Source organism: Agromyces sp. NDB4Y10 (genome assembly GCF_001620055.1).
GTDB lineage: Bacteria > Actinomycetota > Actinomycetes > Actinomycetales > Microbacteriaceae > Agromyces > Agromyces indicus.
This window is the reverse complement of sequence record NZ_LQGY01000028.1, coordinates 56,732-169,205: the sequence shown is the minus strand read 5'-3', so window position 1 is coordinate 169,205 and position 112,474 is coordinate 56,732. Positions and strand designations below refer to the sequence as shown.

Sequence of the window (112,474 nt, the reverse complement as noted above, 5' to 3'; positions counted from 1 at the left end):
GGCGACCGCGAGGTGCTGCGCCGCGTACGCGCCGCCCTCGCCGAACCCGCGCTCGGCGGGGCCCGACTTCGCGGCATCCGCCGTCGGGATGGAGTGCGTGGCGAACAGCACCTCGACCTCGGTCGTGCGGTTCAGCCCCGGGTGCTCGGCCTCGAGCTTCGCGAGCCCGTCGCGCAGGCCCTCGACGAACGGCGTCACGAAGCCGGGGTGGTCGAAGAACTGGCGCACCTTGTCGATCTCGATGACCTCGCCGAGGCCCGTGTCCTCGAGCGCGTCGGCGTAGTCCTCGCGGTACTGGCGGCAGCTCGAGTACGAGCTGTAGGCGCTCGTGGCGATCGCGATGAGCTTGGTGTACCCGCGCTCGTTCGCCTCGCGGACCGCGTCGTTGAGGTACGGGTCCCAGTTGCGGTTGCCCCAGATCACCGGCAGGTCGATGCCGCGGCCCGCGAGCTCGGCCTCGAGCGCCGCCTTCAGCTGGCGGTTGTGCTCGTTGATCGGGCTCACGCCGCCGAAGTGGCGGTAGTGGTGGGCGACCTCCTCGAGGCGCTCGTCGGGGATGCCGCGGCCGCGCGTGACGTTGCGCAGGAACGGGATGACGTCGTCCTGCCCCTCGGGCCCGCCGAAGCCGGCGAGGAGGATCGCGTCGTACGCGACGGGCTCCTCGACGTGCTCGGGTCCGGACCGGGCGGGCGCGGTCGCACCGGGCACGACGGCGCCCGGTGCGCAGTATGCCGAGGTCGCGGGAGCGGGCTTGCGCCCGATGTTCGTCGCGGCCATTACTGCAGTACCTCCACGAGTTCGGCGGTCGTGATGCGTCGACCGGTGTAGAACGGCAGTTCGTCGCGCACGTGACGACGGGCGTCGGTGGCGCGCAGGTCGCGCATCATGTCGACCAGGTCGGTGAGCTCGTCGGACTCCATGGGCAGCAGCCACTCGTAGTCGCCGAGCGAGAACGCCGAGACGGTGTTGGCGATGACCCCGCGGAACGCGGCGCCCTTCCGCCCGTGCTCGGCGAGCATGCGGCCGCGCTCCTCGGGCGGCAGCAGGTACCACTCGTAGCTGCGGACGAAGGGGTAGATCGTCAGCCACGCCCTGGGCTCGACGCCGCGGAGGAAGCCGGGCACGTGCGCCTTGTTGAACTCGGCGTCGCGGTGCACGCCCATCGCGTTCCACGTGGGCAGCAGCGCGCGGAACAGCCTGGCGCGCCGCAGCTCGCGCAGCGCCCACTGGAGTCCCTCGGCGGTCGGCCCGTGCAGCCACACCATGACGTCGGCGTCGGCGCGGAGGCCGGAGACGTCGTAGATGCCGCGCACGACGACGCCCTCGTCCTGGACGAGGTTGATCACGCCGTCGAGCTCGTCGACGAACCGCGGGACGTCGCGGCCGTCGAGGTCGTCGGGTCGAGCTGGGTCCTTCCGGAGCACGGCGAAGAGGGTGTAGCCCTCGTACGTCTGCTCGTCGGCGGTTTCGGGTCGGGGCGCGTCGGCTGCCCCTTCGGCAGCGGGGGAAGACATGTCCCTATCCTCCCCCTGCAACCTGAAAGGACGAAATGCGGTCGACGGATGCCGCGGCGTCAGCGCGTCGCCCGCACCACGACGAACTCCGGCGCCTCGGCGAGCGACTGCGCCACCACGCAGAACCGCTCGGTTCCGGTGCGGAGCCGCTCGAGCGCGGCGTCGTCCGCGTCGGTGTCGACGACGGCCGTGACCACCACGTCCATGACGCCCACGGGGACGGTCCGGTCGATGCCGAGCGTGCCCCGGACGTCGAACACGCCCTCGGCGCTGAGCTCGGCCGAGCGGATCTCGACGCCCATCGCCGTCGCCACGGATCGGAGCGTCACCCCGGCGCACCCGAGGAGCGCCTGGAGGAGGAAGTCCGCCGAGCAGGCGTCGCCGCCGTCTCCGCCCGTCGCGGGGTGCAACCCGGTTCGGACCGGGCCCGCCCAGGTGTCGATGGTGGCGGTGATGCCCGGGTCGGCGAACGACCCGCGGGCGGCCACAGGCGTGACCGCCGCGTCGGGGTCGTCGCGGTAGCGCTCCTTGAGCGGGGCCTGCAGGGCCCGCAGTTCGGTCCGGTCCATGTCGTGCGTCCTCAGGGGCGGCCGCTCAGTCGAGGAGCAGCCTGGTCGAGTGTTCGAGGTGGGCGCGCAGCGCCTCGGGCCCCCGCGTGGGGAGCCCGTCGAGGAGGCGCCGGTGCTCCTCGACGACCGACGCGACGCTGTAGTGCGTCCGCGCGTGGAGGATGAACAGCAGCAGCTCGCTGCCGAGGGTCGTGTGGATCTCGATGATCCGCGGGCTGCCGGAGGCGGCCACGAGGGCGGAGTGGAAGTCGGCGTGCAGCCGCTCGACCTCGAGCCAGGCCGCGTCCGGGGCGGATCCCGGCCGGTCGTCGCCGGTGCTCAGCCGCTCCATCGCATCGATCGCCGCCCGCGCCGGCGCCAGCGCCGCCTCGGGCAGCGCCCCGCCGAATCGCTGGAAGGCGATCCGCACGGCCTCGACCTCGAGTGCGGCGCGGAGCTGCTGCAGCGCGAGCAGCTGCGCGTCGTCGAAGCTCGTCACGCGAACGCCCCGGTAGGGCTCGGCGACGGCGAGCCGCTCGGCGACGAGTCGCTGGAACGCCGCCCGGATGGTGTGGCGGGAGACGCCCAGCCGCGCGGCGCACGACTCCTCCCTGAGCGGCTCGTCCGGCGGAAGGGTGCCGCTCAGGATCTCCTCGCGGAGCTGCGCCGTCGCGCGTTCGACCGCGGTGGGCGCGTTGCCGGCCACGTCGGCCGACGCCGCGGCATCCGTCACCGGATCGTCACCGTTCGAGGTTGGCGCGAACCACGAGCCACACGCCGACCCCCACCGCGACGGCGACCCCGGCGGCGACCGCGATGGCCGTGCCGGGCTGCTCGTCGGCGAAGCGCTGCACGCGGAGCTTCGCCCGGGCGGTGGCACGCGCCAGGCGCTTCGGCACGTTGAGGTGCTCCTCGATCGCGCCGAGGGTCGCCGCGAGCTCGTCGCGTGCGGCACGCGCGTTGTCGTGCGCCTGCAGGCGCGTCAGGTTCCGCTGCGTCTTCTTGTCGAGCGTCGCCACGTCAGTTCCGGCTGCCATACGCCCCCCGTCCGGTGATCGCGTCAAGGTCCTGGCGGACGCTCTCGATCGATTCGAGCGGCTCGCTGCCGCGCTTGAAGTTGAGCACGGCCACCCCGAGCAAAATCAGGATGATCAGCAGCAGCACGCCCGACACGATGAGCGCCGCCGCCCATCCCGGCATCACGAGCGACAGCGCGAGGATGCCGGTCGCGATGAGGGTGCCGAGCAGGAAGATGCCGACGAACGCCGCCACGACGACGAGGCCCGCGCCGATGCCGAAGTGCTTCGCCTTGTAGGTGAGTTCGGCCTTGACTTGGTCGATCTCGGCTCGGACCAGCGTGGAGATGCGGTCGGGCAGTTCTCCGAGCAGCGTGAACAGCCCGCGCTCGTCGTTCAGTGGTGAGGACATCGCGATTCCACCTCCGTCAGGGATCGGTCAGGACGAGCTCGAGGAGCCCGAACCCGATCCGGCGGACTTGGCGTTCGAGTTCGACGACGAGGAGGAGCCCGACGACGAGGAGCCCGACGACCCCTTGCTGCCGTTGCCGCTCGACTTCGAGGACGACCCGCCGGAGGTCGAACGCGATGAGCCCGAGCCGGTCGACGCCGTGCCCGACGACGAGCCGGTCGACGAGCCCGAGGCGGACTTCGCGGACGAGGACCGCGTGGATCCCTGCGTGCTGGTGAACTGCGACACGAGCTTCTTCGCGCCGTCGAGGACCTTGTCGCCGACGTCACCGGCACGGCTCATCGCGAAGCCCTTGACCGTGTCGACGCCCTCCTGGACCTTCGGTTGGTTCCAGACGTCCTCCGCCGCCTTGCGGATCTGCTCGTAGCGCTCGCGTCCGGCGCGCGTGCCCAGCACGTAGCCGACGCCGAGACCGACGACGAAGAGGAACTTGCCCTTCATGTGCACCCCATCCCCCGCTGCGGTTGTCAAGACAGCAGTGACACCCAGCGTAGACCCCGACCCGGGCCGCGCAAGGGGGTTGCGAGGTCTCGGGCGTCCTCGTATTCCGTTGCGGCTATGCGTCGTCGGCGACGTGGACCGCCAGGTGGCGGATGAGTCCGGCCGCCTCGGTCGCGTGCGGCACGACCGACGCGAGCCCCGTCCCGGCCACCCACGAGCCCGTGACGGCGAGGCCGGAGTGCTCGTCGATCGCCTCCTCGAGGGCGCGGACGCGGGCGCGCTGGCCGACGGCGGCCTGCGAGAGCGCGTCCCGCCAGGCGCTGCGCCCGGCGGCGCGCACCTGCGAGCGGTCCAGCGGAATGCCGAGCAGCGCCGACGCGTCGCGCACCGCGAGTTCGGTCACCGCGTCGTCGTCGAGGTCCGTGAGCGGTCCCGCGGCGCCCGCGCGGCCGTAGGAGAGGCGGACGACGTGGCGGCCTGATGCGGCATCCGCGAGCCAGGGCCACTTGGCGCTCGAGTGCGTCAGCGCCTTCGCCGTGACGCCCGGCGCGTCGGCCGCGACGAGCACGCCCGTGCCGCGGGGCGCCGCATCGAGCGCCGGGGCGTCGAGCACGAGCGTGACCAGTTCGACGGATGCCGCGTCCGGCCACTCCTCGGCGAGCGCCTCCTCGCCGACGAGGCCCGCGAGGAGTCCGCGGGAGACGTGCGCCGGCGTCGCGACGATCGCGAAGCGCGCGTCGACCACGACGGAGCCGGGTGCGCCGCCGTCGGAGGCGGCGGCCTCGCCGACCGCGCGCCACGCGGACGCCGGGCGGCCGTCCTCCGTCGCCGCCGGCTCGCCCCGGTCGAGTGCGGTGACCCGCACCCCGGTGCGCACGTCGGCGCCGAAGCGGTCGAGTTCGGCGAGCAGGGCGTCGACGAGGGTGTGCATGCCGCCGCGGAGCCCGAGGACCGCGCTGCCCGCCTTCCGCTCGCCGACGAGCTGCGCCACGCCGCCCGACAGGGACCCGGCGCGCGTCATGGCCTCGTTGAGCCCGGGCGCGACGACGTCGACGTCGAGGTCGTCGGGATCGGTCGAGTACACGCCCGCCGAGATCGGCGCGACCAGCCGGTCGAGCACCGCCCGGCCCATGCGCTCGCGGACCAGCGGGCCGAGCCGTTCGGCCCGTCCGATCTTGAGGATCGGCCGCACCCGGTCGAGCCAGGCCCGCCAGGCGCCGCCCCACCCGATGATGGCCCGCACGTCGTCGCCGAGCGGGTTTGCAGGGATGCCGAGCATGCCGGTGCGCGGCAGCGGCGCGGCCTTCGTCGCGCCGCCATCGCCCCAGACCAGCCAGGCACCCGACGGATTCGGCCGCTCGATGCGGTCGCCGAGCCCGAGCCGCTCGGCCAGGGCCGCCACCGACCCGTTGCGGGTCGCGAACGACTCGGCGCCGCTGTCGAGCGCGAGGCCGTCGAGCTCGATGCGGCCGACGCAGCCTCCCGGACGGTCGGCCCGCTCGAGCACGGTCACGCCGAGCCCGATCCGCGCGCATTCGAGCGCCGCGACCAGTCCGGCCACGCCGCCGCCGACCACGACGACGTCGGTCGTGCGGTGCTCGGCACCGCCGGGGACGGCGGCGTCGGTCATCGCCCGGCCTCGTGCACCAGCTCCACGACGCGCGTCAGCGCGGTCGGGTCGGTCTCGGGGGGCACGCCGTGGCCGAGGTTGAACACGTGCGCGGGTGCGACCCGGCCGCGGTCGAGCACGTCGCGGACCGCGCGCTCGAGCACGGGCCACGGCGCGGCGAGGAGCGCGGGGTCGAGGTTGCCCTGCAGCGGCACGCCACCGCCGACCCGAGCGGATGCCACGTCGAGCGGCACGCGGTAGTCCACGCCGAGCGCGTCGACGCCGACCGACGCCATCGCGCCGAGCAGTTCGCCCGTGCCGACCCCGAAGTGCACGACGGGCACGGCGCGGCGGACGGGCGCGCCCGCGGCATCCGTCGCCCCCGGCACCTCGTACTCGAGGTCGTGCACGTGCGCGAGGGCCGCCGCGGAGGCGGGGGCCACGTGGGTCTCGTAGTCGGCGAGCGAGAGCGCGCCCGCCCACGAGTCGAACAGCTGCGCCGCGGACGCCCCGGCGAGCACCTGCGTGCGCAGGAAGCGGCCCGTGAGCTCGGCGGTCCAGTCCATGAGGGCGCGCCAGGCGCCCGGGTCGGCGTGCATGAGCGTGCGCGCGGCGAGGTGGTCCTTCGACGGGCCGCCCTCGGCCAGGTACGCGGCGAGGGTGAACGGCGCACCGGCGAAGCCGATGAGCGGCGTACTGGTCGGGGCGCCGGGTGCGGTGAGCGTCGCGAGTTCGGCGACGGTGCGCTGCACGGCCTCGGCGATGGGGCCGGCGGCCTCGTCGAGCGTGGCCGGGTCGATCCTCGTCAGCTCGGCGACGCCCGCCGCATCGCCGTACGACGACCCGAACACCGGACCGCGGCCGGGCTGGATCTCGACGTCGACGCCGACGAGCTTCAGCGGCACCACGATGTCGCTGAAGAAGATGCCCGCGTCGACGCCGTGGCGGCGGATGGGCTGGAGCGTGATCTCGGCCGCCATGGCGGGGTCGAGGCACGCGTCGAGCATGCGGGTGCCGACGCGCAGCTCGCGGTACTCCGGCAGCGAGCGCCCGGCCTGGCGCATGAACCACACCGGCGTGGTGTCGCTGCGCTCACCGCGGTAGGCGCGCACGAGGCGCGAGTCGTGGGTGAGGCCTGAGGCGAGCGGATGCTGCGGGGAGAGGATCACGCGCAACATCCTCCCCCATCGCGACTGAACGCGTCCTGTTCCGCCGGCGACGCCGGATGTTGGACGAATGGAGAACGAGGTCTGGTGGTCGCGCTCCCACGGCGCTACAGTCGGACGGTCGTGCATCCCCCGCGCACGGCGACGCACCGACGCCTCCCCAGCGACGGCGCGCCTCCGCCACCCACGGAGTCCTCCCCCAATGTCCAGCACTGCACCGCGGCATCGCACCGGATCGATCGTCCTGGTCGCGCTCGCCGCCGTCCTCCTCGTGGCCGGGCTGGCGCTCGGCCAGGCCTGGGTGGAGCGGCTCGTGCCGCGCCTGCCCGAGGTGCCCGCCACCGAACTCGCCGTCGTGCTCGCGGCCGCGACGGCGATCGTCGCCGTCGTGGTGGCGCTGCGACGCGGCGCCGCGTCCGCACGCGCGACGGCACGGCGCCGTGCGCTCCAGAGCATCCATCGCGGCGAGATCGCGAGCGGCATCCGCAACCGCGAGCTCGTCGCGCGCCTCGCCGAGCTCGGCCACCCGGGCGGCAGCACGGCCGCCCTCCCGTCGCGCTTCTCGATCGTCGCCGACGACGGCGGCCTCTCGTTCTGGAGCGGCGGACGCCGACCCCGCCGAGTCGCCCACTTCCCGTGGCGCGAGGTGCGCACCATCCGCTCGGATCGCGCGGTCGTCGGCAGCACCGAGGTGCCCGTCGCCGTCGTGCGGGTCCGGCGAGCGGGCATCAGCGTCGAGCTGCCCGTCATGCTGAGCGACCCGCGTCTCGGCCGGTACGCGCTCACCGACGCCCCGTTCTTCGCGACGGTGCGATCGTGGAAGGCACGACACCGGGCCGCCCTCGCGGCCGAGGGGCTCGAACTGCCGCCGCTCACGGGCGCCATCCCCGTGATCCGGCCTCACGCTGCGGCCTGAACCCGATGATGACACGGCCGGTCGGAGCACCTTTCGACCACCGGTAGAATCGTCTGGTGCTCATCTGTCTCACCGCGAGTCACAAGAACGCCGGGTTCGACATGCTCGAACGGCTTTCGGCGACCGCCGAGCACGCCGCACCCCGTCTCCTCGACGGGCACCCGGCCGTGCAGGGCGCCGTCGTCGTGGCGACCTGCAACCGCTTCGAGGCCTACCTCGACCTCGACACCCCCGAGGGCGACTCCCCCGTCGACGCCGTCCACGACGCGATCCGCGCGGTCGGCGACGTCGCCGCCCTCGAGCCGGACGAGCTGCGCAGCACCTTCGGCTTCGTGCACGGCAACGCCGTCGCCGGTCACCTGTTCGCCGTGGCATCCGGTCTCGAGTCGGTCGTCGTCGGCGAGGGCGAGATCGCAGGGCAGGTGCGCCGCTCGCTCGAGCGCGCCCGCAAGGAGGGCACCACGACGCCCGAGCTCGAGCGGCTGTTCCAGCGCGCCTCGCAGACGTCGCGGCGCGTGAAGAACGCGACCGGCATCGGCAGCGAGGGCCGCTCGCTCGTGCGCCTCGCACTCGACCTCGCCGAGAGCCGCGTCACCGACTGGTCGGCCGTGCGGGTCCTGCTCGTCGGCACCGGCCGCTACGCCGGCGCATCGCTCGCCGCGCTGCGCGACCGCGGCGTGACCGACGTGTCGGTGTACTCGCCCACGGGCCGCGGCGCGAAGTTCGCCGCGAGCCACGACATCGCCGCCGTCGAGACCGGCGACTACGCCATGGCGGCCGCCGGCGCCGACCTCATCGTCACCTGCACCATGGTCGAGCACCACGTCGTCGACCGCTCGCTGATCGAGCTCGGCCGCACCGAGCTCGCGGTGGCCGAGCGGCCCGTTCCCGTCGCCTTCCTCCGCCCGCGCGACGGCGCGGCGACCACGGTCGAGGGCGAAGCGGATGACGCGGCGCAGGCCGAGGCGCCGCGCCAGCTCATCATCGACCTGGGCCTGCCCCGCAACGTCGACCCCGACGTCGCCGGCGTACCCGGCGTCGACCTGCTCGACCTCGAGACCATCAAGATCCACGCGCCGCTCGAGGAGTTCGGTGCGACGGATGCCGCGCGCGAGCTCGTCGAGCGCGCCGCCCGCAAGTTCAGCCGCGTCGGTGAAGAGCTCGACCTCGCGCCCGCGGTCGTCGCCCTCCGAAAGCACGTGTTCGACGTGCTCGACGCCGAGATCCGCCGCGCTCGGGTGCGCGGCGACGACGACGGCCGCACCGAGGCCGCGCTCCGCCACATGGCCGGCGTGCTGCTGCACACCCCCATGGCGCGCTCGCGCGAGTACGCCCGCGCGGGCGAGCAGCAGGCCTGGCTCGACGGCCTCGAGGCGATGTTCGGCATCCGGCCCGAGCCCGATGCGGCGGCCTCCGCCGGCGCCGACGAGCGGCCCGAGGACGAGCGAGGGCGCCGCGCCGGCGGCATCCGCTGACGCGTCCCGCGCGCTACGCTGTCGCCCCGTGACCGTGCACGAACGACCGGATGACGCGGCCGACGCCGGCCCGCCCGCACTTCGGCTCCCGTTCGACGTGGCCGAGCTCGACCGCCGGCCGATCCGGACCGAACGACTGCGGCTGCGACCCCTCGCGACCGACGACGCCGACGACGTCTGGGAGTACCAGTCCCTGCCCGAGGTGCTGCGCTACATCCCGTGGCCCGAGCGCGACCGCGACCAGGCGCGCGAGCACACCGAGACCCGCGCGGCATGCCGCCGCCTGGCCGACGACGGCGATGCGGTGTTCCTCGCGATGGCCCTCGTCGGCGAGCCCTCGACGACGGATGCCGCACCCGGCCGCCCCCGCGAGGATCGCGTGGTCGGCGACATCATGCTGCGGCTCGCGTCATCCGCCCACGCCCGTCTCGAGATCGGCTGGGTCGTCCACCCCGACTTCCACGGGCGCGGTCTCGCCGCGGAGGCGGCCGCCGCCACACTGGATCTCGCCTTCGGGCGGCTCGTCGCGCACCGGGTCGTCGCGCACCTCGACGCCCGCAATGCGGCATCCGCTCGACTCTGCGAACGACTGGGCATGCGCCGCGAGGCGACCCTCGTCGAGGAGGAGTGGAACGACGGCGAATGGCAGGACACGGCGTCGTACGGCATGCTGCGCCGCGAGTGGCGGGCGCTGCGCGCCGGGCGGGCCTGACGCGGGGAGTTCAGTCCCAGAGCGGTCGCGGCGCCGGTGCGGCGGCGAGCACGTCGGCCGGTATGCGGTGCGAGAGCTCGGGGATCTCGAGCCCGCGCCATTCGACCACGAGCTCGAGGTCGTCGCCCTCGGGCCGCGTCGGCCACCACAGCCACGCCGTCTGCCTGCCGTCGTACCAGTCGGCGCCGCCGCTGCTTCCTCCGTGGTTCGCCATGAGGGTCGGCGGCGCGACCGACTCCGGCTCACCCCACGGGTTGCCGAGGAGATGCAGCGGCAGCAGCGGCGCGCCATCCGGAAGCCGGAGCCCGACCCGGAAGGTCGACTCGTCGCCGGGCGGTGCCTGCCACCCCATGGCGGACTGCATGGACTCGTCCCACTCGCGTCGCGGCATCCCCGCCCGACGCGCGGACCAGCCCAGCCGCAGTTCGAGGCCGTTGCCGAACAGGCGGATCTCGCGCAGTACCAGCACGACCCGCTCACTGCGGAACAGCACCTCGTCGAGCACGACCCGGCCCGGCAGCTCGTCGCGCGGCGGCTGCATCCACGGCGGAGTGGGCAGCTCATCGGGTTCGGGCGGTTCCGGCCGCTCGACGTCGAAGAAGCCACCACCGGATGCCGCGTGCATGCGGTTCACCCTAGCGACGCGGCGGCGTCCGCGGCATCCGCTCGGCACACCCCGCACCGCGGGACCCGCGAGTGTCCACAAATGGTGGGGTCCGCCCACGCGGGGCGACGTTTCGTGGACACTCGACCGCGAGCGAGCGGGCGGGCGGAGCGAGCGAGGGGGCGGGCGCGACGCCGCCGGCGCTCAGGCGCCGACGAGGCGCGAGCCGAGGTACGACTCGAGCTCGGCGAGCGGCACGCGCTCCTGCTGCATGGTGTCGCGGTCGCGCACGGTCACGGCGTCGTCATCGAGCGAGTCGAAGTCGACCGTGACGCAGAACGGGGTGCCGATCTCGTCCTGGCGGCGGTAGCGGCGGCCGATGGCACCCGCGTCGTCGAACTCGACGTTCCACAGCTTGCGCAGGCGGGCGGCGACGTCGCGCGCGAGCGGCGACAGCTTCTCGTTGCGGGAGAGCGGCAGCACCGCGGCCTTGACGGGCGCGAGGCGCGGGTCGAGCTTCAGCACCGTGCGGGTGTCGGTGCCGCCCTTCGCGTTCGGCACCTCCTCGACGTGGTACGCGTCGACGAGGAACGCCATGAGCGAGCGGGTGAGGCCGGCCGCGGGCTCGATCACGTACGGGGTCCAGCGCTCGTTCTTCGACTGGTCGAAGAACGAGAGGTCCTTGCCGGAGTGCTCGGCATGGGTCGAGAGGTCAAAGTCGGTGCGGTTCGCGACGCCCTCGAGCTCGCCCCACTCGCCGCCGGTGAAGCCGAAGCGGTACTCGATGTCGACGGTGCGCTTCGAGTAGTGGCTGAGCTTGTCCTTCGGGTGCTCGAACAGGCGCAGGTTCTCGGGGTCGATGCCGAGGTCGACGTACCACTGGAAGCGCGTGTCGATCCAGTACTGGTGCCATTCCTCGTCGCTGCCGGGCTCGACGAAGAACTCCATCTCCATCTGCTCGAACTCGCGCGTGCGGAAGATGAAGTTGCCCGGCGTGATCTCGTTGCGGAACGACTTGCCGATCTGGCCGATGCCGAACGGCGGCTTCATGCGCGCCGCCTGCAGCACGTTGGCGAAGTTCACGAAGATGCCCTGCGCGGTCTCGGGGCGCAGGTAGTGCAGGCCGGACTCGTCGTCGACGACGCCGAGGAAGGTCTTCAGCAGGCCGGAGAAGGCGCGCGGCTCGGTCCACTGGCCGCGCGTGCCGCAGTTGGGGCAGACGATGTCGGCGAGGCCGTTCTCGGGCTCGCGGCCCTTCTTCTCCTCGTACGCCTCGACGAGGTGGTCCTCGCGGAAGCGCTTGTGGCAGTGCAGGCACTCGATGAGCGGGTCGGTGAACACGGCGACGTGGCCCGACGCCTCCCACACCTGGGTGGGCAGGATCACGCTCGAGTCGAGGCCGACGACGTCGTCGCGGCCCTGCACCATCGAGCGCCACCACTGGCGCTTGATGTTCTCCTTCAGTTCGACGCCGAGGGGGCCGTAGTCCCACGCCGACCGGGATCCGCCGTAGATCTCACCCGCCTGGAAGACGAAGCCCCGGTGCTGGGCGAGCGTGATGACGGAATCGAGACGGGTGGGTGCGGCCACGGTGGCTCCAATGGTCCAGTGCGGAGGGGATCGGGCGAGACGCCCGCAAGTCGATGTCCTTATCCTACGGTCGAGCGGATGCCGCCCAGAAACGCGCACGCGTTCCGCATCCGTCACCCGCTCGGGCCGGCTCTAGGCTGAACGGATGCCGCTGCCCGACCTGCACGTCGCCGCGATCGCCGTCGTGCGCGACCGTCGCGTGCTGATGGTCACGGCTCGCGGGCGCGAGGTGCACTACCTGCCGGGCGGCAAGATCGACCCGGGCGAGACGCCGGCCGAGGCGGCGGCGCGCGAGGCCCGCGAGGAGGTCGGGCTGGTGCTCGACCCGTCGACCCTCGCCGAGGCGTTCACGGTGCGCGAGCTCGCCCACGGGCAGGGCGAGGGGCGCCACGTGCGCATGCACGTCTTCCTCGTCGAGACGGATGCCGCGCCCGAGCCCGACGGCGAGATCGACGCCGTGCACTGGGTGGGCACCGATGAGGCGCATCGCTGCCCGCCGGCGGGCGTCGAGGTGCTGCGCCGGCTCGCGGCATCCGGGCTGGTCGACTGACTCGATCGTCCGCGCACCGCGCAACCCCCTGCCCGATCCCAGCCGTCACCGGGCGGCATCCGGCATGATCGCTACCAGCGAGCAGGACGACAGGGGGTGCGGATGTCGCGGACGCGCGAGTTCCGCCTCGACGACCGGGTGACGGTGATCACCGAGTCGGGCGAGGCCGACGCCCCCGTCTTCGTGCTCGTGCACGGCATCGGCATGGGCCACCGCTACTGGTCGGAGCTCGCCGACGCGCTGGCCCGCCACGGACGCGTGCTCGCCCTCGACCTGCCCGGGTTCGGCGCGGCGCCGGAGCCCGACGGCCCGCAGACGATGTCGGAGTCCGGGGCGTACCTCGCCGAGCTCATCGAGGCGGAGCGCTTCTCGGCGCCCGTCGTGCTCGTCGGCCACTCGATGGGGACGCAGATCGTCGCCGAGACCGCCGCGCAACGGCCGGAGCTCGTGTCATCCGTCGTGCTCATCGCCCCCACCGTGAACCCGCGGGAGCGGTCGGCGTTCGTGCAGGCGATCCGGCTGGTCGCCGACCCGTCGCTGCTGCGGCCGCGCGTGGTCGCGCTCGGCATCCGGTCGTACCTGCAGGCCGGGCCCCGGTGGTACTTCAAGAAGCTGCGGCAGATGCTCGACCACCGCCTCGAGCTGGTGCTGTCGGATGTCGCGGCGCCGACGCTCGTGATCCGCGGCGAGCACGACCGCCTCGCACCGAAGCCGTGGGCCGAGCAGGTGACGCGGATGCTGCCGAACGGCCGGTACGCGGAGGTGCCCGACCGCGGCCACGAGACCATGGTCACGGCCGGCGACCGGGTCGCCGACCTCGTCGCCCGGCACGCGCGCGGCGAAGCGGTCGGTCGCGAGGTCGCGCGCGTCTCGCAGCCCGAGCCGCCGTCTCGGATCGAGCGCGCCTGGTGGTGGGCCGGCGACTACCTGTACGCGGGCTGGCGGCAGGCGGCGGTGCTCGTCGACGGATGGCACCCGCCCGAGCGGTGGCGGCACGGGGACCCGTCGCTGCCCGAGGTCGTGCTGCTGCCCGGCATCTACGAGCACTGGTCGTTCATGCGCCCGCTCGGCGATGCGCTGTCGGCCGCGGGGCACCGGGTGCGCGTCGTGCACGGCATGGGCACGAACCGCCGCGGCGTCGCCGACACGGCACGGCGGCTGGAGCGCGCGCTGGCGAAGGTGCCGGCGCCGAACGCCGGCCGGGTGATCGTCGCGCACAGCAAGGGCGGCCTGATCGCCAAGCACCTCATGGTGGCCCAGGCCGACGCCGAGCCCGACGGCGAACCCGCCGCCGAGGGCCGGCGCGGGCTGCTCGGCGTCGTCGCCGTGTGCACGCCCTTCGCGGGGTCGCGCCTGGCCCGGCTCATCGTGGACCCGAGCGTGCGGGCGCTGCTGCCGAGCGACGAGACCATCGTGATGCTCGGGCGCGCGGCATCCGTCAACGCCTGCATCGTCTCGGTGTTCGGACGGTTCGACCCGCACATCCCGGACGGCAGCATGCTCGACGGGGCGACGAACATCCGGGTGCCCGTGCCCGGCCACTTCCGGATCCTCGGGTCGGGCGAGACGCACCGGGCGGTGATCGAGGGGGTCGGCCTGCTGGCGACCGCGGATCGGCGCGTGTCCTGACCGGCCGCGGCGCGCGTCGCCACGGGGGTCACGCGAGCAGGAACGGCACCGCGGCGACGGCGGCGGCCGCGGCGAACAGCAGGAGGGCGAGCGGCACCGAGCGCCGGACCGTGCCCTGGCCGAAACGCGCCACGATCCGCTCGAGCCGCGCCCGCGTGCGCTCCCGCGCGAGCAGGCCGACGACGAGGAGCACGAGGCACGGCAGGCAGTAGACGAGGGTGTACCCCGCGAGCACCAGCAGCCCCTGCCAGGCCGGGGCACCGGAATCGACGAGGCGCTCGATGGCGATGAAGTACGGGAACGCGTTCGGCAGATCGGCGGCGGTGACGACGGCGCCGAACGGCAGCGCGGTCCACGGTCCGAACCACGCCGGGAGGGCGACGGGTCGTCGGGGTCGGTCCCGGAGGCGGCGGACCCCGGCGACGACGAGGCCGACCGCGGCCGCCCCGAAGGCCGCGAACCGCAGCACCGTGATGACGCCCTCGACCGCGCCGGCGGCGGCGCCCGCGGTCAGGTAGAGCGCCGTCCCGACCGCGAACACGGTGAGGGCCGCTCCCGCGACGGTCGCGAGCGCGATCAGCCCGGGTCGTCGCGGCGCCGCGAGGAGGATGAGCGCGACCGACACGATCGTCGCCGGATTGAGCGCGTCGAGTGCGGCGAGGCCGGCGATCCCGGCGAGGAGCGCGGGGGTCACGGCCGGCGGTCCGCGACCCCGAGGTGGTCGAGCAGCGTCGCGAGGTCGACGTCGGCGACGGAATCGTCGAGGCCGGCCAGGGCGTTTCCCGCCAGCCCGTCGCCGACGAGCCGGATGATGCGCGCGCGCACGGGGTCGCCGACCTCGTCGGCGATGAGCCGCTCCCACCGGGCGATCGCGGCGGCGGCGTCGGCGAGCACCCCGGACTCCGGTCCCTCCAGCGCCCGGTGGGCGACGGCCATGGCCCGGAACAGGTCGAGGTCGTCGCCCCGGGGCACCGAGAGCCCGAGCCACGCGGCGGCGGCACGGCCGTCGGCCGCCGCCTCGCGCATGGCCAGGTCGATCTCGTCGAGGGCCCGGCGGGCGAGGCCGTCGACGAGCGCCGCGCGGCTCGGGAAGTGGTGCATGAGCCCGCCCTTGGAGACGCCGGACGCCTCGGCCACGGCGTTCAGCGACGGGATCGTGCCGTGCTCGAGCGTGAGGCGCCGGGCGACGTCGAGGATGCGATCGCGGAGGTCCATGCACTCATGCTAGTCGTCAGACCGACCGGTCGGTCTCTGGATTCGCTCATAGGGAACGCATTGGCGCCGCGCAGGACCTCTGCAGCGAGCGCATCAATACTTGCAGTCACTGCATTAGGATGTGTAGCGACTGAAAGGAAGGCCCATGACCCCCGCCGCAGCACCGCCCCGAGGCGCCCCGGTGATCCGCGCCGTCGACCTCGCCAAGACCTACGGATCCGGAGAGACCCGCTTCGACGCACTGAAGGGCGTCAGCCTCGACGTGCAGCACGGCGAATCGCTCGCGATCGTCGGCCGATCCGGCTCGGGCAAGTCGACGCTCATGCACCTGCTCGCGCTCCTCGACCGCCCCAACGCCGGCCGGATCGAGGTCGACGGCGAGGACGTCGCCGGCGCCGGGGCGCGCACCCTCAACCGACTGCGCAACGAGCGCTTCGGCTTCGTCTTCCAGCAGTTCTTCCTCACCGCCCAGCAGAGCGTGCTCGAGAACGTGACGCTCCCCCTGCTCGTCGCGGGCGTCGCACCGCGCGAGCGCACCCGGCGCGGCATGGCGGTGCTCGAGTCGCTCGGCCTCGCCGACAAGGCGAAGAACCGCGCCACCGACCTCTCCGGCGGACAGAAGCAGCGCGTCGTCATCGCACGCGCGCTCATCAACGAGCCCGACGTGATCTTCGCCGACGAGCCGACGGGCAACCTCGACACGGCCACCGGCCGCCAGGTCGAGGACCTCCTCTTCGGCCTGCAGCGCGACCGCGGCATCACGCTCGTCGTCGTCACCCACGACGAGGAGCTCGCCGCCCGCTGCGACCGGCGCATCACCATCGCCGACGGCCGCATCATCGCCAGAACGGATGCCGCGGCATCCGTCGTCACGGAAGGAGCGGCCCGATGAGGACCGCCGACGTCATCACCACCGCGACCCGCAACGCGTTCCGCAGCCGCCTGCGCACGACCCTCACCGCGCTCAGCCTCTTCGTCGGCGCGTTCACCCTCACCCTCACCACCGCGCTCGGCGCCGGCGTCAACGACTACGTCACCAAGCAGGTCGAGACGCTGAGCACGGGCGACGTGCTGCTCGTCACGCCGGCCGCGTCGACCGACACGACCGACGGGCCGAACGAGTACGACCCCGACGGGCGTCAGCAGTCCGGCCAGGCGAACCCGCTCGGTTCCGGCACCCTGCTGAATGACGACGACCTCGAGGCCACGCGCGCGATCGCCTGCGTCGACCGGGTCGAGCCCGTCCGGCAGATCAGCGTCGACTGGATCGCCGGCGACGCCGACGCGGCCGCCGACGGCCGCTACGAGCTCGACGTGAACCCCACGTCGTCGATCGGCCGCAGCGACCTCGTGGCCGGCGCGCAGCTCGACCAGGAGTCGGGCGACCTGCAGATCCTGCTGCCCGAGGACTACGTCGACGCGCTCGGCTTCTCCGACGCGGAGGACGCCGTCGGCGCCACGGTGACCCTCGGGTACACCGACGCCGCGCTCGAGGAGCAGACCGTCGAGGCCGAGGTCGTCGGCGTCGCGCGGACGAGCCTGCTCGCCGCGGGATCCGGCGTGAACCAGGCGCTGACCGACGAGATCGCCGACGCGCAGGCCGTGCCCGGCCAGCCGAACGCCTACGCCGTCGCGGTCGCGTACCTCGAGGGCTCCGGCGCCGACGGCGCGGTCACCGCGGCCGACGTGGACGCCGTCAAGGCCGACCTCGCCGACGCCGACCTCGCGGGGCAGACCGTCGAGGACCAGCTCGGCGTCATCCAGACCGTCATCACCGGCATCATCGGCGTGCTCAGCGCCTTCGCCGTGGTCGCCCTCATCGCGGCATCCTTCGGCATCGTCAACACGCTGCTGATGAGCGTGCAGGAGCGCACGCGCGAGATCGGCCTGATGAAGGCCATGGGCATGTCGAACGGCCGGGTGTTCGGGCTCTTCAGCCTCGAGGCGGTGGTGATCGGCCTGCTCGGCTCGGCGATCGGCGCACTGGCGGCCATCGGCGTCGGCACCGCGATCTCCGCGGGCGCCGCGTCGACCGTGCTGGCCGACCTCCCAGGTCTCACGCTGCTGCTGTTCGAGCCCGCCACGGTGGTCACGGTCATCGTCGTGATCATGGTGATCGCGTTCCTCTCTGGCGTGCTGCCGGCACGGCGCGCGGCCCGGCAGGACCCGATCGAGTCGCTACGGTACGAGTAGACCGAGGAGCAGATCATGTCGACCGAGCCGGGTGCACGCCGCCGAGGCGTCGCCGAGACGACCGCCGCGATCGAGCGCGCCACCGTCGAGCTCGTGCTCGAGCACGGGTACGACGGGGTCACGGTCGACATGATCTGCCGGGCGGCGGGCGTCAGCCAGCGCACGTTCTTCAACCACTTCAAGACGAAGGATGCCGCGCTGCTGGGGCCCGACCTCCCCCGCATCGACGAGCGGGCGGCCCGCGAGTTCATCGTCTCCGACGGGCCGCTCCTCGCCGAAGCCGTCGGCCTGGTGCGCATCGACCCGTCGAAGCTGCCCGGTGACGCCGGGCTCATGGCGCGCCGCATCCGCGCCATCTCGGGCAACCCGCTGCTCATGGCCCGGCAGATGGAGCGCCTCGCCGAGATCGAGGGCGAGCTGCGCGAGATCGTCGAGCTGCGGCTCCGCCAGCAGGCGCTCCGAGCGGGCGCCGATGAGGCCGAACTCGCCGCGATCCCCGACGAGGCCGAGATCACGACGCACCTGCTCGCCGGGGTGATGCGCTACGTGGGCCTCACCTGGTCGCGGCGCGCCGAGCAGGGGGCGCCGCCGCCAGACGGCGCCGAGGTGGCCGACGTGCTCGGCCGCGTGCTCCGCAAGCTCGCCTGACGGCGCCGGCGGAAGCTCAGCCGGCGCGGACCTCGCGCTCGCTCCCCCGCACGCGGACGCCGCGGACGGCGACCCGCCCGAACGAGGCGATCGGGTTCGTGCGCAGCTCGTCGCCGTCGGGCTCGAGGCCCAGCACGGCGGTGAGCACGGCGACGGATGCCGCGGCCGACCAGGCCTGGGGCCGGCACGCGGCCGGATACGGCACGGGCACCGACACCTCGGTCGCCGGGTCGCCGGAGTGGAGCTCGGGCATGCGGTACCCGAAGCCCGCGGCCGCCCGGAGGAGGCCCTCGACCAGCCCCGCGGCATCCGCCCCGCGACCCTCGCGCGCGAGGCCCAGCACGGCGATGGCCGTGTCATGGGCCCACACCGTGCCGCCGTGGTAGCTGAGCGGCCAGTAGCCGCCGGACGCGGTCGACATGGTGCGCAGGCCGTACCCGGAGTCGAGGGTGGGGTCGGTCAGGCGACGCACGACGAGGTCGACCTGGTCGGCGTCGAGCAGGCCCGTGCCGAGCAGGTGGCCGATGTTCGAGGTGACCGTGTCGACCGCGCGCTTGTTCGCGTCGAGCGCGATCGCCGGGTAGGCGCCGTCGGGGTCGTCGATCCAGAACTCCTCGTGGAACCGGTCGCGCAGCCGGGCGGCCCACGCCCGCCACTCGTCGCCGCCGTCGACCTCGAACGCGTCGAGCAGGTCGGCCCCGTGCACGGCCGCCTCGTAGGCGTACGCCTGCACCTCGGCGAGCGCGATCGGCCCCTCGGCGAGGGAGCCGTCGCGCCACTGCACCGAGTCGCCGGAGTCCTTCCAGCCCTGGTTGGCGAGGCCGCGCCCGGAGCGGTCGACGTACTCGAGGAGTCCGTCGCCGTCGGCGTCGCCGTGGTCGCGCATCCACGCAAGGGCGGCCTGCAGGTTCGGCAGGAGCGCGCGCACCTCCTCGGCGGGCAGGCCCCAGCGCCAGGCGTCGTGGAGGAGCGCGATCCAGAGCGCGGTCGCGTCGACGGTGCCGTAGTAGAGCGGGGGCAGTTCGCCGTCGGCGCCGTCGAGCGACAGCGCGGCGCGGCGCAGCTCGTGCATGATCTTGCCGGGCTCCTCGGCCGTGGCGTCGTCGACGCGGGTGCCCTGCAGCCCCGCGAGGACGCGCAGGGTGTCGCCCGCGAGCTCGGTGCCGAGCGGCAGCATCATGCGCGCGGTCCAGATGGAGTCGCGGCCGAACAGCGTGAAGAACCAGGGTGCGCCCGCGGCGATGAATTCGGCGCCCGGCTGTCGCACCGTCGTCATGCGGAGCGCGTCGAGGTCGGCGAGGCCCTGCGCGATCCAGCGCGCGAGGCGGTCGTCGGCCGCCGCAACCTCGGGTGCCGACCACGGCGCGGGCGTGTCGACGCCGCGCACGACGGCGGCCTCGTCGACGGCGTCGAGGCGCCATCCCGCGGTCGCCTCGCCGGCGGCCGGCACGACGAGCTCGGCGATGAGGCGGATGCCGCGGTCGTCGACCGAGATCTCGAAGCCGGGTGCGGTGAGCCGGGCAGCGACCTGCTCGCCGGACCACACGGCCGCGCCCGCCTCGAGCCGGGCGCGCGCCGACGACGTGTCGGCCCCGCCGAGCTTGACGTGGTCGACGGGGGTCGCGTCGGGCTCGAGCTCGATCTCGACGCGCGCCCGCACGTCGATCGGCTGCCGGTTGCGGAGCGTGAGGGTGTCGGCGATGCCGGCCGCGTCGACCGAGCGCTCGATCACGAGCCGGACGCCGGGGTCGGGGGTGGGGTCGTCGAGCGTGCGCACGAGCGCGTCGATGCGCACGTGGTCGCTGCGGTCGCCCCCGGTCGCGAGGTGCTCGGGCGCGCGCCCGTCGACCGTGAGGCGCATCGCGCGGACGAGTCGGACGTCGGCGCTGTAGACGCCGTGCACGGGTGCGCCGCCGATGGCGCCGTCGTGCGCGGACCAGACCTGGGTGGGCGCCCTGAGGACCGCCAGCGCGTCGTGCAGCAGTGGCTGGAGTGGTGCGGTCACGTGGTGCTCGCTTCCGGTTCGTAATGGAACGGTGACCGCCTGATGGCTTGACACCGCTGTCGGATGTGGGCAACATTAGCAAAGATTTGATCGATCAAATCGGCGGATTCCGAAGATCGTCACCGAAGACGACCCGCGCACAGCCGAAGGAGGCGACGTGTCGAGGATGCCGACGGTCGACGACGTCGCCCAGGCCGCAGGGGTCTCCCGGCAGACGGTGTCGAACGTGCTGAACAGCCCCGAGATCGTCCGCGAGGCGACGCGTCAGCGCGTGCTCGAGGCCATCTCGCGCCTCGGCTACCGGCCCCACGCCTCCGCCCGGCGGCTGCGCACGCGCAAGTCCGCCACCATCGGGGTCCGCATCGACCCGTGGCGCGACGGCATCTCCGGCGCCGTGCTCGATCGGTTCCTCCACAAGCTCACCGAGCACGCCGACGCCCGGGGACTGCGCGTCATGGTCTTCTCGGCCGCCGACCCCGACGACGAGCTCGCCCGCATCCGACGCCTCCGCGAGGGATCCGACGTCGACGCGTTCGTGCTCACCGCGACCACCCACGGCGACGAGCGCATCCGCGCCCTCACCGAGCAGGGCGTCCCGTTCGTCGCGTTCGGTCGCCCGTGGGACCCCGAGACCAGCGCCGTGCGGCACCGCTGGGTCGACGTCGACGGTCGCGCCGGCGTCGCCGGGGCCGTCCGGCACCTGCGCGAGCAGGGCGCGCGGCGCGTCGGATGGATCGGCTGGCCGCACGGCTCCGGCACGGGCGACGAGCGCCGCGCCGGCTGGGAGGCCGAGTGCGGCGTCGACGCCGACGCGCGGGCGGCGCTCGCCCGGCACGTCGAGGACGGCGTCACCGAGGGCTCCCGCGCCGCCGCCGAACTGCTCGCCCTGCCCGAGCCGCCCGACGCGATCGTCTGCGCGAGCGACTCCCTCGCCCTCGGCGCGATGATCGCCGCCCGCACCGCCGGGCGCCCGGCGCTTCCCGTCGTCGGCTTCGACGACACCCCCGTGGCCGCGGCCGTCGGGCTCTCGAGCATCGAGCAGCCCCTCGACGACGTCGTCGCCGCGGCACTCGACCTGCTGTTCGGGCCGGCGGGCGACGACGTGCGCCCCAATCCGAGCAGCGACGAGGAGCCGACCGATCGGCTCCTCGCGCCCCGACTCGTCGAGCGACGGCCTGGACACCTGGCGCTCGACGCGATCCCCGGCACCTGAGGCCGGCAATCACCAGAAGGGATACATCGTGAGGACATCACAATGGAGCGCCGTCGCAGTGGCGACGGGACTCGTCATCACCCTAGCCGCCTGCTCCCCGGGCGGGAACGACGGCGGCGAGACGAGCGGACAAGACCTCAGCATCCTGATCGGCTCGTCCGGCCAGGCCGAGACCGACGCGGTGACGCAGGCCGCCGAGGCGTGGGCCGAGGAGACCGGCAACACCGTCGAGGTCATCGCCGCGAACGACCTCGTGCAGCAGCTCGGCCAGGGCTTCTCGGGCAACAACCCGCCCGACCTGTTCTACATGCCGTGGGACCAGTTCCAGACCTACGCGGGCCAGGGCTTCCTCGAGCCGTACGCGGACGACCTGGCGAACGCGGACGAGTTCCTGCCCGCGCTGCGCGAGCAGTTCACGTACGACGACCAGTTCTACTGCGCGCCCAAGGACTTCTCGACGCTCGCGCTGCAGATCGACACCGCCGCATGGGAGGCCGCCGGCCTCACCGACGCCGACGTGCCCACCGACTGGGACGGCCTCGCGCAGGTCGCGGCGCAGCTGACGACGGATGACACGACCGGCCTCGTGCTCGGCCGCGAGTACGCCCGCATCGGCGTGTTCATGGGTCAGGCCGGCGGCGGCGTCGGCGACGCCGACGAGGTCACCGCCGACTCGCCCGAGAACGCCGAGGCGCTCGAGTACCTGCAGGGCCTCGTGGAGGCGGGCAACCTCGCCTACCCGCAGGACGTCGAGGCCGGCTGGGCCGGCGAGGCGTTCGGCCTGGGTCGCGGCGCCATGACCATCGAGGGTCCGTGGATCAACGGCGCGATGGCCAACGACTACCCCGACCGCGAGTTCATCAGCGTCGAGCTCCCGGAGGGCCCGGGCGGCCCGTCGACGTTCGCGTTCAGCAACTGCTGGGGCATCCCGGCCGAGTCCGACACGCGCGACGCGGCGATCGACCTGGTGGAGTACTTCACGAGCGACGAGCAGCAGCTCGCGTTCGCGGAGGCGTTCGGCGTCATCCCGTCGACCGAGTCCGGCTCGTCGGCCTACGCGGAGCAGTTCCCCGAGAACGCCGCGTTCGTCGCCGGAGTCGAGTACGCGCAGAGCCCGGTCGCCTTCGCCGGCGCGGCGACGGCCGTGACCGAGTTCAACGCCTCGCTCGAGACGCAGGGGCTCGCCGACCCGGCCGCCGTGCTCGGGCCGTTCCAGGAGAACCTGCAGGCCGCAGCCGACAAGGCGAACGGCTGATCATGACCGGCACCGCGTCCGGGTCTCGTCGCGGCGGTGGCATCCGCCGCGGCGAGGCCCGCGCGGGCTGGCTCTTCGTCACGCCCGCCGTCGCCATCGTGGGGGTGTTCCTCGCGATCCCGATCCTGCTGGCGCTCTGGGTGAGCTTCAGCGACTGGAACGGCTTCCGATCGCCGTTGAACCCGAACGTGAACTTCGTCGGGCTCGACAACTACGCGGCGATCACGACCGACACGGGTCTCGACCAGCGCAACTTCGGTCGGGCCGTGCGCAACAACCTCTGGTACGTCGTCTTCGTCGTGCCCCTGCAGACCATCGTCGCGCTGCTGCTCGCCGTGCAGGTCAACCGCGCGGTGCTGCGCGGGCGCGGCTTCTTCCGCACCGCCTTCTACTTCCCATCGGTCACCTCGACCGTCGCGATCGTGGTCGTCTTCCAGTTCCTGTTCACCGCGTCGGGCGCGGTCAACGCCGTGCTCGGGTTCTTCGGCATCAACGGCCCGAACTGGTTCAACGACCCGAGCGGCGTCTTCCACAACATCCTCGCCGCCGTCGGCGTGACGAGCGCCCCCGCGGCGCTGGCCGAGTCCGGCCCGCTCGGGGTCACCTGGTGGGAGTGGCTCGCCGGCCCGTCGGTCGCGATGAGCTCGCTGATCATCCTGGCGATCTTCACGACCTCGGGCACCTTCATGCTGCTGTTCCTCGCCGGACTGCAGAACATCGGCGCGGAGGTCGACGAGGCCGCCCGCATGGACGGCGCCGGACCGGTCCGCACGTTCTTCTCGGTGACGCTGCCGATGCTGCGCCCGACGTTGTTCACCGTGCTGACGCTCGGCCTCATCGGCTCGTGGCAGGTCTTCGACCAGATCTACGTGCTCGGTGGATCGACGGCCGGAGGTACGATCACCACCCCGGCCTTCCTCGCCTACCAGACCTCGTTCGACGACCTCAAGTGGGGTCAGGGCGCGGCGATCGCCTTCATCCTGTTCGTGTTCATCATCCTGCTCACGCTGTTCCAGCGCTGGGTGCTGCGTGAGCGCGACCCGAAGGGCATGGGCCGCGGCGGCCGTCGCGCAGGACGCGGCGGCGCGGCGGACCCCCGCCGGCACGAGCCCGACGCCGCCTCGGCGGCCGTCGGCGCCGACCCGGCCGACCGCGCGCTCCTCACGGGGGCCGACGCACGCGAGGACGGCGATGCCGGTCCGCGAGACGGGAGCCGATCATGACCGACCTCAGCACGCGATCCGTGGTCACGGGCGACGGCGGCCGCGACGCGGCATCCGCTCGCCCCACCCGCCGCCGGCGGATCTCGCCGAAGGCGCGCGCGGGGCTGTGGACGAGCTACCTGATCCTCATCGGCCTGGCGCTCATCTACATCTACCCGTTCATCCTCTCGATCGCGGCCTCGTTCAAGACCGACGCGGATGCCACGCAGAACCCGCTGTCGCTCGTGCCCGAGACGGTCACGTTCGCGGCGTACGAGCGCCTGTTCACCGGCGTGCCGTTCACCCTCTGGTTCGGCAACTCGGTGCTGGTCGCCGTGGTCGTCACCCTGGGGCGCGTCTTCTTCGACTCGCTCGCCGGCTACGCGCTCTCGCGCCTGAAGTTCCGGGGCCGCTCGATGGTCTTCGTGTTCTTCATCGGCGTGCTCGCGGTGCCGGGTGTGGTGCTGCTCATCCCGCGGTTCCTGATCCTGCAGCAGGTGGGCCTGTACGACACGTACGCGGGCATGATCATCCCGCTGCTGTCGACGGCGGCCGGGGTGTTCATCATGAAGCAGTTCTTCGACTCGATCCCCGTGTCGATCGAGGAGGCGGCGCGCATCGACGGCGCGGGCCAGTTCCGCACGTTCTGGTCGGTCGTCCTGCCGATGGCCCGGCCCGCGCTGGTCACGCTCATCATCCTGAGCTTCCAGGGCTCGTGGAACGAGCTCGGGCACTTCATCGTGTCGCGGCAGAGCCCCGAACTGAACACCCTCACGACCGGTGTGGCGTCGCTCGTGTCGGGGCAGCTCGGTTCGGGCAACCAGTTCCCGCTGCAGCTCGCGGCGGCCGTGCTCATGACCATCCCGGTCGCGGTGCTGTTCTTCATCTTCCAGCGCCGCATCATGAACACGACGGCAGGTGCCGAGAAGGGCTGATCGACCCGGTGCAGGGGCGGGGCGGATGCCGCGTGGCGAGTGCGCCGCGGCATCCGCCCCTCGTTCGCGTCGCCCCGGTCGCCCGGTCGTGACCACGGGTCAGTGCACGTACTCGAGCAGGTCGGCGCCGACCTGCCGCATGCCGTCGAGCACCGCCAGCCGCGTGGCCAGCTGCGTGTCGGCGTAGTACATCGAGACCGCGTAGGCGACGCTCGCCCGCGGCCCGCGGAGGACGCCGACCTCGCTGCGCACGCCGCCGTCGGTGCCGGTCTTGTTCATGAGCAGCAGCCCGTGGTCGGGCATGCGGTGCGCGAGCGGGTCGAGGCCGAACGCCGAGGCGACCATCGACAGGTCGGCGTTCAGCGAGAGCCACCCCACGACCCGCTGCGACACCTCGGGGCTCACGATCTCGCCGCGCGCGAGGGCGGCGAAGAGCCACGTGAGTTCCTTGGCCGAGCCGATCGAGAGCTGCGGCGCGTCGTCGGGACCGCGGTGGTCGCGCACCAGGTCGAGCAGCGCGGTCCGGGTCAGGCCGAGCGCCTCGGTGCGGGCGCGGACCGACTCGAGGCCGATGTGGCGGATGAGCACGTTCGTCGCGAGGTTGTCGCTCGTCGCGCCGACGAGCGCGGCGAGGTCGGCCATGGGCAGCGACGGCGTCTGCAGGTGCTGCCAGATGCCCGAGTCGCCGACCGCGTCGCGCGGGTCGCGGTCGAGCACGGTGAACGCCTCATGACCCGTCGTGGCCAGACGCGTGGCGACCTCGACGAGGAGCAGCACCTTGCCGATCGACGCCGTGGGCATGACGACGTGGTCGTCGACCGAGAACAGCACGCGGCCCGTGGCGAGGTCGGTCGCGCGCGCCGACACCTGCACGCCCGCGAGCGCCAGCTCGCCGAGCGCGTCGAAGCCGCGCGTGAAGTCCTCGGCGTGCTCGTCGGTGCGGTGACGACCGCGTCGGAAGCTCGCGTGCCGAGCACGGCGTTCGGAACCCTGCGACGAGGTCACCACGGTGGCTGACGACTTCCTGTGCGGGCCGGGCGCTCCCCCACCGCGGCATCGCGGTGCGCTCGACGGGATCGGACGGGGGTGGATGGAGGGGTTACCAGATGCGGACGCGCTCGGCCGGGTCGAGCCAGAGCGCGTCATCGGGTGCGACCTCGAAGCCAGTGTAGAACTCGTCGATGTTGCGCACGATCTGATTGCACCGGAACTCGTTCGGCGAGTGGGGATCGATGGCGAGGAGGCGGATGACCTCCTCGTCGCGGGCCTTCATCTGCCACGCCTGCGCCCACGAGAGGAAGAAGCGCTGCGCCCCGGTCATGCCGTCGATCACGGGCGGCTCGGCGCCGCCGAGCGAGAGCTCGTAGGCCTTCCAGGCGATCGCCAGCCCGCCGAGGTCGCCGATGTTCTCGCCGATGGTGAGCGCGCCGCTCACGTGGTGCGGGGTGCCGCCCTCGCCCTCGACGGACCCGCCATCGAGCTGGGCGGGGACGAGCACGTCGTACTGGTCGATGAGCGCCTTCGTGCGCTCCTCGAAGGCGGCCCGGTCGGCCTCGGTCCACCAGTCGATGAGGCGCCCGTCGCCGTCGAAGCGCGACCCCTGGTCGTCGAAGCCGTGGCCGATCTCGTGTCCGATCACGGCGCCGATCGCGCCGTAGTTCGCCGCGGCATCCCGCTCGGCGTCGAAGAACGGGAACTGCAGGATCGCCGCGGGGAACACGATCTCGTTGAAGCCGGGGTTGTAGTAGGCGTTGATCGTCTGCGGCGTCATGAACCACTCGTCGCGGTCGATCGGGTTGCCGATCTTGCCGAGCTGGCGCTGGAACTCGAACTCGGCCGTCGCCCGCACGTTCGCGACGAGGTCGGCGGCGTCGACCTCGAGCGTGGAGTAGTCGCGCCACTTCACCGGGTAGCCGATCTTCGGCGTGAACTTCTCGAGCTTGTCGAGCGCCTTCGCGCGGGTCTCCTCGCCCATCCAGTCGAGGCCGGTGATCGACTGCCGGTAGGCCTCGACGAGGTTCGCGACGAGCTCGTCCATCGCCTCCTTGGCGGCGGGCGGGAAGTGCCGCTCGACGTAGATGCGGCCGACGGCCTCGCCCATGGCGCCCTCGACGAACGAGACGGCGCGCTTCCACCGCTCGCGCAGCTGCGGCGTGCCCGTGAGCGTGCGGCCGTAGAAGTCGAAGTTCGCGTCGACGAAGTCCTTGGAGAGGTACGCGGCGCTCGAGCGGATGACCTGCCAGGCGAGCCAGTCCCGCCACGCGGGCAGGCGGTCGTCGGTGAGCAGCCGCCCGACGCCCTCGACGAAGCTCGGCTGGCGCACGACGAGCTCGTCGAACGCGCGCGCGGGCACGCCCATCGCGTCGCGCCAGCGGTCGAGGTCGACGGATGCCGCGGCCGCGACGTCCGACCACGGCATCAGGTTGTACGTCTTCTGCGAGTCGCGGGACTCCACGTTGGTCCAGTGGGTGGCCGCGATCTCGGTCTCGAGGTCGAAGACGCGCTTGGCCCGCGCGGCGACGTCGTCGAGCTTCGCGAGGTCGAACATGCGCTCGAGGTGCGCGCGGTACTTGTCGCGGATGTCGGCGAAGCGCTCCTCGCGGAAGTAGCTCTCGTCGGGCAGGCCGATGCCGCCCTGCTCGACGAACACGAGGTACCGCTCGGGGTCGCCCGGGTCGTTGTCGACGAACAGCTGCGCGAACCCGGAGATCCCCTGGCGCTCGAGCCGGCCGACCGTCTCGAGCAGCTCGTCGATCGTGCCCGGCAGCGACGCCTCGACGAGCTGCGCGGCGATGGGGGTGGCCCCCAGCAGCTCGACGTGCTCCTCGTTCATGAACGACGCGTACAGGTCGCCGACCTTGCGCGCCTCGGTGCCCGGCTCGGCCTGCTGCGCCTCCTCGATGATCTCGCGGACGGCCCGCTCGGCCTCCTCGTACAGGACGATGAAGCTGCCGTAGCGCGCCTTGTCGGCGGGGATCTCGGTCCGCTCGATCCACTTGCCGTTGACGTGGCGGAACAGGTCGTCCTGCGGGCGGACCCGCGGGTCGAGCTCGTCGAGGATGATGCCGGAGGGCTTCGTCGCGTCGGTCATGCCTCCCACCCTAAGCGGGCACCCCTGACGATCGCTGCGACGGATGCCGCGGCATCCGCTCGACCCGATCAGCGGAGCTGCGCGAACCCCTCGGCCTTGCGCGTCGGGCCGACGATGAGGATCATGTCGCCGTCGGAGAGCACCGTGTCGGCGTCGGCGTTGTGCCACTCGCCCCCGGGCTTCTTGAACGCGGCGACCGTGACCCCGAACTCCTTCCGGAGGCCCGACTGGCCGAGCGGCACCCCGTGCAGGCGCGCGGGCGGGGCGGTCTTCACGATCGCGTACCCGCTCTCGATCTCGATGTAGTCGAGGGCCGCACCGCGGACGAGGTGCGCGACGCGCTTGCCCATCTCGGCCTCGGGCCGGATGACGTGGTGCACGCCCAGCTGCTCGAGGATCAGCGCGTGCTGTTCGGTCACCGCCTTCGCCCAGATCACCGGCGTCTTCATGCCGAGCAGCACCGAGCACGTGAGGATCGACGCCGTGATGTCGGAGCCGATCGCGACGACCACGCGATCGAACTCGTCGACCGCGAGCTGCTTGAGCGCCTCGGCCTTCGTCGAGTCGGCCCGGACCACCTGGGTGAGCTCGCCGTTCAGCGCCTGGACGATCTCCTCGTCGGCGTCGATGCCGAGCACCTCCGTGCCGGCGCGCATGAGCTCGAGCGCGAGCGAGCTGCCGAAGCGGCCGAGCCCGATCACGGCGACCGAATCGGCCTCCGCGATGCGGCGGGACGTGTCGGCGGCACCGCCGCCGAAGATCGAGAACCTAGCCAATGGCGGGCCTTTCCTTGGGGAGTTCGTAGAGGATGCGACGCTCGCGGAGCGCGATCGCCGAACCGAGCGTGAGCGGGCCGATGCGGCCGAGGAACATGAGCAGCACCAGGACGATCTCGGCTGCGGGCGGCAGGTCGTAGGTGATGCCGGTGGACAGGCCGACCGTCGCGAAGGCCGACACCGCCTCGAATACCACCCGGTCGAACGCGAGGCCCGTGAGGTGCATGAGCACGACGGTGGCGAGCATGACCGCGCCGACGGCGACCAGCACGACCGTGATCGCCTGGCGGTGCACCGCCCGCGAGAGGCGCTTGCCGAAGATGTTCACGGCACCCTCGCCCCGGAACTCGGTGAGCAGGATGAAGAACAGCACGGCGAACGTCGTCACCTTGATGCCGCCCGCCGTGCCCGCGGGACCGCCGCCGATGAACATGAGCACGTCCATCGCGACCCAGCTCTCGTCGTGCATGAGCCCGATGTCGACGCTGTTGAAGCCCGCGGTGCGCGTCTGCACCGACGCGTAGAACCCCGCGAGGAGCTTCGCGGCCGGGTCGAGCGGCCCGAACGTGTCGGGGTTCGACCACTCGACGATGGTCAGGTACGCCCAGCCGCCGAGAAGCAGGACGACCGTTCCCCAGAGCACCAGCTTCGTGTTCATCGTCCAGTGCAGCGGACGCGTGAACTCCTTGCGGAGCTGCATGATCACGGGGAACCCCAGCCCGCCGAGGATGATCGCCGCGCTCATCGGCAGGCAGATGAACGGGTCGGCGACGAAGTCCATCATGTTGTTCGAGTACAGGGCGAAGCCGGCGTTGTTGAACGACGACACCGAGTGGAACAGCGCGTGCCAGGCCGCCTCCCCCGGGTCGTAGTCGTAGCCGAACAGGAACCGCGGGAACAGGAACGCCCACGTGATCGCCTCGATCGTGAACGAGATGAGCACGATGCCGCGCACCAGCCCGCGCACGTCGTCGAAGCCCACCGCCTTGGCCTCCGTGGCCGTGTTCAGCCGAGCCCGGACCGACAGCCTGCGCGCCAGCACGAGGCCGATGAGCGACGCGAAGATCATGATGCCGAGCCCGCCCAGCTGGATCAGCAGCACGATCACGGCATGCCCGAGCGGGCTCCAGTGCACGGCCGTGTCGACGACGACGAGCCCGGTCACGCACACCGCGCTCGTCGCGGTGAACAGCGCGTCGACGAAGGTCGTGCCACCCGGTTCGACGGACATCGGCGGCAGCCACAGCAGGAGGGTGCCGACCAGGACGGCGGAGGCGAATCCCGCCACCACGGCCTGCGCCGGATGGAGTCGGAAGCCCCGCCGGAAGCGAAGGCGCCGCGAGGTGCGGACCGCCGGATCGCGGAAGGTCACCGCGGAATCATACGCCCGCCGACTCCCGCGTCAAGTCGGCCGCGCGGCATCCGTCGCCCCCTCGCGCGGGCCGACCGCCGGTGGGATGATCGAGCCACCATGAACACGCTGCTGAACGTCATCTGGTTCGTGCTCGCCGGCATCTGGCTCTGGATCGGCTACATGCTGGCGGGGGTGCTCATGTGCATCCTCATCGTCACCATCCCGTGGGGCCTCGCGTCGTTCCGCATCGGCAACTACGCGGTGTGGCCGTTCGGCCGCGAGGTCGTCTCCAACCCCCGCTCGGGCACCTGGTCGTTCCTCGGCAACGTGGTGTGGGTCATCCTCGCCGGCTGGTGGCTGGCGCTCGAGCACCTCATCACGGGCATCATCATGTGCCTCACCATCATCGGCATCCCGCTCGGGATCGCGAACTTCAAGCTCATCGCCGTGTCGCTCGCCCCGCTCGGCAAGGAGATCGTCGAGTCCAAGTGAGGACGGCGCGCCGCGGCCGCGTCGTCGGCCCCGCGTAGGCTCGATCCGCCATGAGCTCCCCCTCCGCCCCCGCCCCGGAGGTCGCGCGCCGCGTCGTCGACCGCGACATCCTCCGCCTCGCCGTGCCCGCGCTCGGCGCGCTCGTCGCCGAGCCGCTGTTCCTGCTCGCCGACACGGCCATGGTCGGCCACCTGGGCGCGACGCCGCTCGCCGGGCTCGGGCTCGCGAGCGCCATCCTGCAGACCATCGTCGGGCTCATGGTGTTCCTCGCCTACGCGACGACGCCCTCGGTCGCGCGCCGGCTCGGCGCGGGCGACGAACGCGGGGCCGTGGCATCCGGCATCGACGGGCTGTGGCTCGCCCTGGGGCTCGGTGCGCTGCTCGCCCTGGGCGGGTGGGCCGCGTCGCCGTGGCTCGCCGGGGCCTTCGGCGCCTCCGCCGCGGTCACCGCCGAGGCGGTCACCTACCTCTCGATCTCGATGATCGGCCTGCCCGCCATGCTCGTCGTGTTCGCGGCGACGGGCCTGCTGCGCGGCCTCCAGGACACCCGCACGCCGCTCTGGGTCGCCGGGCTCGGGTTCGGCGCGAACATCGCCCTCAACGCGCTCTTCATCTACGGCCTCGGGCTCGGGATCGCCGGCTCCGCGATCGGCACCGTCATCGCCCAGTGGGGCATGGTCGCGGTGTACCTCGTGGTCGTCGCCCGGCACGCGCGCCGCGTCGGCGCGAACCCGTGGCCGCATCACGCCGGCGTGCTCCGCGGCGCCGCATCGGGCGGCTGGCTGTTCCTGCGCACCGTCAGCCTGCGTGCGGCGCTGCTCGTCGCGACGTGGTCGGCGACCGCGCTCGGCTCCGACGAGCTCGCCGCGTTCCAGGTCACGATGACCCTGTACGCGACGCTCGCCTTCGCCCTCGACGCCCTCGCGATCGCGGCGCAGGCGCTCGTGGGCAAGGGGCTGGGCGCCGGCGACGTCGCCCAGGTGCGCGCGGTGCTCCGCCGATGCCTCGCCTGGGGCGTCGGCGCCGGACTCGTGCTCGGGGCGATTCTCGTGGCCGGCGCATGGGCGCTGCCCGCGCTCTTCACCTCATCCGCAGAGGTGCGCGACCTGCTTCCGCTGTCGCTCGTCGTGCTCGGGGTGTCAACGCCCCTCGCGGGCGTCGTGTTCGTGCTCGACGGCGTCCTCATCGGGGCGGGCGACGCCCGCTACCTCGCCTGGACCGGCCTCGTGAACCTCGCCGCCTACGCGCCGATCGCGTTCGCCGTGGTCTGGTGGGCGACGGGCGGGGCGGATGCCGCGGGCTCGGCCGCGGACGGGCCGGTCGCGGCATCCGTCGCCCTCGCCTTCGTCACCGGCGCGTTCGTCATCGCGTACCTCCTGGCCCGCGCGGTCACGCTCTCGCTGCGGGCCCGCGGCCGGGCCTGGATGGTGACCGGCGCGCCCGCCTGACGTTCCTTGCGGAGTGACCAACGACCCTCCGCTTCGTCGCCCGTCGCGAGTACGCTCGGCGGGTCGCCTCCGCACGACCCGGGGGCGGGGAGGGGTCGACATGCACCGCGCATCGCTGCGCCGAGTCGCCGTGACGGCGGTCGGCGCGACCGTGCTCGCCACGCTCACCGCGTGCGCGCCGTTCGTGACCGCGGGGCAGACCCGCACCGAGGATCGCGAGATCGACGACGCGTCCTCCGTCGTGCTGCGCACTGGCGGCGAGGTCGACATCCGCCTGGGCGACGAACCCGCGCTCACCGTCACCGGGGGCGAGAACGTGCTCGACCGGCTCGTGACCGAGGTCGACGGCGGACGGCTCGTCATCGGCATCCGCCGCGGCCCACTCATCGTCGGCGAGCGCGACCTGCGGATCGAGGTCACGGTCACCTCGCTCGAATCGGTCGTGATCGACGGATCGGGCGACGTGACGGCGGAGTTCGGCGACGCCGAGGAGGTGGCTGCGGACATCCGCGGCTCCGGCGAGATCGAGGCCGACGACCTCGACGCGCAGTCGGTGCGCGCGTCGATCAGCGGGTCCGGCAACCTCGAGCTCTCGGGGCGCACCGACTCGCTCGTCGTCGAGGTGAGCGGTTCCGGCGACGTCGACGCGGGCGACCTCGAGGCGTCGTCGGCGCAGGTCGTGCTGTCGGGTTCGGGCAACATCGGCGTGAACGCGTCCGACGAGCTCGACGTCACCCTCTCGGGCAGCGGCGACGTGCGGTACTCGGGCCGGCCGCAGGTGCGCAGCAGCGTCTCGGGCTCCGGCGAGGTCGCACCCGAGTAGCCCCGGCGGCGGACGCGCGCCGCCCTCGGGCGAGTGCGCGGAACCGCGACGAGTGCGTGATGCACGCGCCGCGCGCTTGTCGCGCAACCGCGCCCTCGGCAGCGCGGAGGTCGCTCCGCGGGGGCCTCAGCGCCGCGGCGGCGCCGTCGTGTCGCCGACGTGGAGGGTGCTCGTGAAGGCGGTGCCCGCGGCATCCTCGCCCGAGAGCATCTGCACGATCGCCTCGCCCGCGGCCCGACCCTTCGCGACCGAGGGCTGCACGAGCGTGGTGAGGTCGTGCTGCAGGCCGTCGACGCGGATGCCGTCGAAGCCGATCACGCTGAGGTCGCCGGGCACCGCGAGCCCGAGCTCTTCGGCGGCCTGGATGACGCCGGCGGCGAGCAGGTCGGACTGGGCGATGATCGCGGTGGGCCGGGTCGCGGCATCCGCCAGCAGGGCACGTGCTGCCTCGAGTCCCTCCTCGATCGAGCTGGCCGCGGCCACCTGGGCGCGGATGCCGGGGTACACGTCGCGCGCGCCGCGCAGGCGCTCGACCGACGTGTCGACCGTCGCGGCGGCCTCGATCTCGGGGGTGAGCGGACCGCGCACCCGCCCCGGCTCGAAGGGCAGGGTCACGGTCGCGACGTCGGTGTGCCCGAGCTCGCGGAGGTGCTCGGCGCCGAGGCGCGTCGCCTCGCGGTTGTCGATGGTGATCTCGGGCACCCCGCCCCCCGGCGCGCCCTCGATGGCGACGATCGGGATGCCGCGGCGCTGGAGACGCTCGGTCTGCCGGTGGAACTTCGGGCTGCACCCGATGAGCACGACGGCGTCGAGCGGCGCCGTGTCGAGGCTGACCGGCGCGTCGGGGTCGCCGGAGTCGGTGAGCAGCAGCAGCCCCGCGCCGAGCGGCGCGATGCCCTCGGTGAGGCCGTCGAGCGTCTGGATCTTCACAGGGTCGAGGAAGGCCGCGCGCACGCGCTCCTCGAGCACGACGCCGACGATGCCCGATCGGCCGCGGCGCAGCGAGCGCGCCCGGGGGTCGGGGCCGGCGTAGCCGAGCTCGGATGCCGCGGCGAGGACGCGCTCCTTCGTGGCATCCGACACCGGGCCCGAGCCGCTGAACGCGAGCGACGCGGTCGACGCGGAGACCCCGGCGCGCGCGGCGACGTCGGCGAGCGTCACGCGCGGAATGGCGCCGGTGGTCGTGGCGGACTCGGGGGTCATGACTTCGATTCTACGGTCGAATCGATTCGAGCCGGGCATGCGGGCGCCGCCGGATGACGCGAACGGCGCTTCGGGCGTCGCCGAAGCGCCGTTCGCGTCATCTCGCGGGGCGGAGTCCGGTCGGGCGGGGGCGGAGTCCCGTCAGGCGGGGACGGCGTCCGGTCAGGCGGGGGCGGAGTCCGGTCAGGCGGGGACGGCGTCGCGGGCCTCGATGAAGGCGGCGACGCAGCGGCGGATCTCGTCCTCGGTGTGCGCGGCGGAGAGCTGCACGCGGATGCGCGCCCGACCCTTCGGCACGACGGGGTACGAGAACGCGGTCACGTACACGCCGCGCTCGTTGAGGGCCCCCGCGATGCGGGCCGTGAGCGCCGCGTCGCCGAACATGACGGGCACGATCGGGTGCTCGCCGGGCAGCAGCTCGAAGCCGGCATCCGTCATCAGCTCGCGGAACAGCGCCGCGTTCGCGACGAGCCGCTGCCGCAGCTCGCCCGACTCGGCGACGAGCCGCAGCGCCTCGAGCGTGCCGGCCACGATCATCGGCGCGAGCGTGTTCGAGAACAGGTACGGCCGAGCGCGTTGGCGCAGCAGGTCGACGATCTCCTGACGGGCGGCGACGTAGCCGCCGGATGCCCCGCCGAGCGCCTTGCCGAACGTGCCGGTCGTGATGTCGACGCGTCCCTCGACGCCGCACAGCTCGGGGGTGCCCCGCCCGTTCGAACCCACGAAGCCGACGGCGTGCGAGTCGTCGACGAAGACGAGCGCCCCGTACTCGTCGGCCAGGTCGCAGATCTCGCGGAGCGGCGCGATGTAGCCGTCCATCGAGAACACGCCGTCGGTGACGATCACCTTGCGGCGCGCGCCCGAGGCGGCCTGCAGTTGCGCCTCGAGGTCGGCCAGGTCGCGGTTGCGGTACCGGAACCGCTGCGCCTTCGACAGTCGGATGCCGTCGATGATCGACGCGTGGTTGAGCTCGTCGGAGATGATCGCGTCCTCCGGCCCGAACAGCACCTCGAACACGCCGCCGTTCGCGTCGAAGCACGACGAGAACAGGATGGTGTCGTCGTACCCGAGGAACTCCGACACCCGCCGCTCGAGCTCGAGGTGCAGTTCCTGCGTGCCGCAGATGAACCGCACGCTCGCCATGCCGTAGCCCCACTCGTCGAGTCCGCGGTGGGCGGCCGCGACGATGCGCGGGTCGTTCGCGAGTCCGAGGTAGTTGTTCGCGCAGAAGTTGAGCTCGGGCCGGCCGGCGACCTCGATCTCGGCCGACTGCGGGCCGTGGATGCCGCGCTCGCGCTTGGTGAGGCCCGCGGCCTCGATCTCGTCGAGCTCGGCGCGCAACTGCGCCTGCACCGATCCGTACATGCTCAGACCTCCGTCCAGTCGAGGATGACCTTGCCCGCCCCTCCCGAGGCGGCGGCGTCGAACGCGGCACGCCAGTCGCGTGCCGGGTGGCGGTCGCTGATGATGGATGCCACGCGCTCGCGCAGCTCGCCGCTGGTCTGCAGCATCGCGCTCATGGAGTTCCACGTCTCGAACATCTCGCGACCGTAGATGCCCTTGAGCGTCAGCATGTGCGTGACCACCTTGCCCCAGTCGACCGCGAACGGCTCGCTCGGCAGGCCCAGCAGCGCGATGCGTCCGCCGTGGTTCATGTTGTCGATCATCTCCGGCAGCGCCTTCGCCGAGCCCGACATCTCGAAGCCCACGTCGAAGCCCTCGCGCATGCCGAGGCGCGGCTGCAGGTCGCGGATGCGCTCGCGCGAGACGTCGACCGTGGCATCCGCCCCCATCTGCATGGCCAGCTCGAGGCGGGCCGGGCTGACGTCGGAGGCGACGATGAAGCGGGCGCCGACGTGGCGGGCCACGGCGATCGACATGAGCCCGATGGGGCCGCAGCCGGTGACGAGCACGTCCTCGCCGACGACCGAGAACGCCAGGGCGGTGTGCACCGCGTTGCCGAACGGGTCGAAGATCGCGCCGACCTCGGGCGCGACCTCGGCGTGGTGCACCCAGACGTTCTCACCCGGGATGACGACGTACTCGGCGAACGCGCCGTCGCGGTGCAGGCCCACGCCCTTGGTGCGGATGCACATCTGGCGGCGACCCGCGCGGCAGTTGCGGCACATGCCGCACACGATGTGCCCCTCGCCCGACACGCGGTCGCCGACGGCGACGTCGTGCACCAGTTCGCCGACCTCGACGACCTCGCCGTAGAACTCGTGCCCCGGGATCAGCGGCGTGCGGATCTCGGACGCGGCCCAGTCGTCCCACTGCTCGATGTGCAGGTCGGTGCCGCAGATGCCCGTGCGCAGCACCCGGATCTTCACGTCGGCGGGGCCCGGTTCGGGCTCGGGACGGTCGACGAACTCGAATCCCGCTCCGGGCGCGGACTTGTACAGGGCCTTCATCGGCGGTGCCTTCTGCGTACGGGCGCCCGCGGGGTGGGCCGGCGCCGGCTTCGTGCGCCGAGGGTCACGGCGCAGCGTCGAGGTGACCCGCCCATCGTAGTCGCGGGCGACGAGCGGATGACGCGGGCGCGGAGCCGGCACGCGGCGCCCGGGTGACCACGCGGGGCGGCGGTTGCGACATCCGCTCACCGTCGATATCGTGTTCGAATCGATTCGAGTCGAATCGATTCGACCCCGCAAATCCCACAACGAGGCAGTAATGTCGCACCAGCCGGACACCGGATCCACCATGGCCGAGAACCTCGACCCGCACCCCTCCGTCGCCGCCGACGCCGCCCGCGCCGACGGCACGCCGACGAGCACCCGGCCCCGCCGCGAACTCGTCGCCTGGCGCAACGCGATCTTCGCGATCTTCTTCCTCTCGGGCCTCAGCCTCGCGAGCTGGGTCGCGCGCCTGCCCGCCGTTCGCGACCAGGTCGAGCTCAGCACGCAGGGCGTCGGGCTCATCATCCTCGCGGGCTCGATCGGCTCGATCGTGGGTCTCATCGCCGCGCCCGCCATCATGGCGCGCTTCGGCGCCCGCCTCGGGATGTCGGCCATGCTCGTCACCGTCGCGATCGGACTCGTGCTCGTCGGCATCGGCGGGTCCATCGCGCCCAGCGTGCCGCTCGTCGCCATCGGCCTCGTCCTCTTCGGCTTCGGCAACGGCTCGGTCGATGTGATGATGAACGTCGAGGGCGCCGAGGCCGAGCGCGAACTCGGCAAGACGGTCATGCCGCTCATGCACGCGTTCTTCAGCTTCGGCACGGTCGCGGGTGCCGGACTCGCGGCCGCGGCATCCGCCCTGGGCCTGATCGTGGCCGCGCACCTCGGCGTCATCGCGGCCGTCATCGCGGTCGCCGTGGTCGTGGCGGTGCGCTTCGTGCCGCTGCGCGCCGAGCTCGGCGACGACACCCACGCCGACACGCCTCGCGACCCGTGGACGGTGCGCCTGAAGCGGAGCCTCTCGGTGTGGACCGACGTGCGCCTGCTCCTCATCGGCGTGGTCATGCTCGGCATGTCGTTCGCCGAGGGCAGCGCCAACGACTGGCTCGCCCTCGCGGTCGTCGACGGGCACGGCTTCGACGAGACGACCGCGGCCGCCATGTTCACCGTCTTCACCATCGCGATCACGGCGGCGCGCGTGCTCGGCGGGCCCTTCATCGACCGGTTCGGGCGCGTGGCGATGCTGCAGTCGATGGCCGCGATCGGCGTCGTCGGGCTCGCGCTGTTCATCTTCGGGTCCGAGCCGTGGGTGCTGATCGTCGGCACGCTCCTGTGGGGCATCGGCTGCTCGCTCGCGTTCCCGGTCGGCATGTCGGCCGCCGCCGACGTCCCCGACCGAGCGGATGCCGCGGCGCGCGTCTCGGCCGTCGCGATGATCGGCTACTGCGCGTTCCTCGTCGGTCCGCCGCTCATCGGCTTCCTCGGCGAGCAGTTCGGCATCCTCAACGGGCTCCTGCTGCTGCTCGGACTCATGGTCGTCGCGGGGCTCGCCGCGCCGGCCGCGCGCGAGCGGTCGCGGCAGCGCCGCGCCGGCTGACGCAAGGGGGTGCGCGCGCGGCATCCGCTCGGCAGGATGCACCCATGAGCCAACGCGACGACACCGCCCCCGACGCCCCCCTGCCCGAGCACACCCGCCCCGAGGGCACGACGGATGCCACGATCGAGGCCCTCGGCAAGTACTCCGAGGCGCTCGAGGTCATCGAGGACGCGCGCGGTTCGCTGTACCGGTTCCACCGGCTCACGGGGAAGGCCGACCTGGCGATCGGCGAGGCGGTCGAGCTGTTCCGGAAGGCGGGGCACGACGGGATCGCCGACCGGATCGAGCGCGAGATCATCGGGCGCAACGTGCTCGAGGGGCGGTGGACCTTCCAGGTGATGGAGGAGTACGACGACGGCTACTACGCCGCCGTGAAGGCCTCGGAGCGGGCCGCGCGCGAGGAGCTCGTCGGCGGCCGCCGCCACATCTTCGAGGCGGAGATGAAGGAGCGCGAGCGCACGCGCGGCCTGCGCCACCACGAGGCTCGACCCGGCCCGGCCGAGTGATGCCGCCGGCGACGACGGATGCCGCTGCACCCGCATCACCGGGCGCGAACGGCATCACTCGTCACGTCGTGACGCGACGGTACGCGAGCCCGACCACGCCGCGGTCGTAGGTGCGGGTCTCGGCGAGCGCCAGGTCGAGCCGCGCCTCGGGGAAGGCCGGCGTGCCGCCGCCGACGAGCACCGGGAACACGTGGAGCAGCACCTCGTCGACGATCCCGGCGCGGAACGCCGCACCGGCCAGGTCGGGGCCGCCGATCGCGGCGTCGCGGCCGAGCGACGGGACGAGGCGCCGCACCTCGTCGACGTCGAAGTGCCGTTCGACGCGGGTGCGCGGGGCGTCGACGTGGTGGAGCGTCCGCGAGTAGACGACCTTGTCGGCCGACCGCCAGATCCGTGCGAAGCCCACCACTACCTCGGGCAGCCCGTCGAGGTCGATCGCGTCCCAGGCGCGCATGACCTCGTACGTGCGCCGCCCGAGCAGGAAGACGCCGACACCGTGCATCCGCGCGTTCACGGCCGCGTGCACGTCCTCGCCCGGCAGCGCCCAGTCGAATCCGCCGTCGCGGTCGGCGATGCAGCCGTCGAGCGAGGCCAGTGCGGAGTAGATCAATCGGCCCATCGGTCCCCCTCCGACCACGTCCCACCTCCAACGTAGACTCGCAGGGTGCGTCTCGTCATCGCCCGTTGCTCCGTCGACTATGCCGGCCGGCTCTCGGCGCACCTCCCGCTCGCGACGCGCCTGCTCATGGTGAAGGGCGACGGCAGCCTCCTGGTCCACTCCGACGGCGGCAGCTACAAGCCCCTCAACTGGATGAGCCCGCCGTGCACGCTCGAGACCGCGGTGCCCGACGACGACCAGCGTGCGGCGGGCGTCGCCGAGGTGTGGACCGTCACCCACCGCAAGACGGCCGATCGCCTGATCGTGTCGATCCACGAGGTGCTGCACGACTCGAGCCACGAGCTCGGGGTCGACCCCGGGCTGCAGAAGGACGGGGTGGAGTCGCACCTCCAGCAGCTCCTCGCCGAGCAGATCGAGGTGCTGGGCGACGGCTACCGGCTGGTGCGGCGCGAGTACATGACCGCGATCGGCCCGGTCGACATCCTGGCGACGGATGCCGCGGGCCGCTCGGTCGCGGTCGAGCTGAAGCGCCGCGGCGACATCGACGGCGTCGAGCAGCTCACGCGCTACCTCGACCTGATGAACAGGGATCCGCGCCTGGCGCCGGTCACGGGGGTGTTCGCCGCGCAGGAGATCAAGCCGCAGGCGCGCACGCTCGCGGAGGACCGCGGCATCCGCTGCGTGGTGCTCGACTACGACGCGATGCGCGGCGTCGACAGCGGTCACGCCCGCCTGTTCTGACCCAGCCCGGACGTTTCCTGAGTGTTCCTCGAACAACGGGTCGTAGGATGACTCGGTGACCTCCCCCCTTTCCACGACTCCGACCACGGCCGCACCCCCGCGCGTCTGGTCCGCCGTGCTGTTCGACCTGGACGGCACGATCGTCGACTCCGCGAGCGAGATCATGGACTCCCTCGCCCACATGTTCACCGAGATGGGCGTCCCCGTTCCGGATGCCGACACGCTGCGCTCGTACGTCGGCCCGCCGCTGCTCGACAGCCTCCAGATGACGGCCGGCTTCACCGACGTCGAGGCGTGGGAGGCGCTCAACGTCTACCGCGACCACTACGACCAGCACCTGCTCCGCTCCCCCGTCTTCCCCGGCGTCGAGGGCGTGCTCCAGCGCGTGCAGGCGGCGGGCATCCCGATCGCGCTCGCCACGAGCAAGCCCGAGTCGATGGCGCGCGAGGTGCTCGAGCACAACGGGCTCACCAAGTACTTCACCGACATCGCCGGTGCCAGCGAGGACGAGACGCGCAGCACCAAGGCCGACGTCGTCGCCGAGGCGCTGCGGCGCCTGCAGGCCCGCGGCATCGACACGACGGATGCCGTCATGGTGGGCGATCGCGGGTACGACATCCTCGGCGCGGCCGCCCACGACGTGCCGACGATCCTCGTCGAGTGGGGCTACGGCTCCCCCGCGGAGGCCGGCGACGCCCTCGCGGTCGTGCACTCCGCCGACCAGCTCCGGAGCCTCCTCGTCGGCTGACGCCGACGGCGCAGGACCTGCGTCATCCGCCATCGTCGCTCGCACGACCGGCGCGCCGACGAGGCATTCCGTGAGGATGTCTCGATAGCAACGATTCCGGTCGCTTCCCCGGCAGGGACTTCCCACCGCCCCCGTTCGGGGGGCAGGATTCCCCCTACGTCCGCCCACCGGCGGACGACGATCGTGTCCCCGGCCACCGCTGCGGGCACTCGGAGGGAGAACCATGGCTGGAACCAGCTCGCGCGCGCGGAAGCGCGCCGCGGCAGCCCTGCCGGCGCTCGCCCTCGTCGCATCCGGACTCGCGGCCACGGGCGCGGGCGGGATGGCGACGGCGGCACCGCAGGGGGCCGAGACGTCGATCGACGCCTCGGAGTACTACATCAACTACGTCGAGCCGCGCGCCGAAGAGGCGTTCGGCAGCGACCTGAAGGTCGTCGAGGGCGAGGCGGCGCAGAAGCGGGCCATCGAGCTCGCCGAGGAGGTCGACCAGAAGTTCGCCTCGGGCAACCCGATCGCCGCGCAGGGCCTCGCGAAGCTCGAAGCCGAGGCGATGAAGACCGGCAAGAGCCCCAAGCAGCTCAAGAAGGACAAGTACGAGAAGCGCTACAAGAAGGCGCCCTCGACGCAGGAGGCGAAGCTCCTGACGATCCTCGTCGAGTTCAACGACCAGGCGAACGACGACTTCACGGGCGTGTACGTGCCGACCGCGTTCGGCGCGACCGACTGCAAGCCGGGCGACGTGCAGAACGGCCCGCTCCACAACAACATCCCGAACCCCGCCGACGCGTCGATGCTCGACAACAACTCGATGTGGGTGCCCGACTTCTCGTCGGAGCACTTCGACGCGATGCTCTTCAGCGACGAAGGCATCACCGAGCGCGTGCGCACCGACCTCACGGGCCCCGACGGCAAGCCCGGGTTCGACATCTCCGGCTACTCGATGAAGGCGATGTACGAGGAGATGTCGCGCGGCGCCTACACGGTGACCGGCAAGACCACCGAGTGGATCACCGTCCCGCACTCCGAGGCGTACTACGGCGCCAGCCGCTGCACGCAGGACGAGAACGGGACTTGGGTCGCCGGCGCCATCCAGGACATGAAGGGCCACCCGGACAACCCGATGGGTCCGCAGCAGCTCGCGATCGACTCCGTCAAGGCGCTCTCGGAGCAGCAGCCGGACTTCCCCTTCGCGGACTACGACATCGAGGACCAGGGCGACCGCGACGGCGACGGCAACTACTCCGAGCCCGACGGCGTGATCGACCACGTCGTGCTCGTGCACGCCGGTGAGGACAAGTCCGGCGGTGGCGGCGCGGAGGGCACGTACGCCCTCTGGGCGCACTCGTCGGCCGTTCCCGGCGGCGCGGAGATCCCGGGCACGGGCCTGAAGATCTCGAACTACATCGTGCAGCCCGAGGACTCCGGCGTCGGCGTCTTCGCGCACGAGTACGGCCACGACCTCGGCCTGCCCGACCTGTACGACACCACCGGCGGCGGCAACTCCGACGTCGACTTCTGGGACCTCATGTCGTCGGGTTCGCACGCCGGCCCGATCTTCCAGTCGATGCCCACGCACATGGGCCTCTGGGACAAGTGGGTGCTGGGCTGGGCCGACCCGCTCGAGCTGAACCCGGGCGACGAGCGCCAGACCGTCAAGGTCGGGCAGAACTCGCGTCCGCTCAAGGGCACCCACGACGGCGTCAAGGTCAACCTGCCCGACAAGGTCATCACGCTGACCGAGCCGCACAGCGGCGAGAACGCGTGGTACACCGGCGCCGACCAGGACTGGGCCGACATCACCCTGACGCGCAGCGTCGAGGTGCCCGCGGACGCGAAGTTCTGGATGTGGAACGACTACGTCATCGAGGCGGACTGGGACTTCGGCTTCGTCGAGGTCTCGACCGACGGCGGCTCCTCGTGGACCGAGCTGAAGGTCTACAACCAGGACGGCTCCGAGGCGACCACCTCCGACACGTACGCCGACCCGAACGGCAACATGGCCACGTTCGGCGGCAAGAAGTACGGCCTGACCGGTGACTCGCACGGCTGGGTGCACCAGTACGTCGACCTCGGCGCGTACGCCGGCGAGACGGTCGACGTCCGGCTCCGCCAGGTGACGGATGCCGCCTACCTCGACCGCGGCTGGTTCGCGGACGACTTCTCGGTCACGAGCGGCTCCGAGACCGTGTGGACGGACGACGTCGAGTCGGGTGCGAACGGCTGGACCGCGGCGGTGTCGTCGTGGGCCGGAACGACCGGTCCCGGCTGGCGGATCGACTCGGGCACGTCGGTGAAGGCGCACTACTACCTCGTGGAGTGGCGCAACTTCGACGGGTTCGACGAGGGCCTGAAGTACGCCTACGACACGATCTACAGCACCGACGCGTGGAAGGTCGACAAGATCGCCTACAACGCACCGGGCGCGCTGGTCTGGTACCGCGACACCACGTTCGGCGACGCGAACCACGTGGCGAACAACCTCACGGCCCTGCCGAGCGCGGGCGCCAAGGGCGGCCTGCTGATCGTCGACAGCCACTTCGACCCGCTGCGCCGCACCGGCGAGGCGGCGGCGAAGGACCCGTCGACGCTGAAGAACCTGCCCTCGCGGGCGCAGTCCTCGAACGCGGCCTTCGGCCTCCAGGACACGTACCCGTTCACGGAGTGCATCACGGACGCGGCGTTCACCGAGTACTGCACGGAGATCCCGGCGCTGCCGGCGGTGCGCACGTTCACCGACGACCAGGGCTGGACGCCCGGCATCGAGTACCGCAACGGCAGCCTGTTCTGGCGTCACTCCGACGCCTCGGTCGTCGTCCCCTCGGTCGACAACCAGCCGTACTCGACGCGGGTCGTCGACGCGGACGGCAAGCCCGTGACGGACCTGTACGGCACCGACCTCGGTTGGACCGTGCTGGGTTCGGGCAACCCGAAGGACGCGGGCGTCGGCTACGGCACGGTGATCACCGTGAAGAAGGCGATGAACGGCAACCGTTCGGCGCAGATCGAGATCACCCCGCCGCGCGCGGACTGATCGCGGACTGACACCGGCGAGGCGCCGGCCCCCTCGGGGGTCGGCGCCTCGTCTCGTGTCAGCGGGCGGCGGGGCCGGTGGCGGCGAGCAGCCCGTCGAGCAGCCGGTCGAGCCCCCAGGCGAAGCGTCCGGCGGGATCGTCGTCGAGGTCGCGCGACCGGCCGCTGAGCGGGAACGACTCGAGGTCGTCCCAGAGCGTGTCGGATGCCGCGGCCGACGTGGACCCGGCCGCCGGATCGGGCGCCACCTCGGCTTCGCGCGCGGCGTCGGCCTCGCGGACCGCGTCGGCGGCGTCGAAGGCGACCGCGCCGAGGACGTGCACGCGAACGGCGTGCGCGGCCCGTCCCGCGGAGGCGAGGTCGAGCCCGGCATCGGTGAAGGCGGTGAGCAGTTCCTCATCCATGCGGGCGGCGTTGGGTCCGTCGAGCGGCGTCGCGAGCAGGAGTCCGACCGCGCCGGGGCGCTCGACGAGCAGGTCGCGCAGGGCCGAGGCGAGGGCCTGCACGCGGTCGCGCGGCTCGGGGGTCGGCGCGTGGGCGCCGGCGTCGGCGGCATCCGTCGTCGTGGGGTCGACGCCGTGGAGGCGGCCGAGCACCTGCTCGACCATGCCCGCGAGCAGCGCCTGCTTGTTGGGGTAGTACGTGTACATCGCGGTCGGCGTGAGGCCGAGGGCACCCGCCACACCGCGCACCGACACCGCGTCGAACCCCTTCGTCTCGAGCAGCTCGAACGCGGCGTCGAGGATTTCGGGGTGGGTGAGGCTGCGTCTGGGTCCGGGTCTCATTCGACTCCTCTGGGGCGGGAACGCGTGACACCGTACTGTATTGCCGCCGGGGGCCGCGGGGCCACTCCGCGCCATCCGTCGACGACGAACCGGGCAGCGACGCCGCCGCAGTTGACGGGTGCGCCGCACGGCGTGAGGCTGGGCACATGGCATCCACGTCTCGAGCCCGGATCAGCGTCGTCGGCGACGCACTCATCGACGAACTGCGCGACCCCTCCGGCGCCCGGGAGTTCGTGGGCGGCGCCGCGCTGAACGTCGCGGTGGGCCTCGCCCTCCTCGGCGACGACGCGACCCTCATCGCCATGGTTGGCGACGACGAGCCGGCCGAGCGCATCCACGCCTTCCTCGACGACTACGGCGTGCGGCTCGTCGCGAGCCCGTCGCAGCACGGCACGTCGCGTGCGGTCTCGATCCGCACCGACGGGGAGCCGCGATACGAGTTCAACGAGGCGGCGCAGCACCGGCAGCTGCACTTCGACGACGACACGCGCGCCGCCCTCGCCGACGCCGATCTCGTGGTCGTCAGCTGCTACCCGTTCGACGACGACGAGCAGGTCGACCTGCTGCTCGACGCGATCGAGGGCCCCGAGCACCGCCTGATCGTCGACGGCAACCCGCGGTCGGGCATGCTGCACGACCGCGACCGGTTCCTCGCGAACTTCGAGCGCGTCGCCGCCCGATCGCTGCTCGTCAAGGTCGGCGACGAGGACGCCGACCTCCTGCTCGGGGCGCCGCTCGACGAGTTCGTGGCGCGCCTCGGGGGCGGGGGGTCGACGGATGCCGCGGGGCCGGCCGTCCTCGCGACCGCGGGCCGCCACGGCGCATCGCTGCACCACCGCGGCATCGAGGTGCACGCCGACATCGTGCAGCTCGACGGCCCGGTCGTCGACACGATGGGCGCCGGCGACGCGACCCTCGCCGCCGTCGTGCACCGCATCGCCACCGACGGCGTGCCGGCGGACGCCGAGGCGTGGTCGCGGGCCCTCGGCGAGGCGATGGAGATCGCCGCGGCCACGGTCCGGCACGAGGGAGCGCTGCTGCGCACGGGCGTCGCCTCACCCCAGATCGGCAGCTGAGCCCGCGTGCTCATCCGAGCACCGCGACAACTGGGTCTTGCGGAACGCCCGGTCGAGGGTCGTAGACTCGGGCGCATCCGTCGGGCCGCACCCGGCATGCACGTCGAGGAGCGCGACGCCGACCAGAGGCGCCCCCCTCGCACACGCCGAATCGGGCCGGACGGACAGCAACCCCGATCGCGCCGCGACCCGGCGCATCCCCCGGACGGGCAGCGAGCCACCGCCTCCCGTGCGTCCAGGGGCGGAGAGGAGTGGACGTGGAGGACGCGGCGAACCGCGAACCGTCACCCCTCGACGCACCCTCGGTGATCGAGACCCCGACCGACGCGGAACTCGTCGACGCCGCCCATACCGGCGACTCCTTCGCCATCACCCGGCTCTGGCAGCGCCATCTCTCGGTGGCGTGGCGCGCGGCCCGCGCCGCAACCGGCCGGCCCGACGCCGAGCCGGTCGTCGTCCGCACCGCGGAGCGCCTCGTCGCCGAGCTCGGCGACGGCGGAGGCCCGGCGGGCGCGACCCGGCCGCACCTGCTCGCCCTGACCCGCCAGGCGATCGCGGACGAGAGCGCGATGCCCCCGCCGGAGCCGGCCGCGCCCCCCGGTGCCGCGTCGGCGCCGCACGCCCCGCTCGAGCTCGCGCCCGTCGAGACCTACCAGGACGTACTCCCCGACGGCATGGGCGACGGGTCCGCTGCGGCCGCCGCCTTCGCCGCGCTGCCCACCCGGTGGCAGGAGGCCCTCTGGCTCACCGAGGTCGACGGCCTGACCACCGCCGAGCTCGCCGCGGAACTCGGCCTCACGGCCGGCGACGCCGAGTCGATGGTCGCCGACGCGCAGGCGGCCCTTCGCGCGGAGTGGAACTCCCTCCGGCTGGCCGAGCTCCCCGACGACGCGGAGTGCCGCACCGCGGCGGCCGCGTCGGGGCGTCGCGCCCGCGCCCACCTCGACGAGTGTCCGCGCTGCCGGGTCGTCGCGGCACCGCCCGAGGCCGTCGCCCGTCGCGCCGTGACAACCCTGCCGATCCTCCTGCTTGGTGCCGGCGGCGGCATCGCATTCCTGGAGTCCGTGCGCGGCGGCGCCTCCGCCGCAGCGACGGAGCCGGTGCCGACCCTCGCCGAGACGGCCGCCGAGACGGAGGCCGCGGCCGACGCCGACACGACCCCGGGCATCGGCCGCGTCGCCGGACTCGTCGCACTGCCCGCGGCACTGGTCACCGCGCTCCGCACGAGCCCGCGCCGACGCGCGGCCGCGATCGGCGCCACCCTCGGCGGCATCGCGGCCACCACCGCACTCGTCGCCGGGCTGTCCGTCTGGAACGGCGGCGGCGAGGACGACTCCCGGATCCTGGCCGACCCCGGGTCGACGAACGACGTCGCGGCCTCCGCGCCGCGCGTGCTCCCGCCGGTCGTGGTCTCGAGCGAACTGCCCGACGCACCGAGCCCGACCGCGCCGACACCGACGGAGCCGGACGCCGGCCCGCAGCCGTCCGCCGACGCCGCGCCCGCGCCCGACGCGGCGGAGACGCCGCAGGGCAGGAGTTCGGGCGCACCCTCCGGCAGCACGCCGAACGACGACCCGGCCGCCGCGCCCCCGGCCGGGACGACGCCCGCGACCGGTGGTGGCCGGACGCCGGTCTCCGAGCCGGCACCGCCGATCGGCAGCACGCCCATCACGGCCGAGCTCAGCCGACCCGGCTCCAACGGATGGCGCACCCTGACCGTGACCGGCGAGCCCGGCGCACCGTTCACGGTCTCGAGCGGTGGCGAAGTGCTCTTCTCGGGCGTGCTCGACGCGAGCGGCACGGCCACCCTCCAGGTGCGCGGGACCGTCAGCCTCGACTCGCTCACGCTCGCGTACGGCGTCCTGGGCGGCACCGCCTACGCCCTCACCGACGGGCTGATCGGCTCGCTCGACGCAGCGCTTCGCAGCACGGAGACGCCCGCGCCCTGACCCCGCGCTGCGGGCGCGGTGGAATCGCAGCGCATCCGGCCGCTCAGCGCGTGGGGACCTTGGTCCGATCCGGACGGGCCGGTTGGTCCTACCCTGAGCGCATGTCCTCCTCGACGGTGCCGGCGGACCGGGCTCGACCGAGCGCCGAGGCGCGACCGCCCGGACCGGGACGAGGTCGGGCCGCGGCATCCGCTCGCCGACGCCTCGCCGTCGAGACCGAGGCCCTCGTCGGCGGCCTCATCGCGGCGACGACGAGCGCCGTGGTGGCGTGGCTGTTCTTCCGCGGGCTCGTGTGGCCGCTATGGGGGCGGTGGTCGGTCGGCGCGGTTGCCGCCATCAGCGTCCTCGTCACGACGCTCGTGATCGGGGCGGTCGCCTACGCGCGCTCGCGCGACCTGCCGGGGCAGGAGTGGCGCCGCCGACTGCGACCCTGGAAGACCGCGCTCGACGTCGCGACGGTCTCGGCCGTCCACGCCGTGATCGCCGGCATCGTCACCGTGGTCGTCTTCACGACGCTGCAGCGCGCCTTCGAGGGCATCATCGTCGACGCGTTCACCGCGACCGGCGCGACCGCGGCATCCGCCGGCCTCGCCGCCTACTGGGTCGCGCTGTCGGCATCCGCGGTCACCACCGGTCGCCTCGCCTCGCTGCTCGTGATCTTCATGTCGTCGTCGGTGCTCGCCAGCATGGCGACCGCGCAGGACCCGGCGTGGTGGGAGTACCACTTCAGCCAGCTCGGCACGAGCAACGACGTCTCGAGCTCGCTGTTCAACCTCGCCGTGCTCCTCGGCGGTGCGTTCGTCACGACGTTCGCGCTCTACGTCCACCGCGACCTCACCGCGCTGGTCCGGCAGGGCGTGCTCGTGCACGCCTGGACCCCCCGGTTCGTGTCGACGGTGTTCGTCGTGATGGGCACGCTCCTCGCCTGCGTGGGCGTGTTCCCGCTCGACGTGAGCATGCTGCTCCACAACCTGTCGGCGATCGGGATGTCGTTGACCTTCCTCGGGCTGCTCGCCTCGGCGCCGTTCACCCTGAAGGGGATGCCGTCGCGGTTCTTCTGGCTCTGCGCGGGCGGCATCGTGCTGCTGCTCGGCGGCGCGCTGCTGTTCGAACCCGTCGGCTACTACAGCCTCACCGCCTTCGAACTGCTCGCCTTCGCGACGATCTTCGGATGGATCTCCGTGTTCATCCGGTTCGTCGACGCCCTCGCCGACCGCGGCGAGCGCGATGTCGCCACCGCCGTCGAGGACTACTCGGTCTGACCGGCGTCCTCGGGCAGCCTCGGGTCGGCGGCATCCGCTCGCGAATGCGCGGCCGCGAACGATCGCGCCCGGCGGGTGGCGAACTCGATGAGCACGAGGAGGGCGACCACGGCGAGCGCGCTGAGGATCGCCGCGACGGGATCGCGCTGCGCGGCGGCGATGACGGCGTTCACCGTGGCCAGGCCGAGGACGCCGTAGAGCGTCGCCCACATCGCCCCGCCGACGACGAGCGCGGGCAGGTACTTCACCAGCGGCATCCGCAGCACCCCCGCGGCGAGGTTGACCGCCGTCTGGAAGCCGACCGTCAGGAACGACAGCGCGACCACCGGGGCGCCGAAGCGCTCGATCACGGTCTCCGCGCGTGCGAGCTGCGGCGCCATCCGGCCGCGCCGCTCGAGCAGCCGCTTCACGCCCGCGCGCGACCCGCGACCGAGCGCATAGGTGCTGCCCGCACGGAGCAGCACGATCACGAACAGCACGCCGATGGCCGCCGGAAGGGGCCAGCCCTCGAAGATCTCCACGTCACCGCCTGTCGCCGTCATCGACCGCGGCGGGCGGCCGACCTCGCGCGCCCGGACGTCGCGGTCGTGGGTTCGAGCGCAGTCTAGCCGCGCGTCCTCGGAGAAGGCCGGGACGAAGGTCTCGGCCGGACCGGTGCGCCGCTACTCGGCGAGCGCCGGGTCGGCGGTGAGCTCGACCGTCGCCCACACGTCGAACGGCAGCGGGTCGAGGGCGCTGATGACGGCCCGGCGCACCTCGTCCTCGTGCCCGATGGTGGCGGTGTCGTGGTCGAGCACGAACACCACGTCGACGTAGAGCTTCGCACCGAGCTTCGTCGAGCGCACCTCGGGTCCGGGCAGGTCGAACCGTCCCGCGACGCCGTCGACCGCGCGTTCGATCGCGAGCAGGGTGTGCCCGTCGGGCTGCCCCTCGAGCAGCTCGGCGACGCCCCGGCGCAGCATCCGGATCGGGATCGGCGCGATGAGCGCGCACGCGACGAGCACGAGCACGGGGTCGATGTAGTCGAGCGGCCACTCGATGCCGACGAGCGCGAGCACCAGCGCGAGCGCCGCGCCCGCGGCGATCACGAACCGGCGCACGGCCGCCGCGTTCCACTGCGACGCCTCGGCGACGATGAGCTCGCTGCCCTCGGCGTTCCTGCGGAGCCACACGGCGAAGACGACGGATGCCACGGCCGCGACGAGCGCGTACACCGCCACCGCGAGCGCCGACACGCGCTGCCCGCCGTTCAGGATGACGATGACCGCGTCGCTCGCGGCGAACACGATCGTCGCCCCCACCGCGAGCCCCTGCACCGCGCCGACGAGCGGCGTCAGGCCGTCGCGCCCGTACGGGTACCGCTCGGTGGGGCCGGCGTCGGCGGCGCGGGAGGCACGCAGCGCGAGCCACGACATCGCGACGCCGATGACGCCGACCGCGGCGACGAGCACGAGCACGCGCGAACCCGCCCAGATTCCCAGCCCGATGGCCGTCACCGAGAGCACGATCGCCAACCACATCGAGGCCTTGAGGCCGCGCTCCTCGGCGAGCGCACGGGTGGCGGATGCCGCGGCCCGGATGGAGCCGGTGTCCGGTCCTGTCGTCATCGACGCGGCCCTCTCGTCGTCATCGCCACGGGGTCCATTCGCACAGAGTAGCGCCGCGGCATCCGTTCGGGGCCCCCGTTCGGTGCTCTACCGCTCCCCGGCGCGGCGGGTTACTGTCGGAGCGACGCCCGGCCCCCCTGGAAGGGGAGCTTCCCGAGCAGCACGAGCCCGACGACGACGATCCGATCGACGAGGTCGCCGATCCCGACCACCTGGAGGCACGCCCGTGACCCGCAGCCCGCACAAGCTCATCGCCGAGGACTTCTCGCCCGTCCCGTCGCTCGCCGCGTTCGACGCCGTCGAGGTCGTGGCCGTCGACGAGTTCGGCGGCGGCACCGGCGGCGCCGGGCTCGACGCCATCGGCGTGATCGTGCACGACGAGGGTCCCCTGCCCGAGGGCGTCGGGCTCGACCGGGACGCCCTGGAGCGCGCCGGGTTCGAGGCCAAGCCCGGACAGACGCTGCTGATCCCGCAGGCCGCCCGGACGCTCATCATCGTCGTCGGCGGCGGGTCCGCCGCCGAGGCCACCGAGGCCACGCTCCGCGACGCGGCGGCCGCCTTCGTGCGGGCGGTGCCGAAGGCCGCGACCGTCGGCCTCCGCGTGCCCGCCCTCGGCGGGATCGACGCGGAGGCGGCCGGACGAGCCCTCACCGAAGGCGCCACGCTCGCCCGGTACCGGTACGACGCGCTGAAGGCCGAGCCGCGCGAGGCCCGGCTCACGCGCGTGGAACTCCGCATCGACGACGCCGACCGCGAGGCGGCATCCGCCGGCATCGCCACGGGACTCGTCGCCGCACGGGCCACCGCCGTCTCCCGCGACCTCGCGAACACGCCGCCGAGCCACCTCACTGCGACCGACCTCGCCGACGTCGCCGAGCTCCTCGGCGGCCGGTTCGGGTTCCACGTCGAGGTCTTCGACCGGCAGCAGCTCATCGAGCTCGGCTGCGGCGGCCTGCTCGGCGTGAACGCGGGCAGCGCGGAGGAGCCGCGCATGGTGGTGCTGCGGTACGAGCCCGCGGGCGATGCGACCGGACACCTCGGGCTCGTGGGCAAGGGCATCATGTACGACTCGGGCGGCATCAGCCTGAAGCCCAGCGACCCCATGCACCTGCTCATGAAGATGGACATGGGCGGCGCCGCGGCGGTGCTCGGCGCCTTCACCGCACTGCGCGACCTCGGCACGACCGCGAAGGTCACCGGCTGGCTCATGTGCACCGACAACATGCCGTCGGGTTCGGCGTACAAGCTCGGCGACGTGCTGACCGCCCGCGGGGGCAAGACGGTCGAGGTGAAGAACACCGACGCCGAGGGCCGGCTCGTGATGATGGACGCGCTCGTGCTCGCGACCGAGGAGGGCGTCGACGCGATCGTCGACATCGCGACGCTCACCGGCGCCGCGATGCGCGCGCTCGGGGAGACGCACTCGGTCGTGCTCGGCACGAGCCAGCCCCTCGTCGACCGGGTCCGCGACGCCGCCGAGACGGTGGACGAGCCCACGTGGCAGTTCCCGCTCGTGCGCAAGTACCGCAAGCTCATGGACTCCGACGTCGCCGACATCGCCAACCTCGGCGGTACGAACGCGGGAGCCACGACCGCGGCGCTCTTCCTCGCCGAGTTCGTCGGCGACACCCCCTGGGCGCACCTCGACATCGCGGGCACGATGAGCGCCGACGCCGACGACGCGTGGCGCTCGAAGGGCGCGACGGGGTACGGCGCGCGCATCCTCGCCGAGGTGGCGCGGGGGTTCACTCCGGTCGACTGAGCGGATGCCACGGCCCGGCCCCCCTCGGCGGCCGGGTCGGCTCCGGCCTCGGCTAGTAGAGCCCGAGTTCCGCGCCGGCGGCCTCGATGCGCCGCATCCGCTCGGACGCGTCGTCGCCGAGCCGTTCGAGGCAACCGGCGATGACCGACTCGACCAGCGCGAGCACGGGCGTCATGGCGTCGAACGCCGACGGCGAGCCCGTCTCGCTCGGCAGCACCACGTCGGCGTCGGACGCGATCGGCGAGAGCCACGAATCGGTGAAGAGCACCACCTGCGCGCGGCGCTCGCGCGCGGCCGCGGCGACCTGCAGGGTCGGCTCCTCGTACCGGCGGTAGTCGAAGAGCACGACGACGTCACCGCGCCCGAGGCCGGCGATCGCCTCGGCACGGCCGCCGGCGTCGTCGGGCAGCATCGACACGCCGGGGCGCATGAGCTGCAGGTGCTGCGCGAGGAATCGCGCGAGAAGCCCGCTGAAGCGCCCGCCCGAGACGAGCACCCGCCCCTTCGCCGAGGTGAGCGCCTCGACGCTGCGTTCGAACTCGTCGGGCGCGAGGTTCGCGAAGGTTCGCTCGAGCGTGGTGCGCATGATGGCGCCCGCCTGCTCGAGCCGCGTGCCCTCGCCGCCGAGCGCGGTGCCCTGCCCCCGGTCGTACAGCGCGAGCGGCGACGCCGAGCGCTCGTCGAGGTCGTCGCGGAGCGCCTGCTGGAACTCGGGGAAGCCCCGGTAGCCCATGCGGTTCGCGAACCGCAGCACCGTGGGGCCGCTGACCCCGGCGCGCGCCGCGAGCTTCGCGACGGTCTCGAAGCCCGCCGACGGGTACGACGACAGCAGGACGCGGGCCACCTTGCGCTCCGCGGGCGAGCAGTCGGCCATGCCGCGACGGATCGCCTCGGCCACCGACGTCCGGCCCTCCGGCCCGGTCGTGCCCGTTCCTGCGTCCAGCGTCATCGACGACCCCCTTCCGCGTCTCACCGTACTGCCCTCCCCCGGCGCTCGCGGGTCACGCCGCGTCGGACGCCCCGGCGGCCGGCGCCCCGGCGTCCGCCTCGGCCACGGCGACGACGAGCCCGGCGAGGAGCGCGACCCGTTCGGGCACGGTCGCGAGGTCCAGCCACTCGTCGACGCCGTGGTCGCCGCCGCCGACCGGTCCGAGCCCGTCGAGGGTCGGCACGCCGAGCGCGGCCACGAAGTTCGCGTCGGACGCGCCTCCCGTCGCCGCGACGTCGAACGCGAGTCCCAGCCGGGCGCCCACCTCGCGGGCGAGCACGGCCAGGTCGTCGGTCGCCGACCGCTCGAGCGGCGGGCACACGTCGAGCCGCGTGACGTCGATGCGCGCGCCGTCGACGAACGGATGCCGCCCCCGCTCGTCGATCGCGTCGAGCGTGGCGACCAGCTCGGCGAGCCCGGTCGCCCGCACCTCGACGTGGAGCTCGGCGTGCTCGGGCACGATGTTCGCGCGCGAACCCGACGCGACCCGGCCGACGTTCACCGTCAGCCCGGGCTCCGCGCCTGACAGCGCCTGCACGTCGAGCAGCAGCCGGGCCGCCTCGACCGCGGCGTTGATGCCGCGCTCGGGCTCGACGCCCGAGTGCGCGGCACGGCCGTGGATCGAGACGAGGACGTCGGCCACGCCCTTGCGGGCGCCGACCAGGTCGCCGTTCTCCCGCGCGCACTCGAGGCACAGCGCGGCATCCGCCCCCCGGGCCACCTCGGCGAGGATCTCGCGGCTCGCAGGGGAACCGATCTCCTCGTCGGGCGTGAGGGCGATGACGAGCTCGCCGTAGGCGGCGTAGCCGAGCCGGTCGAGCACGCGCGCGGCCGCGATGCCCGCCGCGATGCCCGCGACGTCGTCGCACACGCCGGGGCCGTACGCGATGCCGTCCGCGATGCGGAACGGGCGCTCCGCCGCCGTCCCCGCGGGGAACACCGTGTCCATGTGCGCGAACAGCACTACGCGCGCGGTGCCGGTGCCGCGTCGCCGGGCGACGACCACGGGGCCGAAGCGGCGGCCGTCGTGCTCGGGCGTCGGCACGGTCTCGACGTCGAAGCCGTCGGCGGCGAGCGTCGTCGCCGCCCACTCCGCGACCCGCGTCACGCCCTCGGCGTCGTGCGACCCCGAGTCGATCCCGACGAGGTGCGCGAGGTCGTCGCGGTACCGGCCGTCGACCGCGTGGGCCGCGTGGCGCAGTTCTTCCGCGGTCGGGGCGCGGCGCGCGTCGGCGCGGTGGTCGATGGTGACGGATGCGGCGGATGGGGGTCGAACGGTCGTCCCCGCCACGTCAGAGCACCTTCGACAGGAACGAGCGCGTGCGCTCCTCCGTCGGGTCGCCGAGGACCTGGACCGGGTCGCCGGCCTCGACGACCACGCCGCCGTCCATGAACACGGCCACGTCGCCGACCTCGCGCGCGAAGCCGATCTCGTGCGTGACGACGATCATCGTCATGCCGCTCTCGGCGAGCCCGCGCATCACGTCGAGCACGTCGCCGACGAGCTCCGGGTCGAGTGCCGACGTGGGCTCGTCGAACAGCATGACCTCGGGCTCCATGGCGAGCGCGCGCGCGATCGCGACGCGCTGCTGCTGGCCGCCCGAGAGCTGCGCCGGGTAGGTGTCGGCCTTCTCGGCGAGCCCGACCTGGGCCAGCAGGCGCTGCGCCTGCTCCCTGGCATCCGCCTTCGAACGACGCGCGACCTGGACGGGCGCCTCGATGACGTTCTCGAGCGCGGTCATGTGCGGGAACAGGTTGAAGCGCTGGAACACCATGCCGACCTTGCGGCGCTGGGTCGCGACCTCCCGCTCGCGGAGCTCGTAGAGCTTGCCGTTCCGCTCGCGGTAGCCGACCGTCTCGCCGTCGACGCGGATCATGCCGGCGTCGATCTGCTCGAGGTGGTTGATGCAGCGGAGGAACGTCGACTTGCCCGAGCCGGACGGGCCGAGGAGGCACACGACCTGGCCGCGGTCGACCGACATGGTGATGCCCTTCAGCACCTCGAGGTTGCCGAAGCGCTTGTGCACCTCGACGGCCTCGACCATGGGTCGCTCCGACGTCGCCGCGAGCGGCGCGGCGTGGGGAATGGTGGCGGTCATGAGGCCGACTCCTTCTTCGACGCGCGGGCGGTGCGGGCCGGCAGCGCGATGCTCTGCGTGAACGTCGACACGCGCGAGCCGATCGTGGGCCGGGCGCCGTTGAAGCCGCGGCCGTAGCGACGCTCGAGCCACATCTGCGGGATCGACAGGATCGAGGTGAGCGCGAGGTACCAGATCGCCGCGACGATGAGCAGCGGGATGATCTTGTAGTTCTGCGTGTACGCCTCGCGGATGTTCGACATGAGGTCGTCGCCCGCGACGATGGCGACGAGCGAGGTGCTCTTCAGCATCGTGATCGTCTCGTTGCCCATCGGCGGGATGATCACGCGCATGGCCTGCGGCAGCACGACCCGCCGCAGCGTCTTGGCGGGCGACATGCCGAGCGAGTGCGCGGCTTCGGTCTGGCCGGGGTCGACCGACTGGATTCCGGCCCGCACGATCTCGGCGGCGTACGCCATCTCGTTCAGGCCGAGCGCGAGCAGGGCGGCGACCGTCGCCGGGATCAGGTCGCTGGTCGTGAACGACCAGAACTCGATCGAGGTGAACGGCACGCCGATGACGATCTTCGGGATGAACGCCCCGATGAAGCCCCAGAAGATGAGCTGCAGCAGCAGCGGCGTGCCGCGGAAGACCCAGATGAACAGCATCGCGGCGACCGACAGCACCGGATTCGCCGAGAGTCGCATGACCGCGACGACGATGCCGCCGATGACGCCCATCACCATCGAGGCGGCGGTGAGCCACAGCGTGATGAGGACGCCGTTGATGGTCAGCGGCTTGAAGAGGTACTCGCCGACCGTCGGGAGGTCGAGGTTCGGGTTCTGGAGGATCGACGCGAAGGCGCCGATCCCGAGGACCAGGACGAGGACGGCGGCGATCCACCGCCCCGGGTGGCGCACGGGTACGGCTTCGATGGGTCCGGGGCGGGCGGCGCCCGAGGGGCCGGTGGGCCCCGCGGGCGCCGCCGTGGCCGACGGCTGCGTTGCGGTCATGGGTGGTGCTTCCGTTCCGATCGGGTCGAGGCGGACTACTTGGCCTCGGCGGCGCCGTTGATCGTGGCCTCGTCGATGCCGATGCCGGTCACGCCGTACTGGTCGAGGATGGCCTCGTAGGTGCCGTCGTCCATGAGGGACTGCAGCGCGGCCTGGATCGCCTTCGCGAGGTCCTCGTTCGCCTTGAGGACGCCGATGCCGTTCAGCGTGGCGTCGTAGCCGTTGGGGGCCTTCGGGTCCTCGATGACCTCGAAGGTCTTGCCGTCGTTCGTGGTCTTGGCGACGTAGCCGGCGCTCGGCTTGGTCAGCAGCGAGGCGACGACCTTGCCGCTCGTGATGGCGAGCTGCGCGTCGGCGTCGGACGGGAACTCGGAGAGCTTGATCGGGTCGAGGCCCTCGGCCTCGCACTCGGCCTGCCAGGTGCCGTTGACGAGGTCGACCTGGCTCGTGGCCGCCTGCACCGCGACCGACTTGCCGCACAGGTCGAGGTAGCTCTCGATGTCCTCGGGGTTGCCCGCGGAGGTGAGGATGCCGGTGCCCGATGCGGAGTAGTCGACGAAGGTGAGCACCTCCATGCGCTCGACGCTCGAGGTCATCGCGGTGATGGTCACGTCGAAGTTGCCGGCCTGCAGGGCGGGGATGATGCCGTCGAACGCCTGCTGCTCGAACGCGAAGTCGATGCCGAGCTTCGCCCCGATCGCGTGGCCCAGGTCGACGTCGACGCCGGTGAGCTCCTTCGAACCCTCCTCCTTGAACATCTCGAACGGCGCGTAGGGCGCGTCGGTCGCGACCTTGACCTTGCCGGCCTCGGCGATGTCGGCGGGCAGCAGCTCGGCGGCCGCGTCGTCGACGGCGATCTCGATGCCCGCGACCTCTACGGCGCCGGACGCGGACTCGCCGGAGTCGGCGTCGGACGCCGTGGCACAGCCGGCGAGGACGAGGAGCGAGCCGGCGGCGAGCGCGGAGGCGGCGATCGCGCGGCGGGCGGGGGTACGCGGGGGGAGTGCAGTCATGTCGAGCCCTTCGTGCGGGTCGCTCGTCGGTGAGCGACGTCTGCGCACGAGTATGTAACAGATGTTTCAGGATTACTAGTGCTTCACCAATTTGTAACAATCGCGACAAACGAGGAAAGCACGGCTCCCGAGTCTACGTGGGCGCGGCGGACTCGCCGGACGATGGCCGTCCGGCAGGGCGGCGCGGAGGCTCCGCGGAGCGGGTCAGGCCGATGCGCCGGAGCCGCCCGCCGCGGCATCCGCTCGGCCCGACTCGGCGAGCCCGGCCTCGATCGCCTGCACGATCGCCGGGTCGTCGGGCTCGACCGGCGGCCGGAACCGCCGCACCTCGCCGGAGGGCAGCACGAGGAACTTCTCGAAGTTCCAGACGACCGGGCCGGCCAGCCCCGCCGAGTCGCGCGATCGCTTGAGCTCGGTGAAGAGCGGGTGCGCGCGCCGGCCGTTCACCCGAACGCGGTCGAGGATGGGGAACGTCACGCCCCACGTGGCCGAGCAGTACTCGGCGATCTCGTCGTTCGACGAGAGCTCCTGGAAGAACTGGTTGCTCGGGAACCCGAGCACCGTGAAGCCCCGGTCGGCGTAGCGCCGCTGGAGCTCCTCGAGCTTGGCGTACTGGGGCGAGAGTCCGCATCGCGAGGCGACGTTCACGACGAGACGCACCTGGCCCGGCCAGTCGCCGAGGGTGCGGGTCTCACCGGTCATGGTCTGGAACGGGATCGTCTCGAGCGAGGTCATACCGGTCGGTCTCCTTCGTCAGCCATCGTCGGCCCGGCAACGGATGCCACGGTAGCCGGACGGGCTGGGAAGCGGCTCCGGATGCGCGCGCAGGAGCCTCAGTGCAGCGCCTTGGCCCGGTACACGGCCTCGGTGCGACTCGACGCGCCCAGCTTGCGGAGGATCGCCGACACGTGGACGCTCGCGGTCTTGCCGCTGATGTAGAGCCGCTCGCCGATCTGGCGGTTGCTGAGCCCCTCGGCGATGAGCTCGAGCACCTGCCGCTCGCGCGACGTGAGCTCGGCCACGGCGTCGCCCGGGTCGTCCGCTCCCGCGACGCCGGCCGAGCCCCGCGTCGCCTCGCCGTGCGTCGCCCGCTCGAGCGCGACGCCCGCCTGCATCGCCACGTGGGCGACACGCGACTGCACGGCGGTGACGCCGCGGGCGACCGCGGCGTCGTACGCCTCCTGCAGCGTGTCGCGCGCGGCGAGGCGATCGCCGGCGTCGAGCTGCGCCTCACCGAGGCGGAGCAGGGCGTACGGGCGGAGGAAGCCGGGCGCGGTCTCCGGCGTCGCGGCGTCGACCGCCGCCCGCCACGCCGCCTCGGTGGGCCGCAGCTCGGCGTCGACGAACGCCGACCAGAGCGGATGCGTCGGCCAGAAGTGCAACCGCTCCATGGCCGAGCGCAGCGTCGGCTCGGCCTCGAGGATCTCGGCGGCCTCGGCCTCGGGCACCCGCGTGGGATCGGCGCGGACCGCGGCGATGACCCGGGCCAGCGCCCAGAGCAGCGGCTCGGCGTACCCCGCGAGCGGCAGTTGCCGCTCGTGCAGGACGCCGCGGCCGTCGCGCCACGCCTGCGACAGGTCGCCCACCGCGAGGCCCACCTCGGTCGCGACCCTCGCGACGCCGAGCCGCGTCTGCATCTCGACCTCCATGATGGGCGCCATGTTCGCCCGGAAGGTGCGCAGCAGCTCGGCCGCGCGCTCCGGCTCGCCACGCCAGACGAGACCCCAGATCTTGGCGCGCTGCAGGTACACGCGGAACGGCGCCGACGGCTCGAGGGCGAGCGCGCGGTCGATGAGGGCGCCGGCCCGCTCCCATTCGCCGAGCGCGAAGAGCGGGTCGACGGCGTTCGACGCGAGGATGACGCCCGAGCTGCGCTCGACGCCCTGACGTCGCGCTCGCTCGAGCCCCTCCTCCGCGAGGCGCACCGCCTCGCGGTGGTCGCCCACGAGGTGGTACATGTCGGACGCGTTGACCCAGTACCGCAGCAGCGCCGCACCGTCGCCCGCCGCCAGTTCGCGGGCGCGCTCGAGGTCGGCGAGCGCTCGCTCGACCTCGCCGCGAGCCGCACGGCACACCGAGGCGATGTTCATGGCGATGGAGGCGTACCGCGGGTAGCCGATCTCCTGCGCGAGCTCGAAGGCCTCGTCGGCGACGCGGACCCCGTCGTCGATGCGCCCCTCGATCATGAGCCGGCCCGCGAGCCCGGTCAGCACGGTGACCCGGAGTTCGTCGGAGCCCTCTGCGGGGAGGGCGGCGAGCGCCTCCTCGAGCAGCGGGATCGAGCCGCCGCGGCCGACCGTCGCGAGGTAGAGCGCCTTGTCGCGCAGCAGCCGCGGGAACTGCGGATCGTCGCGCGGGCACTCGGCGAGCGCCGCCTTGACGAGGGCGAGGCCGCGTTCGCCCTCGCCGGCGTGACGCAGGTGGGAGGCCGTGCGACCCATGAGCTCCAGCCGGGTCATGCCGGAGACCCGCTCGGGCTCGGGCACGAGGCTCCAGAGCTCGAGCGCACGTTCGCCGAGCTGCGCCGCCGAGGCGTAGGCGACCGCCGATCGCGCCTCGCGCATGGCTTGGATGGTGGCGGGGAACGCCCGCCCGGGGTCACGCGCCCCGAGCCAGTGGTACGAGATCTCGGCGGCGAGGCGACGCCCGCCCGCCGCGGCCTGCGCCTCGTAGGCCTCGGCGTACCGGGCGTGGTACCGCGCGCGCTCGCCCGGCAGCAGGTCGGCGAGGATCGCCTCGCGCACGAGCGCGTGCCGGAACGCGTAGTCGTCGCCGTCGATCTCGATGACGCCGTAGCGGACGCTCTCGCGCGCGGCCGCATCGAGTGCGGCCTCGTCGCCGCGGTGCACGGAGGACAGGAGCGCGTGCGAGACGCGGACGCCGCCGGTGGACAGCAGCCGGAGGAACTCCTGCGCCTCGTCGGGCAGTCGCTCGTACCGGGCGAGCAGGAGGTCGCGCAGGGTGTCGGGCACGAAGCCCTCGTCGCGGCATCCGTCGATGCCCACGAGCTCCTCGACGAAGAAGGGGACGCCGTCGCTGCGCAGGAACACCGTGTCGAGCACCCGTTCGCTCGGGGCCTCGTCGACGATGAGCGAGCGGACGAGCTCGTGCACCTGCGCCTGCGAGAGCCGGGTGAGCTCGCGGCGCTCGACCCACCGGTCGCGCTCGGCCTCGGTCAGGAAGCCGCGGAGCGGGTGACCGCGCGGGACGTCGTCGGTGCGGTAGGTGAGCAGCACGAGCAGGCGGCTGGACCCCAGCGAGCGGAGCAGGAACCGCAGCAGCGCGAGGCTCGCGGCGTCGACCCAGTGCAGGTCTTCGATGACGAGCACGATGGGCTCGTCTCTCGAGAGGGTCTCGAGCAGCACGGCGACCGCCTCGTGCAGCTGGCCGCTGCCGGCGCCGCCGGGGGTGATGACGATCTCGCCGGTGCCGTCGGCGACGGATGCCGCGAGCTCGGGCAGCAGCGCGACGAGGGCCGCCCGGCCGGGCCCGACCGCGTCGAGCGCCCGGTCGGCGCCGACCTGCGCGACGAGCTGCCGCAGCGCGCCCTTGACCGGTGCGTAGGGCGCGGCCACGTCGCCGAGGTCGACGCACTGGCCGCGCACGAGCCGCACGTCGGGCCCCAGGCCGGCGGTGAACTCGGCCACGAGCCGGCTCTTGCCGATGCCCGCCTCGCCGCCGATCACGGCGGTCGCCGGCGTGCCGGCGCGGACCGTCTCGATGAGGCTGCGGAGCCAGTCGAGGTCGCCGTCGCGGCCGACCATGGCGGGGCTCGTCGAAGAGCTGGACACCATCCCATGGTCCCACCGACCGACGACATCGGCACCGGGTCCGTGGACCCGGTGCCGATCATCGCGCGGGGGGTCGGTCGCGCCGTGGGCGGCCGCGGCCGCGACCCCGTCTCCGGTGCCGGTCACCGCGCGAGCAGCGGGGCCTGACGGCGGGCGTGACGCCGGCGGGCGACGCGGAGCCACGAGCCCCGCGGCGCGAACCCGGTCGGGTCGGCGCCCGCGCCCGCGGCCCGCTCGGCGGCGGCGCGCTGCATAGCGATCCGCTCCTCCGCCCGGCGCACGTCGGCGGTGTGAACCTGCATGGCCACGAAGCCTGCGGTGTAGTCCATGATCTCCTCCTGAGGTGGGCGATGATCCGAGCCTGCGCTCTGAGGTGGGGGCGGCTCATCGGGAGATGTGCCTATTTCGTACCGGTCCGGGCGGTGAGGGGGCCTCAGACGGGACTGATGCGGATGTTCGGGTCGCTCCGTCCTCAGTGCGCGAGGGTGGGCGTGCGGCGGTATCCGTCGTTGCGGAACTCGACCACGGCGGCGGACACGGCCCACACCGAGATGAGGGCGAGCACGAGCATCGCTGCGAACATCACGCACCTCCTTCCATTGATTCCAGGTCGCCCGGGCGGTGCCCCGGGACGTCTCGAGCCTCGTTCCTGAGGCACCCTCAGGACATCGGGCGATCGGCGTATTCGCCTACCTCAGCGTGGCGTCGGCCCCGTTGCCGGTCGACAGGGCGATCACCGAATCCGGAACGGGCGTCCCAGCAGGGGTGAGCCCTGAGGCGATCGGCGCGCCCCAGCGCCGCTCGAGGGGGACGACGCCGGCCCACGTCGAGTGGTCCTCGCCGTCGTCGGGCTCCTCCGACGGGCCGCCCGAGCGCTGCTTCATCACGACGTCGTCGAGGGCCAGGCGCAGCACGCGGGTGGCGGCGACCTCCTTGCGATGCATGCCGCGCACCTCGGCCGGACGGCCGGGCATGAGCCGTTCGGAGAGCGCCAGCAGCGCGGCATCCGTCTCATCGGCCGGCACGGCCTCGAGCACGCCCTGCACGGTCGCGCTGCGGTAGTTCATCGAGCTGTCGAACAGGCTGCGCGCGTAGACCAGGCCGTCGAGCGCCGTCACCGAGAAGGCGACGGGCCGACGCGCGGATGCCGCGCGCAGGGCGAATCCGCCGCCGGTCGAGCCGTGCAGCAGCACGTGCTCGCCCACCCGCGCGTAGCCCATGGGCACGATGACCGGGACGCCGTCGACGGCGACCGCGAGGTGGCCGACGAGTTCGCTGTCGAGCAGGTCGTGGAGGGCGAAGCGGTCGGTGGTCTGCCGGTCGGGCAGGCGACGGATGCGACGGGCGGGGGTGGTGGCGGTGGTCATGCGTCCAGCATGCGAGCGCGGCTGGTATGGTTGGCAGACCAGTTCCCGCGCGCTCGACCAGTCCAGTGCGCCGCGAAGGAGGTCCCGATGGACGGACCGCTGCTCGTCATCGACCGCGACGACGCCCGGCCGCTCGGCCAGCAGCTCGTGGAGGGCCTGCGCCGCGGCATCCTCGACGGGCGGCTCCGCCCGGGCGACCCGGTGCCCTCGACGCGCGCGCTCTCGAGCGAGCTCGGGGTCGCACGCAGCTCGGTCGTCGCCGCGTACGACCAGCTCGCCGGCGAGGGCTACCTCGAGCTGCGCCAGGGTGCACCCACGCGCGTCGCGCCGCTCGTCGCGCCCGACCCCGCCGTCGCGACTGGCCCCGTCGCCGCGGACGCGGATCGTCGCTTCGCGGGTGCCGAAGCGACGAATCGCGACCGGCGCGCGCGCGTGACGGATGTCACGTCCACCGCGAGCACCCCGGGGATGCTCGAGCTGCGTCCCGGGCTCCCATCGACCGCGCGGCTCGACGAGCGGGCCTGGCGCGCGGCCTGGCGGCACGCGTCGCGGATGTCGGTCCCGGGCGACATCCCGCCCGACTTCGGCTCGCCGCGCCTGCGGCGGGAGATCGCCGACCACCTCCGCCACGCGCGCGGGCTCGCCTGCTCGCCGGACGACGTCGTCGTGACCGCGGGCACGAGCGACGCGGTGGCCCTCCTCGCGTCGGCACTGCGCGTGCTCGTCGACGGCACGCCGCGCGTCGCGGTCGAGCACCCCGGGTATCCGTCGGCGCGGCGGGTCATCGGACGCCGCGGGGCGCTCCGCACCGTGCCCGTGCCCGTCGACGCCGACGGCATCGACGTGGCGGCACTCCGCAGCATCCGCCCCGCCCCGCACGCGGTCATGGTGACGCCGCACCACCAGTATCCGCTCGGCGGGCGGCTCCCGGTCGCCGCTCGGCTCGAACTGCTCGACTGGGCCGCGGCATCCGGTGTCGTCGTCATCGAGGACGACTACGACAGCGAGTTCCGTCATGTCGGCGCCCCGCTGCCGGCGCTCGCCTCGCTCGACCGGGGCGGCCGCACGGTGCTGGTGGGCAGCTTCTCCAAGGTGCTCACGCCGTGGCTGCGACTCGGCTACCTGGTGCTGCCCGGCGACGCCCCGCTCCGCGAGGCCGTCGCGAGCGTCCGCGACGACGAGACGTGCCCCGTGCCGGGCATCGCCCAGGAGGCGATGGCCGAGCTGCTCGCCAGTGGCGCGGTCCGCCGACACATCGCCGCGGCCCGTCGCGACTACGCGCACCGCCGCCGGATGGTGCTCGACGGGCTGTCGCGCATCGCGGGCGCGAGCCTCACCGGGCTCGACGGCGGACTCCACGCGGTGCTCCGACTGCCGTCGCACGAGGTGGCGGCCCGGGTGGTCGCCCGACTCGCCGTCGACGGCGTCGCCGTCTCGCCGCTCGCCGACTACTCGGCCGTGCCCGGCGAGGGACCCGCCGGCCTGGTGCTCGGCTACGGCTCCCCCACCGACACCCAGCTCGCCGAGGCCCTCGCGCGCGTGCGCGCCGCGGTGGAGGTCGAGCTCGCGGCATCCGTCGCCTGACTCGCCCCCGCCGTCGCGACCGCTCCGCGCGCCCCCCGGCGGGTCGAGTGTCCAACGGATGCGGGGCGGGGCACCGGGGAGCGGCATCCGTTGGACACTCGCGGCACCGAAGAGCGGGGCGACCGCCGGGGGTGGGCGCGCGAACGGTGACGGGCCGCACGGCCTGCCGACGCGACATCCGCTCGCCCCATGAACGCTGTGAACGGATGCCGCGAAGCGGGCGGGCCGCGTAGCGTGGGGTCGTGCTGACTCCTCCGGTGACCGAGAAGCGACCGACCGAACGCACCCACCACGGCGACGTCGTGGTCGACCACTACGAGTGGCTGCGCGACAAGGACGACCCGGCGGTGATCGCCCACCTCGAGCAGGAGAACGCCTACACGAAGGCGAAGACGCGGCATCTCGCGATCCTGCAGGAGCAGGTGTTCGAGGAGATCAAGCGCCGCACGAAGGAGACCGACCTCAGCGTGCCCACGCGCGAGGGCGACTGGTGGTACTACTCGCGCACCGTCGAGGGGCTGCAGTACGGCATCCACTGCCGCGTGCCCGTGCGCGGCGCCGACGACTGGGAGCCGCCCGCCATCCCCGAGGACGGCTCGCCCCTGCCCGGCGAGCAGGTGCTGCTCGACGACAACGACGAGGCGAAGGGCCACGAGTTCTTCTCGCTCGGCAGCTTCGACCTCACCGCCGACGGGTCGACCCTGCTCTACGCGGTCGACGTCGAGGGCGACGAGCGGTACACGATCCGGCTGCGCGCACTCGACGGGTCGGGGCGCGTGCTCGACGACGAGATCCCCGGCACCGCCGCGGGCGCCGTGTTCGAGCCGTCGGGGCGGTACCTGTTCTACGCGACCGTCGACGACGCCTGGCGGCCCGACACCATCTGGCGGCACGAGGTCGGCACGCCCGCGTCATCCGACGTGCAGGTGTTCCACGAACCCGACGAGCGCTTCTGGCTCGGCGTCGGCCTCACGCGCAGCCGCAAGTACCTCGTGCTCGAGGCCGGGTCGCACGTGACGAGCGAGACCTGGCTGCTCGACGCCGACGACCCGGCGGGCGAGTTCCGGGTCGTGTGGCCGCGTCGCGACGGCGTCGAGTACGACGTCGAGCACGTCGTCGCCGGCGGCCGCGACCGGCTGCTCATCGTGCACAACGAGGGCGACGCCGTGAACTTCGAGCTCGTGAGCGTCGCCGCCGACGACCCGCAGGGGCCGAGGCGGATGCTGCTCCCCCACGACCCGCGCATGCGCATCGAGGCGGCGCACGCGTTCCGCGACTTCGTGGCGCTCGAGTACCGGCGCGACGGCCTGCCGCGGGTGGCCATCGCCAGGGTGCCGCCGCAGGGACTCCCCGCCGACGCCACCCCCGACGACACGCTCCACGAGCTCGTCTTCGACGAGGAGCTGTGCTCGGCGGGCGTCAGCGGCAACCCGGCGTGGGAGCAGCCGTCGCTGCGCATCGGGTACGGCTCGTTCGTGACGCCGTCGACCGTGATCGACGTCGACGTGGCATCCGGCACCCGGACCGTGCGCAAGCAGCAGGCGGTGCTCGGCGACTACCACCCCGAGCGGTACGCGCAGAAGCGCGAATGGGCGACGGCTCCGGATGGCACGAAGGTGCCGATCTCGCTCGTCTACCGGCACGACCTGGTGACCCTCGGCGAGCCCGCTCCGACGCTGCTGTACGGCTACGGCTCGTACGAGCACGCGATCGACCCGGGCTTCGGCATCCCGCGGCTGTCGCTGCTCGACCGCGGCATGGTCTTCGCGGTCGCGCACGTGCGCGGCGGCGGCGAGATGGGCCGCCTCTGGTACGAGCACGGCAAGAAGCTGCACAAGAAGCACACGTTCACCGACTTCATCGCGGCCGCCGAGCACCTGGTCGACAACGACATCACGACGCCCGATCACCTGGTGGCGCAGGGCGGCTCGGCCGGGGGCCTGCTGATGGGCGCCGTCGCGAACCTCGCGCCGCGGCTCTTCGCGGGCATCGTCGCGGAGGTGCCGTTCGTCGACCCGCTGACGTCGATCCTCGACCCGTCGCTGCCGCTGACCGTCATCGAGTGGGACGAGTGGGGCAACCCGCTCGACGATCCCGAGGTGTACGCCTACATGCGCTCGTACTCGCCGTACGAGAACGTGCACCCCGTCACCTACCCGCGGATCCTCGCGATCACGTCGCTGAACGACACGCGCGTGCTCTACGTCGAGCCCGCGAAGTGGGTCGCGCGCCTGCGCGAGGTCGGCGCCGACCCGCTGCTGAAGGTCGAGATGGCGGCCGGGCACGGCGGCGTCTCCGGCCGGTACGCGGCCTGGCGCGAGCGCGCGTTCGCGAACGCGTGGATCATCGACGCGGCGGGGGCGCACCCGAGCGGCGAGTGACCCTCCGGCGGTCGAGGAAGGCCGGAGGCCCGCACCGGGATCCTCTGGCGGGATCTGCACGATTCGTGCCCTGATCGGGGCTCGCAGGATGTCGGGGGCCGGGTCCAGACTGACCCCCATGTCGTTCATCGCCGAACTGAGTGAACGGATGCCGCAGCGCGTGCACGCGCCCGGCACCCCCGAGTACGAGGCCGGCGCCGCGGTGTTCGCCGGCGCCGGAACGCCCGACGTCGTCGTGCGCCCCGCCTCCGCCGCCGAGGTCGCCGAGGCCGTGCGGGCCGCCGTCGCGGCCGGCGCGCCGATCGCCGTGAAGAGCGGCGGCCACGGATCGGCCCCCGCCCCCGCCGGGCTGGTCATCGACCTCTCCGCACTGAACGCCGTCGAGCTCGCCGACGACGGCTCGCGTCTGGTGCACGTCGGCGGCGGCGCCCACTGGGGCGACGTGGCCGCCGCGCTGACCCCGCACGGGCTCGTCGTCACCTCGGGCGACACGACGGATGTCGGCGTGGGCGGGCTCGCGCTCGGCGGGGGCCTCGGCTGGTTCGCGCGCACGCACGGGCTCACGGTCGACCTCCTCCGCGAGGTCGAGCTGGTGACGGCCGCGGGCGACGTGCTCCAGGTGAGCGCCGACTCGCACCCCGAGCTGTTCTGGGCCCTCCGCGGCGGCGGCGGCAACTTCGGCGTGGTCACGAGGTTCACCTTCGAGGCCCAGCCGGTCGACGGGCTCGTCGGCGGGCACGTGCGCTTCGACCAGTCCGACGTGCGCGCGGTGGTCGGCGCCTGGAGGGACGTGTTCCGCGACGGGCCCGACGAGCTGAACTCCACGCTGCTCGTGATGCCGCCGCTCATGCCCGAGATGCCCGCCGGCCCCCAGATGTCGGTCGCGCTCGTCGGTTCGGAGGACGACCTCCGACGCCTCCTCGAGCCGCTGCTGTCACTGCCCTCGGTCGCCGACGTGTCGCTCGGTTCCGTCGCGTACCCCGACCTCCTCGAGGCCGCGCCGCCCGGCGAACCGCCGTTCCGGTTCGTCGGCGGCAACGGCTTCGTCCCCGACCTCTCCGACGCGGCGCTCGACGCCTTCGTGCGCGCGCTCGACCGCGAGGTGCCGACGATGCTGCTGCTGCGCGCGCTCGGCGGTGCGTTCTCCCGCGTGCCGACGGATGCCACGGCGGTCGCCCATCGCGACGGCCGCGCGCTCGTCGCCGTCAACGGCATCCTCCCGGCCGACGCGACCGACGATCAGGTCGCGGCGGCGCGCGCGGGCGTGGATGAGGCGATCGCGTTCACGAGCGGCGCGTACTCCAACTTCTCGCCGGAGTTCGGTGACGACGTGACCGCGATCTACCCGCCCGCCACGCTCGACCGCCTCCGCGCGGTGAAGCGCGAGATCGACCCGGGCGACGTGTTCCGGGCGAGCCACCACATCGCGCCCTAGCCGTCAGGCGGCGGGCGGGTCCTCGTGCAGGTCGACGTCGGAGGGAACGAACGCCCATCCGGTGAAGCGCACCTCGAGGCCCGCCCGCGTCGGAGCGCAGACCATGGGCCCGGCGGTCGCCGCGTTCGCGTCGAAGGGGGCCACCCGGATGGTGCGCCACTCCCCCTCGCCGGCGCGGGCGCGCAGCGTGATCGCGTCGGCCTCGACGCCCGAGCGGCTCGCCCGGATCGTCACGACCTGCCCCGCCCAGTCGGGCACGGGCGCGAGCGACCAGTCCGACATCCGGTTCGTCACGACCGCGCCGAGGTGCGGCACGCCGTCGCTCATCTCGATCCCCGCCTTGACCCAGTTCTCGCCGTCGAGGTGCAGGAACAGGCCCGCCTGGTCGTACAGGCCCGTGAGCGTCGACGTGTCGAACGACACCTCGACCGCGGCATCCGTCGGCCATGGGGCGAGCAGGGCGTGCCCGTCGTCGTGCACGAAGCCGTAGTGGGTGGTGCGCCAATAGTCGCTGCCCTCGGCGGCCTCGACGACGATCGCATCGCCGTCGACGTGCACCGCGACAGGATCGCGGCTCCAGCGTCCGGCGTTCCAGGGGGCGGCGGGGGCGCGGTCGGCGTCGCTCATGCGCCCACGCTATCGGCCTCGGCCCGGCGCGCCGCCAGCCGGCGCTCGCGCATCGCGAGCCACAGCGGGAACGTGAACGCGAACGCGGTGAGCGCCGACCCGAGGATGTACGCCCACGCGAAGCGCATCCCGAGGCGCCGCGACTCGACCACGATGAGGATGCTGCCCGCGACCGCGACGACGAGCAGGTCGGTGGTGATCGACGACACCGCCGGTCCGCTCGAGACGAGGTCGCCGATGAAGTCGTTCCCCTGCGCGATCGCGATGGCGTTGTAGGTCCAGGTGCCGACGAGGCCGGCGACGGCGACCACGAGGTACACGACGGCGAGCGGGGTCCAGTTGCGCGTCATCCGTTCAGTGTGGCGGATGCCGCACCCGACCGTCAGTACTCGGGGATCGCCTCGACGGCGCGCTGCGCCTCGAGTCGTGCGAGGTCGCGCAGGAGGTCGTCGCCGACGTCCGCCATCCGCTCGGAGCGGTGCTCCGCGTAGTCGGGCTCCTCGTCGTAGCGCGGCCAGCGGCGGTCGAGCTCCTGCTCGATGGCGGTGCCGAGCTCGTGCCACGCGTCGTCGCGGGCGCGCTCGATGAGCCCGGCGACGTACTCGTCGTCGGATCGGCGCGTCCACAGCTCCTTCGCGATGGCGGCGTGCACCTTCTCGCGTCGCCGCAGGTTCAGCAGGTCGTCGCGGTGGTAGTCGTGCTGATGCTGCGACCGGCCCTCGCGCTTCGCGGCGACCTCGCGTTCCTCGGCCACGTGCTCGGCCGCCTCGTCGGCCTCCTGCACGAGCTCGTAGAGGACCGAGCGGGCGCGGTCCGCGGCACGCTCGTCGGAATACGGCTCGTCGCTGCGGAGCGCGTCGACGAGGAGGCGGTTCTTCAGCGCCATCCGTGCCGCCGACTCGGCCATGAGCAGGCCTTCCTCGAGCATGTCGTCGAAGGTGGCGGGGGTGACCTCCGGCAGGCGCGACCGGTCGAACGGCGCCATCTTGCGGCGTGGTTCGCGCCGCTGCCACGGCAGTCGGAACCGGGCCATGCGCACCTCCTCGAATCGCACCCGTTCCACCGTACCGATCCTCGGTGAACGGATGTCGCCCCTCCCCCTCCCCTCCCCGTACCCTCCCCGCCCCGCCCCGCCCCCGACGTTCCGCGGAATGACGCAACCTGCGCTTCCGGCCGCGCGCCGGAACCGTTTCCGTCATTTCGCGGCCCCAGAGGGGCGGGAGGGGCAGGAGAGACAGGCGGTCAGGCGGCGGGGTCGAAGCCGGGGGTGCGACCGTCGAGGCCGACGTACTTCACGACGAGGCTGCAGTCCTTGTCGACGTAGCCCTCGTCGATGAGGCGCTCGAAGCGCTCCATCGCGAGGCGCCCCGCCGCGAGGTCCAGCCCGGCGGCGTCGCCCGCGGCGAGCGCATACGACAGGTCCTTCGCCGCGAGCCCGGTCGTGAACGTCGCGTCGAAGTTGCGGTTCGCGGGGCTCGTCTCGACGACGCCGGGCACCGGGTACCAGGTGCGCAGCGGCCACGAATCGCCGGATGACACGGTCGCGATGTCGTGGAACACCGCCGGGTCGAGCCCGAGCGCCTCCGCGAGCCGCGCCCCCTCCGACGAGGCCTGCAGGGTGATGAACAGCATGAGGTTGTTCGCGAGCTTCGCCGCGATGCCCGAGGTCGGTCCGCCGACGGTGAAGACGTGCCCGGCCATCGGGTCGACGAGGGTCGCCGCCTCGGCGGTGGCATCCGCTTCACCGCCGAGCATGAACGTGAGCGTGCCGGCGTGCGCGCCCGCGATGCCGCCCGAGACGGGTGCGTCGACGAAGCGGATGCCGCGGGCCGCCGCCGCCTCGTGGCACGCGCGCGACGTCTCGACGTCGACCGTCGACGTGTCGAGGACGAGCGTGCCCGCACGCACGCGGTCGAAGACGCCCGGCTGCCCGGCGTCGCCGATCAAGACTTGGCGCGAGTGCTCGGACCGGGGCAGCGACGTGAAGACGGCGTCGGCGTCGCGCACGGCGGTCGCGGCATCCGTCACCGTGCGGATGCCGCCGGCCCGCGCCTGCTCGGCCATGCGCGCGTCGACGTCGAACCCGACGACCTCGTGCCCGGCCCGGGCGAGGTGGGTGGCCATGGGCCCGCCCATGTGTCCGAGCCCGATCCACCCGATGACCGCCATCCGCGTCCTCCTCGACGTCGTGTCGCGCGGCGCCCGAGCCGTGCGATCGTCTCCACGCTACGCCCGCGGCGACGTGCGGCCCCACCCCCCGCGCGTCGAGTGCGCCGCGGACGCGGATCGTCGGAGTGGCCGCGCCGGTGCGACGATTCGCGTCCGACGCGGCGTCGGCCCGCGGCGTCCGACGCGGCGTCGGCCCGAGGCGCCGGCCCGACGCCCGCGCGGGCCGCGACGCGTCAGGGAATCGCCTGGGCCGTCGCCTCGAGCGGGGTGACCGGGCGGTCGCGCTGCGTGGCGAGGGCGAGCCCGGCGGCGCCGCACACCACGACGATCGCGATCGCCTCGACGAACGTGAACCGCTCGCCGAGCACCAGCGCGCCGAAGATCGCGGCGATCACCGGCCCGAAGCTCGTGATGATCGCGTAGAGCCGGGGCGTGATGCGCCGCAGGATGTACGTGTCGAGGCTGTACGGCAGCGCCGACGACAGCACGCCCACTCCCAGCAGCAGCCCGACGATGCGCCAGTCGAGCGCGCCCACGTCGAGGGTCGCCACCGCGAACGGCACGAGCAGCGCGAGCGAGACGAGGCTCGCGACCGTGAGCCCCTCAAGTCCGGGCAGCCGGGTCGCCACGCGACGCGTCAGCAGGATGTACGCCGCCCAACTCGCCGCCGCGGTGAGCGCGAGCACCACGCCGATCGGGTCGACGCCCGAAGCGGATGCCGCGGCATCCGTCTCGCCCGAACCGCCGGCCCACGGGCCGATGAGGAGCAGCACGCCCGCCCCCGCCGCGAGCGCGCACGCGAGGTCGAGCAGCCGCCGGGAGGTGAACAGCGCGATCGCGAGCGGACCGAGGAACTCGATCGTCGCCGCGATGCCGAGCCCGAGCCGGTCGACGGACTCGTAGAAGGTCACGTTCATCACCGCGAGCACCACGCCGAGCGCGAGCGCCGGCCGGAGCCGCCGCCAGGTGAGCTCGGCACGCTTGGGCCGGTAGAACGGGAGCACCGCGATCGCCATGACGAGCTGGCGCACCGCGACGACCACGAACGAGCCGACGACGGGGATCACGAGCCCCGCGAGCGACGAGCCGAAGTTGATCGACACCTCGGTGCCCAGCTGCGTCGACGCACCGGCGAAGCGGCGGCGGCGGAGCGTGGCATCCGTCATCGCGGCCGCCGGAGCGGGCGTGGTCTCGTGGGGCACCACTCGACGATACGACCTGCGCGGCGCGACTCGCCCCCGCGCCTGCGCCACCCGCGGTCGCCGCTGTGGTCGGCTGTGATCAGGGGTGCGCGCATGACGAAGCCATTCGGAAGCCTGACCGACGACGAGGTGCAGCTCGCGGGGCGCGTGGAGTTGCGCCGGGTCGTCGTGACCGACGACGTCGAGTCGTGGGACCTGCTGCTGTACCCGGCGGGCGGTCTCGAGCCGATCGCGGTCGACGCGTTCAGCCTCGACGAGCTCACCCGGACCAACCCGCCGTCGTCGCGCGACCTCGCCGACGGGGTGGCGAAGGTCGTGCTCGGATGCCACGGGCTGCGCCGCATCGAACCGTGGACGATGTCGCGGGACGCGTCGAGCTGGTCGGCGCGGGTCGCGGTCGTGCCGGCGGCCGCCGCCGGGGGCGCGGGGGCGGATGCCGCGGAGAGCCCGGGCGCGCCGACCGCGGGCTGAGCGCGCCGGCGTCAGCGCGCCGGCGTGAGCGCGCCGGCTGAGCGGCGTCATCCGTCGAGCTGCTCGCGGAACCGCGCCGGCACGGCGTCCCGTCCGGCCCGGCGTCCGGCGGCGACGCTCGCCTCGGCCGCGACGAACCCGTCGGGGCGCACCAGGTAGAGCCGATCCGACCGCAGGCGTCCGCCGGCGTCGGGCGGGAACACGTGCGCCTCCGTCCCGAGCCGCTCGGCGACGCGGTGCACCAGGTCGGCGGGGGCGCCGTACCCGTGCACCTGCCAGCGCATCGACCGCAGCGCGTCGAAGTTCGACGGGTCGGCGCCCGTGTACGGCAGCCGCTTGCCGACGACGTCGTCACGCGCTTGGGAGCGGGTTAGCGGCTCGGGTGACATCCGGTACCTGATGCGCGTCTGCGACAGGAACCCGAACAGCCGTCGGCCCCCGATGACCCGCGGCAGCACGCGCACGGCGGCGGGACCGAGTGCGGGGACGGCACGCCCGCGGATGAACCGCGTCAGTGCCGAGTCGGCGGTGACGAGTCCGAACAGCCGGTCGGTCGTCGCGACGAGCCGCCGCGCGACGGGCCGCCGCTCGGCCTCGTACCGGTCGAGCCGTCGATCGGGCATGCGCGAGACCAGCACGTCGGCGAGCGCGCACGCGAGGTTGTGGGCGTCCTGCAGCCCCGTGTTCATGCCCTGCCCGCCGACGGGCGAGTGGATGTGCGCGGCGTCACCGACGAGGAAGCACCGCCCCTCGCGGAAGCGCTCGGCGACCCGGTGGTGCAGCCGGTACGTCGCGAACCACGTCGACGACCGGTATCCGACCGTGAACCCGCGCGCGATGCGCGACCGCACGAGCCGCTCGGGCAGCTGCCCGCCCTCGGCGAGGTCGGCGTCGCGCACCACCCCGAGGATGCGCGCGTGCCCGGGCCCGCCCATCGGGAACGACAGCAGGAGGTCGTCGGGCGCCATCCGGATGTTCACGTGCCCGTCGACGAGTCCGGTCGCGCCGAGCGCGTCGGCGACGAAGAACGTGTGCTCGTTCGTGACGCCCTCGAAGCGGATGCCGCTGAACTCGCGCACCGCGGAGTGCGCGCCGTCGGCGCCGATGAGGTACCGCGCCTCGATGCGCACGGTCGCGGGCCCGTCGCCGGCACCGGGCGACCCCGCGTCATCCGTCACCCGCTCGAACACCGCGGTGACGGATGCCGTGCCCCGCTCGATCGCGACCAGGCGGAGCCCCCACTGCACGGCGCGGCCGCGCGCGGTGAGCCCGTCGACGAGGATCCGCTCGTTGCGGCTCTGCTCGAGCACCGTGACCTCGGGGAACGGCGTGGTGCCGCGCCCGAACTCGCGCAGCGGCACCCGCCCGAGCACGCGGTGGCGGAACGCGAGCACCGCCCCGACCGCCTCGGCGCGCTCGGCCACCACGCGGTCGGCGAGGCCGAGCTGGTCGTAGAGCTCCATGGAGCGCGCCTGCACGACGAGCGCCCGCGACTCCCGGGTCGGGCCGTGCTTGCCGTCGGCGATGATCGCGTCGACGCCGAGCTTCGCGAGCACGTTGGCCGCCATGAGCCCGCTCGGGCCCGCCCCGACGACGAGCACGTCGGTCCGCAGCGTCTCGGACTCCGCCATGCGCCCAGCCTGTCACCACCAGGGCCCGCGCGGGAGGGCCGGGGGCGCATCCCGTCGCTCAGGGACCGAGCAGCAGCTCGTCGGGCGTCGTGATCGGACGCCAGTCGGCGGCGGCGACGGCACGCGGCATCCGGTCGGCGCCCGCCAGCGCGCCCATCTCGAGCCGGGCGAGTTCGGCCACGTCGGCGACGGGAACCTGGAACGTGCGGAAGGGCCCCAGGTCGGGCACGGCGACCGCGCCCCCGGCGAGCCGCGCCCGCTCGCGCTCGGCCCGCGCGGCCCGCGCCGCCTCGTCGAGGTCGAGCAGCGGCGACTGGTCGAGCACGAAGCCCGCGGTCGCGACCTCGTCGCCCGACCGCCACGCGACGACCTTGAAGAACCGCAGGGGCACGCGGATGCCGCGGTACTCGGGGTCGCCCGGGTCGAGCACCGGCGCCGTGAACACGCTGAGGCGCTGCGCGTGCACCGTCGCGTACGCGAGCACGTGGTCCTCCAGCCCGTTCCAGAGCTCGAGCGACTGGTTGAACGCGGCCTGCTGCGGCGCCGCGTTCGGATACCGGAACGTGTCGGCGTTCGCGCGGGCCGCGACATCCGGCGGCCCCCACACCGGGTCGCGGCGTCGCACGAGGTGCCCGCGGTCGAGGTCATTGCGCGCGTAGACGTCGGGTCCGGCCTGCCACGCCTCGGGGATGCGCTCGTCGAACCGCCAGTCGTCGCCGCGCGGCACGTCGACGAGCTGCGCGCCGTCGATGTTCACGCCGGTCACGCGGGCGAACCTGCGCCCGGTGTCGAGCACCACGGTGAAGTGCAGGTAGTCGAGGGCGACGGATGCCGCGGCATCCGTCTCGGGCACGGCGGGCAGCGCCGCCTCGAGCCCCAGGAACCGCGCGTCGAACCCCATGCGCCCACCCGATCACGAGCCGCCGACAGCGGCGCGCGGCCACGCCGGACGCCGGGCGCCGCAATCCGAAGCCGCGCCCGCCGCGAACCACTCTCGTGCGGGCCCGATCGCGGCCCGCCGAGGGAGGCAGTCGCATGGCGCGCAGCGCACGACCGCACGCGCGGGAGCAGGCCGGCGACGCGACGGCTGCCGGCGCGTCCCGGCGGCGCTTCCGGATCTGGGCGGCCGTCTCCGGGATCGTCGCCGCGGGCGTGTTCCTCGCCGCCGCCGAGCTCGCAGCGCTCCTCGTGGCGCGCGACGGCAGCCCCATCCTCGCGGTCGGCGCGTTCGTCATCGACATCGTGCCGCAGCCCGTGAAGGAGTTCGCGATCGCCGCGTTCGGCGCGTACGACAAGGTCGTGCTCCTCGGCAGCCTCGGCATCGCGGTCCTCGTCGCGAGCGCGATCGCGGGCGTGCTGCAGTTCGCCCGCCCGCCGCTCGGGTCGGTGGCGCTCGGCATCGCGGGCGCGCTGTCGCTCGCGGCGATCGTCACGCGGGCCGGCGCGACCCCGCTCGCCTGGGTCCCCCCGGTGGTGGGTGCGGCGGCCGGCATCGTCATCCTCGAACTGCTCGTACGGCGGCTGCGGGCGTGGGCGGGCGACGTCCGAACAGCGGATGCCGCGGCATCCGTCGCCGACACCGCACCGGACGGTGTCGCACCCGACCAGGCAACCGCACGAGCCGGTGTCGACCGTCGCGGGTTCTTCGCGCTGGCCGGGATCGCCGCGGCATCCGCGTTCGTGGTGGGCGTCGGGTCGCGCGTGGTCGCCGCCGCGACCTCGTCGATCGACGCGATTCGCGAGGCGCTGCGGCTGCCCGCCCCGCGGTCGACCGTGACCGTGCCGACCGGCGCGGAACTCGACCTGCCGGGCCTCACGCCGCTCTACACGCCGAACGCCGACTTCTACCGCGTCGACACCGCGCTCACGGTGCCCGAGGTCGACCCGGCGACGTGGCGGCTCGTCATCGACGGCCTCGTCGGGCGGCGCGTCGAGCTCACGTTCGACCAGCTCGTCGGGATGGGGCTCGACGAGTACTCGATCACGCTCACGTGCGTGTCGAACGAGGTCGGCGGCGACCTGCTCGGCACCGCGAAGTGGGTCGGCGTGCCGATCCGCGACGTGCTCGCCCTCGCCGGGCCGCAGTCGGGCGCCGACATGGTGCTCTCCCGCAGCGTCGACGGCTTCACGGCGTCGACGCCGCTCGACGCGCTCACCGATCCGGGCCGCGACGCGATCCTCGCGGTCGGCATGAACGGCGAGCCGCTCCCCCTCGAGCACGGCTTCCCCGTGCGGATGGTGGTGCCCGGGCTGTACGGGTACGTGTCCGCCACGAAGTGGCTCACCGAGTTGAAGGTCACCACGTTCGCGGCCGACGAGGCGTACTGGACGCCTCGCGGCTACAGCGCCGAGGCGCCGATCAAGTTCTCGTCGCGCATCGACACCCCGCGCTCGGGGACGCCGGTCGCGGCGGGCTCGGCGGTGATCGCGGGCGTGGCGTGGGCGCAGACGGTGGGCATCGAACGCGTCGAGGTGCGCATCGACGACGGCGACTGGCAGCCGGCGACGCTCTCGGCGCCCGTCAACGTCGACACCTGGGTGCAGTGGTACCTGGAGTGGGAGGCGACGCCGGGCACGCACTACGTCACGGCGCGGGCCGTGAACCGCGACGGCGAACTGCAGGTCGAGGAGCGCGCCCCGATCGCGCCCGACGGTTCCACCGGGTGGCAGCGCGTGCTCGTCACCGTGACCTGACCCGCCCCCTCGAGGGGACGCGACATGCCGTCGGCCTCCGAGCCGGCACGGCGTGTCGCGTCCCCTCGGTGCAGGGGTCGGCGCGCTACCCGAGGCCCGAGAGCCCGCTGCCGACGAGCATCGCGCCGACGACGAGCAGCACGAGCGCCATCACGATCGCGTTGTTGCGGCGGAGCCAGTCACCGAGTTCGGCGAGCACGGGCGACATCCGCTCGCCACCCACCAGGACCGCCACGACCGGGATGCCGACGCTCGCGCACGCGAGCACGACGAACACCGCGCCGGCGACGAGCACCTCGCTCGCGCCGAGGAAGGCGCCCCCGACCGTGAAGCCGGCGCCCGCGGCGAAGGCGAGCTCCTTCGGGTTCGCGACCGTGAGCACGAGCCCGAGCCGGAACGCCCCGCCCGCCCCCATGCCGTCGATCGCGCGCATCCACCCGGGGAGCTTCGGTTCGGCGTCACCGTGGGGTCGTCGGTGCCACTTCACGACGGCGCCGACGACGAGCCCGACGCCGACGAGGAGCCGCAGGACGGCCGCGGGCGTCGACGAGCCCGCCGCGTCGTCGACGAGGTGGGCCGCCCACGCGAAGGCCGCGACGAGCGCCCCGAACGCGAGCACCCTCGCCGCGAGGAAGGCTGCGCCGCCCCGAGCCCCGACGGGCGCGAGCAGCAGGAGCAGCACGGCGATGATCGGCAGCGGACTGAGCGCGACCCCGACCGCGAAGGGGACGACGTCCCCGATGACCTCGGCCATGGCGCGAGCCTAGCGCCGCGGGCTGGCGCCCGGCCGAGGCACGCGCCCGCCCGGCCGCCCGGCCGCCCCGCCTCCGTCCCCATCCCCATCCCCGCCCCGCCCCGCGAGGGGACGCAACACGCCGCGGCTCCGCGGGCGGGCACGGCGTGTTGCGTCCCCTCGCGAGATGGAGATGCGCATATTGAACATTTCGGTTCAGTGACCTACACTGAACCACATGGTTCAACATGAGGTGCTCGACCGGGCGTTCGCCGCCCTCGCCGACACCACCCGACGCGACATCCTGGTGCGGCTCGGCGACGGGCCCGCCACGATCAGCGAGCTGGCCGAGACCGCCGGCATGACCCTCACGGGCATCCGCAAGCACGTCGACGTCCTCGTCGAGGCGGGCCTCGCCACCACCGAGAAGGTCGGGCGCACCCGGCAGTGCCGCCTGGGCGCCGAGCGATTGGACGACGCCATGGCGTGGATCTCCTTCTACCAGCGCCTCTGGGAGCGCCGTCTCGACGGTCTCGAGGCCTACTTCACCCTGCGCAACGCCACACCGAACGACACCGGAAAGGAACCATCATGACCGAGCAGATCGGCGGCGCCACCGCCGACACCACCGAGGCCATCGAGCTGCGCGCCGAACGCACGCTCCCCGCCACGCCCGAGGAGGTCTTCGACGCCTACACCGACGCCGAGCAGCAGAAGATCTGGTTCTCGATCCTCGACGAGGAGCCCGGCGTGGTCGAGATCGAGGTCGACCTCCGGGTCGGCGGTCGCCAGGTCGCCGTCTGGGGACCCGATCGCGACACCCTCTTCCGCGAGGAGCAGGTGTTCCTCGAGATCGACCGTCCCCGCCGGCTCGTCACCGAATCCACCGGCAGCGACCCGAGCGGCCAGACGATGACCACCCGCATCGTGGTCACGTTCGAGCCCGTCGACGGCGGCACGCTCATGAGCGTCGTGCAGTCGGGCTTCCCGACGCCCGAGATCCGCGACTTCTTCGCCTCGCAGGCCTGGGTCGGCGCGTTCGACCGCATCGAGACGTACCTCGCGCGTCGCTGACGCGGCACGGCAGACGGCGAGCGGATGCCGCGGCCGCGCGCTGCGGCATCCGCTCGCCTGTCAACGCCTCGACGGATGCCGCGCCGTGGGGCACGATCGATCGTGACGGCCCGCACGGGCCGCCCGAAGGGAGGACCCCATGGCCGAGCAGCCCGGCTTCCAGAACGCCCCCATCGAGGACGGTGCCACCGAGGCGAGCCGCAGCGAGCAGATCCGCGGCATCCTCGTGCAGGTTCGCGAGGACATGAGGATGGGCCACGCGCACGACGAGCAGGCCCTGCTCCGTCAGCGCCTCGAGGAGGCGGGCATCGCCGTCTCGGACGACGAGATCGAGCGGTACATCTCGCACGAGTGACTCCGATCGCGACGGGCCGCCACGCAGCGGCCCGTCGCGCGCGTCAGGCGGCGGTCTCGTCGGCGAGGGCGTCGAGCCGCTCGGCGAGCCACACCGCCTGGCGCTGCCAGTGCACGCCGAGTCCGCCCTCGTGGTCGTTGAACGCGTACTCGACGACCTCGGCGCCGACGGCGTGGTGGTTCACCGCCGCGTACACGGTGGACGGCGGGCAGATCGTGTCCATGAGCGCGACCGACACGAACGCCGGCGCCGTCGCGCGGCGGGCGAAGTGCACGCCGTCGAAGTACGACAGGGTGCGGAACACCGTGGGTCCGGCGTCGCGGTGCACCGACAGGAACCGGACGATCTCGCTGTAGGGATCCTTGTCGGTCATGCCGACCGCCCGCTCGAAGTGGCAGAGGAACGGCACGTCGGGCATCGCGCCGACGAGCCCCTCGACGAGCCCCGCCGCGGCGAGCGCGAGCCCGCCGCCCTGCGACATCCCCGCCACCGCGACGCGCGACGCGTCGACGACGTCGAGCGAGCGGATCGCATCCACCGCGAGCACGGCGTCGGTCATCACGCGCCGGTAGTAGTACTCGGCGGGGTCGTGGATGCCGCGCGTCATGAATCCGGGGTGCGACGGGCCGGTGCCGTGCGGGTCGGGCGTGCCGCCGCCCGTGCCCCACGAGCTGCCCTGCCCGCGGGTGTCCATGAGGAAGTGGGCGTACCCGGAGGCCGCCCAGCCGAGTCGCTCGTGCGGGAGGCCCCGACCGCCGCCGTAGCCGACGTACTCGACGACCGCCGGGAGGGGGCCGGAGGCGCCCGCCGGCACGAGGAGCCACCCCTTCACGGGGTCACCCGCGTACCCCGAGAACTCGACGTCGATCACGTCGACGAGCGCGAGCGGCGAGTCGACCCGGGTGACCCGCGGCGGCTCGGCGACCGCGCGGGACGCCGCGAGGGTGTCGGCCCAGAACGCGTCGAAGTCGTCGGGCTCGGGCACGTCGGGGCGATACGTGCGGAGCTCGTCGACGGGCAGGTCGAACCGGGGCATGGGGAACTCCTTCGGGGGACTGCCGGGGTGCCGACAGCGTAGTCGGGTCCGCCCACATCGTCCGACCACGGTCGCGCCGCGGCATCCGTCACGGCAGGATGGACCGGGTGCCGCGACCGTCGCGGCGCGGATGGGAGCAGCGCGTGGGCGACAGGGTGATCATCTCGGGACCGGCGTCATGGAACGAGATCGTCCTGCTCGAGCGGCTGCCCGAGCCGCGGCCGCACATGCAGTTCGCGCTCGACGACCACGAGACCGTCGGCGGCACGGGGGCCGGCAAGGCGCTCGGGCTCGCGGCGTTCGGCCGGCCGGTCGAGCTGCACACGCTCATCGGTCCGGATGCCGACGGCGAGCGCCTGCGCGACATCCTCGGGCGCGTGCCGGGCCTCGACCTGCACGTCGTCGACGGCGCCCGCACCGAGCGGCACCTGAACCTCATGACGCCCCTCGGCGAGCGCGTCTCCATCTACCTCTCGACGCCCGACGACCACCCGAGCCCCGAGGACCACCGCCTCACGACCGCGATGGAGGACGCCGCCGCGATCGTGCTCGACCTCTCGGAGCGATCGCGGCGCATGATCCCCGACGCGCGGGCGTCCGGGCGGCCCATCTGGACCGACATCCACGACTACGACGGCACGGCCGAGTTCCACCGGGCCTTCATCGACGCCGCGCAAGCCGTGTTCATGAACGGCGACCGCATCGGCCCCGACCCCCTGCCGTTCATGCGCGAGGTGGTCGACGGCGGGGCGCAGCTCGTGGTGTGCACGCTCGGCGCCGAGGGCGCGGTCGCGGTGGCACGCGAGTCGGCGGGCGGCCCCGTCACCGAGCACCGCGTCGACGCCGTGCCCGTCGAGGTCGTCGACACGAACGGCGCGGGCGACGCGTTCATGTCGGCCGTGCTGCATGCGCGGCTCGACGGCGCCGACGTCGACCAGGCGCTCGAGGCGGGTGCCCGGCACGCGTCATCCGCTCTCGTGACCCGGCACCTGCACTCGTCGCTCGACGCGCTCATCGACGACTGAGGCGCGTTCCGGGGCTACCCCTCGACGCGGCGGCGCTGGAAGGCCCGGCCGTGCACGTCGCTCGGCTGGATGCGGACCCAGCGGTCCTTGGTCTCGGGTGCCCACGGCGTGACCCCGAGCCCCTCCGCGTGCTCGATCTCGCTCGAGCGCTCGAGTTCGCGCGCCTCGCCCTTGACGATGACGCTGTACGCCTCGTCGTCGGTGAAGCCGTCGACCTCGAACGCGACGTTCGAGTGGATGGTGAGTTCGAGGAGCTTCGTGCCGGGAGCGGTGCGGAACACGATCGCCCGACCGTCGACGCCCTCGTTGTCGACGCGGTGGTTCACCGGGAAGATGTCGACCTCACCGGCGGCGGCCGCCGCGACGCGGCCGTAGGGGGCGGCCTCGATGAGCTGCCAGCACTCGTCCTCCTCCAGGTGGCGGGTGGGTGGCCGGTCGTCCTGCTCGTCCATGTCTCCTCCTCGGGTCGTGGATCCGGTCAGATGGCGGCGTCGAACGCCTCGACGGGTCCGACGTCCTCGATGCGTTCGACGCCCGCGGGCGCCCCCACCGGGTCGGGCGCCGGTTCGACCGCGACGCGTTCGCCGTGCTCGGGCACGCGCACCGGCCAGCCGAGCTCGTGCTTGATGCGGGCTCGCAGGGCGTCGGCGGCGTGCGCCTCGCCGTGGGTCACGTAGGTCATGCCGGGGGCGGATGCCGCGCCGCGGAGCCAGTCGAGGATCTCGTCGGCGTCGGGGTGGGCCGACATGCTGTCGATCATCACGACGTCGGCGCGGATTGGGACGTCCTCGCCGAAGATGCGGAGCGTCCGCTCCCCCGCGGCGAGTGCGGCGCCGCGCGTGCCGCCCGCCTGGAAGCCCGTGAGCACGATCGCGTTGCGCCGGTCGGGGCCGTAGGCCTGGATGTGGTGCAGGACACGGCCGCCGGTGAGCATGCCGCTGGCGGAGATGATGATCATCGGCCCGCCGCGCAGGTTGAGCAGCTTGGAGTCGTCGACCGTGCTGATGCGGGTCGCGAGGCGGTACATGCGCGTGAGCCGGTCGTGGTCGAGACGGTGCTCCTCGGGGTACCGCTCGTAGATGGAGGCGACGTCGACGGCCATGGGGCTGTTCAGGTAGATGGGCACGTCGGGCAGCTCGCCGCGGTCCGCGAGTCGCGCGAGGTGCAGCAGCACGGTCTCGGTGCGACCGACGGCGAAGGCGGGGATGAGCACCACGCCGCCGCGCCGGGTCACGCGGGTGACGACCTCGCCGAGGCGGTCGGCGGGGTCCTCGTCGGTGTGGGCGCGGTCGCCGTAGGTGCCCTCGGTGACGAGCACGTCGCACGGCTCGAGGTCGGCGGGCGCGCGCATGAGCGGGTCGTCGTGGCGGCCGAGGTCGCCGGTGAAGTGCAGCGTGCGTCCCTCGGCGCGGAGGCGCACCTGCGCGGCGCCGAGGATGTGCCCGGCGGGCGCGAGGCGCACGTCCACGCCGTCGGCGATCGACCGGGGCTCGCCGAAGTCGAGTTCGCGGAACCGCCCGAGCGCCGCCTTCACGTCGTCGGACGTGTAGACGGGGCGGGGGTCGGCGTGCCGCGACCAGCCGCGCCGAGCGGCGTGCCGCGCCTCCTCCTCCATGAGGTAGGCGCTGTCGGCGAGCATGACCCGGCAGAGCTCGATCGTCCCGGGCGTCGCGACGATGGGTCCCGCGAATCCGTCGCGGACGAGGGCGGGAAGGTATCCGGAGTGGTCGAGGTGCGCGTGGGTGAGCACGACCGCGTCGATCGACTCCGGCGGGACCGGGAACGGATGCCGGTTCCGCTCCCGCAGCACCTTGTAGCCCTGGAACAGCCCGCAGTCGACGAGCACGCGCGCGGCATCCGTCTCGACGAGGTACCGGGAGCCGGTGACGGAGTCGGCGCCGCCGAGGAACCGGAGGGAGACGGACATGGCTACTCGTTGTCGCTGACGACGATGACGGGACCGACGGCTTCGAGGAGCAGGTCGTGGCTGACCGAGCCGAGGAGGAACCTGGCCATGCCGCCCGTCGCGTGGCTGCCGACGATGACGAGGTTCGCGGTGCGGCTGCGTTCGGCGAGGATGGGCGCGGCGCCGCCCTGCTCGAGGCGTCCGGCGGGCGCGCCGCCGAGCGAGCGCGCGTAGTCGAGCGCCTCGTCGAGCACGTCGCGGCGCATGTCCTCCATGAGCTGCACGTCGCCGAGGTACTCGACGTAGGCGGAGTTCCAGCTGGTCGGCACGACCCAGGAGTGCACGAGTTCGAGTTCGTCGCCCGTGCGCCGGGCCTCCTCCACGCCGACGCGCACCGCGGCCATCGATTCGACGGAGCCGTCGACGCCGACGACGATGTTGCGCCGCGCGGTCGCCTCCCAGTCGGCCGGGATGACGGCGACGGAGCCGCGCGAACGGTGCGCGGCGAGCCGGGCGCCGAGGGTCCATGCGGTCTCGCGGCCGTGCGACGAGGTGCCGACGACGACGAGCACGTCGTGGCCCATGCGTCCGCCGAGCTCCTTCTCGGGTCGGCCGTGCACGGTGTGCGTGGTGACGGTGCGGCCGGGGTGCTCGGCGCGCAGGGCCTCGGCGCGATCCATGAGGGCGACGCGCTGCTCCGAGAGCTCGCCGGTCGCCCGCAGGTACTCGCTGGCCTGGTCCTCGCCGGGAATGACGTGCACGAGTTCGAGCACCTCGTCGCTGCCCCGCCCGGCGGCCCAGCGGAGCGCGGCCTCGGCGTGCGGCGAGCCGTCCCATGCGACCACGGTCTTCGTGAACACCTGCACCAACCCCTTCGTCGACCGCGGCGGGTGCGGCCTGCGTCCAGCCTCCCGGGAGCCGGGTCGGCGGTGAGGGCCGAAGGTCACTCGGCCGCGGCATCCGTCACTTGCATAGACTGTGATCTATGGTCTCGGGGCGAGCGGATGCCGCGGCGAGCGGCCTCGCGCTGATCGCCGATCCGACGCGCGCGCGCATGCTCTCGCTGATCCTCGCGCGGCCCGACGGTCGCGCCACGGTCACCGAGCTCGCCGCCGAGCTGGGGCTGCGGCAGCCGACGGTGTCGCACCACGCGAAGGCGCTGCACGACGAGGGCGTCCTCGTGCGCACGCCGGAGGGACGGCGCGCGTGGTACTCGGTCGCGCCCGACCAGGCCGAGCGGGTCGGCGACCTCCTGGGCGCGCCGGCGTCCGCGCCCGATCCCACGACGGATGCCGCGGTGCTGGACCGCATCGCGAGCGACCTCGCCGATCGCTTCGCCGGCGTCTTCGGTCGGGAGACCGTGGCGAGGTACGTGCGCGAGAGCCACGAGCTGCTCGCGGAGCGGTCGGGGATCACGCGGCGGCTGCCGTCGCTCACGGCGCAGTTCGCGGCGGAGCGGCTGAGCGCGTTGGCGACGGCGGAGCCGCAGCGCCCGCGCGCCGATGGGGGTCGTGCGGTGCCCGAGGTGCTGTTCGTGTGCGTGCAGAACGCGGGCCGCTCGCAGATGGCCGCCGCGATCCTGCGGCACCTGGCCGGGGATCGCGTGCACGTGCGCACGGCCGGCTCGGCGCCCGCGGATGCGCTCCGGCCAGCGGTCGTCTCGGCGCTGGACGAGATCGGCGTCCCGGTCGGCGGCGAGTTCCCGAAGCCGTTGACCGACGAGGTGGTCCGCGCGGCCGATGTCGTCGTGACGATGGGCTGCGGCGACGCGTGTCCGATCTATCCCGGGCGCCGCTACCTCGACTGGGAGCTCGACGACCCGCTGGGCCTGCCGCTCGAGCGGGTCCGCGACATCCGGGATCGCATCGAGGCGCACGTGCGGGACCTGCTCGCCTCGCTCGACATCGCATAGATGCTGGTCTATGCTTTTGCCATGACCGAGAAGCCCACCGTCCTGTTCGTGTGCGTCCACAACGCCGGCCGCTCCCAGATGGCCGCCGGCTACCTGCGCGAGCTCGGCGGCGACCGCGTCGAGGTGCTCTCGGCCGGCTCCGCCCCGAAGGACCAGATCAACCCGGTCGCGGTCGAGGCGATGGCCGAGGAGGGCATCGACATCGCCGGCAACACGCCCAAGGTGCTCACCACCGAGGCCGTGAAGGAGTCCGACGTCGTCATCACCATGGGCTGCGGCGACGCGTGCCCGATCTTCCCGGGCAAGCGCTACGAGGACTGGGAGCTCGACGACCCGGCCGGCCAGGGCATCGAGGCCGTGCGGCCGATCCGCGACGACATCCGCCGTCGCGTCGAGGCCCTCATCGCCGAGATCCTGCCCGAGCGCGCGTCCGCCTGAGCGCCCGCCGGCGCGACGCCGACACGTGCCCGAAACACCGGTCGGCGACCATGGTCGGGTGACGACGCTCTCCATCGACCTCGGCGACCTCCGCGACCCGCGCGTGACGCGCCTGCTCGAGGACCACCTGGCCGACATGTTCGCGACCTCGCCCGCCGAGAGCGTGCACGCGCTCGACGTCTCGGGTCTCGCCGTGCCCGAGGTCACGTTCTGGACCATCGCCGAGGGCGACGACCTCGTGGGCTGCGTCGCGCTGAAGCAGCTCGACGAGGCGCACGGCGAACTCAAGTCGATGCGAACGGATGCTGCGGCCCGCGGTCGCGGCCTCGGTGCACGCCTGCTCGAGCACGTCCTCGCCGAGGCCACCCGTCGCGGCTACCGCCGCCTCAGTCTCGAGACCGGGTCGCAGGAGTTCTTCCGCCCGGCGCGCACCCTCTACGCGAAGTACGGCTTCGTCGAGTGCGACCCGTTCGGCGACTACCGCCCGGACCCGAACAGCGTCTTCATGACCCTCGCGCTCGACGACTGAGGCGCGATCTCGGAGGTCGGGTGTACCGTTCGGCAGCAACGGGTCCGGACCGCGAGCGGAGGAACCATGCTGAAGCAGGTCGCCGAGGGCGTGCACGTGCACGAGAGCGAGTTCCTCCAGAGCAACGCCGTGGTCGTCGAGGGCCATGACGGGGTGCTCCTCATCGACCCCGGCATCACCCGTGCCGAGCTGGCGGGGCTCGCCCGGCAACTGCGGGACACGGGCCGGCCGGTCGTCGCGGCGTTCTCCACGCATCCGGACTGGGACCACGTGCTGTGGCACGCGGGCCTCGGCGACGCGCCGCGCTACGGCACGGCTCGGAACGCCGAGGCCATGCGCGACCTGCTCTCGCAGCCGGACTGGATCGACCAGGTCGCGGAGGGCCTGCCGCCCGAGCACGCCGATGACATCCCGATGGAGCTGCTCGGCCTGATCACCGCACTGCCGGCCGACGCCGCGACCGTGCCCTGGCGCGGACCCACGGCCCGCATCATCGAGCATCGCGCGCACGCCCCGGGCCACGCGGCGGTGCTGATCGAGCCGCAGGGCGTGCTCGTCGCCGGCGACATGCTCTCCGACATCCTGATGCCGTTCCTCGACCTGGCGGCCGACGACCCGGTCGGCGACCACCTCGCCGCGCTGGAGCGGTTCGAGCGACTGGCGGACCGCGTCGCGGTCGTCGTCCCCGGTCACGGGTCGGTCGGCGACGCCGCGGACTTCCGCGCGCGCCTCGAACTGGATCGCGCCTACGTGGAGGCCGTTCGCGACGGCCGCCGGCCGGCCGATCCCCGGGTCGGGCCCGGCGCGCCCCTCGACTGGCTGACCGACGTCGACGAGTGGCAGCTCGAGCGCCTCGCCGAGAAGCACCGCGCCGCGGACTCCGGCTAGCCCGCGACCGCCCGCGTCACCCGCAGCAGCCCGAGGAACCCGCGGCGGCGGGCAGGCTCGTCGAGCACACGCCCGTCGCGGGCAGCACGAGCTCGACGTTGCGGGCCGCCGCCTGGTCGCCCGCGATCCAGGCCGTGATCGAGCGGACCTGCTCGTACCCCGTCGCGAGCAGGAACGTCGGCGCGCGGCCGTAGCTCTTCATGCCCGCGAGGAAGAACCCCGGCTCGGGGTGCTCGAGCTCGGCGAACCCGTGCGGTTCGACCGTGCCGCACGTGTGCAGGTTGGGGTCGATGAGCGGAGCGAGCCGGCGCGGCGCCTGCACGATCTCGTCGAGGTCGAGGCGGATCTCGCGCAGCATGTCGAGGTTGGGGCGGAACCCGGTCGCGTTCACGACGAGGTCGGTCTCGTGCTCGACGAGGTCGTCACCGCGCAGGCCGTGGAGTCGCACGCCCGCATCGGTGCGTCCGAGGCGCACCGTCTCGAACCGGTCGACGACCTCGATGCGTCCGGATGCCACCAGCCGGTCGACCCGGCGGCCGATGGTGGCGCGGGCGACGAGCTCGTCGTCCTCCGACGTGGTGACGCGCACCGCGTTCGCGTTGCGGATGAGCCAGGTGATCCGGGTCGTCGGCTCCTCCTCCGCGAGTTCGGCGAGCGCGAGCAGGGTGTTCGCCGCGGAGTGGCCGGCCCCCACGACGGTGGTGTGCCGTCCGGCGAAGCGCGCGCGCTCGCGCCCGAGCACGTCGGGCAGCGCGTGGGTGACGCGGTCGGCGACCTCGGCGAGCCCGAGCGGGTCGAGGCCCGACGACGCGAGCGAGTTGGGCTGGTCGTACGTGCCGGAGGCGTCGATCACGGCGCGCGCCGTGAACTCGTCGACGCCGTCGGCGGTGCGCACGCGCAGCAGGAAGGGCGTCGCCGCGCGGTTCGCGGTCCGCGTGCGGTCCATCCCGCGGCGGGTGACCGCCTCGACCGTCACGCCGGTCCGGATGCGGGAGGCGATCGGCTCGAGCGCCGCGAGGGGCTCGAGGTAGCGCTCCACGAGCTCGGCCCCGGACGGCAGCGAGTCGGGTGCGGGCACCAGCCACCCCGTGGCCTCGAGCAGTCGACGCGAGGCGGGGTCGACGACGTGCTTCCAGGGCGAGAAGAGCCGCGTGTGGCCCCAGGTGCGGATGCTGGCGGCGACCTCGTCGCCGGCTTCGTAGACGACGAAGTCCAGTCCGCGCTCGACGAGGTTGGCCGCGGCGGCCAGCCCGACCGGGCCGGCGCCGATGATCGCCACGGGGAGGGTGGCGAGCCGGCGGTCCTGCAGGCTCTGCGCGGTGAGGTCGATCAGGGTCATGGTGGGCGCGCCTCCGAGATATCGATGAACTTCGATACAGAGTGTGGCCAGTCCATCGAAGTTTGTCAATATTCGAGCTAGGATGCCGGCATGACCACGACCCCGCAGCTGCTCCCGATGGCCGAGCCGACCGCCGCCGTCTGCTGCGCGCCGTTGACGCGCGAGGCGATCGCGCCCGACCAGGCCGACCTCTTGGCCCGCAAGCTCAAGGCGCTCGCCGACCCGACCCGCCTGCGCCTCGTGTCGATCGTCGCCGCCTCCGACGGCGAGGAGGCGTGCGTGTGCGACCTCATCGAGCCCGTCGGCCTCAGCCAGCCGACGGTGTCGCACCACCTGAAGATCCTGATGGAGGCCGGGTTCCTGACCCGGAGCAAGCGCGGCACCTGGGCGTACTACCGCCTCGTCCCCGGCGCGCTCGGCGAGCTCTCGCAGCTGCTCGACGTCACCGGCTCGCGCTGAGCCGAGGGTCGCCGTCACTCACCCTCGAGGGGACGGCGCGGCTCGAGCCGCGGCATCCGCTCGCCTCAGTACGCCCGGTGGTCGACGAACGCCATGCGCGGCCCGCGCCGCGGCCGGCCCGGCACGCCCGCGGCCATGAGCAGGCGGATGACGCGGTACCGGTGGCCCGCCCACGGCGCGAGCGCCTCGAGCATCTCGTCGTCGGTCATGTCGCGCCCGTACAGCGCATGGCCCACGTAGTTCGCGATGTGGTAATCGCCGACCGAGACCGCATCGGCGTCGCCGAGCGCGCGCTGGGCGACCTCGGCCGCGGTCCAGATCCCGACGCCCGAGAAGTGCGTGAGTCGCGCGATCGCCTCCGCCGGCGGCAGGTCCGCCGCCTCCTCGAGGCGGTCGGCGTACGCCGCGACGCGCTGCACGGTCGCCGCACGGCGCGGGTCGACGCCCGCACGGTGCCATTCCCACGACGGGACGGCGCGCCATCCGCTCGCCGACGGCACGACCCGCATGGGACGGGGCGTCGGCCCCGGTGCGACCGCCCCGAAGCGCTGGAGCAGCCGGCGCCACGAGGCGTGCGCCTGCAGCGAGATCACCTTCTGCTCGAGGATCGCGGGCACGAGCGCCTCCATCACGCGCGCCGTGCGCGGCACGCGCAGGCCCGGATTGCGGCGGTGCGCGTCGGCGAGCACGGGCAGGTCGGGGGCGAACGCCGACGTGTCGTCGCGCTCCCCCAGCATCGACGGCGCGAGCGCGATGGCCGCCTCGGCCCCCGGACCCCATGCCTCGCACCGCACCAGGTCGGGACCGAGCTGCCGGACGCGCAGGGTCGCCGCTCCGGCATCCGTCGACGTCGTGCGCCACACCGACCCGTCGGGCCCCAGCGCGAACGCCGGATCGCCCGGGCCGCGCCGCAGCGGGCCGAGCGTCTGCACGACCGAGGTCTCGTGCGGCGCCCGCCAGTCGAGGGCGAGGTCGGGGGTCACCCCTCCAGTGTGCGCCCTCCCGCTGACGCGGAGCCTCGACAGAGGCACTTGAGCGCGCGGATCCGCGACGAGCGCGCGGTGCGTTCGCCGCGCGCCCGTCGCGGATCCGCGCGCTCGCGTCAAGGAACGCGCGCCGCAACCCCACCCCGGCCACCGCGTCGAGTGCGGGAGGATCGGATGACGCACGGACCCGAGGAGCCCCAGTGACCCACCACGACGACCTGCACGACCTGCACCCCGAGACGCTCGCCGTCCACGCCGGCCGGCCCGAGCGCGTGCCCGACGGGCCGCTCAACACGCCGGTGCACCTCACCTCGACCTACTCGGCGGGCGGGCCCGTCGCCTACGGCCGCTACGGCAATCCCTCCTGGACCGCGTTCGAGGAGGCCCTCGGCGCCCTCGAGGGCGGCCGCTGCGTGTCGTTCGCCTCCGGCATCGCCGCGATCGCGGCCGTGTTCGACCTCGTGCCGACGCGCGGCGTCGTCGTCGCCCCCCGCCACTCGTACACGGGCACGATCGGCCAGCTCGACGACCTCGCCGCCGCCCGCGAGGTCGAGGTGCGCTACATCGACGTGCGCGACGCGCCGCAAGTCGCGGATGCCGCGGCCGGCGCCGACCTGGTCTGGATCGAGTCGCCCACCAACCCCGCGCTCGAGGTCGCCGACCTCGACGCGATCGGCCGGGCCGCGCGCGATGCCGGGGCCCTGTTCGCGGTCGACAACACCTTCGCGGGCCCGCTGCTGCAGCATCCGCTCGACGCGGGCGCGCACCTCTCGGTGCACTCGGCGACGAAGTCGATCGCCGGCCACAGCGACGTGCTCATGGGCGCCGTGATCGGCCGCGACGAGGAGCTGCTCGCCCGCATCGAGCAGCGCCGTCGGCTCAACGGCGCGATCCCGGGCGCCTTCGAGGCGTTCCTCGCGCTGCGCGGCCTGCGCACCCTGCCCGTGCGGCTCGAGCGCATGCAGTCGACGGCGCGGGCGATCGCCGAGCGCCTCGACGGGCATGCGGCGCTCGAGGAGGTGCGGTACCCGGGCTTCGGCACGATCGTGTCGATCGTGGTCCGGGGCGGGGCGGATGCCGCGGAGCGGGTCGCCGAGTCGACGCGCGTGTGGCTGCACGCCACGAGCCTCGGCGGCGTCGAGTCGACGCTCGAGCGGCGTCGGCGCTGGCCCGCGGAGGCCGAGACGATCCCCGAGGGACTCGTGCGCCTGTCGGTCGGACTCGAGCACCCCGACGACCTGGTCCGCGACCTCGAGCGCGCGCTCGACGCGGCCGCGCCGCCGGTCGCGACCGACTGACCCGAGCGCCCGTCGGCCGTAGTCCGGCCCGTGGAGGCGGTCAACCCCCTGCCTGCCCGCGTCGCACCGTCGTAGCGTGACGAGCACGACAAGCGAGGAGGCGGTACGTGACGTTGACCGACGCCCCGACCCCGATCGATCCGGGGCACGACGGACCCGACGGCGAGCCGACCGGCCACGGGACATCCGATCCCATGCGGCCCATGTCGCCGCCGTCGCCGCGCGGTCCGCTCAGCGCGGCGCTGCTGCGCACCATGACGCACCAGCGCCTGGCGGGGCTCGACCTCGTCGACGCGAGCGCGACCGGTGCGCTCGCCCGCACGCGCGACGTGCTCGACGACGACGACATCCAGCTCGCGCTGTTCCTCCTCTACGAGCTGCACTACGGCGGTATCGAGGGCGTGCCCGAGAGCTGGGAGTGGGAGCCGCGGCTCCTGCAGGTGCGGCTCGACCTCGAGCGCGCGTTCGAGCTCGCGCTCCGCCGGACGGTGCCGCAGCCGACCGCCACGCGCGGCGTGCCCGAGGCGCTCTTCGAACTGACCTCGCTCGACGACACCCCGGGGCTCTCGGCGTGGGTCGAGCGCGACGCGACCGAGGAGCAGGTGCGCGAGGTGCTCGCCTGCCGGTCGATCTACACGCTCAAGGAAGCCGACCCGCACACGTGGGCGATCCCGCGCCTGCACGGCCGTGCCAAGGTGGCGCTCGTCGAGATCCAGGCCGACGAGTACGGCGACGGTCGCCCGGAACGCCAGCACGCGGCGCTCTACGGGGCGGCACTCCGCGCGGCAGGGCTCGACGACCGGTACGGCGCCTACGCCGACCACGTCCCGGCGCGCGTCTACGCGTCGATGAACCTCATGTCGTTCTTCGGCCTGCACCGGCGGTGGCGCGGCGCCATCGTCGGGCACCTCGCCGCGTACGAGATGACCTCGTCGCTGCCGTGCCGCGCCTACGCGCGCGGCCTGCGCCGGCTCGGCTTCGACCCGCAGGTCGTCGAGTACTTCGACGAGCACGTCGAGGCCGACGCGGTGCACGAGCAGCTCGCGGCGAACGACCTCGCCGGCGGGCTCGCGGAGACCGAGCCCGCGCTCGTCGACGACATCCTCTTCGGGGCGTCGGCGTGCCTCACGATCGACGGCCGCCTGTGGGGCGGGCTCCGCGAGGCGTTCGAGCGCGGTGAGTCGGCGCTGCGGATGCCGCTCCCATGAGCCGCACGTCCCGCGACGCGGCATCCGCCCGGCCGGTCACCGTCACCGCCTGCGCCAACGGGCCGCTGATCGTGCGCGGCGACATCGACCTCGTCGACGAACAGGGCCGACCGCTCGACGGCCAGCGCCGCACCATGGCGCTGTGCCGCTGCGGCGCGTCGGCGACGCGCCCGTTCTGCGACGGCTCGCACAAGTCGATCGGGTTCCGCACCGAGCCGCCGGCGCGCACGCCCGCGGTGACCCTCGCCGAGCCGCTCACCGCGGCGGAGGCCGCGGCGCTCGTCGAGCGGACGGATGGGACCGAGGCTCCCGTCGGGGCGGGATCCGATCGTCCCGACTGAGCGGTGCAGGGCGGACGATCGTCAACCCCGTCCCCGCTCCCGGCCGATCCGGCCTACCGTGGAACGATGAGCGACACCCCTACCGTGATCCCCCGCTCACCCGCCCCCGACGACACGCTGGCGTTCCTCAAGAACGGCTACCTCTACGGCACCCGCCGGTTCCGGAAGCTCGGCAGCGACGCGTTCGAGGCTCGGCTGGCCGGGATGCGCGCGACCGTGATGCACGGGCGCGAGGCGGCATCCGTCTTCTACGAGGGCGACCGGTTCTCGCGCGAACGCGCCATGCCGTCGTCGGTGCAGCACCTGCTGCAGGACGAAGGCAGCGTGCAGACCCTCGAGGGCCCGCCCCACCGGCACCGCAAGAGCATGTTCATGCGCATGCTCGACGACACGAGCGTCGCCCGGCTCGTCGCGGCGTTCGAACGCGAGTGGACCCGCGTGCGCGCCGAGCACGCCGGCCACGAGGTGCCCCTGTACGACCTCGGCAACCTCGTGCTGACGCGCGCGGCGCTGTCGTGGGCGGGCATCCCGGCCGACCGCGTCGACGACCGCGACCTCGCCGGCCGGCTCGCCGCGATGGTCGACCGGGCGAGCTCGATCGGCCCGGTGAACTGGGTCGCCAGGGTGCGGCGCCGCGGTGCCGAGGAGTGGGCCGCCGAGCTCGTCGCCGACGTGCGGGCGGCCCGCGTGCAGGCCGATCCCGACTCGGCGATCCGCACGATCGCCGACGGCTCCGACGACCACGGCGCACCGCTGCCCGAGGAGGTCGCCGCCGTCGAGGTGCTGAACCTGCTGCGTCCGATCGTCGCGGTCAGCCGGTACCTCGTGTTCACCGTGCACGCCATGCACACCCACCCGCAGTGGCATGCGAAGGTCGAGCGCGACGCCGACGCGGCGACCCGCGTCGCCAACGAGGTGCGGCGCTTCTACCCGTTCTTCCCCGTCATCTCCGGCACGGTGCAGCGCCCGTTCGACTGGCGCGGCCGCGACTTCGAGCCCGGCGACCGCGTCATCCTCGACCTCTACGCGACGAACCACGACGAGCGCATCTGGGAGGAACCGGGACGGTTCCTGCCCGAGCGGTTCGAGGGCTGGGACGGCGATCCGAACACCCTCGTCCCGCAGGGCGGCGGGGACGCCGCCACCGGGCACCGGTGCCCGGGCGAAGCCGCGACGATCGCGCTCACCGCCCGGTTCGCGCAGCTCGCCGCGACGCGCCCGTTCTCGGTGCCCGACCAGGACCTGCGGATCAGCCTCCGGCACATCCCCGCACTGCCGATGGACCGGCTTCGCGTGCAGATGCGCGACTGACGCCGGGGCTTTGGTCCCCTGGCCGACGACCCGGCGGCGCCATGCTGGACAGGTCCGATCGAGGGGGTGGTGACGGATGTCGCTGCAGCGCGTCGCGCGGATCGTCCTGCTGTCCGCGCTGGGCTTCACGGCGGTGACGTCGGTGCTGGGCGGGGTGATGCTCGTGATCGGTGCGGTCGTCGACCTCGGCGGGTCGCCGATCGCGATCCCGGACTCGTACCTCGCCGGCTCGCCGTTCGCGTCGACGCTCCTGCCGGGCCTCGCGCTCGGCCTCGTGGTGGGCGGCACGCAGGCCGTCGCGCTCGTGATGGTCGCACGCCGCATGCGCTGGGCGATGCTCGCGGCCGCGGTGGCCGGCTTCGGCATCCTCGTGTGGATCTTCGTCCAGATGATCTACATCCCGTTCAGCCCGCTGCAGGCGCTGTACTTCGTGATGGGCGTGGTCGAGCTCGCCGCGGTGCTCGTCCTCCTCGACCTGCTGCATCCGTGGGCGCACGCCGCCGTTCCCCGTTCCGCGCGGGGCGAGCGGCAGGACCCGGTGCCGACGGAACGCAACCCGGTTCCCTGACACCGGCATCCGTGCCAATCTGGTGGCAACGGCACGCGCTGCCGAGCACGAGATGAGGTCGCCATGGCCCGGATGCCGCGACGCTCCCCCTTCGCGGGTCGGCACGCTCGCGCGGGCGTCTCGTTCCTCGCGGCGGCGGTGATCCTGGCGGCGACGAGCGTCTCGGTCGACCTCGCGCTGCTCACGTTCCCCTCCGAGCAGTGGCGCGCCATCGTCGCGGCGGCCTCGCAGGCCATGGAGTTCGCCGGCGTGTGGGTCGCGCTGCCGGTGGGCACGGCCCTCCTGCTGACCGCGGGCGAACCGGCCGCCTGGCGGCGCGCCCTCGCGGTGGCGGCCGCGGTGGCGACGCCCATCGTGGTGCAGCTGTCGGGCGCGGCGCGCTCGCCGTTCCTCATCCTCCTCGCCCTCGCCGCGGCCGTCATCGGGTACGCGCTCATCGTCTTCGGGGTCGCGGAGCACCGCCGTGATCCGTCACCGCCGGGGCGCGTGCCGGTCGCGGTCGCCGTGCTCGCGACGGCGAACCTCCTCGTGATCGCGCTGGGCGCCCTGCACCTGCTGCTGTGGAATCCGCTCGCGCGGGTGCCCGCGCTCGACATGGGTCAGATCTACCTCGTGCTCGGGGCCGGCCCCGGCGGGGTGGACGCCACGCCGGCCGTGTGGGCGTTCGGCGCCGCGTTCGTCACGATCGCCGCAGCCGTCGCCGCCCTCGTCGGTGCGGCGCGCGGGCTCGTGAACACCCACCTCGTGGTCACCTGCGGACTGTTGCTCCTCCACGCGACGAGCTTCTTCCTGTGGGGCGCGGGCATCGGGCTCGGCGAACAGCTCGCCTCGACCTTCGGCGGGCCGATCGGCGACGCCTCACCCGTCGCGTCGCTGCTCGCGCTGGTCGGCGCGGCCTGCCTGGCCGGGGCGATCCTCATGCAGCTGCTCCCGGCCGCGCCGGCCGTCGACGACGAGGCCGACGCCGCCGAACAGGACTGGGGCGGCGAGGAGGACGGCCCGTCCGCCTCCGGCGACGGGCACGGCGTGCCCGTCGCGCCGGCATCCGTCACCCCATAGTGTGGTGTCGTGGCGGCCGCGAAGGATGACGCGGTGGTCCTCGACGTCGGGGGCCACGACGTCCGCGTGAGCCATCCCGGCAAGGTCGTCTTCCCCGACGCCGGCCTCACCAAGCTCGACCTCGTGAACTACTACGTCGCCGTCGCCGACGGCGCGCTGCGGGGCGCGGGCGGCAGGCCCATGGTGCTGAAGCGCTTCGTGAAGGGCATCGGCCAGGAGCCGTTCTTCCAGAAGCGCGTCCCGGAGAACCATCCGGACTTCATCGACACCGCGACGCTCCGGTACGCGTCGGGCACGTCGGCCGAAGAGGCGGTGGTGCGGGATGCCGCGGGCCTGGCCTGGGTCGTGAACCTCGGCTGCCTCGACCTCAACCCGCATCCCGTGCGAGCGGAGGACCTCGACCACCCGGACGAGCTGCGCGTGGACCTCGACCCGATGCCGGGCGTCGACTGGTCGCAGATCGTCGACGTCGCGATGATCGCGCGCGACGTGCTCGACGACCACGGGCTCGTGGGCTGGCCGAAGACCTCGGGCTCGCGGGGCATGCACCTGCTCGTCCGCATCCGCCCCGAGTGGGACTACCGCGAGGTGCGCCTCGCCGCCGAGACCCTGGCGCGCGAGGTCGAGCGCCGTGCACCGGGGCTCGCCACCGCGCGCTGGTGGAAGGAGGAACGCGGCGAGAGCGTCTTCGTCGACTTCAACCAGAACGCGAAGGACCGCACCGTCGCATCCGCCTACTCGGTGCGCCCGCTGCCCGACGCTCGGGTCTCGACGCCGCTCGACTGGGCCGAGGTGCGCACGCGTCGACCGGAGGAGTTCACCGTGGCCACCGTGCTCGAGCGCTTCGCCGAGCTGGGCGACCCGCACGCAGGCATCGACGATGCCGCCGGCGGGCTCGAGGGGCTGCTCCGCCTGGCAGAGGAGCTCGGCCCGGCCGAGAAGGCGCCGCGCGGGTCGAACGCGTCGGGCGGCACCGGTCGCCGCGAGTCGCGGATGCCGCTCATCGAGGTCGCCCGCACCGAGACCAAGCCCGAGGCGCTCGACGCGCTCGAACGCTGGAAGTCGGCGCACGCCGACGTGGTGGCGCACCTGTCGCCCGCCGACGTCATGCTCGACGGCATGCGGGGATCGAGCTCGCTCTGGTACCGCGTGCGCATCAACCTGCAGCACGTGCCCGAGGGCGAGCGGCCCGAGCAGGAACCGCTCCTCGTCGACTACGACCCCTGGGCGGGCCGCACCGGCTGACCACCCGGTGGTCGAGTAGGACGCGAAGCACCCGTACCGAGACCCCCACCGCCCCCCGAAGATGACAGCATGGTCCGATGAGCTCGAAGCGGATCCTCTTCATCGGCGGCAGCGGCATCATCAGCTCGGCGTGCGTCGCCCGCGCGGTGGCCGTCGGACACGACGTGACGGTGCTGAACCGCGGCGGATCGTCGAGCCTCAGGCCGCTGCCACCGGAGGTGCGGCAGGTCGTCGGCGACATCCGCGACCCCGACTCGGTGCGCGAGGCCCTCGGCCGGCAGGGCGGCGACCCGCTCGAGTTCGACGTCGTGTGCGAGTTCACCGCGTTCACGCCCGACCACGTGCGGGTCGACCTCGAGCTGTTCGAGGGGCGCATCGGCCAGTACGTCTTCATCAGCTCGGCCTCGGCGTACCAGACGCCGCCGAGCCGGCTGCCGGTCACCGAGTCGACGCCGCTCGTGAACCCCGTCTGGGACTACTCGCGCGACAAGATCGCCTGCGAGGACCTGCTCGTCGCGGCCATGCGCGAGCGCGGGTTCCCGGCGACGATCGTGCGCCCCTCCCACACCTACGACGCGACGCTGCTGCCGACGCTGGGGCACTGGACCGACGTCGCCCGGATGCGCGCCGCCCGGCCCGTCGTCGTGCACGGAGACGGCACGAGCCTGTGGACCATCACCCACCACTCGGACTTCGCCGTCGCCTTCGTCGGCATCCTCGGCAACCCGATGGCCGTCGGCGACACGTTCCACATCACGGGCGACCACGCGCCCACCTGGAACCAGATCTACGGCTGGCTGGCGGAGGCGGCGGGCGTCGCCGATCCCGAGTTCGTGCACGTGGCATCCGAGACCATCGCCGCCGTGCACCCGGAGTGGGGGCCGGGACTGCTCGGCGACAAGGCGCACTCGATGGTGTTCGACAACGCGAAGGTGAAGGCGCTCGTGCCCGAGTTCCGCACCACCGTGACCTTCGACGAGGGCGCGCGGCGCATCATCGAGTTCCACGACGCGCACCCCGAGCTGCAGCAGGTCGACCCGGTGGCGGATGCCGCGTTCGAGCGCATCCTCGCGCTGCCGCGCCGCTGATCCGCGTCAACCCGTTCCACCGGCACCGCCCGCCGGACTAGCCTGACTGCACGCGACCCGCCCGACGACCGAGCGGTGCCCGCGATGAGGGAAGGGGAACCCCATGACCATCAACTTCGACAACCCGCTGGGCCGGGGCTACGACAAGGGCCGCGAGGCGGAGGTCGAGTACGAGCTGGAGCTCGAGAGCGAGGGCGTCGGCGAGGACGACACCGAGGTCGTCATGGAGGACGTGGCCGACCCGGAGGACGACCAGGAGGAGTTCGGCGGTCGCTGACCGCCGCCTGAACGTCCGCTCGGCGCCATTCGCGCATCCCGCCGGTTTCGAGTTGAATGGAACGCATCCGACCGGCGGTGGCACCCATCGCCGGTCGTCCGATGCTCTTCGACGAAGATGAGGTACTCAGGATGACGGTGCTCCGGCGATCCCTGGTGTTCGGCACGACGGTCGCGCTCGGCTTGGGCCTGACCGCCTGCACGCCCGGTGCGCCGGAGGTCCCGGAGCCGACCGGTCCGATCGTGCAGCTCGGTGCACCGGGAGAGCCGAACCGCACCATGTCGCCCGAGGAGGCGGCCTCGCTCGAGCAGGCCGGCCACACCGAGGCCGACATCGAGTACATGCAGATGATGATCCTGCACCACGAGCAGGCGCTGACCATGACCGGGTACGTCGAGGATCGCACGCGCGACCGCGACATCCGCCTGCTCGCCGAGCGGATGCGGCTCAGCCAGGACGGCGAGATGGACCAGATGGCCGCGTGGCTGCAGGAGCGCGGCACGCCGCTCCGCGACGAGCACGGCGGTCACGGCGGCGGCCACGACATGCCCGGCATGCTCACCGACGAGCAGCTCGCCGAGCTCGAGGCGGCGAAGGGCGCCGAGTTCGACCGGCTGTTCCTCGAGTACATGATCCAGCACCACCAGGGCGCGATGGAGATGACCGCCGACCTGTGGGCCGCCGGCGGCGGGCAGGAGGCGTCGATCGGCCAGTTCGCTCGCCACGTCGAGAGCGACCAGGGGATCGAGATCACGCGCATGCAGCAGATGCTCGCCGACCGCACCTGATCGTCCCGCGGGCTCGGCGGTACCGAGCCCCGGACGCACCGATGCCCGGCGCTCGAGGAGCGCCGGGCATCGTCGTGTCGGGCGGGGAGGCCGCGGCGGCCTCCCCGCCGAGGCGTCAGCTGAAGGAGGCCTTCAACTCGGTGAGCGCCTGGATCACGCTGGCGTCGGCACCGGGGCCGGCCTTGCGGATGGCGTTGTCGAGCTGCGCGATGATCGCGCGCTTGCTCGAGCCGTCGGCGACGAGCACGCCGGCCTCGGCCAGGTGCTTGCGCACCTCGGTCAGGGCCTTGCCCGTCAGGGTGCCGGCGCGCTCGGCCTGGTCGACGTACGACCCGGCGACGGCGAGGCTCGGCGCGTGCTCGTACTTGCCCTGGAGCTGCGCGTTGAGCTCGTCCCACTCGATCTCACCGGCGGCGGCGATCTCGTTGGCCGAGAGCTGCCCGGTCGGGGTGAGGGCCATCGAGTCGAATCCTCGAGCGATCTCGCTGCCGAGGATGTTGCCGTTGTACCAGTAGGTCGACCAGTACCCGCTCAGGGTGAGCGCGTTGGGGTTGAGCGGACCGCGGTCGAGGAAGGCGATCTCCGTCGGGTTCGCCGTGTCGGTGAAGTCGAAGATCGACATGCCGCCCTGGTACCACGCCTGCACCATGATGTCGCGGCCCGGCACCGGGATCAGCGTGCCGTTGTGGGCGACGCAGTTCTCCTGGGCGGTCTGCGGTGCGGGCAGCTTGTAGTAGCTGGCGAACTGCAGCTTGCCGTCGACGATGTCGAAGAGCGCGTTGGCGCCCCACGCCGGCTGGTCGGGCAGGCATCGTGCTCCGGTGCCGCCGCCCCACTCGTCGGTGAAGACCACCTTCGTGCCGTCGTTGTTGAAGGTCGCCGAGTGCCAGTACGCGAAGTTGACGTCCGCCACGGCATCGGTGCGCACCGGGTTCACCGGGTCGGAGATGTCGAGGAGGATGCCGTTGCCCTGGCACGCGCCGGCGGCGAGCCCGATCTCCGGGAAGGCCGTGATGTCGTGGCAGGTGTTGGTGTTCGGGCTCGGCGAGTAGGTGCCGCCCGACGGGTGACGCGGCTGGGTCGGGCCGTTCTGCAGGCCGTTGACCGCGCCGGTCTCGTAGTTCTGGAAGATGCGCGGCTGGCTCACGATCGACGCCGTCTCAGGGGCCGCGAGCGGCACCTTGATGACGTCGATGCGCCACTGCGTCGGGTTCTCGCTCGTCGCATTGCCGGTGCTGCAACCCGCCAGCTCGAGGGCCGAGCGGATGCTCGACGTGCCCGAGTTGTAGAGGTACACGTTGTTCGGGTCATCCGGGTCGGTGACGACCGTGTGGGTGTGCGAACCACGGCAGGTCTGCACGCCGGGCAGCTGCACGGGGTTGTCGATGTCGCTGATGTCGAAGATCCGGATGCCGCGGAAGCGCTCCGCGCTCACCGAGGGCATCGCCGTCGTGCCGCAGTCGATGCGACCGCGCGCCTCCTCGACCGACATGAACAGCAGGTCGCCGTAGACCGAGACGTCACCCTGGCCGCCGGGGCAGACGAACTGCGACTTCAGCGTCGGAGCGGCCGGGTCGGAGACGTCGTAGACCTGGAAGCCGTTGTAGTTGCCCACGATGGCGTGGTCGCCCGTGAAGGCCAGGTCGGAGTTCACGTAGCTGAAGTTGCCCGGGGCGGCGTCGAACGCGCCCTGGCGCGGGATGCTCTCGAGCAGCTCGACGCCGCTCGTGGCGACGGGGGCGTCGAGGTAGCCGCCGGGCATGCCGACGCGGGGGTCGTCCTCGGCGGCGGCGGCCGTGGCGGTCATCAGCGACGCGCCGAGCACGAAGGCTCCGGCCGCGGCGATGGCGCGCCTGCGCCGTCGCACGGGTTCAGTCGTGTTTCTCATGGAAGTGGTGCCCTCTCTTTCGCGGTAGCGATCGAGCCCTTCGGGATGCAGTCGAGCCGCACCTCGTCGTGCGGCTCGAGCCCTCCTGGGGCCATCTCTGGCCCCAACATAGCTATGAATCGGCCGAATGTCAGCAACCGCTTTCCGAGCTTTCCTCACATTACCGCCCGATCTGTCGGTCGCGGGGCGTAGGCTCGCGTCATCATGTGCGGACGTTTCGTGGTCTCGCAGGAGGTCGACGACCTGACCGCGGTCTTCGACGCCGAGAACGACTTCGCCGATTGGCGGCCCTCGTACAGCCTCGCCCCCACCGACACGATCCCGATCGTGCGCGAACGGGCGAAGTCCGACACGGGCGAGTTCGTCCGGCGGCTCGAGCCGGCCCGCTGGGACTTCCATCCCGCATTCATGAAGGAGTCGAAGCGGCCGCAGTTCAACAGTCGCATCGAGACCGTCGCGACGAACGGGCTGTGGAAGGGGGCCTTCGCGTCCGGCCGCTGCATCGTGCCGATGCGCGGCTACTACGAATGGACGGGCGAGCCGGGCAAGAAGCGCGCCCACTACCTGCACGGGCCCGACGACCTCCTCGCCGCCGCCGCGATCTCCACCGCGCGCAAGCTCGACGACGACACCTGGGAGGTCTCGACCTCGATCATCACGCGCGAGGCGCGCGATGCGTCCGGCGAGATCCACGACCGGATGCCGGTGTACCTCCCCCTCGACGCGGTCGACCACTACCTCGACCCCGCCAAGCTCTCCCCCGGCGACGCGCAGGCCATGGTCGACTTCCTCCTCGCGCAGTCCGACCGGGTCGCGCCGACGATCACCGAGTACGAGGTCGACCCGCGCGTGAACAACCACCGCCGCATCGACCCCCACGACCCGGGCCTCATCGAGCCCTTGGGCGACGAGCCGACGCTCCTCTGAGCAGCCCGCCCGCCGCGCATCGTCGCGACGTGTGACGAGACGACGCCCCGCCTACCGCGACAGCAGCGCCCGCCGGACCACTCGGGCGCTCCATCTCCCGAGCAGGACCCCCGCGACCGTGTCCGAGACGTGGTGCTGCCCGCGATAGATCCGCGAGAACGCGATCCCGCCCGGGATCACGTACCGCAGCAGCGGCCCGAGGACGCGGGACCCGCGCAGCCCGTACCGGTCGACGAGGTCGGCCAGCGTGGTGTGGAGCGCGACGGCCGCAGCCGTGTGCCCGGAGGGGAACGACGAGGTCGCGTGCGGCTGCTCGGGCCGCCACACGCCATGCGGTCGCGGTCGACCCACGAGGGCCGCGGATCCGACGAAGCACGCGGTCTCGAGCGCGAGCGCCGCGCCGGGCGCTGCGGCGGAGCGCCAGTCGCGCGTGAGCACCGAGATCCAGCCGCACCAGAACGCCCCGTTCCCGATCGTCTGCGGCACGCCCGAGTACCACGAGAGCGGACCGGTGACCCGATCGAGCACCTCGCGACGCTCGGCCGGCTCGACGGGCGCGGCGTCGGGTCCGTGCCCGAACGCGGACTGGAGCGCGCGGACCGCCCGGTCCTCGCGCGGGTCGTCGCCGCCCACGACCCGGATGATCCGGCCAGCGCCGGCGAGCACCGCGATCGCCCCGAGCGCCGGGAGGACGAAGGAGCGCAGGAACGCGTGCATGCCCGGCAGCCTAGCCACCCGGGCGCCGGCCGCCCGGAAACGAAGAACGGCCCGGGTCGATGACCCGGGCCGTTTGCTTCGGTGCGCAAGGGGGGAGTTGAACCCCCACGCCCTCACGGGCACACGGACCTGAACCGTGCGCGTCTGCCTATTCCGCCACTTGCGCATACCAGCTCCCACACAGGTGCGAACCAGCCAACCGAGACTAACATACCTGCGCGTGGCATCCGCCCACTCCCCCTCCCCCAACCGCCCGACCTCGGCATCCGCTCGGAGTCGCTGCAACCCCTCGCGCCGCCCCTCGACGCGGGCATAGCCTTGACTACCGGCACCGGCGCCCCGACCAGTTCCCCCGATCGAAAGGATCGCCCGTGACCCACCCCCGCGACGATCGCGCGAGCCTGCGCATCAGCGCGCCCGTCGACCCGTCCGAGGTCGAGCTCGGCGGCATCCGCGGCTGGCTCTTCGACCTCGACGGGGTGCTCACGCCGACGGCCGTGGTGCACATGCACGCGTGGGCTCGGCTGTTCGCGCCGTTCCTCGAGGCGCACGGCGCCGAGCCCTACCGCGACGCCGACTACTACGCGTACATCGACGGCAAGCCGCGCTACGACGGGGTCCGCTCGCTGCTGGCCAGCCGGGGCATCACCCTGCCCGAGGGCGAGGTGACGGATGCCGCGACGCTCGACACCGTGCACGGGCTCGGCAACCGCAAGAACGACGCGTTCAACCAGACCCTCGCCGAGGAGGGCGTGCGGCCGTACCCGGCGAGCGTCGCCCTGCTCGACGCGATCGAGCGCGCCGGCGGCGAGGTCGCCGTGGTCTCCAGCTCGAAGAACGCGCCCGCGGTGCTCGAGGCGGCGGGCATCGCCGACCGGTTCGAGGTCGTCGTCGACGGCGCGGTCGCCGCGCGCGAGGGCGTCCCCGGCAAGCCCGCACCCGACATGTTCCTGCGCGCGGCCGAGCTGCTCGGGCTGCCGCCCGAGGAGTGCGCCGTCATCGAGGACGCGGAGTCCGGCGTGAAGGCCGGCGCGTCCGGTCCGTTCGCCCTCGTCGTCGGCGTCGACCGCGGCGTGGGCCGCGATGCGCTGATCGAACTCGGCGCCGACGTGATCGTCGACGAACTCGACGAGCTCATCCCGGCGCTCGAGCGCGCCGGCGAGGCATCCGCCGTTCGCAACGACGGCGACCCCACGACCCCCGCACGCACCACCACCGAAGAGGACCGCGCATGAGGTTCGCCGACACCGACCCCCTGAACCGCTCGATCTTCCCCGTCGACGAGTGGGCGCTCGTCGAGACCGAGTTCGGCGCCGACGACATGGGCCGCACCGAGACGCTGTTCGCCGTGGGCAACGGCTACCTCGGCCTGCGCGGCAATGTCGAGGAGGGCCGTGACGGCCACATGCACGGCACCTTCATCAACGGCTTCCACGAGACCTGGCCCATCCGCCACGCCGAGGAGGCGTTCGGCTTCGCGCGGGTCGGTCAGACCATCGTGAACGCGCCGGATGCCAAGACGATCCGCCTCTACGTCGACGACGAGCCGCTCGTCATCACCGAGGCCGAGATCATGTCGTACGAGCGCCGCCTCGACTTCCGCCTGGGCTTCCTCAGCCGCCGCATCGAGTGGCGCACGCCGTCGGGCAAGCGCGTGCTCATCACCAGCCGGCGCATGACGAGCTTCACCGACCGCCACCTGGGCGTCATCGACTACGAGGTCGAGCTGCTCGACGCCGACGCCGCGGTGACGATCTCCAGCCAGATCCTCAACCGGCAGGACGGCCGCGACGAGTACCGCGCCGGCGTGACCGAGGCGCCGGGCGCCTTCGACCCGCGCAAGGCCGAGACCTTCACCGAGCGGGTGCTCCAGCCGCGCGTGCAGCGCGGCGACGGCGGGCACTACATCCTCGGCTACCAGTGCACGAACTCGGGCATGACCATCTCGGTCGGCGCGCGGCACTCGATCGCGACCGACAACGAGTTCACCGAGACCGGCTACATCGGCGACGACCTCGCGAAGCACACCTACCGGGTGCGCGCGCGGCAGGGCGTGCCGATCCGCATCACCAAGCTGATCAGCTACCACACCGCCCGCAAGGTGCCGGCGCGCGAACTCGTCGACCGCTGCGACCGCACGCTCGACCGCGGCGCCGAGGTCGGCGTGGCCGAGCTGTTCGAGCAGCAGCACGCCTGGCTCGACGACTACTGGGCGCGGTCCGACGTCGAGATCGCCGGTCAGCCGGAGCTGCAGCAGGCGACGCGCTGGAACCTGTTCCAGCTCGCGCAGGCGACCGCCCGCACCGACGGCGGCGGCGTCGCGGCGAAGGGCGTGTCGGGCTCGGGCTACGGCGGCCACTACTTCTGGGACTCCGAGATCTACGTGATGCCGTTCCTCAGCTACACGGCGCCGATCGTGGCCCGCAACGTGCTGCGGTTCCGGCAGCGGATGCTGGACGCCGCCCGCGCCCGCGCGCTCGAGCTGAACCAGCGCGGGGCCCTGTTCCCGTGGCGCACGATCAATGGGCTCGAGTCGAGCGCGTACTACGCCGCCGGCACGGCGCAGTACCACATCGACGCCGACATCGCCTACGCCCTGTGCCAGTACGTGGCGGCCACGGGCGACGAGGACTTCCTCGCGCGGGGTGCGATCGACATCCTCGTCGAGACCGCCCGCATGTGGGAGGACCTCGGCTTCTGGCGCACCAACACCGACGACGTCTTCCACATCCACGGCGTCACGGGCCCCGACGAGTACACGACGGTCGTGAACGACAACCTCTACACGAACGTCATGGCGCGGGCGAACCTCGCGGCCGCGGCATCCGCTGTCGACAACCTGCAGGTGAACCACCCCGACGCCCACAAGCGCCTCGTCGAGCGGCTCGGCGTGACGCCGGCCGAGGTGGCGAGCTGGCGGCGCGCGGCGGCGCACATGCACATCCCGTTCGACCCGCAGCTCGGCGTGCACCCGCAGGACTCGGCCTTCCTCGAGAAGGAGCTGTGGGACCTCGAGCACACCCCCGACAACCACCTGCCGCTGCTGCTGCACTACCACCCGCTGGTGATCTACCGCTTCCAGGTGCTGAAGCAGGCCGACGTCGTGCTCGCCCTCTACCTGCAGGGCGACCGCTTCACGACCGAGGAGAAGCTCGCCGACTTCGAGTACTACGACCCGCTGACCACGGGCGACTCGACGCTGTCGGCGGTCGTGCAGTCGATCATCGCGGCCGAGGTGGGCTACCACGAGCTGGCGCTGCGGTACTTCCGCTCGGCGCTGTTCGTCGACCTCGCCGACCTGCACCACAACGCGGCCGACGGCGTGCACGTCGCGTCGACGGGCGGCGTCTGGGCGGGGCTGGTCTCCGGCTTCGGGGGCTTCCGCGACCACAACGGCCGGTTCACGTTCGACCCGCGCCTGCCCGACGGCTGGGACCGCCTGTCGTTCCGCCTCACGCTGCGCGGCACGCGGATCCGCGTCGACCTGACGGCCGAGGCGATCCGGTTCACGATCGAAGACGGCGAAGCGGATGCCACAGTGCCGCTCGAGGTGCGCGGCGAGCGTCTCGTCGTCAGCCCCGGCGCCCCGCTCGTGGTCGCGCTCGACGGCCACGGCGCGCGCCGCGTGGGTGCGCCGACCATGCAGAACGTGCGCGGCACCCGCCGCGCCGACGGCACCCTGCTGACCGCGTCGATCCCGACGCTGTCGCTCGACGTCGATGAAGAGGAGGCGGCCGCCGTCTTCGACTGACGCCGCATCCCGGAACCGCATCGTTCCGGGCCGTCCCCGGCGCGTTCGCACGGGCTGGGGCTAGCATGTCAGTCGAGTCACGGACCGGACGGGAGACCTGTGGGCCTACTGGACAACTTCGAGAAGGGTCTCGAGCGCGCCGTCAACGGCGCCTTCGCGAAGACCTTCCGCTCGGGGCTGCAGCCCGTCGAGATCACCGCGGCGCTCAAGCGCGAGATCGACACGAAGGCGGCGGTCGTCTCGCGCGACCGCGTCCTCGTGCCGAACCGGTTCGCGGTTCGCATGTCTCCCGCCGACTACGAGCGCATGTCGTCGCTCGGACCGGCGCTCATCGACGAGCTCGTCGACCTCGTGCAGAAGCACGCGGCGAGCCAGCGCTTCCAGTTCGCCGGCGGCATCCGCATCGAGCTGCAGGCCGACACGAGCCTGGCCGAGGGCATGGTCCAGGTCGACTCGCAGAACGTGAAGGGCCGCGTCGCGTGGACCCCGGTGCTCGACGTCGACGGCCGGCGGTACCCGCTCCTCAAGGGCCGCACCGTGATCGGCCGCGGCAGCGAAGCGGATGTCACGCTCGATGACGCCGGCGCCTCGCGCCGCCACGTCGAGGTGCAGTGGGACGGCCAGCGCGCGCGCCTGCGCGACCTCGGATCGACGAACGGCACGCAGCTGAACGGCGCCCCCGTGAAGGAGGCGGTGCTCGAGCCCGACTCCGTCATCAGCATCGGGCGCTCGCGTATCGTGTTCCGGGTGCTCGCCCAAGCCGATCCGTCCGACACCGCCGTCGGGCGACGAGTCGACCCCGGTCAGCGCCGCGATGCGGGCGGTTTCTGGGGGCCGGCCGAATGAGTGAACTGACCCTCCTCGTCCTCCAGCTCGGCTTCCTCGTTCTGCTGTGGGTGTTCGTCTTCGCGATCGTGTACGCGCTCCGCAGCGACCTCTTCGGCCAGCGCGTGCGAAAGCTGCAGCCGGATGTCGCAGCAGCCGGACCCGCACCGGCCCCGTCGGCCGGGCCCGCGGCCCCCACCGCCGCGGTCAACCGACCGGCCCCGCCCTCGGGCGGCGGTGCGGATGCCACGAGCGAGAACGCCACCCGGCTCGTGATCACCTCCGGCGCCAAGGCCGGCGCCGAGTTCCCCCTCGGTCGCGATGAGATCACGATCGGCCGGTCCAGCGACTCCGCGATCATCATCCGCGACGACTACACCTCGACGCACCACGCCCGGCTCATGCTGTGGAACGGCCGCTGGATGATCCAGGACCTCGACTCCACCAACGGCACGTTCCTCAACGGCTCCCGGGTCACCGTGCCGCAGCCCATCCCGCTCGGAGCCACCGTCAAGGTGGGGGCGACGACGTTCGAGCTGCGGCGGTAGCCCATGGCCAGCGTCAAGGCGAGCGCTGCGGTCTCGCACGTCGGACGGGTCCGCTCGAACAACCAGGACTCCGGGTACGCCGGCCGCCGGCTGTTCCTCGTCGCCGACGGCATGGGCGGCCACGCCGGCGGCGACGTCGCGAGCGCGATCGCCACGCAGCGCATCGCCGAGGTCGCCGACACCGACTACGCGTCATCCGCCGAGGCCGTGGCCGCGCTCGAGCAGTCGCTGCTCTCGGCCAACCGCACGCTCGAGGAGACGGTCGCCGACCACTCCGAGCTGACCGGCATGGGCACCACGGTGAGTGCGATGCTCGTCCAGCAGGACCGCGTCGTCATCGCCCACATCGGCGACTCGCGCGTCTATCTCCTGCGTTCGGGCGAGCTGAGCCAGGTCTCCACCGACCACACGTTCGTGCAGCGACTCGTCGACGCCGGCCGCATCACCGCCGAGGAGGCCATGGTGCACCCGCGGCGCTCGGTGCTCATGCGCGTGCTCGGCGACGTGGAGGCCTCGCCGGAGATCGACACGCTCGTCATCGACACGCACCCGGGCGACCGGTGGATGCTCTGCTCCGACGGGCTTTCGGGCGTGGTCCCGTTCGACGAGATCCACGAGATGCTCTCGTCCGACGCGGGCGCGAAGCAGGTCGCCGACCGCCTCGTCAAGGCGTCCCTCGACGGCGGCGCGCCCGACAACGTCACCGTCGTCGTCGTCGACATCGGCGACCCGCCCGCACCCGACACGCCGCCGCTCGTCGTCGGCTCCGCCGCCGCGCCGCTCGCGTTCGGCACACCCGAACCCGCCCGCCGACCCGGCATCCGCCTCACCCCGTTCCGTCCGCACCCGGTGCAGGAGACGCACTTCGAGCCGGACTCGGAGGAGTACTTCGACGAGCTGATCGAAGAGGACGAACGGCGTCGCCGTCGCCGCCGGATGATCTGGAGCCTCTGGATCGTCCTCCTCATCGGCGCGATCGTCACCGCGTTCGCCGTCGGCTACCAGTGGACTCAGACCCGCTACTACGTCGGCGACTACAACGGCCGCGTGGCGATCTACCAGGGCATCCAGCAGGACCTGGGGCCGATCACCCTGAGCCAGCTGCACTCCGAGACGCCGATCGACATCGCCGACCTGCGGACCTACGACCAGCAACGCGTCGAACAGACGATCAGCGCCGGCTCCCTCGAGGAGGCGCGGCGGATCGTGGCGCGATTGGGGGAATCCGTTGACTGACCGCGCCACCCGACCCGACGAGCGCGCGCCCGCCACCGAGGGCGTCCGCCGCATCCGCCTGCCCCAGAAGCTGCGCAACCTCGAGTTCTGGCTGCTGCTCGCCGCGTGCCTCATCAACGCGGGCGCGATCGTGCTCGTGCAGCTCGGCGCGATGGGACGCGTCGACACCCAGCTCGTGCTGCTCGGCGCCGGCCTGTCGGCGCTCGTGTTCGGACTGCACATCGCGATGCGGTTCGTCGCGCGCGACGCCGACCCGTTCCTCCTGCCGATCGCGACGCTGCTCAACGGCCTCGGCATCGCGATGATCTACCGCATCGACATCGCGTACGGCGACGCGGGCTGGCAGAGCGCCGCCGTGCGCCAGATCGTGTGGAGCGCGATCGCGATCATCGCCGCGATCGCGACGATCCTGCTGCTGCGCAACCACCGGACCCTGTTCCGCTACACCTACGTGTCGGGGCTCATCGCGATCGTGCTGCTCCTGCTGCCGCTCGTCCCGGGGCTCGGACGCGAGGTGAGCGGAGCGCGGGTCTGGATCGGCTTCGGCGACATCGCCACCTTCCAGCCGGGTGAGATCGCGAAGATCGCGCTGGCCGTCTTCTTCGCCGGCTACCTCGTGCGCAACCGCGACTCGCTGTCCATGGTGGGCCGCCGCTTCCTCGGCATGAAGTTCCCGCGGGCCCGCGACCTCGGGCCACTCCTCGTCGTCTGGGCGCTGTCGATGTCGGTCATCGTCTTCCAGCGCGACCTCGGAACGGCGCTCCTCTACTTCGGCCTGTTCCTCGTCATGCTGTACGTCGCGACCAGCCGGCTCTCGTGGGTCGTCCTCGGGCTGGCGCTGTTCTTCGGCGGCGCCATCATCGCGAGCCAGACGCTCGAGTACGTCAACGGCCGGTTCCGGAACTGGCTCGACGCGTTCAACCCGGAGGTGTACGAGGCGGCCGGCGGGTCATACCAGCTCGTGCAGGGGCTGTTCGGGCTCGCGAACGGCGGCCTCATCGGCACCGGGCTGGGCCAGGGCCGCCCCGACCTCACGCCCGTGCCGCAGAGCGACTACATCATCGCGAGCCTCGGCGAGGAACTCGGGCTCGCGGGCGTCTTCGTGATCCTCGGCCTGTACGTCCTCTTCGTGGCGCGCGGCTTCCGCATCGGGTTCGCCGGCCAGGACGACTTCGGCAAGCTCCTCGGCGTCGGCCTGTCGTTCGTGGTCGCGCTGCAGGTCTTCATCGTCGTCGGCGGCGTGACCCGCGTCATCCCGCTGACGGGCCTCACCACGCCGTTCCTCGCCGCCGGCGGATCCTCGCTCGTGGCGAACTGGATCATCGTGGCCCTCCTCCTCCGACTGTCCGACACGGTTCGCAACCACCCGAGGCTGGTGATCGACGGATGAACCGAGAACTCAAGCGCGTGACGATCGTCGCCCTCCTCATGTTCCTGACGCTGTTCGTCGCGACGACCGTCATCCAGTACGTCCAGGCGTCGAACCTCGCCGCCGACCCCCGGAACGCCCGCACCCTGTACGAGAGCTACTCGGTCGAACGCGGCCCCATCCTCGTCGGCGGGGAGCCCATCGCGTACTCCGAGCCGAGCGACGACGACTACAAGTTCCAGCGCATCTACGCCAACGGCCCGCTGTATGCGCCCATCACCGGCTTCATCCCGGTGAACGGCGAGGCGACCGGCCTGGAGCAGTCGCTGAACCCCGTGCTCAGCGGCCAGTCCGAGTCCCAGTTCTTCGACTCCCTGAACCGGCTGATCTCCGGGCAGGACCCGATGGGCGCCTCCGTGGAGGTCGCGATCGACCCGGTCGCGCAGCAGGCGGCTTGGGATGCCCTCGGCGACTACACGGGTGCCGTCATCGTGACCGAGCCCGCGACCGGCCGCATCCTCGCCATGGTCACGAAGCCCACGTACGACCCGAACGCCCTCGCGGTGCACAGCGGCACGCAGGTCGAGGAGACCTACCAGGCGCTCGTCGAGGATCCGGGCGACCCGCTCTTCAACCGCGCCACCGGCGGCGACATGAACCCGCCCGGATCGGTGTTCAAGCTCGTCATGACCGCCGCCGCGCTGGAGTCGGGGCAGTTCACGCCCGACAGCACCTTCCCCAACCCGGCCGAGTTCACGCTGCCCGGCACGAGCTCGGTCGTCCGCAACTCGAGCGGCGGCACGTGCGGCGGCGGCTCGGAGGTCACGCTGGCGACGGCGCTCCGGCTCTCGTGCAACATCCCGTTCGCCGAGCTCGCGCTCCAGCTCGGCGATGACGCGATCCGTGCGCAGGCGGAGAAGTTCGGGTTCAACTCCAACTTCACGACGCCCAACCCGACCGAGACCAGCACGTACCCCGGCGACCCCGACGAGCCGCAGACCGCGCTCACCGGATTCGGGCAGGGCGACGTGCGGGCGACGCCCCTGCAGATGGCGATGGTCTCCGCGGCGATCGCCAACGACGGGATCGTCATGAACCCCGACCTGGTCGACTCGATCACGGCACCCGACTTCCGCACGATCGAGGAGTTCTCGGCCTCGGAGTTCGGCCGTGCGATCAGCGCGCAGACGGCCCAGACCATGACCGAGATGATGGTGGACGGCGTCGAGAACGGCGCGGCGAGTAATGCAAGAATAGACGGCGTCAGCGTGGCCGGTAAGACCGGAACCGCGGAGAACGGCGAGGACGATCCATACACCCTCTGGTTCACCGGGTTCGCCCCCGCCGACGACCCTCAGTATGCGATCACGGTCCTCGTGGAAGACGGCGGGGGACTAGGTCAGGAAGGGTTCGGCAACGGTGTTGCCGCGCCGGTTGCGAAGAAGGTACTAGAGGCGGTGCTGAACAAATGAGACCGAGCGCAGGGCTCACCTTCGGTGGGCGCTACGAACTGCAGTCCCGGATCGCCATCGGCGGCATGGGCGAGGTGTGGCAGGCCACCGACCTCGTCATCGGGCGGCAGGTCGCCATCAAGATCCTCAAGGACGAGTACCTCGGCGACCCCGGTTTCCTCGAGCGGTTCCGCGCCGAGGCCCGCCACGCTGCGCTGGTCAACCACGAGGGCATCGCGAACGTCTTCGACTACGGAGAGGAGGAGGGCAGCGCCTTCCTCGTGATGGAGCTCGTCCCCGGCGAGGCCCTCTCGACGATCCTCGAGCGCGAGCACGTGCTCCCCACCGACAAGGTGCTCGACATCGTCGCCCAGACCGCGAGCGCGCTGCAGGCGGCGCACGCCGCGGGCCTCGTGCACCGCGACATCAAGCCCGGCAACCTGCTCATCACGCCCGACGGGCGCGTCAAGATCACCGACTTCGGCATCGCCCGGATCGCCGACCAGGTGCCGCTCACCGCGACCGGCCAGGTCATGGGCACCGTGCAGTACCTCTCGCCCGAGCAGGCGTCCGGACACCCGGCCTCGCCGACGACCGACATCTACTCGCTCGGCATCGTCGCCTACGAGGCGCTCGCGGGCCGCCGTCCCTTCACCGGCGAGTCGCAGGTCGCGATCGCGATGGCGCAGATCAACGAGACGCCGCCCGACCTTCCGGTGACGGTGTCCGAGCCGGTGCGCAACCTCGTCTACTCGTGCATCGCGAAGAACCCGGCCGATCGGCCGCAGACCGCCGCGCACCTGGCGCGCGCGGCGAACGCCCTCCGTCGGGGCGACGTGCGCGGCGCTGCCGCCGCGGTGCCCGCGGTGCTCGGCGCCGCGGCCGGCGCGACCGCCGCCACGGCGATCCTGCCCCAGCAGTCCGGCCCGGGAACGGCCGCCACGACCGTCCTCCCGGCCGGCGCGGCCGCGGTCACCACGACCGAGACCGAGGAGGAGCTCGGCGAGCCCGAGAAGAAGAAGCGCAGCCCGTGGACCTGGCCGCTCATCGTGCTCATCATCCTGCTCGCGCTCGTGCTGATCGGCACGCTCATCGCCCTCGCACTCAACGGAGGCGGCGACGAACCGAACCCCACGCGCTCGACCCCGCCGCAGACCACCTCGGCACCCCCGCAGACGACGAGCGAGGCGCCCCCGCCGCCCACCACGGAGGCACCGCAGACCGTGGTCGTCGACCGGGCCGCCTACATCGGCCGGAACGTCGACGAGGTCCGCGCCGAGCT

General features: G+C 72.9%; 106 protein-coding genes, 1 tRNA gene and 1 pseudogene (2 of these 108 cut by a window edge). 57 read left to right on the top strand and 51 right to left on the bottom strand.

The features are described 5' to 3' along the window. From AVP42_RS07790 to hemE, 9 genes are all read right to left on the bottom strand, one after another. Positions 1-777, bottom strand: partial view of a ferrochelatase gene (locus tag AVP42_RS07790; RefSeq protein ID WP_067947757.1) — the 5' portion only. 447 nt of this gene lie to the left of the window's left edge; the window shows 777 of its 1,224 coding nt (coding positions 1-777); it begins with the start codon at positions 775-777; its stop codon lies beyond the left edge, outside the window. Beyond that, the gene (gene hemQ / locus AVP42_RS07785; RefSeq protein ID WP_067947755.1) at positions 777-1,514 is read right to left on the bottom strand and encodes a hydrogen peroxide-dependent heme synthase; all 738 of its coding nucleotides are present in this window, start codon (positions 1,512-1,514) and stop codon (positions 777-779) included. Before hemQ ends, AVP42_RS07790 begins: the two co-directional genes overlap by 1 nt. 59 nt (positions 1,515-1,573) lie before the next feature. Then, a complete protein-coding gene (locus AVP42_RS07780; RefSeq protein WP_067947754.1) occupies positions 1,574-2,083 on the bottom strand; it encodes an OsmC family protein in 510 nt (169 codons plus the stop codon). A 25-nt stretch (positions 2,084-2,108) separates the two neighbouring features. Next, positions 2,109-2,795 (bottom strand): GntR family transcriptional regulator, encoded by a 687-nt coding sequence (locus tag AVP42_RS07775; protein ID WP_067947753.1) that lies wholly within the window; start codon positions 2,793-2,795, stop codon positions 2,109-2,111. A gap of 7 nt (positions 2,796-2,802) precedes the next feature. After that, the gene (locus AVP42_RS07770; protein WP_157356756.1) at positions 2,803-3,099 is read right to left on the bottom strand and encodes a DUF3618 domain-containing protein; all 297 of its coding nucleotides are present in this window, start codon (positions 3,097-3,099) and stop codon (positions 2,803-2,805) included. Next, positions 3,083-3,490, bottom strand: coding sequence for a phage holin family protein (locus tag AVP42_RS07765; RefSeq protein WP_067947752.1), 408 nt, complete (start codon positions 3,488-3,490; stop codon positions 3,083-3,085). The genes AVP42_RS07770 and AVP42_RS07765 overlap by 17 nt, the downstream gene beginning before the upstream one ends. A gap of 27 nt (positions 3,491-3,517) precedes the next feature. Further along, the gene (locus AVP42_RS16655) at positions 3,518-3,991 is read right to left on the bottom strand and encodes a YtxH domain-containing protein (protein ID WP_197466983.1); all 474 of its coding nucleotides are present in this window, start codon (positions 3,989-3,991) and stop codon (positions 3,518-3,520) included. 115 nt (positions 3,992-4,106) lie between these two features. Then, on the bottom strand, positions 4,107-5,621 hold the full coding sequence (gene hemG / locus AVP42_RS07755; protein ID WP_067947751.1) for a protoporphyrinogen oxidase: 1,515 nt from the start codon (positions 5,619-5,621) through the stop codon (positions 4,107-4,109). Then, on the bottom strand, positions 5,618-6,778 hold the full coding sequence (gene hemE / locus AVP42_RS07750; RefSeq protein ID WP_067947750.1) for a uroporphyrinogen decarboxylase: 1,161 nt from the start codon (positions 6,776-6,778) through the stop codon (positions 5,618-5,620). Before hemE ends, hemG begins: the two co-directional genes overlap by 4 nt. 190 nt (positions 6,779-6,968) lie before the next feature. On the opposite strand from hemE, the gene AVP42_RS07745 reads away from it, so the two are divergent. Genes AVP42_RS07745 through AVP42_RS07735 form a run of 3 tightly spaced genes read left to right on the top strand, consistent with a single transcriptional unit; the run spans position 6,969 to position 9,869 of the window. Next, positions 6,969-7,682 carry a hypothetical protein gene (locus tag AVP42_RS07745; protein WP_067947749.1) on the top strand — a complete coding sequence of 238 codons (714 nt, stop codon included), beginning with the start codon at positions 6,969-6,971 and terminating at the stop codon, positions 7,680-7,682. Between the two features lie 56 nt (positions 7,683-7,738). Next, a complete protein-coding gene (locus tag AVP42_RS07740; RefSeq protein ID WP_067947748.1) occupies positions 7,739-9,157 on the top strand; it encodes a glutamyl-tRNA reductase in 1,419 nt (472 codons plus the stop codon). Between the two features lie 28 nt (positions 9,158-9,185). Beyond that, entirely contained in the window at positions 9,186-9,869 is a 684-nt protein-coding gene (locus tag AVP42_RS07735) for a GNAT family N-acetyltransferase (RefSeq protein ID WP_067947746.1), read from the top strand. A 10-nt stretch (positions 9,870-9,879) separates the two neighbouring features. On the opposite strand, the gene AVP42_RS07730 is transcribed toward AVP42_RS07735, so the two are convergent. Then, positions 9,880-10,494 (bottom strand): hypothetical protein, encoded by a 615-nt coding sequence (locus tag AVP42_RS07730; RefSeq protein ID WP_067947744.1) that lies wholly within the window; start codon positions 10,492-10,494, stop codon positions 9,880-9,882. Between the two features lie 183 nt (positions 10,495-10,677). Next, entirely contained in the window at positions 10,678-12,063 is a 1,386-nt protein-coding gene (locus AVP42_RS07725; RefSeq protein ID WP_067947743.1) for a glycine--tRNA ligase, read from the bottom strand. A gap of 145 nt (positions 12,064-12,208) precedes the next feature. On the opposite strand from AVP42_RS07725, the gene AVP42_RS07720 reads away from it, so the two are divergent. Both AVP42_RS07720 and AVP42_RS16245 read left to right on the top strand, forming a co-directional pair. Further along, a complete protein-coding gene (locus AVP42_RS07720) occupies positions 12,209-12,613 on the top strand; it encodes an NUDIX domain-containing protein (protein ID WP_067947742.1) in 405 nt (134 codons plus the stop codon). A 102-nt stretch (positions 12,614-12,715) separates the two neighbouring features. After that, the gene (locus AVP42_RS16245) at positions 12,716-14,242 is read left to right on the top strand and encodes an alpha/beta fold hydrolase (protein WP_082847083.1); all 1,527 of its coding nucleotides are present in this window, start codon (positions 12,716-12,718) and stop codon (positions 14,240-14,242) included. 28 nt (positions 14,243-14,270) lie between these two features. On the opposite strand, the gene AVP42_RS07710 is transcribed toward AVP42_RS16245, so the two are convergent. Then, complete coding sequence (locus AVP42_RS07710; RefSeq protein ID WP_067947740.1) at positions 14,271-14,936, bottom strand: GAP family protein; 666 nt, start codon at positions 14,934-14,936, stop codon at positions 14,271-14,273. Next, entirely contained in the window at positions 14,933-15,457 is a 525-nt protein-coding gene (locus AVP42_RS07705) for a TetR/AcrR family transcriptional regulator (protein WP_067947738.1), read from the bottom strand. Before AVP42_RS07705 ends, AVP42_RS07710 begins: the two co-directional genes overlap by 4 nt. Before the next feature lie 145 nt (positions 15,458-15,602). On the opposite strand from AVP42_RS07705, the gene AVP42_RS07700 reads away from it, so the two are divergent. From AVP42_RS07700 to AVP42_RS07690, 3 genes are read left to right on the top strand one after another with little or no spacing between them, the layout of a single operon-like run. Continuing rightward, positions 15,603-16,349: an ABC transporter ATP-binding protein gene (locus tag AVP42_RS07700; RefSeq protein WP_067947736.1), complete on the top strand. Its 747-nt coding sequence runs from the start codon at positions 15,603-15,605 to the stop codon at positions 16,347-16,349. Continuing rightward, complete coding sequence (locus AVP42_RS07695; protein WP_067947734.1) at positions 16,346-17,650, top strand: ABC transporter permease; 1,305 nt, start codon at positions 16,346-16,348, stop codon at positions 17,648-17,650. Before AVP42_RS07700 ends, AVP42_RS07695 begins: the two co-directional genes overlap by 4 nt. Positions 17,651-17,665: 15 nt before the next feature. Continuing rightward, on the top strand, positions 17,666-18,298 hold the full coding sequence (locus AVP42_RS07690; RefSeq protein WP_067947731.1) for a TetR/AcrR family transcriptional regulator: 633 nt from the start codon (positions 17,666-17,668) through the stop codon (positions 18,296-18,298). Between the two features lie 16 nt (positions 18,299-18,314). Here the strand turns inward: AVP42_RS07690 and AVP42_RS07685 are convergent, their stop codons facing one another. Next, positions 18,315-20,303 carry a glycogen debranching N-terminal domain-containing protein gene (locus AVP42_RS07685; RefSeq protein ID WP_067947730.1) on the bottom strand — a complete coding sequence of 663 codons (1,989 nt, stop codon included), beginning with the start codon at positions 20,301-20,303 and terminating at the stop codon, positions 18,315-18,317. A 166-nt stretch (positions 20,304-20,469) separates the two neighbouring features. Between AVP42_RS07685 and AVP42_RS07680 the strand changes: the two genes are divergently transcribed. Genes AVP42_RS07680 through AVP42_RS07665 form a run of 4 tightly spaced genes read left to right on the top strand, consistent with a single transcriptional unit; the run spans position 20,470 to position 24,908 of the window. Beyond that, positions 20,470-21,516, top strand: a complete 1,047-nt coding sequence (locus AVP42_RS07680; RefSeq protein WP_067947728.1) for a LacI family DNA-binding transcriptional regulator — start codon at positions 20,470-20,472, stop codon at positions 21,514-21,516. 28 nt (positions 21,517-21,544) lie between these two features. Then, positions 21,545-22,771 (top strand): extracellular solute-binding protein, encoded by a 1,227-nt coding sequence (locus AVP42_RS07675; protein WP_082847081.1) that lies wholly within the window; start codon positions 21,545-21,547, stop codon positions 22,769-22,771. A gap of 2 nt (positions 22,772-22,773) precedes the next feature. Beyond that, positions 22,774-23,994 carry a carbohydrate ABC transporter permease gene (locus AVP42_RS07670; RefSeq protein WP_082847080.1) on the top strand — a complete coding sequence of 407 codons (1,221 nt, stop codon included), beginning with the start codon at positions 22,774-22,776 and terminating at the stop codon, positions 23,992-23,994. Further along, the gene (locus AVP42_RS07665) at positions 23,991-24,908 is read left to right on the top strand and encodes a carbohydrate ABC transporter permease (RefSeq protein WP_067947724.1); all 918 of its coding nucleotides are present in this window, start codon (positions 23,991-23,993) and stop codon (positions 24,906-24,908) included. The genes AVP42_RS07670 and AVP42_RS07665 overlap by 4 nt, the downstream gene beginning before the upstream one ends. A gap of 99 nt (positions 24,909-25,007) precedes the next feature. Here the strand turns inward: AVP42_RS07665 and AVP42_RS07660 are convergent, their stop codons facing one another. From AVP42_RS07660 to AVP42_RS07645, 4 genes are all read right to left on the bottom strand, one after another. Further along, a complete protein-coding gene (locus AVP42_RS07660) occupies positions 25,008-25,916 on the bottom strand; it encodes a serine hydrolase (protein ID WP_067947722.1) in 909 nt (302 codons plus the stop codon). A 91-nt stretch (positions 25,917-26,007) separates the two neighbouring features. Beyond that, positions 26,008-27,999, bottom strand: a complete 1,992-nt coding sequence (locus tag AVP42_RS07655) for a M13 family metallopeptidase (protein WP_067947716.1) — start codon at positions 27,997-27,999, stop codon at positions 26,008-26,010. 68 nt (positions 28,000-28,067) lie between these two features. Then, a complete protein-coding gene (locus tag AVP42_RS07650) occupies positions 28,068-28,775 on the bottom strand; it encodes a TrkA family potassium uptake protein (RefSeq protein ID WP_067947714.1) in 708 nt (235 codons plus the stop codon). Beyond that, positions 28,768-30,147 carry a TrkH family potassium uptake protein gene (locus AVP42_RS07645; protein WP_231878572.1) on the bottom strand — a complete coding sequence of 460 codons (1,380 nt, stop codon included), beginning with the start codon at positions 30,145-30,147 and terminating at the stop codon, positions 28,768-28,770. The genes AVP42_RS07650 and AVP42_RS07645 overlap by 8 nt, the downstream gene beginning before the upstream one ends. A 99-nt stretch (positions 30,148-30,246) precedes the next feature. On the opposite strand from AVP42_RS07645, the gene AVP42_RS07640 reads away from it, so the two are divergent. The 3 genes from AVP42_RS07640 to AVP42_RS07630 all read left to right on the top strand — a co-directional run bounded on the left by AVP42_RS07640 (position 30,247) and on the right by AVP42_RS07630 (position 32,892). Next, on the top strand, positions 30,247-30,621 hold the full coding sequence (locus AVP42_RS07640; RefSeq protein WP_067947712.1) for a YccF domain-containing protein: 375 nt from the start codon (positions 30,247-30,249) through the stop codon (positions 30,619-30,621). Positions 30,622-30,671: 50 nt separating this feature from the next. Beyond that, complete coding sequence (locus AVP42_RS07635; protein ID WP_067947710.1) at positions 30,672-32,069, top strand: MATE family efflux transporter; 1,398 nt, start codon at positions 30,672-30,674, stop codon at positions 32,067-32,069. A gap of 100 nt (positions 32,070-32,169) precedes the next feature. After that, positions 32,170-32,892 (top strand): head GIN domain-containing protein, encoded by a 723-nt coding sequence (locus AVP42_RS07630; RefSeq protein WP_067947709.1) that lies wholly within the window; start codon positions 32,170-32,172, stop codon positions 32,890-32,892. 126 nt (positions 32,893-33,018) lie between these two features. Here AVP42_RS07630 and AVP42_RS07625 read toward each other — a convergent pair whose 3' ends face one another. The 3 genes from AVP42_RS07625 to tdh form a co-directional block, all read right to left on the bottom strand. Further along, positions 33,019-34,095, bottom strand: a complete 1,077-nt coding sequence (locus AVP42_RS07625; RefSeq protein ID WP_067947707.1) for a LacI family DNA-binding transcriptional regulator — start codon at positions 34,093-34,095, stop codon at positions 33,019-33,021. Positions 34,096-34,278: 183 nt separating this feature from the next. After that, on the bottom strand, positions 34,279-35,460 hold the full coding sequence (locus tag AVP42_RS07620; RefSeq protein WP_067947705.1) for a glycine C-acetyltransferase: 1,182 nt from the start codon (positions 35,458-35,460) through the stop codon (positions 34,279-34,281). Between the two features lie 2 nt (positions 35,461-35,462). Further along, positions 35,463-36,506, bottom strand: coding sequence for an L-threonine 3-dehydrogenase (tdh, locus tag AVP42_RS07615; RefSeq protein WP_067947704.1), 1,044 nt, complete (start codon positions 36,504-36,506; stop codon positions 35,463-35,465). Between the two features lie 259 nt (positions 36,507-36,765). Here tdh and AVP42_RS07610 point away from each other — a divergent pair, with 259 nt between their 5' ends. Then, the gene (locus tag AVP42_RS07610; protein ID WP_231878571.1) at positions 36,766-38,088 is read left to right on the top strand and encodes an MFS transporter; all 1,323 of its coding nucleotides are present in this window, start codon (positions 36,766-36,768) and stop codon (positions 38,086-38,088) included. Between the two features lie 44 nt (positions 38,089-38,132). Next, positions 38,133-38,594, top strand: a complete 462-nt coding sequence (locus tag AVP42_RS07605; RefSeq protein ID WP_067947699.1) for a hypothetical protein — start codon at positions 38,133-38,135, stop codon at positions 38,592-38,594. A gap of 61 nt (positions 38,595-38,655) precedes the next feature. Here the strand turns inward: AVP42_RS07605 and AVP42_RS07600 are convergent, their stop codons facing one another. Next, a complete protein-coding gene (locus tag AVP42_RS07600; protein ID WP_067947697.1) occupies positions 38,656-39,213 on the bottom strand; it encodes a dihydrofolate reductase family protein in 558 nt (185 codons plus the stop codon). 45 nt (positions 39,214-39,258) lie between these two features. Here AVP42_RS07600 and nucS point away from each other — a divergent pair, with 45 nt between their 5' ends. The 3 genes from nucS to AVP42_RS07585 all read left to right on the top strand — a co-directional run bounded on the left by nucS (position 39,259) and on the right by AVP42_RS07585 (position 43,733). Beyond that, entirely contained in the window at positions 39,259-39,954 is a 696-nt protein-coding gene (gene nucS / locus AVP42_RS07595) for an endonuclease NucS (protein ID WP_067947695.1), read from the top strand. Between the two features lie 55 nt (positions 39,955-40,009). After that, positions 40,010-40,702, top strand: coding sequence for an HAD hydrolase-like protein (locus AVP42_RS07590; protein WP_067947693.1), 693 nt, complete (start codon positions 40,010-40,012; stop codon positions 40,700-40,702). 223 nt (positions 40,703-40,925) lie between these two features. Next, a complete protein-coding gene (locus tag AVP42_RS07585) occupies positions 40,926-43,733 on the top strand; it encodes an immune inhibitor A domain-containing protein (RefSeq protein ID WP_067947690.1) in 2,808 nt (935 codons plus the stop codon). A 58-nt stretch (positions 43,734-43,791) separates the two neighbouring features. On the opposite strand, the gene AVP42_RS07580 is transcribed toward AVP42_RS07585, so the two are convergent. Next, complete coding sequence (locus AVP42_RS07580) at positions 43,792-44,517, bottom strand: TetR/AcrR family transcriptional regulator (RefSeq protein ID WP_067947688.1); 726 nt, start codon at positions 44,515-44,517, stop codon at positions 43,792-43,794. 146 nt (positions 44,518-44,663) lie between these two features. Between AVP42_RS07580 and AVP42_RS07575 the strand changes: the two genes are divergently transcribed. The 3 genes from AVP42_RS07575 (at position 44,664) to AVP42_RS07565 (ending at position 48,804) form a co-directional block, all read left to right on the top strand. Then, positions 44,664-45,593 (top strand): carbohydrate kinase family protein, encoded by a 930-nt coding sequence (locus AVP42_RS07575; RefSeq protein ID WP_067947679.1) that lies wholly within the window; start codon positions 44,664-44,666, stop codon positions 45,591-45,593. 257 nt (positions 45,594-45,850) lie between these two features. Continuing rightward, positions 45,851-47,542, top strand: a complete 1,692-nt coding sequence (locus AVP42_RS07570) for a hypothetical protein (RefSeq protein WP_067947678.1) — start codon at positions 45,851-45,853, stop codon at positions 47,540-47,542. 101 nt (positions 47,543-47,643) lie between these two features. Further along, entirely contained in the window at positions 47,644-48,804 is a 1,161-nt protein-coding gene (locus AVP42_RS07565; RefSeq protein WP_067947677.1) for a hypothetical protein, read from the top strand. Here the strand turns inward: AVP42_RS07565 and AVP42_RS07560 are convergent. Beyond that, positions 48,792-49,325: a DedA family protein gene (locus AVP42_RS07560; protein WP_082847076.1), complete on the bottom strand. Its 534-nt coding sequence runs from the start codon at positions 49,323-49,325 to the stop codon at positions 48,792-48,794. The genes AVP42_RS07565 and AVP42_RS07560 overlap by 13 nt on opposite strands. 141 nt (positions 49,326-49,466) lie before the next feature. Continuing rightward, entirely contained in the window at positions 49,467-50,411 is a 945-nt protein-coding gene (locus tag AVP42_RS07555; RefSeq protein ID WP_067947676.1) for a cation transporter, read from the bottom strand. Positions 50,412-50,637: 226 nt separating this feature from the next. Here AVP42_RS07555 and AVP42_RS07550 point away from each other — a divergent pair, with 226 nt between their 5' ends. Continuing rightward, entirely contained in the window at positions 50,638-52,173 is a 1,536-nt protein-coding gene (locus AVP42_RS07550) for a leucyl aminopeptidase (protein ID WP_067947675.1), read from the top strand. A gap of 52 nt (positions 52,174-52,225) precedes the next feature. Here the strand turns inward: AVP42_RS07550 and AVP42_RS07545 are convergent, their stop codons facing one another. From AVP42_RS07545 to AVP42_RS07505, 9 genes are all read right to left on the bottom strand, one after another. Then, positions 52,226-53,122 carry a MurR/RpiR family transcriptional regulator gene (locus AVP42_RS07545; protein WP_067947674.1) on the bottom strand — a complete coding sequence of 299 codons (897 nt, stop codon included), beginning with the start codon at positions 53,120-53,122 and terminating at the stop codon, positions 52,226-52,228. 52 nt (positions 53,123-53,174) lie between these two features. After that, positions 53,175-54,452, bottom strand: coding sequence for a M20 family metallopeptidase (locus AVP42_RS07540; RefSeq protein WP_231878570.1), 1,278 nt, complete (start codon positions 54,450-54,452; stop codon positions 53,175-53,177). A 1-nt stretch (position 54,453) separates the two neighbouring features. Further along, on the bottom strand, positions 54,454-55,260 hold the full coding sequence (locus AVP42_RS07535) for an amino acid ABC transporter ATP-binding protein (protein WP_067947672.1): 807 nt from the start codon (positions 55,258-55,260) through the stop codon (positions 54,454-54,456). Beyond that, positions 55,257-56,252 carry an amino acid ABC transporter permease gene (locus AVP42_RS07530; RefSeq protein ID WP_082847074.1) on the bottom strand — a complete coding sequence of 332 codons (996 nt, stop codon included), beginning with the start codon at positions 56,250-56,252 and terminating at the stop codon, positions 55,257-55,259. The genes AVP42_RS07535 and AVP42_RS07530 overlap by 4 nt, the downstream gene beginning before the upstream one ends. Positions 56,253-56,287: 35 nt before the next feature. After that, positions 56,288-57,265 carry an ABC transporter substrate-binding protein gene (locus tag AVP42_RS07525; protein WP_067947670.1) on the bottom strand — a complete coding sequence of 326 codons (978 nt, stop codon included), beginning with the start codon at positions 57,263-57,265 and terminating at the stop codon, positions 56,288-56,290. Between the two features lie 204 nt (positions 57,266-57,469). Further along, a complete protein-coding gene (locus AVP42_RS07520; protein ID WP_067947668.1) occupies positions 57,470-58,000 on the bottom strand; it encodes a glutathione peroxidase in 531 nt (176 codons plus the stop codon). Between the two features lie 98 nt (positions 58,001-58,098). Next, positions 58,099-61,056, bottom strand: a complete 2,958-nt coding sequence (locus AVP42_RS17030; protein WP_304439344.1) for a helix-turn-helix transcriptional regulator — start codon at positions 61,054-61,056, stop codon at positions 58,099-58,101. 122 nt (positions 61,057-61,178) lie between these two features. Beyond that, positions 61,179-61,385: a hypothetical protein gene (locus AVP42_RS07510; RefSeq protein ID WP_067947663.1), complete on the bottom strand. Its 207-nt coding sequence runs from the start codon at positions 61,383-61,385 to the stop codon at positions 61,179-61,181. Positions 61,386-61,745: 360 nt separating this feature from the next. After that, on the bottom strand, positions 61,746-62,423 hold the full coding sequence (locus AVP42_RS07505) for a pyridoxamine 5'-phosphate oxidase family protein (RefSeq protein WP_067947662.1): 678 nt from the start codon (positions 62,421-62,423) through the stop codon (positions 61,746-61,748). Positions 62,424-62,510: 87 nt separating this feature from the next. On the opposite strand from AVP42_RS07505, the gene AVP42_RS07500 reads away from it, so the two are divergent. The 3 genes from AVP42_RS07500 (at position 62,511) to AVP42_RS07490 (ending at position 67,823) form a co-directional block, all read left to right on the top strand. After that, a complete protein-coding gene (locus tag AVP42_RS07500) occupies positions 62,511-64,007 on the top strand; it encodes a PLP-dependent aminotransferase family protein (RefSeq protein WP_067947661.1) in 1,497 nt (498 codons plus the stop codon). A 242-nt stretch (positions 64,008-64,249) separates the two neighbouring features. Further along, positions 64,250-66,388, top strand: coding sequence for a S9 family peptidase (locus AVP42_RS07495; protein ID WP_067947660.1), 2,139 nt, complete (start codon positions 64,250-64,252; stop codon positions 66,386-66,388). Between the two features lie 118 nt (positions 66,389-66,506). Beyond that, a complete protein-coding gene (locus tag AVP42_RS07490) occupies positions 66,507-67,823 on the top strand; it encodes an FAD-binding oxidoreductase (protein WP_067947658.1) in 1,317 nt (438 codons plus the stop codon). Between the two features lie 3 nt (positions 67,824-67,826). Here AVP42_RS07490 and AVP42_RS07485 read toward each other — a convergent pair whose 3' ends face one another. The 5 genes and pseudogenes from AVP42_RS07485 to AVP42_RS07465 all read right to left on the bottom strand — a co-directional run bounded on the left by AVP42_RS07485 (position 67,827) and on the right by AVP42_RS07465 (position 71,821). Beyond that, the gene (locus tag AVP42_RS07485; protein ID WP_067947656.1) at positions 67,827-68,450 is read right to left on the bottom strand and encodes a DUF1349 domain-containing protein; all 624 of its coding nucleotides are present in this window, start codon (positions 68,448-68,450) and stop codon (positions 67,827-67,829) included. Then, positions 68,447-68,800 (bottom strand): DUF2834 domain-containing protein, encoded by a 354-nt coding sequence (locus AVP42_RS07480; RefSeq protein ID WP_067947654.1) that lies wholly within the window; start codon positions 68,798-68,800, stop codon positions 68,447-68,449. Before AVP42_RS07480 ends, AVP42_RS07485 begins: the two co-directional genes overlap by 4 nt. A gap of 32 nt (positions 68,801-68,832) precedes the next feature. Next, the gene (locus AVP42_RS07475) at positions 68,833-69,513 is read right to left on the bottom strand and encodes a hypothetical protein (RefSeq protein ID WP_067947652.1); all 681 of its coding nucleotides are present in this window, start codon (positions 69,511-69,513) and stop codon (positions 68,833-68,835) included. Positions 69,514-69,692: 179 nt separating this feature from the next. Continuing rightward, positions 69,693-70,637 (bottom strand): annotated as a pseudogene (locus AVP42_RS07470) (NAD(P)-dependent oxidoreductase); the annotation flags it as partial. A gap of 215 nt (positions 70,638-70,852) precedes the next feature. Continuing rightward, positions 70,853-71,821: a DMT family transporter gene (locus AVP42_RS07465; protein ID WP_231878568.1), complete on the bottom strand. Its 969-nt coding sequence runs from the start codon at positions 71,819-71,821 to the stop codon at positions 70,853-70,855. Positions 71,822-71,914: 93 nt separating this feature from the next. Here AVP42_RS07465 and AVP42_RS07460 point away from each other — a divergent pair, with 93 nt between their 5' ends. Continuing rightward, positions 71,915-72,292: a hypothetical protein gene (locus tag AVP42_RS07460; protein WP_067947636.1), complete on the top strand. Its 378-nt coding sequence runs from the start codon at positions 71,915-71,917 to the stop codon at positions 72,290-72,292. A 47-nt stretch (positions 72,293-72,339) separates the two neighbouring features. Here the strand turns inward: AVP42_RS07460 and AVP42_RS07455 are convergent, their stop codons facing one another. Beyond that, entirely contained in the window at positions 72,340-73,923 is a 1,584-nt protein-coding gene (locus tag AVP42_RS07455; protein ID WP_067947635.1) for an FAD-dependent monooxygenase, read from the bottom strand. Between the two features lie 58 nt (positions 73,924-73,981). After that, a complete protein-coding gene (locus AVP42_RS07450; RefSeq protein WP_067947634.1) occupies positions 73,982-74,824 on the bottom strand; it encodes a DNA/RNA non-specific endonuclease in 843 nt (280 codons plus the stop codon). Positions 74,825-74,958: 134 nt separating this feature from the next. On the opposite strand from AVP42_RS07450, the gene AVP42_RS07445 reads away from it, so the two are divergent. Next, positions 74,959-76,617, top strand: coding sequence for a molybdopterin-dependent oxidoreductase (locus tag AVP42_RS07445; RefSeq protein ID WP_082847072.1), 1,659 nt, complete (start codon positions 74,959-74,961; stop codon positions 76,615-76,617). An 85-nt stretch (positions 76,618-76,702) separates the two neighbouring features. On the opposite strand, the gene AVP42_RS07440 is transcribed toward AVP42_RS07445, so the two are convergent. Continuing rightward, entirely contained in the window at positions 76,703-77,371 is a 669-nt protein-coding gene (locus AVP42_RS07440; protein ID WP_067947633.1) for a GAP family protein, read from the bottom strand. 217 nt (positions 77,372-77,588) lie between these two features. Here AVP42_RS07440 and AVP42_RS07435 point away from each other — a divergent pair, with 217 nt between their 5' ends. The 3 genes from AVP42_RS07435 to AVP42_RS07425 all read left to right on the top strand — a co-directional run bounded on the left by AVP42_RS07435 (position 77,589) and on the right by AVP42_RS07425 (position 78,779). Then, entirely contained in the window at positions 77,589-77,945 is a 357-nt protein-coding gene (locus tag AVP42_RS07435; RefSeq protein WP_067947632.1) for a helix-turn-helix transcriptional regulator, read from the top strand. Next, positions 77,942-78,424, top strand: coding sequence for an SRPBCC domain-containing protein (locus AVP42_RS07430; protein WP_067947631.1), 483 nt, complete (start codon positions 77,942-77,944; stop codon positions 78,422-78,424). The genes AVP42_RS07435 and AVP42_RS07430 overlap by 4 nt, the downstream gene beginning before the upstream one ends. Before the next feature lie 139 nt (positions 78,425-78,563). Continuing rightward, the gene (locus AVP42_RS07425; protein WP_067947630.1) at positions 78,564-78,779 is read left to right on the top strand and encodes a hypothetical protein; all 216 of its coding nucleotides are present in this window, start codon (positions 78,564-78,566) and stop codon (positions 78,777-78,779) included. 43 nt (positions 78,780-78,822) lie between these two features. On the opposite strand, the gene AVP42_RS07420 is transcribed toward AVP42_RS07425, so the two are convergent. Continuing rightward, positions 78,823-79,815 carry an acetylxylan esterase gene (locus tag AVP42_RS07420; RefSeq protein WP_067947628.1) on the bottom strand — a complete coding sequence of 331 codons (993 nt, stop codon included), beginning with the start codon at positions 79,813-79,815 and terminating at the stop codon, positions 78,823-78,825. Between the two features lie 143 nt (positions 79,816-79,958). On the opposite strand from AVP42_RS07420, the gene AVP42_RS07415 reads away from it, so the two are divergent. Beyond that, positions 79,959-80,840: a carbohydrate kinase family protein gene (locus tag AVP42_RS07415; RefSeq protein WP_231878567.1), complete on the top strand. Its 882-nt coding sequence runs from the start codon at positions 79,959-79,961 to the stop codon at positions 80,838-80,840. A 14-nt stretch (positions 80,841-80,854) separates the two neighbouring features. On the opposite strand, the gene AVP42_RS07410 is transcribed toward AVP42_RS07415, so the two are convergent. From AVP42_RS07410 to AVP42_RS07400, 3 genes are read right to left on the bottom strand one after another with little or no spacing between them, the layout of a single operon-like run. Beyond that, positions 80,855-81,292, bottom strand: coding sequence for a pyridoxamine 5'-phosphate oxidase family protein (locus AVP42_RS07410; RefSeq protein WP_067947624.1), 438 nt, complete (start codon positions 81,290-81,292; stop codon positions 80,855-80,857). A 26-nt stretch (positions 81,293-81,318) separates the two neighbouring features. Next, the gene (locus AVP42_RS07405) at positions 81,319-82,767 is read right to left on the bottom strand and encodes an MBL fold metallo-hydrolase RNA specificity domain-containing protein (RefSeq protein ID WP_082847071.1); all 1,449 of its coding nucleotides are present in this window, start codon (positions 82,765-82,767) and stop codon (positions 81,319-81,321) included. Between the two features lie 2 nt (positions 82,768-82,769). Next, positions 82,770-83,612 carry a universal stress protein gene (locus AVP42_RS07400; protein ID WP_067947622.1) on the bottom strand — a complete coding sequence of 281 codons (843 nt, stop codon included), beginning with the start codon at positions 83,610-83,612 and terminating at the stop codon, positions 82,770-82,772. Between the two features lie 119 nt (positions 83,613-83,731). Between AVP42_RS07400 and AVP42_RS07395 the strand changes: the two genes are divergently transcribed. The 4 genes from AVP42_RS07395 (at position 83,732) to AVP42_RS07380 (ending at position 86,513) form a co-directional block, all read left to right on the top strand. Beyond that, complete coding sequence (locus AVP42_RS07395; RefSeq protein WP_082847069.1) at positions 83,732-84,658, top strand: metalloregulator ArsR/SmtB family transcription factor; 927 nt, start codon at positions 83,732-83,734, stop codon at positions 84,656-84,658. Positions 84,659-84,679: 21 nt separating this feature from the next. Then, a complete protein-coding gene (locus tag AVP42_RS07390; protein WP_067947620.1) occupies positions 84,680-85,096 on the top strand; it encodes an arsenate reductase ArsC in 417 nt (138 codons plus the stop codon). Positions 85,097-85,154: 58 nt separating this feature from the next. Then, a complete protein-coding gene (locus AVP42_RS07385; protein WP_067947615.1) occupies positions 85,155-85,625 on the top strand; it encodes a GNAT family N-acetyltransferase in 471 nt (156 codons plus the stop codon). Positions 85,626-85,691: 66 nt separating this feature from the next. After that, positions 85,692-86,513, top strand: a complete 822-nt coding sequence (locus tag AVP42_RS07380; RefSeq protein WP_067947613.1) for an MBL fold metallo-hydrolase — start codon at positions 85,692-85,694, stop codon at positions 86,511-86,513. Between the two features lie 16 nt (positions 86,514-86,529). Here AVP42_RS07380 and AVP42_RS07375 read toward each other — a convergent pair whose 3' ends face one another. Further along, positions 86,530-87,852, bottom strand: coding sequence for an NAD(P)-binding domain-containing protein (locus tag AVP42_RS07375; protein WP_067947611.1), 1,323 nt, complete (start codon positions 87,850-87,852; stop codon positions 86,530-86,532). A 90-nt stretch (positions 87,853-87,942) separates the two neighbouring features. On the opposite strand from AVP42_RS07375, the gene AVP42_RS07370 reads away from it, so the two are divergent. Further along, positions 87,943-88,311 (top strand): metalloregulator ArsR/SmtB family transcription factor, encoded by a 369-nt coding sequence (locus AVP42_RS07370; protein WP_067947609.1) that lies wholly within the window; start codon positions 87,943-87,945, stop codon positions 88,309-88,311. Between the two features lie 65 nt (positions 88,312-88,376). Here AVP42_RS07370 and AVP42_RS07365 read toward each other — a convergent pair whose 3' ends face one another. Next, positions 88,377-89,294, bottom strand: coding sequence for a DNA-3-methyladenine glycosylase (locus AVP42_RS07365; protein WP_067947608.1), 918 nt, complete (start codon positions 89,292-89,294; stop codon positions 88,377-88,379). 203 nt (positions 89,295-89,497) lie between these two features. Here AVP42_RS07365 and AVP42_RS07360 point away from each other — a divergent pair, with 203 nt between their 5' ends. The 10 genes from AVP42_RS07360 to AVP42_RS07320 all read left to right on the top strand — a co-directional run bounded on the left by AVP42_RS07360 (position 89,498) and on the right by AVP42_RS07320 (position 98,480). Further along, a complete protein-coding gene (locus AVP42_RS07360; protein ID WP_082847068.1) occupies positions 89,498-90,595 on the top strand; it encodes a PLP-dependent aspartate aminotransferase family protein in 1,098 nt (365 codons plus the stop codon). 107 nt (positions 90,596-90,702) lie between these two features. After that, positions 90,703-91,803 (top strand): iron-containing redox enzyme family protein, encoded by a 1,101-nt coding sequence (locus AVP42_RS07355; RefSeq protein WP_308198884.1) that lies wholly within the window; start codon positions 90,703-90,705, stop codon positions 91,801-91,803. Beyond that, positions 91,800-92,144 carry a CDGSH iron-sulfur domain-containing protein gene (locus AVP42_RS07350; RefSeq protein ID WP_082847067.1) on the top strand — a complete coding sequence of 115 codons (345 nt, stop codon included), beginning with the start codon at positions 91,800-91,802 and terminating at the stop codon, positions 92,142-92,144. Before AVP42_RS07355 ends, AVP42_RS07350 begins: the two co-directional genes overlap by 4 nt. 66 nt (positions 92,145-92,210) lie before the next feature. Next, positions 92,211-93,455 (top strand): cytochrome P450, encoded by a 1,245-nt coding sequence (locus tag AVP42_RS07345; protein WP_157356753.1) that lies wholly within the window; start codon positions 92,211-92,213, stop codon positions 93,453-93,455. A gap of 76 nt (positions 93,456-93,531) precedes the next feature. After that, positions 93,532-94,023 (top strand): hypothetical protein, encoded by a 492-nt coding sequence (locus AVP42_RS07340; RefSeq protein WP_067947606.1) that lies wholly within the window; start codon positions 93,532-93,534, stop codon positions 94,021-94,023. 63 nt (positions 94,024-94,086) lie between these two features. After that, complete coding sequence (locus AVP42_RS07335; RefSeq protein ID WP_067947605.1) at positions 94,087-95,082, top strand: hypothetical protein; 996 nt, start codon at positions 94,087-94,089, stop codon at positions 95,080-95,082. A gap of 9 nt (positions 95,083-95,091) precedes the next feature. Beyond that, positions 95,092-96,327, top strand: coding sequence for a non-homologous end-joining DNA ligase (gene ligD / locus AVP42_RS07330; RefSeq protein WP_067947599.1), 1,236 nt, complete (start codon positions 95,092-95,094; stop codon positions 96,325-96,327). 77 nt (positions 96,328-96,404) lie between these two features. After that, positions 96,405-97,415: an SDR family oxidoreductase gene (locus AVP42_RS07325; protein ID WP_067947593.1), complete on the top strand. Its 1,011-nt coding sequence runs from the start codon at positions 96,405-96,407 to the stop codon at positions 97,413-97,415. Between the two features lie 103 nt (positions 97,416-97,518). Then, positions 97,519-97,692: a hypothetical protein gene (locus AVP42_RS16415; RefSeq protein WP_157356752.1), complete on the top strand. Its 174-nt coding sequence runs from the start codon at positions 97,519-97,521 to the stop codon at positions 97,690-97,692. A gap of 131 nt (positions 97,693-97,823) precedes the next feature. Continuing rightward, positions 97,824-98,480 carry a DUF305 domain-containing protein gene (locus AVP42_RS07320; protein ID WP_197466982.1) on the top strand — a complete coding sequence of 219 codons (657 nt, stop codon included), beginning with the start codon at positions 97,824-97,826 and terminating at the stop codon, positions 98,478-98,480. 115 nt (positions 98,481-98,595) lie between these two features. On the opposite strand, the gene AVP42_RS07315 is transcribed toward AVP42_RS07320, so the two are convergent. After that, the gene (locus AVP42_RS07315; RefSeq protein ID WP_197466981.1) at positions 98,596-100,347 is read right to left on the bottom strand and encodes an LVIVD repeat-containing protein; all 1,752 of its coding nucleotides are present in this window, start codon (positions 100,345-100,347) and stop codon (positions 98,596-98,598) included. A gap of 225 nt (positions 100,348-100,572) precedes the next feature. On the opposite strand from AVP42_RS07315, the gene AVP42_RS07310 reads away from it, so the two are divergent. Continuing rightward, positions 100,573-101,295, top strand: a complete 723-nt coding sequence (locus tag AVP42_RS07310) for an SOS response-associated peptidase (RefSeq protein WP_082847066.1) — start codon at positions 100,573-100,575, stop codon at positions 101,293-101,295. Positions 101,296-101,346: 51 nt separating this feature from the next. On the opposite strand, the gene AVP42_RS07305 is transcribed toward AVP42_RS07310, so the two are convergent. Then, positions 101,347-102,012, bottom strand: a complete 666-nt coding sequence (locus tag AVP42_RS07305) for a phosphatase PAP2 family protein (RefSeq protein WP_067947587.1) — start codon at positions 102,010-102,012, stop codon at positions 101,347-101,349. Positions 102,013-102,094: 82 nt separating this feature from the next. Next, positions 102,095-102,178 (bottom strand) — tRNA-Leu (locus AVP42_RS07300). Positions 102,179-102,518: 340 nt separating this feature from the next. Between AVP42_RS07300 and AVP42_RS07295 the strand changes: the two genes are divergently transcribed. The 8 genes from AVP42_RS07295 to AVP42_RS07260 form a co-directional block, all read left to right on the top strand. Further along, entirely contained in the window at positions 102,519-103,247 is a 729-nt protein-coding gene (locus AVP42_RS07295; RefSeq protein ID WP_231878577.1) for an HAD-IA family hydrolase, read from the top strand. After that, entirely contained in the window at positions 103,244-105,763 is a 2,520-nt protein-coding gene (locus AVP42_RS07290) for a glycoside hydrolase family 65 protein (RefSeq protein ID WP_067947584.1), read from the top strand. The genes AVP42_RS07295 and AVP42_RS07290 overlap by 4 nt, the downstream gene beginning before the upstream one ends. A 99-nt stretch (positions 105,764-105,862) precedes the next feature. Further along, positions 105,863-106,609, top strand: coding sequence for a DUF3662 and FHA domain-containing protein (locus AVP42_RS07285; protein WP_067947582.1), 747 nt, complete (start codon positions 105,863-105,865; stop codon positions 106,607-106,609). Next, on the top strand, positions 106,606-107,136 hold the full coding sequence (locus AVP42_RS07280) for an FHA domain-containing protein (RefSeq protein WP_067947580.1): 531 nt from the start codon (positions 106,606-106,608) through the stop codon (positions 107,134-107,136). Before AVP42_RS07285 ends, AVP42_RS07280 begins: the two co-directional genes overlap by 4 nt. Positions 107,137-107,139: 3 nt before the next feature. Next, positions 107,140-108,372, top strand: coding sequence for a Stp1/IreP family PP2C-type Ser/Thr phosphatase (locus tag AVP42_RS07275; protein ID WP_067947579.1), 1,233 nt, complete (start codon positions 107,140-107,142; stop codon positions 108,370-108,372). Next, complete coding sequence (locus tag AVP42_RS07270) at positions 108,365-109,762, top strand: FtsW/RodA/SpoVE family cell cycle protein (RefSeq protein ID WP_067947578.1); 1,398 nt, start codon at positions 108,365-108,367, stop codon at positions 109,760-109,762. The genes AVP42_RS07275 and AVP42_RS07270 overlap by 8 nt, the downstream gene beginning before the upstream one ends. Continuing rightward, the gene (locus AVP42_RS07265) at positions 109,759-111,213 is read left to right on the top strand and encodes a penicillin-binding protein 2 (RefSeq protein WP_067947577.1); all 1,455 of its coding nucleotides are present in this window, start codon (positions 109,759-109,761) and stop codon (positions 111,211-111,213) included. Before AVP42_RS07270 ends, AVP42_RS07265 begins: the two co-directional genes overlap by 4 nt. Continuing rightward, positions 111,210-112,474, top strand: partial view of a serine/threonine-protein kinase gene (locus tag AVP42_RS07260; protein ID WP_067947576.1) — the 5' portion only. Its footprint extends 433 nt past the window's final position; 1,265 of the gene's 1,698 nt are visible here — the first part of the coding sequence; the start codon lies at positions 111,210-111,212; its stop codon lies beyond the right edge, outside the window. The genes AVP42_RS07265 and AVP42_RS07260 overlap by 4 nt, the downstream gene beginning before the upstream one ends.

What these genes read in the sequence shown, in the direction of transcription:
- hemQ (WP_067947755.1), bottom strand. Translation starts at nt 1,514, where the DNA reads ATGTCTTCCCCCGCTGCCGAAGGGGCAGCCGACGCGCCCCGACCCGAA.
- AVP42_RS07780 (WP_067947754.1), bottom strand. Translation starts at nt 2,083, where the DNA reads ATGGACCGGACCGAACTGCGGGCCCTGCAGGCCCCGCTCAAGGAGCGC.
- AVP42_RS07770 (WP_157356756.1), bottom strand. Translation starts at nt 3,099, where the DNA reads ATGGCAGCCGGAACTGACGTGGCGACGCTCGACAAGAAGACGCAGCGG.
- AVP42_RS07765 (WP_067947752.1), bottom strand. Translation starts at nt 3,490, where the DNA reads ATGTCCTCACCACTGAACGACGAGCGCGGGCTGTTCACGCTGCTCGGA.
- AVP42_RS16655 (WP_197466983.1), bottom strand. Translation starts at nt 3,991, where the DNA reads ATGAAGGGCAAGTTCCTCTTCGTCGTCGGTCTCGGCGTCGGCTACGTG.
- hemG (WP_067947751.1), bottom strand. Translation starts at nt 5,621, where the DNA reads ATGACCGACGCCGCCGTCCCCGGCGGTGCCGAGCACCGCACGACCGAC.
- hemE (WP_067947750.1), bottom strand. Translation starts at nt 6,778, where the DNA reads ATGTTGCGCGTGATCCTCTCCCCGCAGCATCCGCTCGCCTCAGGCCTC.
- AVP42_RS07745 (WP_067947749.1), top strand. Translation starts at nt 6,969, where the DNA reads ATGTCCAGCACTGCACCGCGGCATCGCACCGGATCGATCGTCCTGGTC.
- AVP42_RS07730 (WP_067947744.1), bottom strand. Translation starts at nt 10,494, where the DNA reads ATGCACGCGGCATCCGGTGGTGGCTTCTTCGACGTCGAGCGGCCGGAA.
- AVP42_RS07720 (WP_067947742.1), top strand. Translation starts at nt 12,209, where the DNA reads ATGCCGCTGCCCGACCTGCACGTCGCCGCGATCGCCGTCGTGCGCGAC.
- AVP42_RS16245 (WP_082847083.1), top strand. Translation starts at nt 12,716, where the DNA reads ATGTCGCGGACGCGCGAGTTCCGCCTCGACGACCGGGTGACGGTGATC.
- AVP42_RS07705 (WP_067947738.1), bottom strand. Translation starts at nt 15,457, where the DNA reads ATGGACCTCCGCGATCGCATCCTCGACGTCGCCCGGCGCCTCACGCTC.
- AVP42_RS07700 (WP_067947736.1), top strand. Translation starts at nt 15,603, where the DNA reads ATGACCCCCGCCGCAGCACCGCCCCGAGGCGCCCCGGTGATCCGCGCC.
- AVP42_RS07695 (WP_067947734.1), top strand. Translation starts at nt 16,346, where the DNA reads ATGAGGACCGCCGACGTCATCACCACCGCGACCCGCAACGCGTTCCGC.
- AVP42_RS07690 (WP_067947731.1), top strand. Translation starts at nt 17,666, where the DNA reads ATGTCGACCGAGCCGGGTGCACGCCGCCGAGGCGTCGCCGAGACGACC.
- AVP42_RS07680 (WP_067947728.1), top strand. Translation starts at nt 20,470, where the DNA reads ATGCCGACGGTCGACGACGTCGCCCAGGCCGCAGGGGTCTCCCGGCAG.
- AVP42_RS07670 (WP_082847080.1), top strand. Translation starts at nt 22,774, where the DNA reads ATGACCGGCACCGCGTCCGGGTCTCGTCGCGGCGGTGGCATCCGCCGC.
- AVP42_RS07665 (WP_067947724.1), top strand. Translation starts at nt 23,991, where the DNA reads ATGACCGACCTCAGCACGCGATCCGTGGTCACGGGCGACGGCGGCCGC.
- AVP42_RS07655 (WP_067947716.1), bottom strand. Translation starts at nt 27,999, where the DNA reads ATGACCGACGCGACGAAGCCCTCCGGCATCATCCTCGACGAGCTCGAC.
- AVP42_RS07640 (WP_067947712.1), top strand. Translation starts at nt 30,247, where the DNA reads ATGAACACGCTGCTGAACGTCATCTGGTTCGTGCTCGCCGGCATCTGG.
- AVP42_RS07635 (WP_067947710.1), top strand. Translation starts at nt 30,672, where the DNA reads ATGAGCTCCCCCTCCGCCCCCGCCCCGGAGGTCGCGCGCCGCGTCGTC.
- AVP42_RS07630 (WP_067947709.1), top strand. Translation starts at nt 32,170, where the DNA reads ATGCACCGCGCATCGCTGCGCCGAGTCGCCGTGACGGCGGTCGGCGCG.
- AVP42_RS07625 (WP_067947707.1), bottom strand. Translation starts at nt 34,095, where the DNA reads ATGACCCCCGAGTCCGCCACGACCACCGGCGCCATTCCGCGCGTGACG.
- AVP42_RS07620 (WP_067947705.1), bottom strand. Translation starts at nt 35,460, where the DNA reads ATGTACGGATCGGTGCAGGCGCAGTTGCGCGCCGAGCTCGACGAGATC.
- tdh (WP_067947704.1), bottom strand. Translation starts at nt 36,506, where the DNA reads ATGAAGGCCCTGTACAAGTCCGCGCCCGGAGCGGGATTCGAGTTCGTC.
- AVP42_RS07610 (WP_231878571.1), top strand. Translation starts at nt 36,766, where the DNA reads ATGTCGCACCAGCCGGACACCGGATCCACCATGGCCGAGAACCTCGAC.
- AVP42_RS07605 (WP_067947699.1), top strand. Translation starts at nt 38,133, where the DNA reads ATGAGCCAACGCGACGACACCGCCCCCGACGCCCCCCTGCCCGAGCAC.
- AVP42_RS07600 (WP_067947697.1), bottom strand. Translation starts at nt 39,213, where the DNA reads ATGGGCCGATTGATCTACTCCGCACTGGCCTCGCTCGACGGCTGCATC.
- AVP42_RS07585 (WP_067947690.1), top strand. Translation starts at nt 40,926, where the DNA reads ATGGCTGGAACCAGCTCGCGCGCGCGGAAGCGCGCCGCGGCAGCCCTG.
- AVP42_RS07580 (WP_067947688.1), bottom strand. Translation starts at nt 44,517, where the DNA reads ATGAGACCCGGACCCAGACGCAGCCTCACCCACCCCGAAATCCTCGAC.
- AVP42_RS07575 (WP_067947679.1), top strand. Translation starts at nt 44,664, where the DNA reads ATGGCATCCACGTCTCGAGCCCGGATCAGCGTCGTCGGCGACGCACTC.
- AVP42_RS07565 (WP_067947677.1), top strand. Translation starts at nt 47,644, where the DNA reads ATGTCCTCCTCGACGGTGCCGGCGGACCGGGCTCGACCGAGCGCCGAG.
- AVP42_RS07555 (WP_067947676.1), bottom strand. Translation starts at nt 50,411, where the DNA reads ATGACGACAGGACCGGACACCGGCTCCATCCGGGCCGCGGCATCCGCC.
- AVP42_RS07545 (WP_067947674.1), bottom strand. Translation starts at nt 53,122, where the DNA reads ATGACGCTGGACGCAGGAACGGGCACGACCGGGCCGGAGGGCCGGACG.
- AVP42_RS07535 (WP_067947672.1), bottom strand. Translation starts at nt 55,260, where the DNA reads ATGACCGCCACCATTCCCCACGCCGCGCCGCTCGCGGCGACGTCGGAG.
- AVP42_RS07530 (WP_082847074.1), bottom strand. Translation starts at nt 56,252, where the DNA reads ATGACCGCAACGCAGCCGTCGGCCACGGCGGCGCCCGCGGGGCCCACC.
- AVP42_RS07525 (WP_067947670.1), bottom strand. Translation starts at nt 57,265, where the DNA reads ATGACTGCACTCCCCCCGCGTACCCCCGCCCGCCGCGCGATCGCCGCC.
- AVP42_RS07520 (WP_067947668.1), bottom strand. Translation starts at nt 58,000, where the DNA reads ATGACCTCGCTCGAGACGATCCCGTTCCAGACCATGACCGGTGAGACC.
- AVP42_RS07510 (WP_067947663.1), bottom strand. Translation starts at nt 61,385, where the DNA reads ATGGACTACACCGCAGGCTTCGTGGCCATGCAGGTTCACACCGCCGAC.
- AVP42_RS07505 (WP_067947662.1), bottom strand. Translation starts at nt 62,423, where the DNA reads ATGACCACCGCCACCACCCCCGCCCGTCGCATCCGTCGCCTGCCCGAC.
- AVP42_RS07500 (WP_067947661.1), top strand. Translation starts at nt 62,511, where the DNA reads ATGGACGGACCGCTGCTCGTCATCGACCGCGACGACGCCCGGCCGCTC.
- AVP42_RS07490 (WP_067947658.1), top strand. Translation starts at nt 66,507, where the DNA reads ATGTCGTTCATCGCCGAACTGAGTGAACGGATGCCGCAGCGCGTGCAC.
- AVP42_RS07485 (WP_067947656.1), bottom strand. Translation starts at nt 68,450, where the DNA reads ATGAGCGACGCCGACCGCGCCCCCGCCGCCCCCTGGAACGCCGGACGC.
- AVP42_RS07480 (WP_067947654.1), bottom strand. Translation starts at nt 68,800, where the DNA reads ATGACGCGCAACTGGACCCCGCTCGCCGTCGTGTACCTCGTGGTCGCC.
- AVP42_RS07460 (WP_067947636.1), top strand. Translation starts at nt 71,915, where the DNA reads ATGACGAAGCCATTCGGAAGCCTGACCGACGACGAGGTGCAGCTCGCG.
- AVP42_RS07455 (WP_067947635.1), bottom strand. Translation starts at nt 73,923, where the DNA reads ATGGCGGAGTCCGAGACGCTGCGGACCGACGTGCTCGTCGTCGGGGCG.
- AVP42_RS07450 (WP_067947634.1), bottom strand. Translation starts at nt 74,824, where the DNA reads ATGGGGTTCGACGCGCGGTTCCTGGGGCTCGAGGCGGCGCTGCCCGCC.
- AVP42_RS07445 (WP_082847072.1), top strand. Translation starts at nt 74,959, where the DNA reads ATGGCGCGCAGCGCACGACCGCACGCGCGGGAGCAGGCCGGCGACGCG.
- AVP42_RS07440 (WP_067947633.1), bottom strand. Translation starts at nt 77,371, where the DNA reads ATGGCCGAGGTCATCGGGGACGTCGTCCCCTTCGCGGTCGGGGTCGCG.
- AVP42_RS07435 (WP_067947632.1), top strand. Translation starts at nt 77,589, where the DNA reads ATGGTTCAACATGAGGTGCTCGACCGGGCGTTCGCCGCCCTCGCCGAC.
- AVP42_RS07430 (WP_067947631.1), top strand. Translation starts at nt 77,942, where the DNA reads ATGACCGAGCAGATCGGCGGCGCCACCGCCGACACCACCGAGGCCATC.
- AVP42_RS07425 (WP_067947630.1), top strand. Translation starts at nt 78,564, where the DNA reads ATGGCCGAGCAGCCCGGCTTCCAGAACGCCCCCATCGAGGACGGTGCC.
- AVP42_RS07420 (WP_067947628.1), bottom strand. Translation starts at nt 79,815, where the DNA reads ATGCCCCGGTTCGACCTGCCCGTCGACGAGCTCCGCACGTATCGCCCC.
- AVP42_RS07410 (WP_067947624.1), bottom strand. Translation starts at nt 81,292, where the DNA reads ATGGACGAGCAGGACGACCGGCCACCCACCCGCCACCTGGAGGAGGAC.
- AVP42_RS07405 (WP_082847071.1), bottom strand. Translation starts at nt 82,767, where the DNA reads ATGTCCGTCTCCCTCCGGTTCCTCGGCGGCGCCGACTCCGTCACCGGC.
- AVP42_RS07395 (WP_082847069.1), top strand. Translation starts at nt 83,732, where the DNA reads ATGGTCTCGGGGCGAGCGGATGCCGCGGCGAGCGGCCTCGCGCTGATC.
- AVP42_RS07390 (WP_067947620.1), top strand. Translation starts at nt 84,680, where the DNA reads ATGACCGAGAAGCCCACCGTCCTGTTCGTGTGCGTCCACAACGCCGGC.
- AVP42_RS07380 (WP_067947613.1), top strand. Translation starts at nt 85,692, where the DNA reads ATGCTGAAGCAGGTCGCCGAGGGCGTGCACGTGCACGAGAGCGAGTTC.
- AVP42_RS07375 (WP_067947611.1), bottom strand. Translation starts at nt 87,852, where the DNA reads ATGACCCTGATCGACCTCACCGCGCAGAGCCTGCAGGACCGCCGGCTC.
- AVP42_RS07370 (WP_067947609.1), top strand. Translation starts at nt 87,943, where the DNA reads ATGACCACGACCCCGCAGCTGCTCCCGATGGCCGAGCCGACCGCCGCC.
- AVP42_RS07350 (WP_082847067.1), top strand. Translation starts at nt 91,800, where the DNA reads ATGAGCCGCACGTCCCGCGACGCGGCATCCGCCCGGCCGGTCACCGTC.
- AVP42_RS07345 (WP_157356753.1), top strand. Translation starts at nt 92,211, where the DNA reads ATGAGCGACACCCCTACCGTGATCCCCCGCTCACCCGCCCCCGACGAC.
- AVP42_RS07340 (WP_067947606.1), top strand. Translation starts at nt 93,532, where the DNA reads ATGTCGCTGCAGCGCGTCGCGCGGATCGTCCTGCTGTCCGCGCTGGGC.
- AVP42_RS07335 (WP_067947605.1), top strand. Translation starts at nt 94,087, where the DNA reads ATGGCCCGGATGCCGCGACGCTCCCCCTTCGCGGGTCGGCACGCTCGC.
- AVP42_RS07325 (WP_067947593.1), top strand. Translation starts at nt 96,405, where the DNA reads ATGAGCTCGAAGCGGATCCTCTTCATCGGCGGCAGCGGCATCATCAGC.
- AVP42_RS16415 (WP_157356752.1), top strand. Translation starts at nt 97,519, where the DNA reads ATGACCATCAACTTCGACAACCCGCTGGGCCGGGGCTACGACAAGGGC.
- AVP42_RS07320 (WP_197466982.1), top strand. Translation starts at nt 97,824, where the DNA reads ATGACGGTGCTCCGGCGATCCCTGGTGTTCGGCACGACGGTCGCGCTC.
- AVP42_RS07310 (WP_082847066.1), top strand. Translation starts at nt 100,573, where the DNA reads ATGTGCGGACGTTTCGTGGTCTCGCAGGAGGTCGACGACCTGACCGCG.
- AVP42_RS07305 (WP_067947587.1), bottom strand. Translation starts at nt 102,012, where the DNA reads ATGCACGCGTTCCTGCGCTCCTTCGTCCTCCCGGCGCTCGGGGCGATC.
- AVP42_RS07295 (WP_231878577.1), top strand. Translation starts at nt 102,519, where the DNA reads ATGCACGCGTGGGCTCGGCTGTTCGCGCCGTTCCTCGAGGCGCACGGC.
- AVP42_RS07290 (WP_067947584.1), top strand. Translation starts at nt 103,244, where the DNA reads ATGAGGTTCGCCGACACCGACCCCCTGAACCGCTCGATCTTCCCCGTC.
- AVP42_RS07280 (WP_067947580.1), top strand. Translation starts at nt 106,606, where the DNA reads ATGAGTGAACTGACCCTCCTCGTCCTCCAGCTCGGCTTCCTCGTTCTG.
- AVP42_RS07275 (WP_067947579.1), top strand. Translation starts at nt 107,140, where the DNA reads ATGGCCAGCGTCAAGGCGAGCGCTGCGGTCTCGCACGTCGGACGGGTC.
- AVP42_RS07265 (WP_067947577.1), top strand. Translation starts at nt 109,759, where the DNA reads ATGAACCGAGAACTCAAGCGCGTGACGATCGTCGCCCTCCTCATGTTC.